Source organism: Kineosporia babensis, from assembly GCF_021129305.1.
In the GTDB taxonomy this organism is placed as follows: Bacteria; Actinomycetota; Actinomycetes; order Actinomycetales; family Kineosporiaceae; genus Kineosporia; species Kineosporia babensis.
Genome location: NZ_JAJOMB010000004.1, coordinates 115344 through 230686, shown reverse-complemented (window position 1 = coordinate 230686; position 115343 = coordinate 115344). Strand labels below are relative to the sequence as shown.

103 protein-coding genes and 1 pseudogene (2 of these 104 cut by a window edge) are annotated in these 115343 nt (G+C 69.0%); 55 read left to right on the top strand and 49 right to left on the bottom strand.

The window, feature by feature from the left end; all coding sequences use genetic code 11:
* Both LR394_RS09965 and LR394_RS42820 read left to right on the top strand, forming a co-directional pair.
* On the top strand, positions 1-868 hold the 3' portion of the coding sequence (locus LR394_RS09965; protein ID WP_231440402.1) for a hypothetical protein. 419 nt of this gene lie to the left of the window's left edge; 868 of the gene's 1287 nt are visible here — the last part of the coding sequence; the start codon falls outside the window, past its left edge; its stop codon occupies positions 866-868.
* Between the two features lie 106 nt (positions 869-974).
* Positions 975-2531 carry a GGDEF domain-containing protein gene (locus LR394_RS42820; RefSeq protein WP_231440401.1) on the top strand — a complete coding sequence of 519 codons (1557 nt, stop codon included), beginning with the start codon at positions 975-977 and terminating at the stop codon, positions 2529-2531.
* On the opposite strand, the gene LR394_RS09955 is transcribed toward LR394_RS42820, so the two are convergent.
* The 8 genes from LR394_RS09955 to LR394_RS09920 all read right to left on the bottom strand — a co-directional run bounded on the left by LR394_RS09955 (position 2483) and on the right by LR394_RS09920 (position 14015).
* Positions 2483-3082, bottom strand: a complete 600-nt coding sequence (locus tag LR394_RS09955) for a histidine phosphatase family protein (RefSeq protein WP_231440400.1) — start codon at positions 3080-3082, stop codon at positions 2483-2485. The genes LR394_RS42820 and LR394_RS09955 overlap by 49 nt on opposite strands.
* The gene (locus LR394_RS09950; RefSeq protein ID WP_231440399.1) at positions 3076-4164 is read right to left on the bottom strand and encodes an ABC transporter ATP-binding protein; all 1089 of its coding nucleotides are present in this window, start codon (positions 4162-4164) and stop codon (positions 3076-3078) included. Before LR394_RS09950 ends, LR394_RS09955 begins: the two co-directional genes overlap by 7 nt.
* Positions 4161-5912, bottom strand: a complete 1752-nt coding sequence (locus LR394_RS09945) for an ABC transporter permease (protein ID WP_231440398.1) — start codon at positions 5910-5912, stop codon at positions 4161-4163. The genes LR394_RS09950 and LR394_RS09945 overlap by 4 nt, the downstream gene beginning before the upstream one ends.
* Before the next feature lies 1 nt (position 5913).
* Positions 5914-7026, bottom strand: coding sequence for an ABC transporter substrate-binding protein (locus tag LR394_RS09940; RefSeq protein ID WP_407937015.1), 1113 nt, complete (start codon positions 7024-7026; stop codon positions 5914-5916).
* Between the two features lie 93 nt (positions 7027-7119).
* A complete protein-coding gene (locus tag LR394_RS09935; RefSeq protein ID WP_231440396.1) occupies positions 7120-7971 on the bottom strand; it encodes a MurR/RpiR family transcriptional regulator in 852 nt (283 codons plus the stop codon).
* 119 nt (positions 7972-8090) lie between these two features.
* Positions 8091-9200, bottom strand: coding sequence for a serine hydrolase domain-containing protein (locus LR394_RS09930; RefSeq protein WP_231440395.1), 1110 nt, complete (start codon positions 9198-9200; stop codon positions 8091-8093).
* 87 nt (positions 9201-9287) lie between these two features.
* On the bottom strand, positions 9288-13457 hold the full coding sequence (locus LR394_RS09925) for a proline-rich domain-containing protein (protein WP_231440394.1): 4170 nt from the start codon (positions 13455-13457) through the stop codon (positions 9288-9290).
* Between the two features lie 126 nt (positions 13458-13583).
* Positions 13584-14015 (bottom strand): GlcG/HbpS family heme-binding protein, encoded by a 432-nt coding sequence (locus tag LR394_RS09920; protein WP_231440393.1) that lies wholly within the window; start codon positions 14013-14015, stop codon positions 13584-13586.
* A 130-nt stretch (positions 14016-14145) separates the two neighbouring features.
* Here LR394_RS09920 and LR394_RS09915 point away from each other — a divergent pair, with 130 nt between their 5' ends.
* Complete coding sequence (locus LR394_RS09915; protein ID WP_231440392.1) at positions 14146-15042, top strand: enoyl-CoA hydratase/isomerase family protein; 897 nt, start codon at positions 14146-14148, stop codon at positions 15040-15042.
* A 2-nt stretch (positions 15043-15044) separates the two neighbouring features.
* A complete protein-coding gene (locus LR394_RS09910) occupies positions 15045-16232 on the top strand; it encodes a CaiB/BaiF CoA transferase family protein (protein ID WP_231440391.1) in 1188 nt (395 codons plus the stop codon).
* Here LR394_RS09910 and LR394_RS09905 read toward each other — a convergent pair.
* From LR394_RS09905 to LR394_RS09890, 4 genes are all read right to left on the bottom strand, one after another.
* Entirely contained in the window at positions 16225-19320 is a 3096-nt protein-coding gene (locus tag LR394_RS09905; RefSeq protein ID WP_231440390.1) for a BTAD domain-containing putative transcriptional regulator, read from the bottom strand. The genes LR394_RS09910 and LR394_RS09905 overlap by 8 nt on opposite strands.
* Before the next feature lie 35 nt (positions 19321-19355).
* Positions 19356-20099, bottom strand: a complete 744-nt coding sequence (locus LR394_RS09900; RefSeq protein WP_231440389.1) for an ABC transporter permease — start codon at positions 20097-20099, stop codon at positions 19356-19358.
* Positions 20099-21058, bottom strand: a complete 960-nt coding sequence (locus LR394_RS09895) for an ATP-binding cassette domain-containing protein (RefSeq protein ID WP_231440388.1) — start codon at positions 21056-21058, stop codon at positions 20099-20101. Before LR394_RS09895 ends, LR394_RS09900 begins: the two co-directional genes overlap by 1 nt.
* A 70-nt stretch (positions 21059-21128) precedes the next feature.
* The gene (locus LR394_RS09890) at positions 21129-22769 is read right to left on the bottom strand and encodes a GAF domain-containing SpoIIE family protein phosphatase (RefSeq protein WP_231440387.1); all 1641 of its coding nucleotides are present in this window, start codon (positions 22767-22769) and stop codon (positions 21129-21131) included.
* Positions 22770-22937: 168 nt separating this feature from the next.
* Between LR394_RS09890 and LR394_RS09885 the strand changes: the two genes are divergently transcribed.
* A complete protein-coding gene (locus LR394_RS09885) occupies positions 22938-23387 on the top strand; it encodes an STAS domain-containing protein (RefSeq protein ID WP_231440386.1) in 450 nt (149 codons plus the stop codon).
* A 155-nt stretch (positions 23388-23542) separates the two neighbouring features.
* Positions 23543-24016, top strand: a complete 474-nt coding sequence (locus LR394_RS09880) for an ATP-binding protein (protein ID WP_231440385.1) — start codon at positions 23543-23545, stop codon at positions 24014-24016.
* Here LR394_RS09880 and LR394_RS09875 read toward each other — a convergent pair.
* Entirely contained in the window at positions 24008-24736 is a 729-nt protein-coding gene (locus tag LR394_RS09875) for an IclR family transcriptional regulator (RefSeq protein WP_231440384.1), read from the bottom strand. The two genes, LR394_RS09880 and LR394_RS09875, sit on opposite strands and share 9 nt — an antisense overlap.
* Positions 24737-24740: 4 nt before the next feature.
* The gene (locus LR394_RS09870) at positions 24741-26081 is read right to left on the bottom strand and encodes an SLC13 family permease (protein ID WP_231440383.1); all 1341 of its coding nucleotides are present in this window, start codon (positions 26079-26081) and stop codon (positions 24741-24743) included.
* 122 nt (positions 26082-26203) lie between these two features.
* Between LR394_RS09870 and LR394_RS09865 the strand changes: the two genes are divergently transcribed.
* Together LR394_RS09865 and LR394_RS09860 are read left to right on the top strand one after the other, a co-directional pair.
* The gene (locus LR394_RS09865) at positions 26204-27370 is read left to right on the top strand and encodes a pyridoxal-phosphate-dependent aminotransferase family protein (protein WP_231440382.1); all 1167 of its coding nucleotides are present in this window, start codon (positions 26204-26206) and stop codon (positions 27368-27370) included.
* A complete protein-coding gene (locus LR394_RS09860) occupies positions 27367-30243 on the top strand; it encodes an FAD-binding and (Fe-S)-binding domain-containing protein (RefSeq protein ID WP_231440381.1) in 2877 nt (958 codons plus the stop codon). Before LR394_RS09865 ends, LR394_RS09860 begins: the two co-directional genes overlap by 4 nt.
* On the opposite strand, the gene LR394_RS09855 is transcribed toward LR394_RS09860, so the two are convergent.
* Positions 30199-31041, bottom strand: coding sequence for a LysR family transcriptional regulator (locus LR394_RS09855; protein ID WP_231440380.1), 843 nt, complete (start codon positions 31039-31041; stop codon positions 30199-30201). The genes LR394_RS09860 and LR394_RS09855 overlap by 45 nt on opposite strands.
* Before the next feature lie 71 nt (positions 31042-31112).
* On the opposite strand from LR394_RS09855, the gene LR394_RS09850 reads away from it, so the two are divergent.
* Complete coding sequence (locus LR394_RS09850) at positions 31113-31826, top strand: SDR family oxidoreductase (protein WP_231440379.1); 714 nt, start codon at positions 31113-31115, stop codon at positions 31824-31826.
* On the opposite strand, the gene LR394_RS09845 is transcribed toward LR394_RS09850, so the two are convergent.
* Positions 31827-32456 carry a TetR/AcrR family transcriptional regulator gene (locus tag LR394_RS09845; RefSeq protein WP_231440378.1) on the bottom strand — a complete coding sequence of 210 codons (630 nt, stop codon included), beginning with the start codon at positions 32454-32456 and terminating at the stop codon, positions 31827-31829.
* 73 nt (positions 32457-32529) lie between these two features.
* Here LR394_RS09845 and LR394_RS09840 point away from each other — a divergent pair, with 73 nt between their 5' ends.
* From LR394_RS09840 to ahpF, 6 genes are all read left to right on the top strand, one after another.
* Positions 32530-33591, top strand: a complete 1062-nt coding sequence (locus tag LR394_RS09840) for a medium chain dehydrogenase/reductase family protein (RefSeq protein WP_231440377.1) — start codon at positions 32530-32532, stop codon at positions 33589-33591.
* A 174-nt stretch (positions 33592-33765) separates the two neighbouring features.
* A complete protein-coding gene (locus LR394_RS09835) occupies positions 33766-34947 on the top strand; it encodes an MFS transporter (protein ID WP_231440376.1) in 1182 nt (393 codons plus the stop codon).
* A 398-nt stretch (positions 34948-35345) separates the two neighbouring features.
* The gene (locus tag LR394_RS42815; RefSeq protein WP_231440375.1) at positions 35346-36896 is read left to right on the top strand and encodes a GAF domain-containing protein; all 1551 of its coding nucleotides are present in this window, start codon (positions 35346-35348) and stop codon (positions 36894-36896) included.
* A gap of 96 nt (positions 36897-36992) precedes the next feature.
* Positions 36993-37703 (top strand): carbonic anhydrase, encoded by a 711-nt coding sequence (locus tag LR394_RS09825; RefSeq protein ID WP_231440374.1) that lies wholly within the window; start codon positions 36993-36995, stop codon positions 37701-37703.
* A 322-nt stretch (positions 37704-38025) separates the two neighbouring features.
* Entirely contained in the window at positions 38026-38589 is a 564-nt protein-coding gene (ahpC, locus tag LR394_RS09820) for an alkyl hydroperoxide reductase subunit C (RefSeq protein WP_231440373.1), read from the top strand.
* Positions 38589-40145, top strand: a complete 1557-nt coding sequence (ahpF, locus tag LR394_RS09815; RefSeq protein ID WP_231440372.1) for an alkyl hydroperoxide reductase subunit F — start codon at positions 38589-38591, stop codon at positions 40143-40145. Before ahpC ends, ahpF begins: the two co-directional genes overlap by 1 nt.
* A gap of 43 nt (positions 40146-40188) precedes the next feature.
* On the opposite strand, the gene LR394_RS09810 is transcribed toward ahpF, so the two are convergent.
* The 3 genes from LR394_RS09810 to LR394_RS09800 form a co-directional block, all read right to left on the bottom strand.
* Positions 40189-40521, bottom strand: a complete 333-nt coding sequence (locus LR394_RS09810; RefSeq protein ID WP_231440371.1) for an excalibur calcium-binding domain-containing protein — start codon at positions 40519-40521, stop codon at positions 40189-40191.
* 128 nt (positions 40522-40649) lie between these two features.
* The gene (gene panB / locus LR394_RS09805) at positions 40650-41501 is read right to left on the bottom strand and encodes a 3-methyl-2-oxobutanoate hydroxymethyltransferase (protein WP_231440370.1); all 852 of its coding nucleotides are present in this window, start codon (positions 41499-41501) and stop codon (positions 40650-40652) included.
* 51 nt (positions 41502-41552) lie between these two features.
* Positions 41553-42293: a FadR/GntR family transcriptional regulator gene (locus tag LR394_RS09800; RefSeq protein ID WP_231440369.1), complete on the bottom strand. Its 741-nt coding sequence runs from the start codon at positions 42291-42293 to the stop codon at positions 41553-41555.
* 130 nt (positions 42294-42423) lie between these two features.
* On the opposite strand from LR394_RS09800, the gene LR394_RS09795 reads away from it, so the two are divergent.
* The 7 genes from LR394_RS09795 to LR394_RS09765 all read left to right on the top strand — a co-directional run bounded on the left by LR394_RS09795 (position 42424) and on the right by LR394_RS09765 (position 49736).
* Complete coding sequence (locus LR394_RS09795; RefSeq protein WP_231440368.1) at positions 42424-43806, top strand: MFS transporter; 1383 nt, start codon at positions 42424-42426, stop codon at positions 43804-43806.
* 32 nt (positions 43807-43838) lie between these two features.
* Positions 43839-45560 carry a dihydroxyacetone kinase family protein gene (locus tag LR394_RS09790; protein ID WP_231440367.1) on the top strand — a complete coding sequence of 574 codons (1722 nt, stop codon included), beginning with the start codon at positions 43839-43841 and terminating at the stop codon, positions 45558-45560.
* Positions 45561-45565: 5 nt separating this feature from the next.
* Positions 45566-46027, top strand: coding sequence for a ribose-5-phosphate isomerase (locus tag LR394_RS09785; protein ID WP_231440366.1), 462 nt, complete (start codon positions 45566-45568; stop codon positions 46025-46027).
* Positions 46024-46797 carry a triose-phosphate isomerase family protein gene (locus tag LR394_RS09780; protein ID WP_231440365.1) on the top strand — a complete coding sequence of 258 codons (774 nt, stop codon included), beginning with the start codon at positions 46024-46026 and terminating at the stop codon, positions 46795-46797. Before LR394_RS09785 ends, LR394_RS09780 begins: the two co-directional genes overlap by 4 nt.
* Positions 46794-47600: a sugar phosphate isomerase/epimerase family protein gene (locus tag LR394_RS09775; protein WP_231440364.1), complete on the top strand. Its 807-nt coding sequence runs from the start codon at positions 46794-46796 to the stop codon at positions 47598-47600. The genes LR394_RS09780 and LR394_RS09775 overlap by 4 nt, the downstream gene beginning before the upstream one ends.
* Positions 47597-48451, top strand: a complete 855-nt coding sequence (locus LR394_RS09770; protein ID WP_231440363.1) for a phosphogluconate dehydrogenase C-terminal domain-containing protein — start codon at positions 47597-47599, stop codon at positions 48449-48451. The genes LR394_RS09775 and LR394_RS09770 overlap by 4 nt, the downstream gene beginning before the upstream one ends.
* Positions 48452-48698: 247 nt before the next feature.
* Entirely contained in the window at positions 48699-49736 is a 1038-nt protein-coding gene (locus tag LR394_RS09765; protein WP_231440362.1) for a glycoside hydrolase family 6 protein, read from the top strand.
* A gap of 49 nt (positions 49737-49785) precedes the next feature.
* Here the strand turns inward: LR394_RS09765 and LR394_RS09760 are convergent, their stop codons facing one another.
* Both LR394_RS09760 and LR394_RS09755 read right to left on the bottom strand, forming a co-directional pair.
* Entirely contained in the window at positions 49786-50628 is an 843-nt protein-coding gene (locus tag LR394_RS09760; RefSeq protein ID WP_231440361.1) for a 3-hydroxyacyl-CoA dehydrogenase family protein, read from the bottom strand.
* Positions 50625-51272: a J domain-containing protein gene (locus tag LR394_RS09755; RefSeq protein WP_231440360.1), complete on the bottom strand. Its 648-nt coding sequence runs from the start codon at positions 51270-51272 to the stop codon at positions 50625-50627. Before LR394_RS09755 ends, LR394_RS09760 begins: the two co-directional genes overlap by 4 nt.
* A gap of 180 nt (positions 51273-51452) precedes the next feature.
* Between LR394_RS09755 and LR394_RS09750 the strand changes: the two genes are divergently transcribed.
* Positions 51453-51800, top strand: a complete 348-nt coding sequence (locus LR394_RS09750) for an ArsR/SmtB family transcription factor (RefSeq protein WP_231440359.1) — start codon at positions 51453-51455, stop codon at positions 51798-51800.
* On the opposite strand, the gene LR394_RS09745 is transcribed toward LR394_RS09750, so the two are convergent.
* From LR394_RS09745 to LR394_RS42810, 4 genes are all read right to left on the bottom strand, one after another.
* Complete coding sequence (locus LR394_RS09745; RefSeq protein WP_231440358.1) at positions 51797-53017, bottom strand: MFS transporter; 1221 nt, start codon at positions 53015-53017, stop codon at positions 51797-51799. The two genes, LR394_RS09750 and LR394_RS09745, sit on opposite strands and share 4 nt — an antisense overlap.
* A 96-nt stretch (positions 53018-53113) precedes the next feature.
* Positions 53114-53935, bottom strand: coding sequence for a hypothetical protein (locus LR394_RS09740; RefSeq protein WP_231440357.1), 822 nt, complete (start codon positions 53933-53935; stop codon positions 53114-53116).
* Positions 53936-54185: 250 nt separating this feature from the next.
* The gene (locus LR394_RS09735; RefSeq protein ID WP_407937011.1) at positions 54186-55718 is read right to left on the bottom strand and encodes an IMP dehydrogenase; all 1533 of its coding nucleotides are present in this window, start codon (positions 55716-55718) and stop codon (positions 54186-54188) included.
* A gap of 91 nt (positions 55719-55809) precedes the next feature.
* A complete protein-coding gene (locus LR394_RS42810) occupies positions 55810-56574 on the bottom strand; it encodes an NUDIX domain-containing protein (protein WP_231440355.1) in 765 nt (254 codons plus the stop codon).
* A 236-nt stretch (positions 56575-56810) separates the two neighbouring features.
* Here LR394_RS42810 and uvrA point away from each other — a divergent pair, with 236 nt between their 5' ends.
* From uvrA to LR394_RS09715, 3 genes are all read left to right on the top strand, one after another.
* Complete coding sequence (uvrA, locus tag LR394_RS09725) at positions 56811-59693, top strand: excinuclease ABC subunit UvrA (RefSeq protein ID WP_231440354.1); 2883 nt, start codon at positions 56811-56813, stop codon at positions 59691-59693.
* Between the two features lie 112 nt (positions 59694-59805).
* Entirely contained in the window at positions 59806-60177 is a 372-nt protein-coding gene (locus LR394_RS09720; protein ID WP_231440353.1) for a hypothetical protein, read from the top strand.
* 54 nt (positions 60178-60231) lie between these two features.
* Positions 60232-60618: a VOC family protein gene (locus LR394_RS09715; protein WP_231440352.1), complete on the top strand. Its 387-nt coding sequence runs from the start codon at positions 60232-60234 to the stop codon at positions 60616-60618.
* Positions 60619-60622: 4 nt separating this feature from the next.
* Here the strand turns inward: LR394_RS09715 and LR394_RS09710 are convergent, their stop codons facing one another.
* From LR394_RS09710 to LR394_RS09680, 7 genes are all read right to left on the bottom strand, one after another.
* Positions 60623-61081 carry a cupin domain-containing protein gene (locus tag LR394_RS09710; protein WP_231440351.1) on the bottom strand — a complete coding sequence of 153 codons (459 nt, stop codon included), beginning with the start codon at positions 61079-61081 and terminating at the stop codon, positions 60623-60625.
* A 153-nt stretch (positions 61082-61234) separates the two neighbouring features.
* The gene (locus LR394_RS09705) at positions 61235-62740 is read right to left on the bottom strand and encodes a malate:quinone oxidoreductase (protein ID WP_231440350.1); all 1506 of its coding nucleotides are present in this window, start codon (positions 62738-62740) and stop codon (positions 61235-61237) included.
* A 412-nt stretch (positions 62741-63152) separates the two neighbouring features.
* The gene (locus LR394_RS09700) at positions 63153-63599 is read right to left on the bottom strand and encodes a cupin domain-containing protein (protein WP_231440349.1); all 447 of its coding nucleotides are present in this window, start codon (positions 63597-63599) and stop codon (positions 63153-63155) included.
* The gene (locus LR394_RS09695; protein ID WP_231440348.1) at positions 63596-64387 is read right to left on the bottom strand and encodes a cysteine hydrolase family protein; all 792 of its coding nucleotides are present in this window, start codon (positions 64385-64387) and stop codon (positions 63596-63598) included. Before LR394_RS09695 ends, LR394_RS09700 begins: the two co-directional genes overlap by 4 nt.
* Positions 64384-65976, bottom strand: a complete 1593-nt coding sequence (locus tag LR394_RS09690) for an amidase (protein ID WP_231440347.1) — start codon at positions 65974-65976, stop codon at positions 64384-64386. Before LR394_RS09690 ends, LR394_RS09695 begins: the two co-directional genes overlap by 4 nt.
* A complete protein-coding gene (locus tag LR394_RS09685; protein ID WP_231440346.1) occupies positions 65973-67100 on the bottom strand; it encodes an acetamidase/formamidase family protein in 1128 nt (375 codons plus the stop codon). Before LR394_RS09685 ends, LR394_RS09690 begins: the two co-directional genes overlap by 4 nt.
* A gap of 12 nt (positions 67101-67112) precedes the next feature.
* Positions 67113-67913, bottom strand: coding sequence for a FadR/GntR family transcriptional regulator (locus LR394_RS09680; RefSeq protein ID WP_231440345.1), 801 nt, complete (start codon positions 67911-67913; stop codon positions 67113-67115).
* Positions 67914-68558: 645 nt separating this feature from the next.
* Between LR394_RS09680 and LR394_RS09675 the strand changes: the two genes are divergently transcribed.
* From LR394_RS09675 to LR394_RS09660, 4 genes are all read left to right on the top strand, one after another.
* Positions 68559-69611, top strand: a complete 1053-nt coding sequence (locus tag LR394_RS09675) for an ABC transporter substrate-binding protein (protein ID WP_231440344.1) — start codon at positions 68559-68561, stop codon at positions 69609-69611.
* Between the two features lie 74 nt (positions 69612-69685).
* Positions 69686-70474 carry an ABC transporter ATP-binding protein gene (locus tag LR394_RS09670; RefSeq protein ID WP_231440343.1) on the top strand — a complete coding sequence of 263 codons (789 nt, stop codon included), beginning with the start codon at positions 69686-69688 and terminating at the stop codon, positions 70472-70474.
* Positions 70474-71343 carry an ABC transporter permease gene (locus LR394_RS09665; protein WP_231440342.1) on the top strand — a complete coding sequence of 290 codons (870 nt, stop codon included), beginning with the start codon at positions 70474-70476 and terminating at the stop codon, positions 71341-71343. Before LR394_RS09670 ends, LR394_RS09665 begins: the two co-directional genes overlap by 1 nt.
* A gap of 9 nt (positions 71344-71352) precedes the next feature.
* Positions 71353-72138, top strand: coding sequence for a creatininase family protein (locus LR394_RS09660; RefSeq protein WP_231440341.1), 786 nt, complete (start codon positions 71353-71355; stop codon positions 72136-72138).
* Between the two features lie 10 nt (positions 72139-72148).
* Here LR394_RS09660 and LR394_RS09655 read toward each other — a convergent pair whose 3' ends face one another.
* Positions 72149-72700: a hypothetical protein gene (locus LR394_RS09655; protein WP_231440340.1), complete on the bottom strand. Its 552-nt coding sequence runs from the start codon at positions 72698-72700 to the stop codon at positions 72149-72151.
* Positions 72701-72863: 163 nt separating this feature from the next.
* Between LR394_RS09655 and LR394_RS09650 the strand changes: the two genes are divergently transcribed.
* Positions 72864-73592, top strand: coding sequence for a hypothetical protein (locus tag LR394_RS09650; protein ID WP_231440339.1), 729 nt, complete (start codon positions 72864-72866; stop codon positions 73590-73592).
* A 79-nt stretch (positions 73593-73671) separates the two neighbouring features.
* Here the strand turns inward: LR394_RS09650 and LR394_RS09645 are convergent, their stop codons facing one another.
* Positions 73672-74544, bottom strand: a complete 873-nt coding sequence (locus LR394_RS09645; RefSeq protein WP_231440338.1) for an SMP-30/gluconolactonase/LRE family protein — start codon at positions 74542-74544, stop codon at positions 73672-73674.
* Positions 74545-74749: 205 nt separating this feature from the next.
* On the opposite strand from LR394_RS09645, the gene LR394_RS09640 reads away from it, so the two are divergent.
* The 4 genes from LR394_RS09640 to LR394_RS09625 all read left to right on the top strand — a co-directional run bounded on the left by LR394_RS09640 (position 74750) and on the right by LR394_RS09625 (position 78407).
* Positions 74750-75880 (top strand): sensor histidine kinase, encoded by a 1131-nt coding sequence (locus LR394_RS09640; RefSeq protein WP_231440337.1) that lies wholly within the window; start codon positions 74750-74752, stop codon positions 75878-75880.
* A gap of 2 nt (positions 75881-75882) precedes the next feature.
* Positions 75883-76962 (top strand): sensor histidine kinase, encoded by a 1080-nt coding sequence (locus LR394_RS09635; protein ID WP_231440336.1) that lies wholly within the window; start codon positions 75883-75885, stop codon positions 76960-76962.
* Positions 76963-77089: 127 nt separating this feature from the next.
* Positions 77090-77791 (top strand): SDR family oxidoreductase, encoded by a 702-nt coding sequence (locus LR394_RS09630; RefSeq protein ID WP_231440335.1) that lies wholly within the window; start codon positions 77090-77092, stop codon positions 77789-77791.
* A 25-nt stretch (positions 77792-77816) separates the two neighbouring features.
* A complete protein-coding gene (locus tag LR394_RS09625) occupies positions 77817-78407 on the top strand; it encodes a CGNR zinc finger domain-containing protein (RefSeq protein ID WP_231440334.1) in 591 nt (196 codons plus the stop codon).
* 605 nt (positions 78408-79012) lie between these two features.
* Here the strand turns inward: LR394_RS09625 and LR394_RS09620 are convergent.
* On the bottom strand, positions 79013-79663 hold the full coding sequence (locus LR394_RS09620) for a hypothetical protein (protein WP_231440333.1): 651 nt from the start codon (positions 79661-79663) through the stop codon (positions 79013-79015).
* Between the two features lie 179 nt (positions 79664-79842).
* Between LR394_RS09620 and LR394_RS09615 the strand changes: the two genes are divergently transcribed.
* The 8 genes from LR394_RS09615 to LR394_RS09580 all read left to right on the top strand — a co-directional run bounded on the left by LR394_RS09615 (position 79843) and on the right by LR394_RS09580 (position 87848).
* Positions 79843-80580: a hypothetical protein gene (locus LR394_RS09615; protein ID WP_231440332.1), complete on the top strand. Its 738-nt coding sequence runs from the start codon at positions 79843-79845 to the stop codon at positions 80578-80580.
* 345 nt (positions 80581-80925) lie between these two features.
* Positions 80926-81774, top strand: a complete 849-nt coding sequence (locus LR394_RS09610) for a nitrilase-related carbon-nitrogen hydrolase (RefSeq protein WP_231440331.1) — start codon at positions 80926-80928, stop codon at positions 81772-81774.
* An 8-nt stretch (positions 81775-81782) separates the two neighbouring features.
* Positions 81783-83204, top strand: coding sequence for a dihydropyrimidinase (gene hydA, locus LR394_RS09605; RefSeq protein WP_231440330.1), 1422 nt, complete (start codon positions 81783-81785; stop codon positions 83202-83204).
* A 31-nt stretch (positions 83205-83235) separates the two neighbouring features.
* Positions 83236-84252 carry a TIGR03842 family LLM class F420-dependent oxidoreductase gene (locus LR394_RS09600; RefSeq protein ID WP_231440329.1) on the top strand — a complete coding sequence of 339 codons (1017 nt, stop codon included), beginning with the start codon at positions 83236-83238 and terminating at the stop codon, positions 84250-84252.
* A gap of 11 nt (positions 84253-84263) precedes the next feature.
* Positions 84264-85127: an ABC transporter permease gene (locus tag LR394_RS09595; RefSeq protein ID WP_231440328.1), complete on the top strand. Its 864-nt coding sequence runs from the start codon at positions 84264-84266 to the stop codon at positions 85125-85127.
* A complete protein-coding gene (locus tag LR394_RS09590; protein ID WP_231440327.1) occupies positions 85127-85921 on the top strand; it encodes an ABC transporter ATP-binding protein in 795 nt (264 codons plus the stop codon). Before LR394_RS09595 ends, LR394_RS09590 begins: the two co-directional genes overlap by 1 nt.
* Positions 85918-86688, top strand: a complete 771-nt coding sequence (locus tag LR394_RS09585) for an ABC transporter permease (protein WP_231440326.1) — start codon at positions 85918-85920, stop codon at positions 86686-86688. The genes LR394_RS09590 and LR394_RS09585 overlap by 4 nt, the downstream gene beginning before the upstream one ends.
* A 17-nt stretch (positions 86689-86705) precedes the next feature.
* Positions 86706-87848 carry an ABC transporter substrate-binding protein gene (locus LR394_RS09580; RefSeq protein ID WP_231440325.1) on the top strand — a complete coding sequence of 381 codons (1143 nt, stop codon included), beginning with the start codon at positions 86706-86708 and terminating at the stop codon, positions 87846-87848.
* 31 nt (positions 87849-87879) lie between these two features.
* On the opposite strand, the gene LR394_RS09575 is transcribed toward LR394_RS09580, so the two are convergent.
* From LR394_RS09575 to LR394_RS43585, 3 genes and pseudogenes are all read right to left on the bottom strand, one after another.
* Complete coding sequence (locus tag LR394_RS09575; protein WP_231440324.1) at positions 87880-89448, bottom strand: S8 family peptidase; 1569 nt, start codon at positions 89446-89448, stop codon at positions 87880-87882.
* Positions 89449-89765: 317 nt separating this feature from the next.
* Positions 89766-90290, bottom strand: coding sequence for a hypothetical protein (locus LR394_RS09570; protein WP_231440323.1), 525 nt, complete (start codon positions 90288-90290; stop codon positions 89766-89768).
* A 27-nt stretch (positions 90291-90317) separates the two neighbouring features.
* Positions 90318-90540: pseudogene (locus LR394_RS43585) on the bottom strand (Uma2 family endonuclease); the annotation flags it as partial.
* Positions 90541-90935: 395 nt separating this feature from the next.
* Here LR394_RS43585 and LR394_RS09565 point away from each other — a divergent pair.
* Both LR394_RS09565 and LR394_RS09560 read left to right on the top strand, forming a co-directional pair.
* Positions 90936-91400 carry a MarR family winged helix-turn-helix transcriptional regulator gene (locus tag LR394_RS09565; RefSeq protein WP_231440322.1) on the top strand — a complete coding sequence of 155 codons (465 nt, stop codon included), beginning with the start codon at positions 90936-90938 and terminating at the stop codon, positions 91398-91400.
* Positions 91401-91422: 22 nt separating this feature from the next.
* Positions 91423-92238 carry an NAD-dependent epimerase/dehydratase family protein gene (locus LR394_RS09560; RefSeq protein WP_231440321.1) on the top strand — a complete coding sequence of 272 codons (816 nt, stop codon included), beginning with the start codon at positions 91423-91425 and terminating at the stop codon, positions 92236-92238.
* 120 nt (positions 92239-92358) lie between these two features.
* Here LR394_RS09560 and LR394_RS09555 read toward each other — a convergent pair whose 3' ends face one another.
* Positions 92359-92736: a winged helix-turn-helix transcriptional regulator gene (locus tag LR394_RS09555; RefSeq protein WP_231440320.1), complete on the bottom strand. Its 378-nt coding sequence runs from the start codon at positions 92734-92736 to the stop codon at positions 92359-92361.
* 73 nt (positions 92737-92809) lie between these two features.
* Between LR394_RS09555 and LR394_RS09550 the strand changes: the two genes are divergently transcribed.
* Complete coding sequence (locus tag LR394_RS09550) at positions 92810-93220, top strand: RidA family protein (RefSeq protein WP_231440319.1); 411 nt, start codon at positions 92810-92812, stop codon at positions 93218-93220.
* Positions 93221-93355: 135 nt separating this feature from the next.
* Here the strand turns inward: LR394_RS09550 and LR394_RS09545 are convergent, their stop codons facing one another.
* Both LR394_RS09545 and LR394_RS09540 read right to left on the bottom strand, forming a co-directional pair.
* Complete coding sequence (locus LR394_RS09545; RefSeq protein ID WP_231440318.1) at positions 93356-94594, bottom strand: MFS transporter; 1239 nt, start codon at positions 94592-94594, stop codon at positions 93356-93358.
* Between the two features lie 77 nt (positions 94595-94671).
* On the bottom strand, positions 94672-96147 hold the full coding sequence (locus LR394_RS09540; RefSeq protein ID WP_231440317.1) for an aldehyde dehydrogenase: 1476 nt from the start codon (positions 96145-96147) through the stop codon (positions 94672-94674).
* Between the two features lie 111 nt (positions 96148-96258).
* On the opposite strand from LR394_RS09540, the gene LR394_RS09535 reads away from it, so the two are divergent.
* The gene (locus tag LR394_RS09535) at positions 96259-96654 is read left to right on the top strand and encodes an SMI1/KNR4 family protein (protein ID WP_231440316.1); all 396 of its coding nucleotides are present in this window, start codon (positions 96259-96261) and stop codon (positions 96652-96654) included.
* Here the strand turns inward: LR394_RS09535 and LR394_RS09530 are convergent.
* Positions 96626-97510: a helix-turn-helix transcriptional regulator gene (locus tag LR394_RS09530; RefSeq protein ID WP_231440315.1), complete on the bottom strand. Its 885-nt coding sequence runs from the start codon at positions 97508-97510 to the stop codon at positions 96626-96628. The genes LR394_RS09535 and LR394_RS09530 overlap by 29 nt on opposite strands.
* Before the next feature lie 146 nt (positions 97511-97656).
* Between LR394_RS09530 and LR394_RS09525 the strand changes: the two genes are divergently transcribed.
* From LR394_RS09525 to LR394_RS09510, 4 genes are read left to right on the top strand one after another with little or no spacing between them, the layout of a single operon-like run.
* Positions 97657-98517, top strand: a complete 861-nt coding sequence (locus LR394_RS09525) for an aldo/keto reductase (RefSeq protein WP_231440314.1) — start codon at positions 97657-97659, stop codon at positions 98515-98517.
* A 32-nt stretch (positions 98518-98549) separates the two neighbouring features.
* A complete protein-coding gene (locus LR394_RS09520; RefSeq protein ID WP_231440313.1) occupies positions 98550-99959 on the top strand; it encodes an MFS transporter in 1410 nt (469 codons plus the stop codon).
* Positions 99956-100192 carry a hypothetical protein gene (locus tag LR394_RS09515; RefSeq protein WP_231440312.1) on the top strand — a complete coding sequence of 79 codons (237 nt, stop codon included), beginning with the start codon at positions 99956-99958 and terminating at the stop codon, positions 100190-100192. The genes LR394_RS09520 and LR394_RS09515 overlap by 4 nt, the downstream gene beginning before the upstream one ends.
* 23 nt (positions 100193-100215) lie before the next feature.
* Positions 100216-100611 carry a flavodoxin gene (locus LR394_RS09510; RefSeq protein WP_231440311.1) on the top strand — a complete coding sequence of 132 codons (396 nt, stop codon included), beginning with the start codon at positions 100216-100218 and terminating at the stop codon, positions 100609-100611.
* On the opposite strand, the gene LR394_RS09505 is transcribed toward LR394_RS09510, so the two are convergent.
* From LR394_RS09505 to LR394_RS09490, 4 genes are all read right to left on the bottom strand, one after another.
* Positions 100600-101613 carry an MsnO8 family LLM class oxidoreductase gene (locus tag LR394_RS09505; RefSeq protein WP_231440310.1) on the bottom strand — a complete coding sequence of 338 codons (1014 nt, stop codon included), beginning with the start codon at positions 101611-101613 and terminating at the stop codon, positions 100600-100602. The genes LR394_RS09510 and LR394_RS09505 overlap by 12 nt on opposite strands.
* A 101-nt stretch (positions 101614-101714) precedes the next feature.
* Complete coding sequence (locus tag LR394_RS09500; RefSeq protein ID WP_231440309.1) at positions 101715-104150, bottom strand: glycoside hydrolase family 2 TIM barrel-domain containing protein; 2436 nt, start codon at positions 104148-104150, stop codon at positions 101715-101717.
* Between the two features lie 33 nt (positions 104151-104183).
* Positions 104184-105488, bottom strand: a complete 1305-nt coding sequence (locus tag LR394_RS09495; protein WP_231440308.1) for an MFS transporter — start codon at positions 105486-105488, stop codon at positions 104184-104186.
* 69 nt (positions 105489-105557) lie between these two features.
* Positions 105558-107075: a glycoside hydrolase family 43 protein gene (locus LR394_RS09490; RefSeq protein ID WP_231440307.1), complete on the bottom strand. Its 1518-nt coding sequence runs from the start codon at positions 107073-107075 to the stop codon at positions 105558-105560.
* Between the two features lie 188 nt (positions 107076-107263).
* Here LR394_RS09490 and LR394_RS09485 point away from each other — a divergent pair, with 188 nt between their 5' ends.
* Both LR394_RS09485 and LR394_RS09480 read left to right on the top strand, forming a co-directional pair.
* Positions 107264-108298: a LacI family DNA-binding transcriptional regulator gene (locus LR394_RS09485; RefSeq protein ID WP_231440306.1), complete on the top strand. Its 1035-nt coding sequence runs from the start codon at positions 107264-107266 to the stop codon at positions 108296-108298.
* A 295-nt stretch (positions 108299-108593) separates the two neighbouring features.
* Positions 108594-109931: a cellulase family glycosylhydrolase gene (locus tag LR394_RS09480; protein WP_231440305.1), complete on the top strand. Its 1338-nt coding sequence runs from the start codon at positions 108594-108596 to the stop codon at positions 109929-109931.
* Positions 109932-110041: 110 nt separating this feature from the next.
* Here the strand turns inward: LR394_RS09480 and LR394_RS09475 are convergent, their stop codons facing one another.
* The 3 genes from LR394_RS09475 to LR394_RS09465 all read right to left on the bottom strand — a co-directional run bounded on the left by LR394_RS09475 (position 110042) and on the right by LR394_RS09465 (position 113760).
* Entirely contained in the window at positions 110042-110506 is a 465-nt protein-coding gene (locus tag LR394_RS09475) for a VOC family protein (protein ID WP_231440304.1), read from the bottom strand.
* A 186-nt stretch (positions 110507-110692) separates the two neighbouring features.
* The gene (locus LR394_RS09470; RefSeq protein WP_231440303.1) at positions 110693-111517 is read right to left on the bottom strand and encodes an SUKH-4 family immunity protein; all 825 of its coding nucleotides are present in this window, start codon (positions 111515-111517) and stop codon (positions 110693-110695) included.
* A gap of 107 nt (positions 111518-111624) precedes the next feature.
* A complete protein-coding gene (locus LR394_RS09465) occupies positions 111625-113760 on the bottom strand; it encodes a hypothetical protein (protein WP_231440302.1) in 2136 nt (711 codons plus the stop codon).
* A gap of 191 nt (positions 113761-113951) precedes the next feature.
* Between LR394_RS09465 and LR394_RS09460 the strand changes: the two genes are divergently transcribed.
* The gene (locus tag LR394_RS09460) at positions 113952-114536 is read left to right on the top strand and encodes an RNA polymerase sigma factor (protein WP_231440301.1); all 585 of its coding nucleotides are present in this window, start codon (positions 113952-113954) and stop codon (positions 114534-114536) included.
* On the top strand, positions 114536-115343 hold the 5' portion of the coding sequence (locus LR394_RS09455; protein WP_231440300.1) for a hypothetical protein. Its footprint extends 263 nt past the window's final position; 808 of the gene's 1071 nt are visible here — the first part of the coding sequence; it begins with the start codon at positions 114536-114538; the stop codon falls past the right edge of the window. The genes LR394_RS09460 and LR394_RS09455 overlap by 1 nt, the downstream gene beginning before the upstream one ends.

Below are 115343 nucleotides of genomic sequence, written 5' to 3'. Positions count from 1 at the left end.
CGACATCCCGGCGCTCACCGCGACCGCCCAGCCGATCACCGAGATCAAGGTCGGCGAGGAGACGTACGTGCTGTTCGCCGCCACCCCCGGGATCGACGTGGAGCTACTGGTCGAGGGGGTCGAGCCGGACTGGGTGCTGCATGCCGACGTCGAGCCGACCGCGCAGGGCCTGATCGTGCGCCCGCAGCGGGAACCCGGTCTGGCCTGCGAGGTCTGGATCGGCATGACCACGCTGGTCTTCCTCGACGAGGCCACCGCCGACACCGTGCACCGCGGCGAGGTGGACGGTGAGCAGAAGCTCATCATCTGGCCCGGAAACGGCTGGTTCGACGGCGCTTTCCACGCCGTCGTCACCGAAAGGGACCAGTCGCTGCTGGCCTTCCCGACCCTCGATCAGGGCGTGACGCACGAGGGCCAGGGCTCGGTGTTCACCCGCTACATCCTGCCCGGCGAGGACGTGGTGCACCCGCTGAAAACCCCGGTGTTCACCGAGACGGCCACCTTGAGCGTCGCCCCCACCGACCAGGACTTCGCCCGGCTGGAAGCGGTGCCAATCCTGCTCCCGGCCGACGTCCTGGAACGAACCGGTTCCCTGAGCCTTCGGCTGGACTGGACCGGTGACGTCCTACGGCTCTACGCGGGCACCCACCCGATCGCCGAGGCGCTGTGGTCCGGGCGCCTGCTGGAGGTCGACCTCACCCCGCACTGGCCGAGAATCGTCGAAGAGGGCCTGTGGATCAAGGCCTTCGCCTGGGCCGGGAACCCGCAGGTGTTCGTCGACCCGCAGATCCGCCCCCGAAGCGAACGTCCCGTGCTCACCGTGCGCGACGCGTCCATCATCGAGACCCGGACCCACACCGTGCGGTAGGGCTGTTCGGGGTTACCGGGATCACGCATCGTGCGGACGGCTGGGCCCAAACGGTCATGCGTCCGGGAAGTCTGCGGCGCCGGTCCCGGAGCGCCGATGTACAAGCGTGTCCAGACCGCGGCCCACCCTCGACGTGCTCATGCGGATTTTCGGCGTGCTCGCCGCAATCTCGGTGGGGACGTCGCTGCTGCCCGCAGAGGGCACCAAGGCCTCCGCCGTCGCCTACCTGATCTCGCTGATCCTGTCGATGCTCTTCCTGGGCACGGCGTGCGTGCGGATCGCCAGGACGCAGCGCGGACCCTGGCTGTGGCTCATGCTTACGTTGAGCCTGGCCCTGGCCGGGGAGACCTGGCTGAAGATCCTGCAACTGTCGGATCCGTACCAGTGGCCTACTCCGGCGGACTTCTTCTACGCCGCGACCTACGTGCCCATGCTGATCGCCGTGCTCACGCTGGAACGGCGCCGGGGTGCCCGGCAGCAGTTCGGTGCCCTGCTGGACGCGTTCATCGTGGCGGGCAGCGTCGGCGTGCTGACCCTGGTGTTCCTGGTCCTCCCCCTGATCTCCGACACCAGCGAGCCGCTGCTGGGCCGGCTGGTGGGCAGCGCCTTTCCGTTGTTCGACGTGATGATCACCTTCATCACCGCGCGGATCCTGCTCTCGCCCCAGGGCCGCAGCCGCTCGATCTGGATCCTGACCGGTGGGCTGGTGGTGCTGATCGTCGCCGACAACCTGCAGAACATCCTGACCGCCACCACCGGAGGGAACGGCTTTCCCCGCTGGGTGAACCTGATGTGGCTGACCACCTACTTCAGCTTCGGCCTGGCCGCCGCCACTTTCCGTAGTGCGCCGGACTCGCGTCCCCAGGAGCGCACCGCGGCCGGTCTGACCGTGCCCAGACTGGCCGTGCTCAGCCTCGCCGCCGTACTGCCGGCCGCGGTACAGGTGTTCCTCGAGGTCCGGGGCAACGACACCGGCGACACCTACGGCCTGCCCCTGGGGATCGGCTCCATCGCCCTGTTCGCCCTGGTCACCCTGCGGATCTGGGACCTGTTGCAGGAACTGCACCGGCAGGCCGAACAGCTGGCCGAGGTGGCCCGGACCGACCCGCTCACCGGGCTGGCCAACCGCCGCTCCTGGGACTTCGAGCTGGACCGGGCCTTCGCCACCTCGAAGGCCGGCGGCACGCAGCTGCTGGTCGCGCTGCTCGACCTGGACCATTTCAAGAAGTACAACGACGGCCACGGGCACCAGGCCGGTGATGATCTGCTCCAGCAGGCCGCGGTGGCCTGGAAGGCGGCTCTGGGAACAGACGGGGTGCTGGCCCGGTGGGGCGGCGAGGAGTTCGCGGCGCTGCTGCACTGCTCGGACCGGGACGCCGGCACCGACCACCTCGACCGGCTACGGCTGGTGGTTCCGCACCAGCAGACCTGCTCGATCGGGATCGCGCACTGGGACGGGACGGAAAACCCGGCCCGACTGTTGCAGCGTGCGGACGAGGTGCTGTACCAGGCCAAGTCGGGCGGGCGGAACCGCTCGATACTGGCCTCCGGCCCGCAACCGGACCACCTCGAGCGGCCGGTGCGGATCCCGGCACCACGGACCGCGCCGGAGGCTCAGTCGGGAGCCTCGGTGGGTTCTACGGCCGGTGGCACCACGTTGTAGGCCGCCAGCCGGGTACTTTCGCCGGTCAGCTGCAGCACGGTCAGGCTGGCCGGGGCGACCGGGACGATGCGCGTGGGGTCCAGGTCGAGCAGATGCCGCAGCACCGCGCGCACCGGGCCGCCGTGCGTGACCACCAGAACAGTTCCTTGCGGGGGAAGGGCTTTCAGGCCGAGCAGCACCCGCTCGGACAGCTCGTTCAGCCCTTCGCCACCCGGCGGCCGGAAAGTGCCCGCGCGCCAGGCGTCGTACTCCGGGCCCTCGGCGCGGATGTCGGCGGCGTAACGGCCGGCCCATTCGCCCAGATTGGCCTCGGCCCACTGGGGATCCAGATCGTCCTCGCTCGGCGGATGTCCCAGCAGCGCAGCGGTTTCCCGGGTGCGGGAGAGCGGCGAGCAGACCAGGGCGTCGGGCTTGTGCCCGGCGATCGTCTCCCGGAGTGCCCGGGCCTGGCGGCGGCCGTTGTCGGACAGCGGAATATCGGTATCGCCTTGGAGGCGACGGCTGGAGTTCCAGGTGGTTTCGCCGTGCCGGACCAGGAGCAGTTTCAGCATGCGGTGCTCACCACCGTTCCGTCTTCGGCGGAGAACAGCCGGTCCGGGCGCTCGGGGAAGAGCACGCCGAACTCGTCGCCGGGGGAGAGGGCAGGTGGAGCATCGGTGATTACGCTGATCCGCTGGGTGCTGCGGGTGCGCAGAGTTCCGGTGATCACGAAACGACCGGCCAGCGGTGCCGATTCGGCGAACGTGGCGGTGATGGATGCCTCCGGCCCGGCCAGCCGCAGCGATTCGGCGCGGTACATCGCCCGCACCCGCCGGCCGTCCAGGGCCGCGTCGATCCGGCCGATGTCGTGACCGTCGAAAACCGCCCGCCGGGCCTTTACCTCGACATTGAGGACGTTTGCGGCCGGGGTTCCCATGAAGGTGGCCACGAAGTCGCTGGCCGGGTCGGCGAGAAGCTCGGCGGGCGGCCCGAACTGCTCGATCCGGCCGCCCCGCAGCAGTGCGACGTGGGTGGCCATCGACATCGCCTCGACCTGGTCGTGGGTGACGTAGACGCTGGTGGCGCCGGTGGCCCGGTGGATGCGCAGGAGCTCGGCCCGGGTGTCCACCCGCAGCTTGGCGTCGAGGTTGGACAACGGCTCGTCGAACAGCAGCACCGAGGGGTCCGGCGCGATGGTGCGCGCGATCGCCACGCGCTGCTGCTGGCCGCCGGAGAGCTCGGCCGGGTAACGCTTGGCCAGCTCGCCGATGTCCAGCAGGTCCAGCACCTCGGCCACCCGGCGGCGACGTTCGGCGGCCGGGCGGCGGGCGATCTTCAGCGGCCACTCCACGTTGCCCTGCACGCTCATGTGCGGCCACAGGGCGTAGCTCTGGAAGACCATGCCGACGCCCCGTTGCGCGGCGTTGACCGAGATGCCCGGCCCGGCGATCTGCCGCTCACCGAAGCGGATCTCGCCGCCGGTGGGGTGTTCCAGGCCGGCCAGCATCCGCAGCGTGGTGGTCTTGCCGCAGCCCGAGGGCCCGAGCAGCACCAGGAACGAACCGGCCGGGACCTCCAGGTCGATCCCGTCGACCGCGGCCGTGCCCCGGAAATCCTTGCGCAGGGCCTTGAGAGCGATGGACGATCCGCTCAACGTTCCTCCAACCACGGTTGCGACGCCCCTTCGAGGCGCCGGGCGAACAGCGTCGCCGCGAGCGAGATCACGACGATGACCACGGTCACCGCGTTCGCGAACTGGGTGAATCCCTCGGATGCGTACCGGTAGGTGAGCACCGAGAGCAGGGGAGTGGCCGGGGTGACGAGCAGCACCAGCAGCGACAGGTCGCGCACGATGTTGACGAACACCAGTACGCCCCCGGCCAGCAGACCGCGTGACGACAGCGGCAGCACGATGCTGAACAGGCGGCGTCCCAGACCGGCTCCGGCGGTGGTCGCGGCCTCTTCTACGTCGGGTGAGATCTGGCCCACGGCCGAGCGCCCGGCTTGTGAGGCGAACGGCAGGGTGGCGGCCACCCCGGCGATGACCAGGATGGCGAACGTGCCGTAAAGCGCGGGCAGCGGGCCGATCGGGCGGCCGAACTGGGCGATGAAGGCGGCCCCCAGGGCCACACCGGGCACCAGGAACGGCAGGTAGCTCAGCAGGGCCAGGCCCTTGCCCAGCCCGGCCTGCAGCGGGTCGGCCGGGCGCAGCCGGGTCATCACGTAGCCCAGCAGCAGGCCCAGGACGCTGGCGGCGACGGCCACGCTCAGGCCGAGCGCCAGGGTGGTCCAGAAGGCGCTGACGATCTGCGGGTTGCGCAGGATGCCGGCCATGCCCTGGGCCATCGACGGGTCCGAGGCTCCGGTCCAGAAGTGCGTGGTGAAGCCGGAGGTGAACGAGCCGGTGCGCTCGAGCAGGCTGGAGGTCAGCAGCAGGAGGCCGGGCACGATCGAGGTGAGCGCGACCAGGAGCAGCACCGCGGCGGTGACCGGGAGGCGGGCGGCGCCCAGGCGGACCCGTTTGCGGCGGGCGCCCTTGCCGGTGATCGTGGCGAACGACTTTCGGCGTCCGGCCAGCCGGGTGCTGACCAGCAGCACGATCGCGGCCACCACGACCAGCACCACCGAGAGCACGTAACCGCGTTCGGTCTGGCCGGTGGTGATCGCGCCGTAGGCCCGGGTGGAGAGAGTGTGGAAGCGCACCGGCAGACCGAGGACGGCCGGGGCGGCGAAGTTGCTCACCCCTTCGGCGAAAGCCAGCAGGGCACCGGAGATCACGGCGGGCAGGACCACCGGCAGCGCGATCGAGCGGGCCACCCGCAGGCGGCTGGCCCCGGTGAGTTCGGCCGCCTCCACCAGTTCGGAGTTCACGGTGGCCAGGGCGGCCGCGGTGAGCAGGAACGAGAGCGAGTAGTAGTGCGCGATCAGGGTGGCCGAGACCGGCACCGGGCCCCAGGCCAGCCAGTCCGGGACGGTGAGGCCGAGATCGGTGAGCAGGCCCACCCGTCCGCCGACCAAATCGTTGCGGAAGACCGATTCCCAGGCCAGGGCCAGGGCGAAGCTGGGCAGGGCGAACGGGACCGAGGCCAGGAAGGTGATGGTCCGGCGCAACGGCACGTCGGTCATCACCACCACCCAGGCCAGCCCGCCGCCGATCACCACTGCCCCGATCGCGGTGACCGCGCCGACCAGCAGCGAGTTCAGCAAGGGCTCGTGCAGCAGGGCGGGGGCCAGGCGGCCGGTGAGCACGTCGCGCCAGGCGTCCAGGCCCTCCGGCCGCAGCGTGGAGGAGACCAGGCCGGCCACCGGCACCAGGACCAGCACGGCCAGAACGGCCAGCAGTCCCAGGGCCAGCAGCACGACCGGGTCTCGAAGCGTGCGCTTCAGGGTGTCCGAGGGCATCTCAGCTCAGGGTCAGCAGGTAGTCGGCCACGTCGGAACGGATCTCGGCCACCTGGGCGGGGTCGATCGACCAGGCCCCGAGCTCTTCGAGAGAGACCGCACCCTCGGGCGCGAGGACGTCCGTACGGGTGGGATAGTCGCCGGCGACGTAGAACGGCTCGAAGCCCGCACCGCCGGTCTCGGAGTCGTCACCCATCAGGAAGTCGATCAGAAGACGGGCGGCTGCCGGGTTCTCGGCGTCCTTGGTGACCGCGAGCAGCGCCGGGAAGGCGATGCCGGGAGCCGGGGCGACGCCGGTAGCGGCCTGCAGGGCCCAGCCCTCGTCCTCGTTGTCCCGGCGGTCGGAGTAGGAGGTGAAGCCGATCGGCGGGTTCTTCTGACCGGTTTCGCCGATCGCCGCGTTCACCGTGTCCGTGTCGTCCACCAGCACCAGATCGTTGGCGTACAGGTCTTTCAGCCACTGCTCGCCGGCGTTGTTCACGCCCTCGTCGAGCGCGATCGCCGAGCCGTTGAGTTCCTCGTAGGCAGCGGCCATCTCGTCGGCGCGCAGGACCACCTCGGTGGCCAGGTCCAGGTAGTCTCCCCGCACCTGCGGGTCCACCATCACGACCCGGCCCTTCCACTCGTCCCCGGTCAGTTCCCAGAGGTTCGTGACCGGAGCGCCGTCCGGGTGCGCTTCCTCGTTGTACATCAGGGTTTTGGTGGAGAGCCGGTTCGCCACCAGGGGCTCGGCGAACTCCTTGGGCAGGGCCTCGGCCACCCGCGGCGGCACGTAGTTGGTGAGCAGGCCCTCGGACATCAGGTCGGTGAGCACGACCGGTGCGTCGGACAGGTAGGCGACGTCGGCCGTGGTGGTGCCGGCGGTGGCCTCGGCCTTGAGCCGGGCGATCTGCTCGGTGCTGGAGATGTCGGTCGGGATCAGGTCGACCCCGGGGTAGGTCTCCTCAAAGGCTTTCTCCACCGAGGCGATCCGGCTGGTGAAGGCGTAAACCCTGACCTCGCCCTCCTCCTGGGCCTGGGTGTGCAGTTCTTCGATGCCGACGGTGTCCAGCGGGCTGGCTTCGGCAGGCTCGGCGGTGGCTGCTTCGGGGCTGCCGCCGCCGCAGGCGGCCAGGGTGAGTCCGGCCGCGACGGTGAGGGCGAGGGTGGTGCGGGCATGCTTGATGGACACGTCGTCTCCTGGCGTGTTCTCGGTTGCTGCTGGTTGCTAGTTGTCGAAGCGCTCGATCAGGGTGTCGAGGCGGGTCAGGGCGGTTGAGGCGGAGTGCTGGTCGGCGCGGGCGACGGCCAGCACGAGCGCGTTGGACAGGGCCATCGGCACGGTCAGGGACTGGTACTCCCGGCCGTTGCCGCGCGGGGCGGCCAAGACCAGGGTGTCTTGCGGGGCGCCGGCCGGGGTTCCCAGGACGTCGGTCAGAACCATCAGGCCGCAGCCGGTTTCGCGGACGGTCTGAACGATGGCGGGCAGCACGCGAGGAGCCCGGCGGAAGGCGAGGACCACGATCAGGTCGTCCTCACGCAGGCTGACCAGTTCCTCGGCCACGTCCCGGTCGGTCACGGTGAGGTCGGTGACCAGCGTGCCGAAACGTCGGAGCCGACGGGCCAGCAGTCCGGCCAGGACGGTCGCGTTGCCGCGGGCGAAGAGCAGCACCCGGCGGGCCTGACGGATCCGGCCCGCCGCGGTGTCCACCATCTCCTGAGAGACGTTGCGCGGCAGTTCCCGCAGCGAGCTCAGCTCGTCCTCGACCAGATCGGCCAGCAGGTCGTCGCCGGAGGTGCGGTCCAGCCGGGCCCGCATGCGTTCCTCGGCGTCCACCGCCCCCAGCAGCTCGGCCTGTAAGTTGCTGCGCAGGTGCGGATAACCGTTGTAGCCCAGCTTCTGGGCCAGCCGGGTGGCCGCCGCGACGTGCACTCCGGCCCGCTGCGCCACCTGCTCGGCCGGCAGCACCGCGGCCTCGGCCGGATGCGACAGCAGGACGTCGACGACCCGGCGGTCGGCCGGGGAGAAGCGGTCCCGCTGGGCGTCGATTCGGTCCCTCAGAGACCCGGAAGTGAGCACGCCCCGAAGGTAGCTGCAAGTGCACGTGCAAGAGGGTTGCAAGTTGCAAATCCCAGGTGAACACGTGCTGACGCATCAGCGTGAAGCCAGAGTGCCCTTGGCTTCACGCTGATCGCGGATCAGTCGCAGAGGGCAGTGGTGAGGAGGGATTGGGCGGCGGATTCCTGGCGGAGGGCGTTCTCGAGGGTGTCGTGCAGGGTGGTGGACATGGACAAAGTGACGGCGCGCTGGGCATCGGGGGTGACGGCGCCGCGGGTGGACCAGCCGTCCTGGTCGCCGCTGGGCGCGTAATAGATGCCGCCGCAGGGCAGGGGCCGGGAGAAGATGCCCAGTCCGTAGCGGGATCCGGGCCACAGGGTGTTGGTGGATTCGTTGACCGGGACAGTGCTGAGCATCTGCCGCAGCTGAGGCTTGGGCAGTAGGTCGCCGCCGAGCAGCGCCAGGTAGAAGCGGTTGAGGTCGGCGGTGGTGGAGATCAGCCCGCCGGAGGCGTCGGCGTCCACGAGCAGAGTGACGTCGGTGAGGGGTTCTTCGGGTAGGTAGCGGTTGTAGGCCTGGGCGTGAGGTCTCGGGACGAAGGGAGAGCGGCCGGGCCAGCTGGTTTCGCTGAGGTGCAGCGGCTGGACGATGCGGCGGTCCACCTCGGTGTACCAGGGCCGGCCGGTGACCTTTTCGATGATCAGGCCGAGCAGGGCGTAGCCGGTGTTGGAGTACGACCAGCCCTCGCCCGGGGCAAAGGCAGGCTTGAGCTTCATCGCCCGGGCCACCACTTCCTGAGGCGTGTAGCCGTCGAAGCGGCGCGCGCGGTAGTCCTCGGCGGATTCCATGAACGGGTAGTCGTCCTGAATCCCAGCGGTGTGCTGAAGAAGCTGCCGCACAGTCATTTTCCGGCCGTCATTGCCGTTGCCCCGCACCACCCCCGGCAGCCGGCGCTCCACCGGTTCGTCCAGTGACAGGCGGCGCTCGGCGTCGAGTTGCAGCACGACCGTCGCCACAAAAGTCTTGCTGATGCTACCTATGCGCAGATGCTCGTTGCCGGCCAGACGCGTCCGTTCATTGATCTTACGGACGCCGCTGGTCACGGTGCGCTGCCGGCCGTCGGCTTCGGTGAGGCGCACCTGCGCGCCGATCACCCCGATCTTCACGATCGCGTCGGCCTGCTGCTGAAGGGGTTTCGTGGGCGCGTCCACCATCACTGGTGAAAGGGCCAGGATCCCGGTGATAGCCATGATTGTTCCCCGCATGACCGCCATGGTTCAGGCCCTGATCGGCCGTAACCATGGCGGTAGCGGACTCAAAGCTGGTGGGACAACCCCCTAGCGCATCGCCACCAGACGTGAGCGGACCGTGCGCAGCTGGGCCAGGCGGCGTTCGTAACCCGCGCCGAGCAGCAGCAGGGCCAGCCCGATCACCGCAGCCCAGACCCACAGCGGGATCGAGGCCCCGACGTCCCGCAGCCACGGCCCGGTCAGCACCAGGGCCACCATCGTCAGCACCACCGCGCCGATCACGAACGGCGCCTGCATCCGGCGGACCGCCCCGGCCGCGAGCGCCAGCGCGGCCGCGACCATGATCAGAACCGGCCGGGCCAGGGTGCTTTCGAGCTCGGAGAAGTGCACCAGGATGCTCGGGCCGAGCAGCAGGGCCAGGCCGGGGCCGAGAGTGGTCCAGGAGTTGGGGAAGTCGGGGGTGGGCCGGTCCCGCTCCAGGCGCTGGAACAACTGCAGGCCGAACACCAGGAGCAGCAGGGCGCCCGGAGCGGTCCAGGCCTCCACTGTGGTCAGCGGAACCCGATCGCCGTTGAGCGGGCCGAACTCGTTCAGGTTGAACACCGTTCGCAGCAGGCCGGCGCCGATCGTGGCGAACAGGCCGACCAGGGTCAGGGCCTGGGCCGGGCCGGGGCGCTCGCGCAGGAAGTAGCGGCTGACCAGGACGGCCGCCGCGCCCGCGATCATCAGCACGATCGGGCGGATCACCGATGTGGACAGGGCCGAGGCGATCACGCTGGGGATGATGACCATCAGCAGCGGGCGGGCCAGAACGCCGAGATCCAGGTAGCTCTGGGAGATCGGGTCGGTAGCCTTTTTCGGTTGAGCCTGAGCCTGAGCTGGGGCGCGGCGGGAGGCGTAGTAGGTGATCGCGAGCAGCACGGCCGCGGGCGGGACCGTGTACGCCTCCACCACCTGCACCCCGGAATCGGCCAGGCGCAGCCACGACGAGCCGGTGAGTAGAACACCCGCCAGCCAGCCGACCCGGCTGCGCTCCGGGGTGAGCGCGATGGCCGATGCCGCGGCGCCCAGGATCAGCAGGGTCAGCCACATCCGTTCGCTGTCCGCGTCTGCGCTGCTGGTCACTGCCAGGGCGACGACCCCGGTGGCCACAAGCCCAATCTCGGCCCCAAGACGGCGGTCCTTCCAGGGTGATGTCTCGGCTGCGCCGTTCAGCATCGCGACGGTCAGCGCCACTGTGCCCACCGCCGTCGAGAGCGACCACAGCAGGCCCGCCGACACCGCGGTGAAGTCCCAGGCGTCGGCGTTGGTCATGACCAACGCACCGAACAGCGGGGTGGTCAGCCCGGCGAGAACCAGGGGCATCTCCGGGAACGCCGTCGCCATCGCCGGGCGCAGCAACAGCGCTCCGGCCAAGGCGATCACCAGAGCCACCAGAACGATCGCCGGTTCGGTCCAGACCGGGACTTCGTGGGTGCCGGAGAGCGCCGACAGGTAGGAGATGACCAGCATGACGATGCCCGGTACGGCGGCGGTGAAGCGGTCGATCGGGCTCCACTCGGCCCGGCCCGGACGCTGCGGAAGCGGCAGCCGAGGTACCGCGAACAGTGCCGCCGACCCGAGACCGCAGATCAGAGCGGTGGTGACCAAGGACGTCCATTGGTCGACCTTGATCTGATCGAACAGCACGAGCAGCGCCGCCGGGATCAGACCGGCAGCCAGCAGGGCGAGTCCGGCCCTGACGAACCGGCTGTTCTCGTCGGGGGCGTCGATTTGGCGCCGGGCGGCCAGAAGCGCCAGTACTGCGAGCACCGTGACTACCCCGGGCAGCTCTTCGGTGGCCCAGGCCAGAGTGACGCCCAGGAGGCCGACAAGGCTGCCGGCGATCCAGAGGAGCTGTCGGTGGCGGTGGCTACGGAGGGCAAGAACCACGGCGGCCAATGAAAGGACGAGCAGAGCGGCAATCGTGGCAACGACCGGAATCACGGGGGTAAGGGCCAAGAGCACAACTAGGGACGCTGTGGCTGGCAGGGGGATCCGGTTCAGGGGGCGGTGGATGCGTTGGGGCCACGGGCCGTTCGGCCATCTCTCGTGGCGCCCGATCGCCCAGACGACCGCGGTGATCAGGGCGAGACTGGCCAGAGACGTGAACCAGAGTTCGGTGAGGCTCGGGTCGGTCTGGCCGAGATCGCCGAACCGGGTGGTGAAGGAGGAGCTGCGGATCTCGGGCGGGATCGGGCGGACGACCTGCCACAGGGCCAGTCCGATCGTCGGCAGGGCGACCAGGCTGCTGGTGGCGAGTACACCCAGGGCCAGGGCGGTGCGGCGCAGGTTGGCGGTGGGTTCCGGCTTGAGGAACGACACTGCCAGCAGGAGCAGGCCGGGCAGCACGGTGATCGGGATCAGTGTGACGAACCCGGCGATGTCGAAGGACTCGGCCAGAGCGCTGCCGGCGAGCACGGTGGTGCCTGCTGCGGCCACGCCGGTGGCGACGGACCAGTTGCGGTTGAGAGTGAGCGGGTTGCGGGGGCGGGCCGGGGTCGGGCGTGCGGGCCCGCCTTGCTGCGGTCCTTGGGGCCAGCCCGATTGCGGGTTGGGCGGGCCGTGCTGGTTGAACTGCTGCGAGTGGCCCGGCTGGGGCTGGCCCGGCTGGTTCAGGTGGCTCGGCAGAGCTGGTGAGTGCGGGTGGCTGAGTGCTTCCTGAGCTGCGGTGCCGTGGTCGGCCGGGCTCTGGCTCGCGGTGTTTTGGCCGGCGGCGCTGCGGGGTGCGTCGGCCCAGGTCTGAGCGGCCAGCAGAAGCGTGACGAGCAGAGCCCCGAGCGTGGCGCCGTAGACGTCCGGGAAGCCCAGTGCAGCGGGGAAAGCGGCGTTGGCCAGGAACAGCGCGGCCAGGGTGCGGGAGAGTATCCGCTCGGTCCGGCAGTTCTGCGGCAGCGTGCGGCGGGACAACGTGACCGCCGCGGCCAGCAGCATGGCGATCGGATAGGCCCCGATGACCGGGTCAGAGTCTCGCAACAGCGCAAAGGCCAGGTAGAAGACGCCGACCGGGATCAGGCCGGCGCCGGCGTGCGTGGCCGCCCGAATCCTGCTGACCCGGCCCCAGATCTCCACCAGCAGCCCGGTCACGATCATCGCGCCGCCGGCGTAGAGCATCCCGTCCGGCCGGTCGGCGCCGAACAGTCCGGTGTTCCTGATCGCCCAGGCGTCGCCCAGGATCAGGACCACCGCCAGGGCCCCCACCGCTTCGGCGGTCTCCGGCAGGCGAGGACGCAGCCAGGTGGCAATACCGACCGCGGCCAGCGTGATGCCACCGATCACGGCCGCGCGGGCGGCCAGCGGCATGCTCTGCCAGGAGAAGATCAGGAAGCCGATCGCGGCGGCGGCCAGCAGCAGAGCACCGATGCCGACCAGGACGGTGTTGACGCTGAGCCAAGCCGGAGCGGAACGGTCCGGGGTGCGCCCAGGCCAGGGCGGCTGGTTCGGCCCCGCGGGTCCGTTCGGGCCGGTGTTGCGGGGCGACAGGATCGGCGGAGGCGGGGGAGCGCTCCAGCCCGGCTGCTGCTGGCCCGGATGCTGGGCCGGACCAGGATGCCCTGGACCCCAGCCTGGACCTGCGGACGTCTGAGCACCCGAGCCCTGCATGGCTGGGCCATGGGGGAGCGGCCTCTGAGTGGCCGGACCCTGCGCGGCGGGGCCTTGAACAACAGGGGCAATCGGGCCGGCCGTCTGAGGAGCCGGGTCGAGTGGGGGCGCCGCCTGAGTGGCCGAGGTGATCGCGACGGGCGCCTGGCCAGCCGGACTCTCCGGTGCCGGTGTGGCAGGGGCCAGCGTCGCGGGTGCTTGGGCGGCTGAGTCGTGTGTCTGGGCAGCCTGGTCCAACGTGGTGGGTGTCTGGGCAGCCGGGTTCTCGGTGGCCGGGGCTTGCGTGACCAGCATCGGGGCAGCCTGGTCCGCTTCCGTGGGCGCCTGAGCGGCTGGGGCGTTCTGGGTTTGGAACGCCGTCGGCACCTGGGCCCGCAGATGGTTCAGGGTCAGCTCGCGCTGGTTCAGCGCATCCGCCGCAGCACGACTCAGCATGGCGACGCGGGCCCCCTCCGGCCCGCCCAGATCGATCCCGCACGACGAGCATCGAGGCCCCGCCAGCACCACCGCACAGCCGGGACAACGGCCGAGGTCAAGGAGGAGTCGGCGCAGCTCAGGTAGCGCGCCGATCACTCCCTTGCCCAGGTCGGGCTGTCCCCCCACGTCAGAACTCATGGGGGGATTGTCGTGGAAGACAGCGGATGCACACGTACTGGCCGGTCCGAAGAGTCCAACGCCACCCCAAAAGGCGGCCCGGCCCTGCTCAGCGTCACCGACCGTCACCTACCCAACTACATCCGGTCAGGCGGGCTGCGCTCTCAACCCAGCTGCCTCGATCGCGGCCACGGCCGCCGCCTCGTCGTTGTCCGAGCTGTCGCCGGTGATCCCGACCGCCCCGATCAGCGCGCCTTCAGGGCTACGGACCAGCACCCCGCCGGGCACCGGCACCAGCGCACCGCCGACCGCCGAGGTGACCGCGGCGATGAAGAACGGCTGCTGCTCGGCCCGCTCCATCAGCGCTCGCGAGCCGAGCCCCAGCGAGATCGCTCCGTGCGCCTTACCGAAGGCGATGTCGAAGCGCCGGTTCGAGGCGCCGTCCTCCCGTTCGGCGGCAACCACGTGCCCACCCGCGTCCAGCACCACCACGGTGAGCGGTTTCAGCCCGGCTCGACGGCCGTGGTCCCGGGCGGCCGCGACGATGGTGCGGGCGACGTCCAGCGTGAGTGTGTTCATCCGGCCGACTCCTTGATCCGGGGAGCTGCGAAACAATTTCACCAGGTGGAATTTTCGTGACGCATTTCGGAAATTATGGAACGATGTGCGCGAGTTGACCACCTGGCTCCGATCAAAGGCGAGGAGAGGCATGGCCGCCGGCAGGACCACAACTGTGGACGTAGCTGGTTCCGGAACGCTTCTGGCCGAGGCCCTGCGGTCGGATCCGGTGGAGAACCAGGCCGCCGGCCTGGTCCGCTGCGATCTGGTCGAGGTCGAGCAACGTCACGCCGCGGTGATCACGCTGGACCGGCCCGGCCGGCACAACGCGCTCGATCTGCAGGCCTGGCGCGAGATCGAGCGCAACCTGGCCGAACTCGCCGAAGACCGGTCGGTGCGGGCCGTGGTGGTGCGCGGCGCCGGTGGCCGGGCCTTCAGCGCCGGGGCCGACATCGCCGAGTTCCCCGCCCACCGGATCGGGGCCGACGTAGCGGCCGGCTACAACGAAACGGTCAGCGCCGCCCTGGCTTCCGTCGAGGCCATGCCGTTCCCGGTGATCGCGATGGTGCAGGGCCTGGCCATCGGCGGGGGCTGCGAGCTGGCTGCTGCCTGCGACGTCCGGCTGGCCGGGGCCGGCGCGCGCTTCGGCATTCCGGCGGCCAAGCTCGGGGTCACCTTGGGCCTGACCGAAACCCGTGCGGTCAGCCGGGCGATCGGTGCCGCCAACCTGAAGTACCTGCTGCTCAGCGGCGAAGTCATCAGCGCCGAACAGGCGCTGGGCTGGGGCCTGGTCCAGAAGGTGCTGCCCGAGGGCGAACTCGCCGCCGCGGTGGCCGAACTGGTCCGGACCATCTGCCTGGCGCCGGAAGTCACCGTCCGGGCCGCCAAGCAGGTCACCGATCTGGCCGACTCCGACCCGTTCGCCACCGACAGCCACGCCCTGCTGCGCCAACTGCACGCCCAGGCTTACGACGGCGAAGACCTGCGCGAGGGGGTGGCCGCCTTCCTCGAGCGTCGATCGCCGCAGTTCCAGGCCCGAAGGAGGTAGGTGTGGCCGCTCTCGACGGTCTGAAAGTCGTTGATCTGAGCCGCTATCTGTCCGGCCCGACGCTGACCATGCTGCTGGCCGACCTCGGCGCCGAGGTGATCAAGGTGGAGCCTCTGCCCGGTGGCGATCCGGCTCGCGAATCGGGGCCGTTCCACGGCGACGAGAGCGTGTACTACATGGCCAGCAACCGCAACAAGCGCTCGTTCGCCGTCGATCTGCGCTCACCCGAGGGCCTCGACCTGGTGCAGCGTCTGGCCCGCGAGGCCGACGTCTTCGTTCAGAACTTCCGCCCCGGCACGGCCACCCGGATGGGCCTGGGCGCAGAATCGCTGCGAGCCGTCAACGAACGCCTGATCTACGTGGACATCAGCGGTTTCGGCCAGCGCCCACCCGGTTCCGCCCTGCCCGGCTTCGACCAGACCGCGCAGGCGATGTCCGGCCTGATGAGCGTCACCGGCACCGCCGAGACCGGATCCCTGCGGGTCGGGATCGCGGTCAGCGACTCGGCCACCGGGGTTTTCGCCGCCGTAGGCGTGCTCGCCGCCCTCCACGAACGTGACCGCACCGGCCACGGATCGGTCGTCGAATCGTCCCTGATGGAATCCACCCTGACGCTGATGTCCTACCAGGCCCAGAAGTACCTGAGCCTGGGCGTGGTGCCGGTCCAGGACGGCAACGACCACCCGATCATCTTCCCGCAGGGCACGTTCCGCACCGCCTCCGGCTCGATCACCCTGGCCTGCGGCAACGACAAGATGTGGCGCCGCCTGGGCTCGGTGCTCGACCTCGAGCACCTGATCGGCCATCCGGACTACGTGGACAACGCCGCCCGCATGGCCAACCGCGGTGAGCTGCGGCGCCTGATCGAGGAGCGCCTGGCCACCAGGACCGCCGAGGAATGGATCGAGCTGGCCAACCAGGCCGGCGTGCCGTGCGGCCCGGTGCTCGACGTGGGTGAGGCCCTGGACCACCCGGTCACCGCAGGGCTGGACATGGTGCAGACCGTGCAGCACGGAACGCTTGGCCCGATGCAGGTTCTGGGGCAGGCGGTCAAGGTGGAAGGCAGTTCCGAGGGCTGGCTGCGCCGTCCGGCCCCGGTGCTCGGCCAGCACACCGAAGAGATCCTCGGTGAACTGGGCCTGCCCGCCTGGAGAATCGCGCAGCTGCGCAGTACCGGCGTGGTCAGCTGAGCGGGTGAAGCGTGGCCTCGGCCAGCGTCGACCAGTCACCCTCCGCAGGCCCGGTGCTCGCGTCCAGCCCGGCCACCGCCCGCTCGATCCGCACCGCATCGGGGTTCGAGAGGTCGGGCAGGCCCCGCAACTCAGTGGCCGCGGCCAGCAGGCGGGCGGCCTGCTCCGGCCGGCCCTCGAGCAGGGCGAGGTCGGCGATCCCGACCAGGTTGTGCGCGATGGCCTGGACATGGCCGGTCTCGAGCGCGGCCCGGTAGGCCCGGGTGCGGTGGAAGCGGACCTCGTCCGGGTCCCGGGTCAGATAGGCGAGCAGGTCGTGCTGGAGAGCGCGGAAGTCGGCGCGGCCGGCCTCCTCACCGAGCATGCCGGTGGCCAGATCGAGGTGCCGGCGGGCCTCGTCCGGATCGCCGCTCTCGCGGGCGATGGCGGCCTTGGCCATGGTGAGATCGAACAGGGCCAGCGACCAGGTGGAGCGCTCGGCCAGCCGCTGCGCCTCGGCGAGTACGGCCGCGGCGGCGGCCGGATCGCCCAGCCGCAGGTGCAGATGAGCTTGCCGGGCGCGCAGCGTGATCACGTCTTCCCGGGCGCCGAGTTCGGTGACCGCGGTGATCGCCTGCTCGTAGTGCTCACGCGCGGCCGCGAAATCACCGCGGGTGGCCGTGCGGGCGGCCAGTTCGGTGTGGGCGAAGGAGATCCCGAAGCGCTCGCCGACGCTCCGGAACTGGCTCAGGGCCTCTCGCAGGTGGTCGTCGGCCTCGGTTCCGCTGTGCCCGAGCACCACCCGCACCTTGCCCATGTGCAGCCGGGCCAGCGCCCTCACCCAGGGGTCCTGGCTGTCCAGCAAGGGCTCGAAGGCCGACAGGTAGGCGGCCGGGTCCTGCAGCATCCGGTGCAGCGGGTCGATCAGCTCGAGCACCGGGGCGGGCTCGGCCAGGAGCAGGCGGTGTTCGTGGGCCTGCTGGATCCATTCGGCCGCATCGCGCTCGTCGCCCCGGCCCGAGTTCAGGAACATCGCCATCAGCGCGTAGACCATGGCCCGAGCGGCATCCGGGGCCTGGCCGGGGAGTGCGGCGGCCGCCTTCAGGAGTTCACTGCCTTCGGTCTTGTGCCCGCTGAGCCACCAGTACCAGCCCGCCGCGGCCGCCAGACGCAGCGCCCAGAGCGCGTCCTCCGAAGCGAGAGCCTGGCGCATCGCGGCGCTGATGTTGTCGTGCTCGGCCTGCAGCGCGACCAGCCACTCCAGTTGCTCGGCGCGGCGCAGGTGAGGTTCGGCGGCCTCGGCGAACTCGGTGAAGAAGGTCAGGTGCGCCTGCCGGGTCTGCGCGGTCTCGGCGGCCTCGTCCAGCTTGCGGGCGGCGTACTCGCGGATCGTGCCGAGCATCCGGAAGCGCAACCCGGCCCCGGGTTCGGCCACCAGCAGCGACTTCTCGGTCAGTGCAGTGAGCAGATCCAGCACCTGGTCGTCGGCGCAGACCGCCTCGGCCGCTTCCAGGCCGGCGCCGCCGGAGAACACCGACAGCCGGCGCAGCACCCGTCGTTCGTCCTCGCTGAGCAGCTGCCAGCTCCAGTCGATCGCCGCCTGCAAGGTCCGGTGCCGGGGCAGCGCGGTCCGGTTGCCCCCAGTGAGCAGGCGAAACCGGTCGTCCAGGCGATCGGCGAGCTGGTCGGGGGTCATCGTGCGCAGCCGGGCGGCGGCCAGTTCGATGGCCAAGGGGACGCCGTCGAGGGCTCGGGCGATCCGGGCGAGAGTTTCGGAGGTGGCGGCGTCGACGGCCAGATCCCGGCGCACCGCGCGGGCCCGGTCGCGCAGCAGGTGAACGGCCGCCGAGGCCTCCGGGTCGGTGTTCTCGGCCGGGACCGCCAGCGGGACGACCTGCCAGAGCGCTTCACCGGTGATGCCGAGCGGTTCCCGGCTGGTGGTCAGGATGCGCAGGCCGGGGCACTCGCCGAGCACCCGGTGGGCGAACCGGGCGGCCTGCTCGATCAGGTGCTCGCAGTTGTCCAGGATCAGCAGCAGGTCTCGCGCACCGATCGCGGCGATCACCCGGGCGGTGGGATCGGCCCCCGCGGATTCGCCGAGCAACGTGTCGCGGGGGCCGAGGGCGGCCAGCGCAGCATGAGCGACATCGCCGCCCTGGCCCACCGGAGCCAGCTCCACCAGCCAGGCTCCGTGGGTCAGCCGATCGGCCAGACCCAGGGCTGATTCGCTGGCCAGCCGGGTCTTTCCGCAGCCGCCGGGCCCGATCAGGGTGACCAGCCGGTGACTGGTGACCAGGTGGCGCACCTCGGCGAGATCGTCGTGGCGGCCGACGAAGCTGGTGAGCTCGGCGCGGAGGTTGTGGGTGCGGACCTGATCGGATCCCTCGCCGCGCAGCAGCGAGACGTGCAGGGCCGAGAGTTCGGGGGAGGGGTCCACGCCCAGCTCCGAAGCGAGGGCGTTTCGCGAGCGTTGAAAGGCTTTCAGCGCTTCGTTCGTCCGGCCGGCTGCGGCGAGGGCCTGCATCGTGGTGGCCGTGAGGCGTTCGCGGGTGGGGTGGAGCACGGCCAGATCGAGCAGCTGCGCGACCAGCTCGCCAGCTCGGCCCAGCACGATCTCGGCCTCGGCCCAGTCCTCGAGCGCGGTCAGGTGCAGTTCTTCCAGCCGGGCCACCTCGGAGTCGAACCGCGCGCTGTCCTGGAGTCCGACGTCTACCATTGGGCTTGAGCGCCGCAGGCCCAGAGCTTCGCGGAGCAGAACTGCTTTGTGAGTGACGTCGGTTGCGGGTGAACGGCTCTCGGTGACCAGCTGCTCGAACCGCACCGCGTCCACCGCCTCGGGCTCGATCGTCAGCCGGTAACCCTCGGGCAGTCCTTCGAGGGCTCCCGGAGGCAGAATCTTGCGGAGCCGGGAGGCCAGCCGCTGCAGTGCGTTGGTGGCCTCGGCGGGTGGGTTCTCGCCCCAGATCCATTCGGTCAGAGTGCCTTTGGAAACCACTTGCCCGGGGTGCAGGGCCAGCGCGACCAGCAGGCCGCGCAGCCGTGCCCCCGGGACTTCGGCGATGCCGTCCGGTGTGGTGACCTCGAGGTGGCCCAGCATGGCGATCTGCACGGGCCGAGTGTGCCACGTTCGGGCGGTTTGCCCGATCATGCCCGCTGGCTGAACTTGCGGCCGGACCAGACCAGGCTGAGCAGGATGATCCCGGCCGACCAGGCGATCGCCACCCAGGTCTGGGTCAGGTCGGGGCTGCCGGCCAGGAACCCGCGCAGCGACTCGATGATCGAGGTGAAGGGCTGGTACTCGGCGAACTGCCGGACTCCGGTGCCCATCGCGTCGGCCGGGACGATGGCGCTGCTGAAGAACGGCAGCATCACCAGCGGCACCCCGGAGAAGGCCGCGGTCTCGGCGGTCTTCGCGGCCAGGCCGAGCGCCACACTGAGCCAGCTGACCGCGGTGACCACCAGCAGCAGTACCCCGGCGGCGCTGAGCCCCTGCAGCGCCGAGGCCTGCGGCCGGTATCCCAGCAGCAGCGCGACCGACAGCACGGCCAGGATCGCCAGCGAGGTGCGCAGAATCGTGGCCACCACGTGCCCGTTCAGCACCGCCCCGCGGGAGACGTCCATGACCTTGAACCGGTTGATGATGCCGGTGGTCATGTCCGAGTTCACCGCCATGATCGTGGCGCTCAGGCCGTAGACGACGGCGAGGAGCAGCATGCCGGGGGTGGCGTAGTCGAGGTAGTCGCCGCCGACGTCGAAGGCGTCACCGAAGACGTAGACGAACATCAGCATCAGGATGACCGGGAACAGGATCGCGTTGAACACCGCCACCGGGTTGCGGGTGGTGTGGCGCAGATTGCGGCGGAGCATGACCACGGAGTTGTTCTTCATCAGGAGGCACTCGCTTTCGGGGCAGAGGGGGCAGAGGGGGCGGAGGGGGCAGAGCCGGTCAGGGCCAGGAAGACGTCGTCGAGATCGGGCAGGTGGACGGTGAACTCGGAAACCTCGATCGCGTACTCGTCCAGCCGGTCCAGCAGGGAGCGCAACGCCTTCACGCTGCCGTCGCTGGGCACCCGCAGGATCAGGTTCTCCGGGTCGGGGGTGGCGTCGGTGAGCACCCGGGTGGCGCTGGTCAGGGCCTCGGGGCCGGCCAGGCGCAGTTGTACGTGGGCGCCGGGGATCTGGCGCTTGAGCTGCTCGGGCGTGCCCTCGGCGACCACCCGGCCGTGGTCGATCACCGCCAGCCGGTCGGCCAGCTGGTCGGCCTCTTCCAGGTACTGCGTGGTGAGGAAGATGGTCATGCCCTCACCCACCAGCTCCCGCACGATCTGCCACAGGGTGCGGCGGCTGCGCGGGTCCAGGCCGGTGGTCGGCTCGTCCAGGAACAGGATCTGCGGCCGGCTGACCAGGGTCATCGCCAGGTCCAGCTTGCGCCGCATACCGCCGGAGTAGCTGGTCACCCGCTGGTCCGCGGCCTCCTGCAGATCGAAGCGCTCCAGCAGCTCGCCGACCGCCGCGGGCCGGGCCCGGCGCTGCAGATCGACCATCATCTGCAGGTTCTCGCGCCCGGTGAGCAGTTCGTCGACCGAGGCGAACTGGCCGGTCACGCCGATCGCCGAGCGCACCTGCCGGGTCTGGGTGGCCACGTCGAACCCGGCCACCGCGGCCCGGCCGCCGTCCAGCCGCAGCAGGGTGGTCAGCAGGTGCACGGTGGTGGTCTTGCCGGCGCCGTTCGGGCCCAGCAGCGAGAACACCGAGCCGGCGGGTACCTCCAGGTCGACTCCGTCGAGCACGACCTGCTCGCCGTAGGCCTTGCGCAGCCCCGAGGCTGTAATCGCTGAATTCGTCATGCCCTCAATCTGCGGGAGGGCTATGACATGCCGCTGACACCGCCGCCCGGGCCGTGTCAGCGGAGGCCGATCACGGTGTCAGGCGGATCACCAGCACGGCGCAGTCGTCGTCCGGGGCATTGGTGATCAGGTCCCGCAGAATATGGTCGAGCATCTCCTGGGCCGGGCGCTGGTAATGCTCGGAGGCACTGCGGCACAACGCTTCCTGACCGTGCGAGAGGGTGCGGCCGGGCCGTTCGATCAGGCCGTCGGTGTACAGCACGAGGGTGTCCCCGGGGGCCAGCTCGGTTTGGTGGGTGTGCCGGCGCAGGTCGAAGGGGATGCCCAGCAGCAGGTCGGAAGGTTCGTCCAGGAGCCGGGTGCGGCCGTCGGCCTGCACCACCAGCGGAGCCGGGTGCCCGGCGTTGGCCCAGGACAGGGTGCGCGGCCCGGGCCCTTCACCCGGGTGCAGCACGGCCAGGACCAGCGAGCCGTTGGTCGGCATGCCCAGCTCGGTCAGGGCGCTGTCCAGGCGGGTGATCATCTGGGCGGGCGGCTCGGCCCGGTCGATCAGCAGCCCGCGCAGGATGCTGCGGACCTGGCCCATGGTGGCCGCAGCCTCGATGTCGTGCCCGGCCACGTCCCCGATGATCAGGGCCAGGTCGCCGGAGACGGTGAAGGCGTCGTACCAGTCGCCGCCCACCTGGTTGGCGCTGGCGGCCGGCACGTAGCGGGCCACCAGCTCGGCGTCCGGCTGGGCGGGGAGCGTGGTCAGCATGGCGTGCTGCAGGGTGGCGGCCGCGCTGCGGCGTTCCTGCAGGAGGATCGCCCGGTCCAGCGCGGTGGAGGCGTAGTGGGCCAGCGCGGAGACGGTCTCCTGGGCCTGGGCATGCCAGTTCTCGGACAGGCCTTCGCCGACGGTCCAGGGCCGGGCCTTGGCCTCGGTGTCCCAGGTCAGGATCAGCCGCCCGGGCAGGGTGCCGGACAGCGGTACCAGGAGCGTGCGGCCGGGCGGCGGCTCGGGCAGGTCCTCCTGCTCGGCCACGGTGAAGATCGCGGTCTCGGTGTCCAGGTAGGTCGCGGCGGTCTCCTGCACCACCTGGATCACGCTCTTGACGCTGCTGGTGGCGGCCAGCGTCTCGGACAGGGCCAGGAGCAGGCGGGAGTGCCGTTCGGACTCGCGGATCGCCACGGTCTGGCGCTCGGAGCGGTGCTGGGCGATCCGGGCGTCCTGGCCGTCCTGCTCGGCTGCCTCCCGGGCCGACTCGGCCTCCAGCCGCCGGGCGTTGGCCTTGTGGTTGGAGTCACGCAGCGTCAGCTCGGCCGAGCAGGCGGCGGCCAGGCCGGTGAGGATGTGCAGCTCGCGCTGACTCCACTCCCGGGGCGAGCCGTCGATCGCGCACAGCGCGCCCACCACCTGGCCGGCCTCCTGCAGCGGGACCCCCAGATAGGCCACCACGTCCAGCTCGGTGGTGGCCGGGTTGTGGCTGGTGCGCTCGTCGAGCCGGGCGTCGGGTACCGCCAGCGGGCTGCCGTCCTGGGTCACCAGCTGGCAGATAGAGTGCACCAGCGGGGTCCAGCGCTGCTCCTGCCAGGGCTCGGGCAGGCCGGAGGCCCCGACCAGGACCTGGGCCTGCTCCCCGACCAGCGAGACGATTGCGGCGGGGACCTGGAGCGTGTCGCGGACCAGCTGGGTGTACCGGTCGAAGCTCAGCTGAGTGTGGCTGCTCATCGAAGGCCGCCCGCGGTGACACCCCTGCTCTGCACGAGGGCCATTATCCGGAGACCGGCCGGGGCGTCCTAGTAATACCTCGGTGAAGTTACGTATCGTTGCTGATCGACGTGCCCGGACCGGGGGCTTCGGCGTCGGGAAGGAACGATGAAGGACCAAGGGAGCCGTGTGGATGGAAATACCGAGAAGGCAGGGCCGCGGCGAGCGCGCCATCTGCGATCGGTCGACGTCCTGACCGGCGAACTGGGCGGCGGCTCGACCGGTGAGGCCGCTCCGGGCCGCGGTGACGTGTCGGTCTACCACCAGGAGGACACGGTGGTCGTGCTGATGCGCGGCGCGATCGACATCAACCAGGCCCAGGAGCTGGAGGAGGCCGGCAGCTACGCGATCGAGCAGGACCTGCCGATCCTGGTGGACGTGCGGCACGTGGACATGATCGACTCAGTCGGGATCTCGTTCCTGGTGCGGGTGGCGGCCTCGATCCGCGCCCACGGCGGCACCGTCACGCTGAGCGGGCCGGCCCCGGTGGTGGAGGAACTGCTCACTGTCGCAGGTGCTTCGTCCCTGTTCCGGTGGTCCGAGGGCCGGATCAGCCCGGACGGCAAGGCCACTCCCTGAGCCGCTGCGTGGTGCCGTCGGCGCGCGGGGCCCAGGTTCCCCCTCTAGGGTGCTGATACGAGGCCGACCTTCTGCGTGTGGGCTGTCTTGGGCGTCTGACCGGGCCGAGCCGGACGCTGCGACCAGCAGCTAGGAGCGCCGCGATCTCTCACCTTGTGAAGGACATCCCCAGCCGGATCCCGAGGCACCCGCACGGCCTCTGGACCCTGGCCGACCTGGCTGAACTGGCGCCGGTCCGGGAGCAGCTGGGCGGGCTGTGCCGGCGCGAGCCGCCGGTGGTGCTGCCGCCCGATTCACCAGTGATGGCCGAACCCCGGCGCCGGGTGGAACTGGTGTGCACCGAACTGGTCGGCAACGCCCTGCGGCACGGCCGGCCGCCGGTGCGGGTGGAGTTGGCCTCCACCGCCACGCACTGGCTGATCACCGTGCAGGACGCTGCCCCGCAGGAGCACCCGGTGCTCGGTTCACCGGTGGCCGAGCAGATCGGCGGTCGGGGTCTGGCGATCGTGCTGGCGCTCTCGTCACAGGCCGGCTGGTACGTGGAGGGGCCGAGCAAGACGGTGTGGGCGGAGATCCCCGACCTGCCCCCGGAAGAGCTGTTGCGCCGCCTCAAGCTCAGTTCAGCGTAGTTCCCCGGCCAGCGTCTGAGCCGAGCGTCGCAACAGCGGCAAGGCCCTCGTCAAGAGTTCGTCCGACATCCGAGGGGCCGGGCCGGACAGCGAAATTGCCAGGTGGGCCAGGGGATGCGGGACGGCCACGGCGACACAGCGCACGCCGACCTCCTGCTCGCCCTCGTCCACCGCGTACCCCAGTTCGCGCACCCGAGCCAGGTGCGCCACGTATTCCTCGGGCTGAACCAGGGTGTGCTCGGTGTGCCGGGGCATCCCGGTGCGCCGCAGGATCAGCCGCACGGCATCGTCGTTCATCGGCGCCAGCAACACTTTTCCCACCGCCGTGCAGTGCGGCAGCACCCGTCGGCCGACCTCGGTGAACATCCGCATCGCATGCCGACCGGGCGCCTGGGCGATGTAGGCCACCTGATCGCCGTCGCGCATCGCCAGGTTGGCGGTCTCGCCGATCTCCTCGACCAGCGCCCGCAGGTGCGGCAGCGCCACGTTGTTCAGCATCTTGGAGGAGCTCTCGCCGAACAGCAGCACCCTGGGCCCCAGGGTGTACTGCCGGTTCGGCTCCTGCCGCAGGTAGCCCAGGTCGACCATGGTCCGGGCCAGCCGGTGGATCGTCGGCAGCGGGAGCTGGCAGGCGGCGGCCAGCTGGGACAAGGACATCTGCCCCTGGCCGGCCACCGCCTCCAGCAGGCCGAAGGCCCGCTCGATCGACTGAACGCCCAAGGCTTCAGCCCCAGCCCGGGACGACGAAGACCAGCCAGGTGACGATCGGCGCGATCGCCACCATCGAGAAGCCCCACTGGATCAGGCGTTTGTACACGGCGTCGCGATCCTCGTCGGGTGCATTGGCCACCACCAGGGCGCCGCTGGTGGAGAACGGGCTGGAGTCCACCACCGAGGACGAGATCGACAGGGCGATGATCATGCCGACCGCCCCGACCTCACCGGCCAGCAGGAACGGTACGGCCAGCGGGATGAGCGCACCGAGAATGCCGGTGGTGGAGGCGAAAGCGGAGACGGCCGCCCCGATGAAGCAGATCAGGAGGGCGGAGACCAGCGGGGCACCCAGGTCGGCCACCCCTTCGCCCAGCCAGTCGATCGTCCCCAGCCGTTCCATCATCGCCACGTAGGTGACGATGCCGCAGACCAGAAGCACGGTGGGCCAGGCGATCGCGCTGACCGCGCTCTTGTTGCCGGACGGGCAGAGGATGGTCACCGCCACCGCGACCACCAGCGCGGTGAAGCCCACGTCCTGCTCGAAAACCAGTACGGCGACGGCCAGGCCGAGCATCCCGAGCAGGGTGATCAGCCGGTTGCGGTCGAGTTCGGTGTGCTCGGTGCGCGGCGGCGAGGCGACCGTGGTGGTCTGGACCGAAGTGGTGCTGGCCCGGTCCCGGCCGGATTTCGGGGCCGCAGTGGGCTCCGGGGGCGAATCGGGGACGCCGGTGCCCAGGTCTCGCTGCCCGAGCAGCCTGCGCCCGCCGAACAGGAAGAACACCACCACCCCGAGCAGGCTGTTGAAGATCAGCGAGGACAGGAACAGCGCGGTCGGGCTGCCGGGCAGATCGTTGCGCTCGACCACCCCGTTCACGATGCTGCCGAAGATGCTGATCGGTGAGAACCCGCCCGCGCTGGCCCCGTTGATCACCATCAGGCCCATCAGGACCGGCGAGATGGAATACCGCTTGGCGAAATTCATGCCGATCGGCGCAATGATGGCCACCGCGGCCGGTACCACCGCGCCGACCGCGGTCAGGGCGGCGGTGATGGCGAACATCACCCAGGGGATCAGCGAGACCCGCCCCCGCACCGACCGGACGGCCTTTTCGACCAGCCAGTCGACGGTTCCGTTCTCCTTGGCCAGGGCGAACAGGTAGGTGACGCCGACCAGGATGACGAAGAGGTCGGCCGGAAAACCGCCGAGCACAGTGTCCAGGTCCTCGTCGAGCAGTTGCGGCCCGACGACGAAGGCGGCCACCAGGGCCAGCGCCCCCATGTGCACGGGCAGCACGGTGGCGATCAGAAACACCACGGCCAGAACGAGTATCGAGATGAGCTCTTCGGACACGGCGGCTCCCGCGGACGGTCTTCGGATGAACTTCCACGATGCGAAATGGATATTTCGTGTACCTTTTGCACCATCACGTGTAACGCAGGTCACGTCAAGACCCAACCCGAGGAGGTCCTGCGATGGGGCGTCACTTCCTGCAGATCCCCGGCCCGACGAACTGCCCGGACGAGGTGCTGCGCGCGCTGGCCGCCCCGACCATCGATCACCGGGGCCCGCAGTTCCAGGCGCTGGCCCGGCGGGTGCTCGAAGGGATCAAGCCGGTCTTCGGCACCACCGGCCCGGTGGTGATCTACCCGGCCTCCGGCACCGGCGCCTGGGAGGCCGCACTGGTGAACACCCTGAGCCCGGGCGATCGCGTGTTGTGCTTCGAGACCGGCCATTTCGCCTCGCTCTGGCGAGAGATGGCGCTGGATCTGGGTCTGCGGGTCGATCTGGTCCCCGGCGACTGGCGGCACGGCGTTGATCCGGCCCAGGTCGAGGAGCGGCTGAGCGCCGACCCGGGCGGCGAGATCAAGGCCGTGTGCTGCGTGCACAACGAGACCTCCACCGGCGTCACCAGCCGGATCGGGGCGATCCGCCAGGCTATCGACCGCGCCGGCCATCCGGCGCTGTTGCTGGTGGACACCATCTCCTCGCTGGCCTCGATCGACTACCGGCACGACGAGTGGCGGGTGGACGTCACCGTGGCCGGCTCGCAGAAGGGGCTGATGCTGCCGCCCGGCCTGAGCTTCAACGCGGTCAGCGACAAGGCGCTCGAGGCTTCGAAGACCGCGAAACTGCAACGCTCGTACTGGGACTGGCAACCGCTGCTGGCCGCCAACGCCAACGGGTTCTTCTCGTACACGCCGGCCACCAACCTGCTCTACGGGCTGGAGGCCTCGCTGAAGCTGCTGCAGGAGGAAGGGCTGAAGAACGTCTTCGCCCGGCACGAGCGGCACGCCCGGGCCACCCGCGCGGCGGTTCGCGCCTGGGGCGGTGGGCTGGAGATTCTCTGCCAGGACGAGCGGGAGTACTCGGCCTCGCTCACCGCGATCCTGGTGCCGCCGGAGTTCGATGCCGACGAGATCCGGCGGATCATTCTCGACCGCTTCGACATGTCGCTCGGCGCCGGCCTGTCCAAGGTGGCCGGAAAGGTCTTCCGGATCGGCCATCTCGGCGCCTTCGAGGACCTGACGCTGATCGGCACGCTCGGCGGGGTGCAGATGGGCCTGCAACTGGCCGGGGTCCCGATCGACGCCGGGGGAGTGAACGCGGCCCTGGAGTCGCTGCTGCAGGAGAACCGATGAGCCTGGCCGCACGGCTGCAGGCGGAACTCGAGGGCGAGGTCCGGTTCGACGACTACAGCCGGCACCTGTTCTCCCGGGACGCCAGCATGTACGCGATCCGGCCGGCCGGGGTGGTGTTCCCGAAGACCGAGCAGGATGTCAGCGCCGCGGTGCGCCTGGCCGCGGAGTACGGCATCTCGGTCACCCCGCGCGGGGCCGGCACCAGCCTGGCCGGCCAGACCGTGGGATCCGGCCTGGTGCTGGACTTCTCCCGGCACATGAACCAGATCCTCGAGCTGGACCCGCAGCGGCGGCGGGCCCGGGTGCAGGCCGGCGTGGTGCAGGACGACCTGAACCGGGCGGCCGCGCCCTTCGGCCTGATGTTCGGCCCGGACACCTCCACCAGCAACCGGGCCACGATCGGCGGGATGATCGGCAACAACTCGGCCGGCAGCGGCTCGCTGCGCTACGGCATGACGATCGATCACGTGCGGGCCCTGGACGTGGTGCTCAGCGACGGTTCCACGGCCCGGCTGGAACCGCTCGACGAACCGGAGCGTTCTCGACGAGCGGCCCGGCCGACGCTGGAAGGCGCTCTCTACCGGGAACTTCCGAAGATCCTCCAGGGCAGTGCCAAGGCGATCGAGCAGGGCTTCCCGCCCTTCTGGCGACGGGCCTGCGGTTACCGGCTGGACCGGCTGGCCAAGGATTTCGACCTGGGGACGTTCGTGGTCGGCTCCGAGGGGACGCTGGCCGTGGTCACCCACGCGGAAGTGGACCTGGTACCGAAACCGGCCGTGACCATGTTCGCGGTCGGGCACTTCGACACCACCCAGAAGGCGGTCGAGGCCACCACCGATGCGCTGAGCTGCGAGCCGGCCCAGGTCGAGCTGATGGACAAGACCATCCTCGACCTGTCCCGCCAGAAGATCGAGTACGCCGATCTGGGCGATCATCTCGTCGGTGATCCGGCGGCCCTGCTGTTCGTCTCGTTCACCGGGGACGACGCTTCCGCCGTGCGCTCGCGGCTCGAGGCCCTGCTGGCGTTGTGGGCGGCGAACGGGCACGGCTATCACACCCTCTCGCTGGTCACCGCGGCCGAGCAGAAGGCCCTGCTGAAGGTGCGTAAGTCCAGCCTGGGTCTGCTGATGGCGGCCAGCGAGGGCGCCAACCGGCCGCTGGCCTTCGTCGAGGACACCGCGGTACCGCCGCAGCGGCTGGCCGAGTACACCGCGCGGTTCGCCGCGGTGCTGGACGCGCACCAGATGAAAGCTGGATTCTACGGCCACTGTTCGGTCGGGTGCCTGCACATCCGCCCGTTCGTGGATCTGTCCCGGCCCGACGAGATCGAGCGGATGCGCGCGGTGGCCGAGGAGGTGAAGGATCTGGTGCGCGAGTTCGGGGGAGTGAACTCCAGCGAGCACGGCGACGGCCTGGCCCGCAGCGAGTTCAACCGCGAGATCTTCGGCGACGACCTGTACGAGGCGATGCGCTCGGTCAAGCAGCTCTTCGATCCCGCGGGGGTGCTGAACCCGGGCAAGATCGTGGACGCGCCGCCGATGACCTCGCATCTGCGGGACGCCGAACTCGCACCCGCCGTGGGGTTTCGCACCCGGCTGGACTTCGAGGTGGTCGGCGGGATGCGGGGCGCGGCCGACCGGTGCATGAACATCGGTCTGTGCCGTAAGAGCACCACCGGCGTGATGTGCCCGTCGTACGTGGCCACCCTGGACGAGGAGCACGCCACCCGCGGCCGGGCCAACGCTCTGGTGAAGGCGCTGTCCGAGCCGGACCCGGCGGCCGCGCTGGGCGACGAACGGCTGCACGAGATCCTCGACCTGTGCCTGATGTGCAAGGCCTGCAAGGCGGAATGCCCGCTGGGTGTGGACATGGCCAAGCTCAAGAGCGAGACCCTGTCGCACTACCACGACCAGCACGGGGTTCCGCTGCGCAGCCGGGTCTTCGGCCGGATCCGTCTGCTGAACCGGCTGGGTTCGGCCTTCGCCCCGCTGGCCAATCTGCGGTTCCTGAGCCGCCCCTTGGTGAGATTCGTGGGGATCGCACCACAACGTCCGTTGCCGAAGTTCCGCTACCGCAACCTGAAACGCTGGTACGCCCGCGCGCCCAAGCCGGCCACCGCGTCCGTCGGTACTGTGAACTTTCTGGCCGACTCGTTCACCACCTACACCGAACCGCAGATCGGCCAGGCCGCGATCACGTTGCTGCAGCGCTCGGGCTGGGATGTGCAACTGGCCGACGCCGGTTGCTGCGGGCGCTCGGCGCTGTCCAAAGGTCTTCTGGACCAGGCTGCTTCGAGTGCTTCGTCGATGGCCCGGCGGCTGGCCGTGACCGAAGGGCCGATCGTGGGCTGCGAGCCGTCCTGCTTGTTCACCCTGCGGGACGAGCACGTGAGCATGCTGCCCGGCAATCCCGATGTGGTCGAAGTGGCCGGGCGGGTGCGGCAGGTGGAGGAGTTGCTCACCGAGGCGATCGATGAGGGACGACTGCGGCTGGCCGGGGATTCCTGGCTGGCCGGTCGGCGGATCCTGTTTCACGGGCATTGTCATCAGAAGGCCGAGGTGGGCACGTCGGCGACAATGGCTCTGCTGCGCCGGATCCCGGGGGCCGAGGTGGTGGAGCTGGACGCCGGATGCTGCGGCATGGCCGGTTCGTTCGGTTATGAGGCCGAGCATTACGCGATCTCGATGAAAGTGGGTCAGGACCGGCTGTTCCCGGCCATCGCCGCCGAAGGCTCGGCAACGGTGGTGGCGGCCACCGGTACCTCGTGCCGGGAACAGATCTTTCACGGCACCCGGCGTTCGGCCTGGCATCCGGTGGAGCTGATCAGTTCAGCCCTGGACGGCGGTGCGGACCAGGTCGGCCACCACGGTTGAGCGGCTCTGGGCGGGCCAGGCGATCACGTTGGTGACCGGCGCCGCGTCCGCGACCGGCACGGTGATCAGGCCGTGGCTGGTCGCGGTGACCACACAGGATTCGGTGATCACGGCGGTGGCCAGGCCGAGACCGACCATCTGCAGCAGCTGCAGCTGGTTATGGATCTCCGGCCCGGGCCCGTCCGGGTAGCTGCCGTCCGGCCGGGGCCAACGGCCCTGCGGCAGGCCGGGAATCCGGTCCATCTCCGCGAGTGAGAGCGCGGCCCGCTCGCCGTACGGGTGGCCGCTGGGCAGGATCGCCACCCGGTTCTCGATGTCGATCACCTCGTAGTCCAGCCCGCCCGCCTCTTCCAGGGGCAGGGTCAGCAGGCCCAGGTGGGCCCGGCCGTCGCGCAGCATCGGCTCGGACTCGCCCATCGCGGCCAGCACGACCTCCACCTTCACGTCGGGGCGCTCCCGGGTGAAGGCCGCCAGCAGATCGGCCAGCCGCTGGCGGTCGATGCCGGCCTTGGCGACCAGCGTGATCCGGTCCGGATCGGTGCCGGCCTGCCGGGTACGTCGCTCGGCGGCCTCGATCCCGGTGAGCAGGGTGCGGACCTCGTGCAGCAGGACGGTTCCGGCCGGGGTGAGCGAGACGGCCCGCTTGTCCCGCTCGAACAACCGGGTGCCCAGGTGCCGCTCCAGCTGCTGGATCGCCCGGGACAGTGGCGGCTGGGCCATCGCCAGGCGCTGCGCGGCCCGGCCGAAGTTCAGCTCCTCGGCCACAGCCACGAAGTAGCGCATCTGGCGGGTCTCCATACCTCCAGAGTATGACCGCGCACTCAACCGGTCTTGGACCGTCACCTCCCGCGGTACCTAGTTTCGTTCTCATGAGCGAATCAAAGACCGCACTGGTGACCGGTGCGAACAAGGGCATCGGCTTCGAAATTGCCCGTCAACTGGGCCAGCTGGGCTACCGGGTTGCGCTGGGGGCCCGCCAGGAGAACTTGCGGCAGGAGGCGGTCGCCAAGCTGAGGGCGGAAGGCCTGGACGTGTTCGGGGTGGCCCTGGACGTCACCAGCGACCAGAGCGTGCAGGCCGCGGCGGCCGAACTCGCCGAACTGGACGTGCTGGTGAACAACGCCGGGATCAACGGTGGGCAGTTCGAACTGCCCTCGGTGCTCGACCTGGACCGGTTCCGCCGGGTGGTGGACACCAACGTGCTCGGCGTGATCCGGGTGACCAACGCCTTCCTGCCCCTGCTGCGCCGTTCAGCTGCACCCCGGATCGTCAACCTGTCCACCAGCATGGCCTCCCTGACCCACCAGCAGCAGGCCACGCCGTACGCGGGGGCGATCGACGGCACCTACGGCCCGTCCAAGACCCTGCTGAACGCCGTCACCCTGCAGTACGCAAGGGAATTCGCCGACACGAACATCCTGGTCAACATGGTCTGCCCGGGGTATGTCGCGACCGACTTCACCGCGTTCCAGGGCTACCGCTCCACCGCCGAGGGCGCCGCGATCGCGGTCAAGCTGGCCACCGTGCCCGACGACGGCCCGCGTGGCGGCTTCTTCAACGACGAGGGCGAACTGCCCTGGTGATCACCGCTTCAGGCGGGCCAGTGCGATGATCACCCGCTCGTCGATGTCCTCCGGACCGGGGAAGACGCGGGTGGCGGCGCGCTGGTGGGCCACCCCGTGCAGTCCCAGCCAGAGCGCCACCGCGTCCTTGGCCGGGTCGTCGCAGCCCGAGACTCCGGCCTCGATCGCCTCGTGCAGGGCGTCGGCCAGGATCTGCAGCGTCGATTCACCCAGGTCGACCAGGTCTTGCTCGGTGAGTGAGCTGTCCCCGTCGATCGAGGGGATCCAGAGCCCGCCGAACAGGGTGCGGTAGCGGGAGGGGTGGTCGGCGGCGAACTTCAGGTAGGCCCGGCTGATCGCCCACACCTTCTGCTCGGGGTCCGCCGCCTCGGCCACCGCCGCGTGGAGCACCTGCTCCAGCTCCGTCAGGCCGTTCTGGACCACCGCGAGCATGATCGCCGGCTGGTCGGCGAAGTGCGCGTAGATCGAGGGGGCGGCGATCCCGGCCTTGCGGGCCACCGAGCGCAGGGTGACCGACCGCTCGTCCCCGGTCTCGTCCAGCAGAGCGATCGCCGCGGTGATGATCTCCTCGCGCAGTTTCCGGCCCTCACCTCGGCGATTACGAGCACGAACCGGCTTCTTGGGGTCCATGCGAGAACCTTACAGGTCGAAACTTAGATCCGTAAGCTTGCAGGCGTTAGCTAACGTGCGTATGGTTCTGGCCATGGAAGAGACAGCCACCACCGAGGAGCGCACGATGACCGCCACCGAGATCGTTCTGCCCGGCCCGGTCCAGCCGGAGGGCCTGCAGGTGCGCCGCCGTGATCTGCCGACCCCGGCGGCCGGGCAGGTGCTGGTCCGGATGGAGGCCACCGGCGTCTCGTTCGCCGAGCAGCAGATGCGCCGCGGCCGTTACTACGACCAGCCGGCCTTCCCGTTCGTGCCCGGTTACGACGTGGTCGGCACCGCCGTCGCGGTCGGCGCGGGGGTCGACCAGGCGATGATCGGCCGGCGCTACGCATCGATCACCAAGGTCGGCGGCTGGGCCAGCCACCTGCTGGTCGATGCGGCCGACCTGATGCCGGTGCCCGAGAACCTGGACCCGGCCGAGGTCGAGACACTGATCATCAACGGCATCACCGCCTGGCAGATGCTGCACCGCACGGCCCAGGTGCGTTCCGGCGGCACCATCGTGGTGCTGGGGGCCAACGGCGGGGTCGGCTCGGTGCTGGTCCAGATCGCCCGGGCCGCAGGCATTACGGTGATCGGAACGGCCTCGGCCCGGCATCACGACGCGGTGCGCGAGCTCGGCGCCACACCGGTGGACTACCGCGACCCGGACGCGTACGAGCAGATCCGCGCGCTGGCTCCCGAAGGGGTGGACGCGGTGTTCGACCACGTCGCCGGGGAGAACCTGGTCAAGTCGTGGGGGCTGCTACGCAAGGGCGGCTACCTGTGCGTGTACGGCAACGCCTCCACGGTGAACGACGAGGGCGGCAACTTCTGGCCCACGATGGCCCTTTTCAGCCGGCTGCTGCTGTGGAACTACCTGCCGAACGGCCGGGGTGCCAGCTTCTTCAGCATCTGGGCGGGCAAGAAGCTCAACCCCAAGGCCTTCCGGGCCCGCAGGCGCGAAGACCTCCAGCAGTTGCTGAGCCTGCTGGCCCAGGGCGCGCTCAAGCCGCAGATCGCCGCCCAGTTCCCGCTGTCATCGGTGACCGACGCCATGCGCCTGGCCGAGTCGCGCACGGTGCTCGGCAAGGTCGTCCTCACCCCTGACGTCTGAACCGGGCCGCTGCCTGCGGCGCTCATCCCCCTGGGATGGGCGCCGCTTTTTGCTGTGGGCAGAAGGGTTTTGCCTTAGCGGCGAACGGCTGGTGCGGGTGGCCGGCCGGTCGGGAGTATGTGAGGACGTTGTCGGCTCACGTCCGTAGGGGATCGGGTGTTCCGTTATTGGCCAGTGCTGTCCCATCCGGTGCTGCGGCGGCTGTTGCCGGGGATGGCGTTGTCCTACCTGGGCGATGGCATCTCGGTGGTGGCGATCGTGCTCCTGGCGCAGTCGCTGACCGAGAACGCGGCGCTGGTCGGGCTGGCGGTGACGATGTCGGGGTTGCCCGGAGCGGTGGGGGCTCTGGTCCTGGGGCGGGTCTTGTCGGGGCGTAGCGGAGCGGAGCTGGCGCGGTGGGATGCGTTGTGGCGCTGCGTCTTTCTCGGCGCCATCCCGCTGAGCTACGCGCTGGGGGTGCTGAGCATCGGCCTGCTGATCGGGCTGCTGGCCCTGGCCTCGCTGCTGCATTCCTGGGGCTCGGCCGGGCGCTACACGCTGATCGCCGAGGTGCTGCCCCGCCAACACCAGCTCACCGGAAACTCGCTGCTGGCCATCATTTCCGAGGCCGGAACGATCGCCGGGCCACCGGTCGCCGCGCTGATCCTGGTGTTCTGGAACCCGGCCGTCGCGGTGGCCGTGGATGCGCTGAGCTTCGGCATTCTGGCCCTGAGCTACTACTTCGTGCGGCATCTGGACGTCGGAGCCCCACCCAAGGCGCACTCGCGCACCGCCGGCCTCGGCGTGATCCTCCGGAACCCGGCCCTGCTCGGCCTGATCACCCTGAGTTCGGCCTTCTTCTTCCTCTTCGGCCCGGTCTACGTGGCCCTGCCCACCCTGGTTCGCCAGCCCGACGGCACCGCCACCCTGCTGGCCACCTTCTACACCGCGTTCGGCGTGGGAGCCGTGCTGGGCGGCCTGCTCACTCCCTACCTGAGCGACTGGCCGCTGTGGCGCACCACAGTGAGCGGTGTACTGGTGGTGGGCCTGTGCTTACTGCCGCTCGGAATCGGGGCGGCGACCACACCGTCCATTGTTTGCTTTGCCCTGGTGGGCGTGAGCTGGGCGCCCTACCAGGCCACCTCGATGGCCCTCTACCAGCGCATCGCGCCGCCGGAACGGCTGGCCCAGGTGCTGGCTGCGGACAGCGGGATCGCGCTGCTGCTGGTGCCGGCCGGAATCGCCGCCGGGGGAGTGCTGGTGGAGGGGATCGGGGCCCAGGCCACCCTGCTTACCTGTGCTCTGGGCCTGATCCTGCTCGCGAGCACGGCGGCGGCGCTGCTGCTGATCCGCCCGCGCAGCGCTCAACCTACTTAGGCGCTTGTCCGGTGCGGGTCCCGGGCTCCCACCCAAAGCCACTGCAATCACCTCGATCTGACTGGCCTGGGTGCCCTGTGTGGTGCTCAGGACCGGACCAACCGTCAGGTCATCGACGAACTGCGCCTTTTCGGCGCACCGTGATCACTCACCGGTGGCCGGCCTTCCCAAAGCAGGGCATCAGGGCCGGAACCGAGCTCGCGGGCCGGCTTTCGTTGCGCTGATCGTGTCTGTCGGGTGGCGCTGGGTCATACCAGCAGAGCAATCAGGCGCCCAAGCGGGGGAACCGGTCACGCATAGCAATGATCGTTTGGTCATTCCCCTCACTGTTCGCGACCTCGCGCCGAATGAGCAGGCAGTGCCCTGGAGGACAGGCCCGCTACAACGTGGAGTGATCAGTGTTCAGAAGGACGACCCGGACCCCGGCCGCCGAGCGTACGGCCGCCGAAGCCCACGCCGACGTCGTGGCGGTCACCGACGTGGTGGCCCGCCTCAACCAGGCTACGAGCATCGAGCAGGCGGTCAAGACCTCGCTGGAGACGGTGCGCGAGCACTTCGGCTGGGCCTACGGCTCCTACTGGGTGCGCGACCGCAACGGCGGCGACGTGCTGCGCTTCGGAGTCGACAGCGGTGAGGTCGCCGCCGAGTTCCGGCAGGTCACCCTGGAGGCCTCGTTCGCCGAGGGTGTGGGGCTGTCCGGCCGGGCCTGGCGCTCGCGGGACCTGGTCTTCGTCGAGGACATCGGCACCGTCACCGACTGTGTCCGGGCCCCCGCAGCCACCCGGATGGGCGTGAAGAGCGGAGTCTGCTTCCCGCTGATCGAGCAGGGTGAAGTGGTCGGCACCATGGACTTCTTCGCCACCGAGGTGCTCACCCCCTCGGACGACCGCCTGGCGGTGCTGCGGGCGATCGGGCAGCTGGTCTCCGCGGCCCTGGAGCGCATGCACGAGGCGGTCCACCAGGAGAAGGCCGCGCAGGATGTCGACGCGGTGTCGGCCGTCATCCGCGAGCTGACCACGGCGACCAGCGAGGAGGAGGCGCTGCGGATGGCGATGGAGATCATCCGCCGCGACTTCGACTGGCAGTACGGCTCCTTCTGGCGCCTGGACGAGGAGGCGCAGGTGCTGCGCTTCTCCCGGGAGTCCGGCGACGTCACCTCCGAGTTCCGCGACGTCACGCTCTCGGCCTCGTTCGCCCGCGGCGTCGGGCTCTCGGGCCGCACCTGGGCCCGCAACGACTTCACCTTCGTGGAGGACCTGGGCGAGCTGACCGACTGCGTGCGGCGGCCGGCGGCCCAGCGCGCCGGGGTCAAGTCCGGCGTCTGCCTGCCGATCACCGTGAACGGCAAGTTCGTCGGCACCATCGACTTCTTCGCCACCCGGACCCTGATCATGGCCAAGAGCCGTGAGATGGCGCTGCGCAACACCGCCTACCTGATCGGTCAGGCGATGGAGCGCTTCGGGTCCAAGAAGCTGCTCAGCGAGGCCGGCGAGCGGCTGATGGAGTCGATCGGCGAGGTGGAGCGCAACGTCACCTCCGCCTCGGACGTCGCCTCCCGCGGCGGCCGCCTCAGCGAGGAGGCCAACTCCCAGGTCGCCGCGCTCGGCCAGGCCAGCGCGGAGATCAACAAGGTGGTCCAGGACATCCAGACCATCGCCGCGCAGACCAAGCTGCTGGCCCTGAACGCCACCATCGAGGCGGCCCGGGCCGGGCAGTCCGGCAAGGGCTTCGCCGTCGTCGCCGAGGAGGTCAAGGAGCTCTCCAGCCAGACCGAGCGGGCGACCACGAACGTCAGCGAGCGGGTGAACGCGATCCAGAGCCGGGTCGAGGCAGTGACCAGCTCCCTGTCCGACATCCACCACGCGGTGGACGAGATCAACCAGACCCAGCAGCTGATCCAGGGCGTGCTCACCGACCAGGTGAACGTGACCCGCGCGATCCTCGACTGATCTGCGGCTGCGTACCGATCCGGTTCCACCCGGGCCGGCCTGCACGAAGGCGGGCCGGCCCGGTCTCCCCTGGCTTTCATCTAGGAAAGAAGACACATGAGCACGCGCACCGCGACGTCCAAGCCCGCGCAGGTCAAGGCGAAGAGCCTGCCCGGGCAGCGTAAGGCGCAGGCAGTACCCGTCAGCTTCACCAGCGACCGGGCCGCCCAGGCCTGGGCCAAGCTGCAGCAGGGCAACGCCCGCTGGGTGAACGGCCAGAGCCGGGCCGGCCAGAGCCGCAACCAGCAGCGCCGGGCCGACCTGGTGGCCGGCCAGCAGCCGTTCGCCGCGATCCTGAGCTGCGCCGACTCGCGCACGCCCCCGGAGATCGTGTTCGACCAGGGTCTGGGCGACGTGTTCGTGGTCCGCACGGCCGGCCACGCGGTCGATGACGCGGTGCTCGGCTCGCTGGAGTACGCGATCGCCGCCCTGGGCGTGGACCTGGTGCTGGTCCTCGGTCACGAGAAGTGCGGCGCGATCAAGGCCGCGCACCAGACCCTGGCCGACGGCACCGTGCCCGGCGGCTACATCCGCGACGTGGTCTCCAAGCTGACCTGCGACATGGCCACCGGCCAGAACTCCGGTCTGGTCGACCTGGAGGAGCTCACCCAGTGGCACGCGGACTCCACCGCGCAGCTGCTGCAGTCCCGCTCGGGCATCCTGCGTGACGCGGTGGCCGGTAACACCCTCGGCGTGCTGGCCGCGACCTACGAGCTCAGCTCCGGTCTGGTGCACCCGGTCCGGGCGAACCTGACCAACCCCGCCTGATCCTCCGCCGGTCCTCGGCACTGCGGGCCCCCTGATCACATCGTGATCAGGGGGCTCTGCCGTTTTGGTTCCCTCCGCCAGGAGTAACCGGGATCTCATCCCACCCCTCAAGACTGGACTGGATCAAGATAAGCCTCGGGCCCTATAGTCGGGGGCGGCAGCGAGAACGGGCCCGATCCGCTCTGCCTGTGCTGCTTTTCGACTCCCCGTCGGCCGAACCGGACTCCGGATCGGCCTGCCGGGCGCGCTGGCACCGTCGCCGGTATCGATCCCCCCGTCCGCCCGCGATCCCTCGCGCGCGCCCTGAGAAAGAGGACCGGCAGTGTCACTCATCAACTCCGTCGTGAAGCCGTTCAGCGTCAACGCCTACCAGCAGGGCAAGTTCCTGACGGTCACCGACGAGGACCTGAAGGGCAAGTGGAGCGTCATCGTCTTCTACCCGGGCGACTTCACCTTCGTCTGCCCGACCGAGCTGGAGGACCTGGCCGGCATCTACGAGGAGTTCCAGGCGATCGGCTGCGAGGTCTACGGCGCCTCCACCGACAGCCACTTCGCGCACAAGGCCTGGCACGAGACGTCCGAGGCGGTCGGCAAGGTGCAGTATGCGCTGCTGGCCGACATGACCCAGGAGCTCTCCCGCAACTTCGAGGTGCTGATCGAGGACGCCGGCCAGGCGCTGCGCGGCTCGTTCGTGATCGACCCCGAGGGCAAGATCCGCACCGTCGAGGTCCACGACAACGGCATCGGCCGCAACGCCACCGACCTGCTGCGCCGGGTCAAGGCCGCGCAGTACATCGACGCCCACCCGGGTGAGGTCTGCCCGGCCAAGTGGGAAGAGGGCGCCGAGACCCTGACCCCGTCCCTCGAGCTCGTGGGCAAGATCTGATGCTCGACGCTGGCCTGAAGACCCAGCTCGCCGCCTACCTGCAGAACCTGCGCCACCCGGTCGAACTCGTCGCCACCCTGGACGACAGCAAGGCCGGGCAGCAGACCCGGGAGCTTTTGGACGATGTCCGCGCCGCCAGCGCGAAGGTCACCGTCCGGGAGGACCCGGCCGCGGACGTCCGTAAGCCGTCGTTCCTGATTACCACCCCGGGCAGCGGCTCCGGAGTGCGCTTCGCCGGCGTTCCGCTGGGCCACGAATTCACCTCTTTGGTGCTGGCTCTGCTGCATGTGGGCGGGCACCCGCCGCGGCACGAGGCCGAACTGCTCGACGCGGTGCGGGCTCTGAGCGGGCCGCTGCACTTCGAGACGTACTTCTCGCTCACCTGCCAGAACTGCCCGGACGTGGTGCAGGCGCTGAACACGATGAGCGCGCTGAACCCGAACATCACGCACACCGCCATCGAGGGTGGCGCTTTCGCCGCCGAGGTGGCCGAGCGCGAGGTGCTCAGCGTGCCCGCCGTGTACCTCAACGGTGAGCTGTTCGGGCAGGGCCGGATGGAGCTGGCCGAGATCGTGGCCCGGCTCGACACCGGCAGCGCCTCGCGGGAGAGCGCTGCGCTGAACGACAAGGAGCCGTTCGACGTGCTCGTGGTCGGCGGTGGCCCGGCCGGCGCGACCGCGGCGATGTACGCGGCCCGCAAGGGAATTCGCACCGGGCTGCTGGCCGAGCGGCTGGGCGGCCAGGTGCTCGACACCGCCGGGATCGAGAACTTCCCGTCGGTGCCGCACACCGAGGGCACCCAGTTCGCGGCTGCGCTGGAACAGCACGTGCGCGGCTACGAGGTCGACGTGATGCCCCGTCAGCGGGCGGCCAAACTGCACACCGACGTCGAGACCGGGCTGCACGAGGTCGAACTCGAGACCGGGGCGGTGCTGCGCTCGCGCACGGTGGTGGTCGCGGCCGGAGCCCGGTGGCGCACCATGGACGTGCCGGGGGAGCAGGAGTACCGCAACAAGGGCGTCACCTTCTGCCCGCACTGCGACGGCCCGCTGTTCAAGGGCAAGCCGGTGGCGGTGATCGGCGGCGGGAACTCCGGTGTCGAGGCCGCGATCGACCTGGCCGGCCTGGCCACCCAGGTCACCCTGCTGGAGTTCGGCGAGCAGCTGATCGCCGACGAGGTGCTGCAGCGCAAGCTGCACAGCCTGCCCAACGTCACGGTGCTCACCCAGGCCCAGACCACCGAGGTGGCCGGCGACGGCCGCAAGGTGACCGGGCTGAAGTACCGCGACCGGCGCGATGGTTCCGAGCAGGAACTGGCCGTCGAGGGCGTCTTCGTCCAGATCGGGCTGCTGCCGAACACCGACTGGCTGACCGGCGCCCTGGAACTGAACGGCCGGGGCGAGGTCGTGATCGACGCCGCGGGTGCCACCACGGCGGCGGGCGTGTTCGCGGCCGGTGACTGCACCACGGTGCCGTACAAGCAGATCGTGGCGGCGGCGGGCGACGGGGCGAAGGCCGCGCTCAGCGCCTTCGACCACCTGATCCGCACCTCCTGAAGCAAAACCAGAAGCCCCCGCCGCGGCGGGGGCTTCTGCTGTTTCAGGCCTTCTCGCAGGCCACGCCGTCCTTGTCGCGGTCCAGCTTGGTGTTGGCGTTGTACAGCTTGGTGCGGATCGGGATCAGCTTGGCGGGCACCGGGTCGCTCTTGCCCCGGACCTTGTCCTTGCCGCCCTTCTTGCGGATGCCGTGCTTGAAGTCCTTGTTCAGGGCCGTGCAGTTCTTGTACTTCTTGACCTTCTTCTTCGCCGCCACCTGGTACTCGGAGCTGGTGCTCTGGGCGGCGGCCGGCGCGGCCGAGGCGGACGAGGAGACGGCGACCGGGCCGACCAGGCAGACGGCCGCGGTGAGGGTGAGGGCTACGACGCGTTTCATGCCGGTGACGCTATTGCCCCGTCGCTCGCGAGCGCGGGGTTTCGATCAGATAGGGACCAAAGTCCCGATCCGGACAGGTGTTTTCGCCGGGCGATTCGGATTCGCCCGGCGAAAACCTTTCGGTGGCCTCAGAAGCCGTGTTCCGGGGCGGGGAACGTTCCGCCCTTCACGTCGGCCGCGTACGCCTTGGCCCCCTCCAGCAGCACACCGCGCAGATCTGCGTACTGCTTGACGAAGCGCGGCAGCCGCCCGGTGTTCAGCCCGAACGCGTCCTGCCAGACCAGCACCTGGCCGTCGGTGCCGTTGCCGGCGCCGATCCCGATCGTCGGGATCTCCAGCTGGGCGCTGATCTTGGCGGCCAGCTCGGCCGGGACCATCTCCATCAGAACGCAGAACGCCCCGGCCTCCTGAGCGGCCAAAGCGTCCTGCAACACCCGGTCGGCGGCCTCGGCCCGGCCCTGCACCCGGTAGCCGCCCAGAGCGTGCTCGTACTGCGGGGTGAAACCGATGTGCGCGCAGACCGGGATCCCGCCCTTGGCCAGGCGCTCGATCTGCGGGGCCATCGCGGCGCCGCCCTCGAGCTTGATCGCCGCCACCCCGGCCTCTTTCATGAACCGGGCCGCGGTGTCCCAGGCCTGCTCGGGGGAACCCTGGTACGAGCCGAACGGCAGGTCGCCCATCACCAGCGCCCGGGACGCCGAGGCGGCCACCGCGCGGGCCAGCGGGATCAGCTCGTCCACGGTGATCGGCAGCGAGGTGCGGTGGCCGTAGACGTTGTTCGCCGCCGAGTCGCCGACCAGCAGCACGTCGATGCCGGCCTCGTCGAAGACCTGCGCGGTGTACATGTCGTAGGCGGTGAGCATGGTGAACTTCTCGCCGCGCTGCTTCATCTCGCGCAGGTGGTGGGTTCGCACCCGCTTGACGGGTTTTGCGGCAGAAGCGCCGGAGCCGTACGGGGCGGGTTCCTCGGTGCTGGCCATTCGGGTGAAACTTCTTTCGCAGTCAGTGGGTTCGGGCCGCTGGGCCGATGGTCAGTCGGACTCGACGTCGAGGGTGGGGAGCAGGCGCTCGGTGGCGCTGAGCATGTGCTGGCGCATCGCCTCGGCGGCCGCCACCGGGTCACGCTGCTCCAGGCCGGTCAGGATCGCCCGGTGCTCGGAGAGGGTGAGCTGGGCGTGATCGCTGTCGTTCAGCGCCCTTTCGACCCACACCCGGATCAGCGAGCGCACGCTCTGCAGCATGTCGCGCAGCAGCACGTTGTCGGCACTGGAGGCCAGCTCGTGGTGGAACAGCATGTCCGCGGTGACGAACTTGTGGAAGTCGCCGTGCAGGTTCTTCTCCATCGTGGCCACGTGCTCGGCCAGGGTGCGCAGTGAGGCCGCCGAGACCCGGGTGGCGGCCAGCAGCGCGGCCTGGGTCTCCAGGCTCTGCCGGACCTCGATCAGTTCCCGGGTCTTGTCCGAGCGCAGCAGGATGCCCCACGAAAGGGTCTGCGGGAGCAGCTCCGACGTTCCGCCGGACAGGTACGTTCCGGAGCCGGGACGGACCGTGACGATCCCGAGTATTTCCAGCGCCGCCAGGGCCTCGCGCACGGCGGAGCGGCCGACCCCCATGTGGGTGGCCAGCTGACGTTCCGGAGGTAGACGGTCACCCTCGGCCAAGGAACCGCTGCCGATGTAGTCGAGCAACCGCCGTGTGACCTCGGCCATTGCCGTCGAGCTCTTGATCGTGCCCCCGAAGGCGGCATTCAAGCCGTCCATGTTGTCTGCCACGCACGGAAGCCTAGCAACCGGTCGACCAAAATTGGTCAACCGGTTGACAGGTAGACCAGTGCCCCCCACGATGTCCGGACACCCCTTGCCCCAACGCTTCATGGCACCGCCCCTCGAAGGAGAGGTCCCGATGACGACGACGTCGTTCGACGAGTCACACGAAAGTGACGTGGCCAAGTCGGCCATCAAGAAGGTGACGATCCGGCTGGTCCCGTTCGTCGCCCTGATGTTCTTCATCAACTACCTGGACCGCACGGCCATCGGCTTCGCCGAGCCGAACGGCATGGGAGACGACCTCGCGCTGACCGCCGCTCAGTACGGCTTCGCGTCGGGTGTCTTCTTCATCGGTTACATCCTGCTGGAACTGCCCAGCAACATGGCCCTGCACCGCTTCGGCGCCCGCCGCTGGCTGGCCCGGATCATGGTCACCTGGGGCATCGTCGCGGTGCTGTTCACCTGGGTCCAGGACTTCACCCAGCTCGCCTGGCTGCGGTTCGCCCTGGGTGTGGCCGAGGCCGGCTTCTTCCCCGGCGCGATCCTCTTCCTGAGCCTGTGGGTCCCGGCCCGCTACCGGGTCCGCGTGCTGGCCACCTTCTACCTGGCCCAGCCGCTCACCAGCGTGATCGGCGCCCCGCTGGCCGGCTGGCTGATGACCCACGACGGTGTGTTCTTCGGCCTCGAGGGCTGGCGGTTCATGTTCCTCGGCGTCGGCGCCCCGGCGATCATCGTCGGTGTCATCGCCTGGTTCTACCTGGCCGACTCCCCGAACGACGCCAAGTGGCTGAACACCGCCGAGAAGGCCTGGCTGACCGACGCGATCGCCAAGGAGAACGCCACCAAGGAGGGCTCCGAGGAGAAGTCCGGTCACGGTCTGGCCGACCTCAAGGTCGCCCTCTCCAGCGGCCGGGTCTGGACCCTGAGCGCCATCTACTTCGGCTTCATCTACGGCCTGTACACCCTGGCGTTCTTCCTGCCGACCGTGATCTCCGGCTTCCAGGAGCAGTACGACGTCGAGTTCGGCCTGGTCGAGAAGGGCCTGATCACCGCCATCCCGTACGTGCCGGCCGCGATCGTGCTGTTCCTGGTGTCCAAGCACGCCACCAAGGTCGGGGTGAAGACCGGGCACATCGCGATCCCCGCCTTCACCGGCGCGATCAGCATCCCGCTGGCCCTGTACGCCGGCTCCCCGCAGCTGACCATCGCCTGCATCACCGTCACCGCCTGCTCGATCTTCGCCGCGCTGCCCAACTTCTGGACCGTGCCGACGCAGTTCCTCACCGGTGCCGCCGCGGCGGCCGGTATCGCCCTGATCAACACCATGGGCAACCTGGCCGGCTTCGCCGCCCCGTTCGTCACCGGCTGGATCAAGGACGCCAACGGCGGCGACTTCAAGCCGGCGTTCTTCCTGGTCGGCGCGCTGATGCTGGTCTCCTGCGTGCTCATGGTGGCGCTCAGCCGCCGCCAGCAGGTCTCCGCCGACGAGCGGTCCACGACCGTCTCGGCCGGGCACTGACCTTCCTGTAAAACCCCCCGGAGGAAACTGCAATGACTCGCTTGGTCAACGATCCGGCGGCCTTCGCCGACGAGATGACCGAGGGCTTCGTCGCCGCCCACGCCGATCGCGTGGTGGCCGTGCCCGGCGGAGTGGCCCGCGCCACCGAGGCCCCGAACGGGCAGGTGGCCGTGGTGATCGGCGGCGGCTCGGGTCACTACCCGGCCTTCGCCGGTCTGGTCGGGCCGGGGCTGGCGGACGGGGCGGTGCTCGGCAACGTCTTCGCCTCGCCCAGCACCCAGCAGGTGGTCAGCGTCAGCAAGAACGTCGAGCGCGGCGGGGGCGTCCTGCTGAGCTACGGCAACTACGCCGGCGACTGCCTGAACTTCGACGCTGCGCAGGAACGCCTCCGGGACAACGGGATCCAGGTCCGCACCGTCCGGGTCACCGACGACATCTGCAGCGCCTCGGTCGAGGAGATCACCAAGCGCCGGGGTATCGCCGGCGACCTGGTGGTCTTCAAGATCGCCGGCGCGGCTGCCTCCCGCGGTCTCTCGCTGGACCAGGTCACCGACCTGGCCCAGCGGGCCAACGACCGCACCCGCAGCATCGGCGTGGCGTTCTCCGGATGCACCCTGCCCGGTGCCTCCGAGCCGCTGTTCACCGTGCCCGAGGGCAAGATGGCGATCGGGCTGGGCATCCACGGTGAGCCCGGCCTCGACGAGGTCGACCTGCCCACCGCCGACCAGTTGGCTCAGCTGCTGGTCGAGCGGCTGCTCGCCGAGCTGCCCGAGGGCGCCGGGAAGCGGGCCGCGGTGCTGCTCAACGGCCTGGGCACGGTCAAGCACGAAGAACTGTTCGTGACCTACCGCAAGATCAGCAAGCTGCTCGAGGCCGCCGGCGTCACCGTCGTCGGCCCCGAGGTCGGCGAGCTGTGCACCAGCTTCGACATGGCCGGCGTCTCGCTGACCCTGACCTGGCTGGACTCCGAGCTCGAAGAGCTGTGGCTCGACCCCGCCGACTCCCCGGCCTTCCGCCGGGGGTCGGTGGCGGCCACCGGTGAGCGCCGGGTGGTGCTGGCCGCGGACGCCTTCGAGGACATTGCTCCGACCACGGACGATTCGCGCGCCACGGCCGCGGTCCTGGTCGAGTTGCTCGACGTGGTCGAGGCGACCATCGATGCCAACGTGGACGAGCTCGGCCGGATCGACGCGATCGCCGGTGACGGTGACCACGGCATCGGCATGCAGCGCGGGATCAAGGCTGCGGCCCAGGCCGGGCACGCCGCCTACGACGCGGGTGCCGGCGCCGGCTCGGTGCTGACCGCCGCCGCCGACGCCTGGGCCGACCGGGCCGGTGGTACTTCCGGTGCGCTGTGGGGCCTGGCCCTGCGCCGGGTGGGTCAGCGGCTGGGCGACATCGACATCCCCAACGCCGAAACCCTGGCCGAGGCCGTGCATGCCGCCCGCAACGCGATCACCGAGACCGGTGGCGCCCAGCTCGGCGACAAGACCCTGGTCGACGTGCTGATCCCGCTGGACGAGGCCTACCGGGCCGCGGTCGGTGAGGGCTCGGACGGCCTCACCGCCTGGGGCGCTGCCGCTGCCGCCGGCGAGAAGGCCGCCACCGGCACCGCCGACCTGATCCCGCGCACCGGCCGGGCCCGCACCCACGCCGAGCGCAGCCTCGGCACCCCTGATGCCGGGGCCGTCTCTCTCAGCCTCGTGGCCAGGGCCGTCCACACCACCCTCAGCTCCACCCGAACCGGAAGGTGACACAGATGAGCAAGCTCCGCATCGTCGTCGGCGCGGACTCCGCCGGATTCGACTACAAGGAGGCGCTCAAGGCCGACCTGTCGGCCAGCGACCGGGTCGAGTCCGTGGTCGATGTGGCCGACGACCCGGACAACCCCTACCCGGACGTGGCGATCGCCGCCGCCGAGCTGATCGCCAAGGGCGAGGCCGACCGCGCGATCCTGGTCTGCGGCACCGGTCTGGGCGTGGCCATCGCGGCCAACAAGGTCCCCGGCATCCGGGCCGTCACCGCGCACGACAGCTTCTCGGTGGAGCGCTCGATCATGAGCAACAACGCCCAGGTGCTGACCTTCGGCCAGCGCGTGGTCGGCCTGGAGCTGGCCCGCCGCCTGGCCAAGGAGTGGCTGACCTACACGTTCGACGAGACCTCGGCCTCGGCCGGCAAGGTCAGCCGGATCACCGCCTACGAGGACGCCTCGGCCAAGTGAGCACCACGAGTCTCACCATCGGGGTGAGCCTGAAGATGTACATGGGCTACGACCAGACGCTGCGCTGGTGCCAGGACGTAGCCGGGCTGGTCGGGGCGCACCCGGTCCTGACCGGTTCCAAGGCCAGGCTTTTCGTGGCCCCGGGCTTCCCGGCGATCCCGGGGGCGCGGGACATCTTCCGCGGTACCCCGATCACGGTCGGCGCGCAGAACCTGGCCGAGGCCGACTCCGGTGCCTACACCGGTGAGGTCGGCGGCCCGATGCTGCGCGAGGCCGGCGCTCTCTACGTCGAGGTCGGCCACGCCGAGCGCCGCCGGATGTACGGCGAGCACGAGCAGGTGGTGGCGGCCAAGACGGCGGCCGCGCTGCGCAACGGCCTGGTGCCGGTGCTGTGCATCGGTGAGCCCACGCCGGGCTCGGCCGAGGAGGCTGCGGCCGAGTGCGTGCGGCAGCTGGACAGCGCACTGTGGCAGAGCGAGCGGCGGGCCCTCGGCGGCCGGGTGGTCGTGGCCTACGAGCCGATCTGGGCGATCGGGGCGGCGGAACCGGCCGGACCGGAGCACATCTCGGCGGTCTGCGCGGCGTTGCGGGAGTCGATGGACAAGCGGGCCGGCTACCCGGACAGCTCGGTGATCTACGGCGGCAGCGCCGGCCCGGGCCTGCTGGGCAAGATCGCCCCGGCCGCGCAGGGCCTGTTCCTGGGCCGGTTCGCGCACGACCCGCAGGCGCTGAAGACCGTTCTCGACGAGGCACTGGAGGTGTCGGCGTGAGCAGCACGATCGGGCTGAGCACCTACTCGTTCTTCTGGCAGTGGCACGAGACCGCGCCGCAGCCGATCACCCTGGAGCAGATGGTCGACAAGACCGCCGCCCTGGGCGTCACGCTGCTGCAGATCTGCGACTACCCGCTGATCGAGTCGTACACCGCGGCAAAGCTTTCCGAGCTGAAGGCGTACGGCGCGGCGAAGGGCGTCAGCTTCGAGCTCGGCACCCGGGGCGTGACCCCCGAGCACCTGGCCCGGTACCTGGAGATCGCCCAGGCGCTGGACGTGACCCTGGTGCGCAGCATGTTCTACTCGGCCACCTCACGGCCCACCCCGGCCGAGGCCGAGCAGTTCCTGCGCACCGCGGTGCAGGCCTACGAGGCGTCCGGCGTGACGATCGCCCTGGAGACCTACGAGCAGGTGCCGGTCCAGACCCTGGTCGACCTGGTCACCGCGGTGGACTCGCCGAACCTGGGCATCTGCCTGGACCCGGCCAACTGCCTGGCCGCCCTGGAACTGCCGGCCGAGACGGTGCGCCGCACCGCCCCGCTGGTCAAGAACATGCACATCAAGGACTTCTCCTTCTCCCGCAAGGACGGCTGGGTCGGGTTCACCCTGGCCAGCGTCCCGCTGGGCGAAGGGCTGCTGGACTACCACGGCATGGTCGCGGCGGTCCGTCCGGAAGAACGCGGGATCAACCAGATCGTCGAGCACTGGCTCACGTGGCAGGGCGACAGCGCCACCACCTGCGCCCTCGAAGACCGTTGGACCGCAAGCGTTGTCGAAACACTGAGGAGTTACGCGAAATGAGCCAGAAGCTGACCATCGCGGTCATCGGCGCCGGCGGCAAGATGGGCATGCGGGTGTCCAACAACCTGCAGCGCAGCGAGCACACCGTCTACTACGTGGAGAACGGCGAAGCCGGCCGTCAGCGCACCACCGAGGCCGGCCGTGAGCTGACCGAGGCCGCCACCGCGGTCGCCGAGGCCGACGTCGTCATCCTGTCGGTGCCCGACGTGGCCCTGGCCCCGGTCTCCGCCGAGATCGTGCCCCAGGTGCGTCCCGGCACGGTCGTGCTGACCCTCGACCCGGCCGCCGCCTACGCCAACCTGCTCTACGTCCGCGAGGACATCGAGTACGTTGTGGCCCACCCGTGCCACCCGTCGGTCTTCCTGCAGCGTAAGACCCAGGCCGAGCTGGACGACACCTTCGGCGGCATCGCCGCGCCGCAGGACGTTGTCGCGGCGATCGAGTCGGGCAACGCCGAGAAGCAGGCGCAGGCCGAAGAGGTCATCAAGCTCATGTACGCGCCCGTCCTGGACGTGCACTGGGTGACCGTCAAGCAGCTCGCCTACCTCGAGCCGACCCTGGTCGAGGTCGTCGCCTGCATGATCGGTGACCTGCTCAACGAGGCCCTGATGGAGACCGTCAACAAGGTCGGCGTGCCCGAGCCGGCCGCCCGCGCCATGCTGATGGGCCACGTGCAGGTGGCGCTGGCCAACGGCCTGCGCGGCGACAACCCGTTCTCCGACGCCTGCCTGGTCGCGATGGACTACGGCCGCGAGAAGCTGATCAAGGAAGACTGGAAGTCGATCTTCGACGACAAGGAACTGGACAGCGTCCTGAAGCAGATGCTGCACCTGGACCACATCCACCGCTGATCGGTCACCCCTCCGGCGGTTCTCAGGCGCTCCTTCTCCCCGCGGGGAGAAGGAGCGCCTTGCGTTTTGCGCTCCTCGGCCGAGAAGCGAGAGTCCTGCCGGACGGTGACGGCCGGATCGCAAGCGGCTCTGGGGCTGGGACTTTGGGCCCACAAAACCGGTCAGAGGTGTCGAAAAACCCCTCCGTTTGGGTCTGGCTTAGGCGGCGTTTGACATTGCTGGCGCACAGGATCGCTACAAAAGAGCCATGAAGCGCAAAACCCTGACCGCGGTGGCGGCATCGGCCGTCGCCGCCGTGGCCGTCACCACCTTCGTCGCCACCCAGTCCACCGCCGCCCCGGCCCCCAGCAAGGCCAAGGTCAGCACTGCCGCAGCGGCCGACACCCTGAGTCTGGCTCAGAGCAAGGGTTTCTACGTCGACCCGAAGTCGCAGTCGGCGCTGTACGTCAAGGCCAACCCGAACGACAGCCGGACCCCGACGATCCAGGACGGTCTGGCCAAGAACCCGATGGCCCGCTGGTTCGGGGACTGGTTCACCAGCATCAGCAAGTCCGTCGGCGAGCACGTGGACGGCGCCGAGAAGGCCGGCAAGGTGCCGATCCTGGTGGCCTACAGCATCCCGAACCGGGACGCCTGCAGCGGCTACTCGGGTGGCGGCGAGACCAGCGCGGCCAAGTACCGCACCTGGATCTCGGACTACGCCGGGGCGATCAAGGCCCGCCCGGCCGTGGTGGTGCTGGAGCCGGACGCGCTGGCCGACTACTCCTGCCTGACCAGCGCGCAGAAGACCGAGCGCGAGAGCCTGATCAAGTACGCCACCGAGCAGTTCAAGACCAAGGCGCCGAACACCCTGGTCTACATCGACGCCGGCAACTCGAAGTACGCCAAGGCCACCGACATCGCCGACCGGCTGTCCAAGGCCGGGGTGGACAACGTGCGCGGCTTCGCCCTGAACGTCTCCAACTTCCACACCGAGGCCGAGGAGACCGCGTTCGGCACCGCGGTGAACAACGCGCTGGCGGCCAAGGGCAAGGCCAAGAAGCCCTACATGATGGACACCAGCCGCAACGGCAACGGCTGGAACGGTAAGTGGTGCAACCCGACCGGCCGCAAGATCGGCGTCACCTCGCGGGTGGGCAGCACCGACCCGGCCGGCACCGGCCTGGAGACCCGGCTCTGGATCAAGACCGCGGGCAACTCCGACGGTGAGTGCGGCAACGCGCCGACCAGCCCGGCCGGCACCTTCAACCCGCAGATCGCCTACGACATGATCCTCGGGAAGTAGGGGTTGCGGCCGTGGCGGGGAGCTTTCACGGCTCCCCGCCACGGTCGTCTCACCAGCGGTAGAAGCCCTGCCCGCTCTTGCGGCCGAGCTGGCCGGCCGCCACCTTCTCGCGCAGGATGGCCGGCGGCTCGAAGCGCGGCCCGAGCTCTGCGGCCAGATGCTCGGCGATCGCCAGCCGCACGTCCAGCCCGACCACGTCGGTGGTGCGCAGCGGCCCCAGCGGATGCTTGTAGCCGAGAGTCATTGCGGTGTCGATGTCCTCGGCCGAGGCGACTTCGCTCTCCAGCATCCGCATCGCCTCCAGAGCCAGCGCCAGACCCAGCCGGCTGCTCGCGAAACCAGGGGAGTCGGTGACCGTGATCGCGTTCTTGCCCAGCGACGTCACCCATTTCTGGGCCTGATCCAGCACCTGCGGTGCGGTCCGCGCCCCGTTCACGATCTCCACCAGCCCGCTGGCCGGCACCGGGTTGAAGAAATGCAACCCGAGAAACCGCTCCGGCCGGGCCAGACCGGCGGCCAGAGCGTCCACCGACAAGCTCGAGGTGTTCGTCGCCAGAACCGCTTCCGGCGCCGCGGCCTCGACCAGTGCGAGCACAGTGCCCTTCAGCCCGGCGTCCTCCGGCACTGCCTCGATCACCAGGGCGGCTCCGGCCAGATCCGCCGGGTCGGTGGTGACGACGAGCCGATCATGGACGCGTCTGGCCGGTTCGCTGAGTCTGCCTCGGCTCTCGGCCTGCTTGAGTGAGCCGGCCACCCGGGCCTCGGCCGCCGCCGCAGCCGGGGCGGACACCTCCACCACCGTGACCTCGGTCCCGCAGAGCAGGAAGGCGTGGGCGATGCCCGCACCCATCCGGCCACCTCCGAAGACGGCGACCTTCTGGGGCAGGCTCATGCTGCCTCACCTTCGGCGGTTTCCCGCCCGATTGCAAGGGTTTGCCGGGTTCGGGGAAGGTCGGGCCAGGTCAGCCGAGATGCCCAGACGGTGTCTTTGAGGCACTCGAAGGCGGTGCTGCGGATCAGGAAGATGTAGGCCGCCTCGGGCTTGCAGCCCTCCGGCAGCAGTTCGCCGTACGAGGTGAACGCCTTGGCCAGCGCCATGAAGGCGGCCGCTTCGGCCCGGCCGTCGGCCTCGGAGATGCTGTCCTTCACCATCTGCAGCGCCTCAGGGATGTGCTCGCTGGCGCCTTGCAGGATGCGGGTGACCATGGACTGGTCAAACCCCAGGTCGGGGTTGCGGCTCATCACCCCGGCCAGCGCCCCGGTGACCCGGACCACGATCTGGCGGTGCTCGTCCTTGGCCGTGGGGCGGTGCGCGAGCAGGGCCCGGTCGTGCTGGGCCCGCCGCTGCGGATCGTGCAGAGCCGAGTAGGCCTCGGTGACCTTGACCATGGCCGCGGCCGCGCGCATCTTCTGCACCGGGTCGGTGAGGTGATCCGGGTGCAGCGCCCGGGCCAGCCGCCGGTACTGCCGGCGCAGGCTGCTTTGATCGGCCGTGGGCGCTACCCCCAGCACGCTGTAGAAGTTGGCGGCGGTCATGACGACTCCGTTACACCGGACGAATGAAAACCTGAAGGGTGGTCACATTCAGTAGTGTCGGCCGGGCCGGGTCCGCTCGAATCCGCCGAACGGGGGTGCCTGCCTTCGGAACGTCGTCGCGCAGCGCAGAGGCCGCCGCAGGCGCTCAGCCGTTCGGAGCACCCGCGTTACGCTCTGCCCATGGGTTCAGGGCACGGTACGCACGACGTCGAGCTGCCGCCGGATCAGGTGGATCTGGCCGTCGAGGTCTTCCGGATGCTCGCCGACGCCACCCGCGTCCGGATTCTGTGGGCCCTGCTGCACCAGGAGATGTCGGTGGGGGACCTGGCCGCACAGGTGGCCAAGGCGCCCGCCTCGGTCTCCCAGCACCTGGCCAAGCTGCGGATGGCCCGCCTGGTGAAGACCCGCCGCGAGGGCACCACGATCTTCTACCGGTTGGACAACGACCACGTGGCCCGGCTGATCACCGACGCGGTGCACAACGCCGAGCACGCCGGGCCCGGGGTACCCGGCCACCACCGTTCCTAGTGTGCACGGATCAGCTGAGGCTTGACCTGGGCCCGCGGTTTCCGGACGACGAACGCCACGATCGCGCCGACCGTCCCGATCCCGGACAGGACGAGGGCGGTCGCAGACAACCCGATTGTGGCGCCCAGGGTGCCGGCCAGCGGGTACGTGATCATGAAACACCCGTGGGACAGGGAGAACTGAGCGGCGAACACGGCCGTCCGGTTCTGCTCGTCCGAAGCTCGGCGGATCAGCCGCGACGAGGGCGTCAGGATCAGCGAACCCGCCGCGCCCAGCAGGAACCAGCTCGCCAGCAGGGCCGGGAAGTGCTCGGCGCGCAGGCACAGGGCCGTTCCGGCCAGAGCCACAGGCGCCAGCCCGGCCCCCGCCAGCAGGACGCTGTGCTCCGGCTGCCGCTCCAGCACTCGCGGCAGGAGCAGCGCCACGATCATCGAACCGGCCCCATAACAAGCCAGCAGCACCGCCACATCGCCGGCCGGCCTCCCCAGATCGCCGCGCACCAGTACCACGCTGTTCACGATGACCATGGCGATCGACGTGGCCACCACCAGGTTCATCGCCGCCAGGCTGCGTAGTTCCGGAGTACGCCCGAACGCCCTTACTCCGCGGGTGAGCCGCTCGCTGAACGGTGCGCCATCGCCCGTCCGGCTGGTGGGCAGGCGCGTGGTCAGCACCAGCAAGGTCGAAGCGGCGAAGCCCGCGGCGGTTCCGACGAAGAGGTTGTTGCCGGGCATGACCGTGAGCAGAGCGGCCGCCAGTACCGGGCTGATCAGCGATTCGAGGTCGTAGGCCGTCCGGGAGAGGGAAAGTGCCCGGGTATAGCGGCTTTCGTCGGGCAGGACGTCGGGGATCACGGCCTGGAAGGTGGGTGTGAAGGTGGCCGAAGCAGATTGCAGCAGAAAGACCAGGGCGTAGATCTGGCCCACCTCGGTCACGAACGGCAGGCTCAGTGCCATCCCGGCCCGCACCATGTCGGCCGTGACCAGCACCGCCTTGCGGGGGACCCGGGCGGCCAGGGCAGTCATCACCGGCGCCATGCCCACGTACGCGAGCATCTTGATCGTCAGCGCGGTAGCGAGCACGACGCCCGCGTCACCGCCCGCGAGGTCGTACGCCAGCAGGCCCAGAGCGACCGTGAGCAGGCCGGTTCCGAGCAGAGCGATCACCTGAGCGGCGAACAGTTTTGCGAAGACGCGGTTCGTCAGCACCTCGAGCATCGCGGATCACCGTCCGACCGAATCGCTATCTGCATTCATATGCAGATTAATGCATGGCGGCTGTACTGTCACGGGCCCGCCGGGCGAAGAGAACGCTCAGGTGGCGCGCTGAAACACCAGCACCTGCCCACTCCCGGGCGGCAGTACCAGCTTGGACAGCTTGCGGTCCTCGCCCCACGTGAACGCGCTCTGCTTGCGGTAGGCGCTCCAATTGCCAGCCTCCGACTCGGCCCGCGCGGTGAGCACGATGTACGTCTGCACCGAAGCCGTGGTGAACACCTTCGCCTCGAACGAGTTCTGCGGCGGCGGCCATGAACAAATCACCACCTCCGGCTTGCGGGCGCGCAGGGCCGCGGTGGCCTCCTGGCGCTGCACCAGCGGATCGAACGCAACCGTCGAATCCCAGCTGTAGTCGTCGGTGGCGGTGATATCGACGAACCGCCGCTTGAGCAGACGGGTCAGCGCGCCGTCGCCGGCCGCGATCTCCACAGCTGCGCGGCCGTGCACCAGCCGAGCGATCGCATCGAGCAGGGGAGCAGAATAGAAGCAGTAAAGGCCACGATCGCGCACCAAGGGCATCAAGCGCTGCCGCTGCGAGAGCATCGGCCAGGCCAACCGGAACAATGGGTAGGAAACCGCCCGGCGGCGCAAACCTTCCTCGAACAACAGACGCTGCAGCACCGTCCCGTTGACCTTGCCCAGCCTGAGCTTTCCCTGCGAAACGCCGCTCTCGTGTGCGGTTGCGGCCTGTTTGACAGCCTCCAGCAACATGTGTCGTTGCACCGCGTCCTGCACGCGGACACGCTGCGACTTCGAGTGGTCCGGCATTCGCGGCGCGGGCCGGCTCAACTCCTGCAAGTAAGATTTGAGACGTTTGTGGTCCCCATCGGCGACCAGAGCCGAGACCTTGCGCTGCACCAGTTCCCAGTCTTCCGGGAAAGCCTGCCGCAGCGAGGGGAGCGAGGGGGAACTCCGAAGCCAGGCGGCCACATCGGCGGGCCGGTGCGACGTAGGGCCTGCCTGGGACGCTCTGGTCATGGGGCTACGCCATTCTGTCGAGGGCCTTCAACGCCTCAGAATCGGCACCTCACGAAGCCTTCTCAAGGGGCTTGCCCCGTCCAGTCCCCACCTCGCAGCCGTCCCAAAGTCCCGGTCACCGGGGGCCGGTTCACGTCCGGCCGCCGCTGGGCCGCTCGCGCAGGCGGATGTCCTGGCTGTTCTGCAGGAAACTCTGGTGCGAGACCTCGACCAGGGTGGCGCTGTCGTGGAACTGGCGCAGGGTGATCGAGCCGCAGCTGACCATGGTGGCTTTGATCTTGGCGAGGGTGACCGACACGTTCTCGTCGAGGCGCCCGGCGTAGGGCACGTAGCCGTCGACACCTTCCTCGAACAGCAGGCCACTGGCCTGCCCGTAGCGGGCGGCGTTGCGGGCGCGAGCGCTGCCTTCACCCCAGTACTCCTTGAAGAACTGGTCGTCGACGCGTACGAGCGCGGAGGGCGACTCCTCGAAGCGCGCGAAGTAGCGCCCGAGCATGAGGAAGTCGGCACCGAAGGCCAGAGCGATGGCCATGTGGGAGTCCTGGAGGATTCCGCCGTCGGAACACAGGGGCACGTATTCGCCGGTTTCACCTGCGTACCGGTCTCGTTCGCGCACCACGTCCAGGACGGCGGACGCCTGCCCGCGGCCGATACCCTTGGCATCACGAGTGATACAGATCGAGCCACCGCCGATACCGATCTTGACGAAATCGGCCCCGGCATCGGCCAGATAGCGGAACCCGCGCCCGTCCACCACGTTTCCGGCACCGATCCGCACGTTCTGCCCATACGTGGAGCGCACCCAGTCCAGAACGTCTGACTGGTAGACGGAATAGCCGTCGGAGGAGTCCAGGCACAGGATGTCCGCGCCGGCCTCGACCAGGGCCGGGATCCGGTCGCGGTAGTCACGCGTATTGACTCCGGCCCCGACCCGGAACCGCTTGTCGTCGTCGACCGACTCGTTCCGGAAACGCTTGTGCAGCTCGTAGTCGCGGCGCAACACGACCGAGGCAAGGCGTCCCTGATTGTCCACGACCGGCAGAACGTCCAGGCGTTGATCCCACAGCAGGGTGTTGGCCTCTGAGAGCGAGATCGTCGGCGGAGCAACGACAAGGTCCGCCTTGGCCCGCATCCTGGTCTCGACGCCGGCGTTCAGGTCGTGCCGCTGGGGATGGAAGTCCCGCAGCGAGATCAGTCCCAGGAAACGACCGGTGGGACTGCCGTCGTCGGTGACCACGGCGATGTCCCGCTCGGCCTGCTCCAGGAGGGCAGCGACCTCGGCGAGTGTGGCGGTGGGCCGGATGTTGATCTCGGAGTGCCGGAACCCGGCCTTGTTCCGCTTCACCGCCGCAACCATCTCGGCCTGCTGAGCGATCGGCTGATTCTGGTGGACGAACGACAAGCCACCGGCCTGGGCGATCGCAATCGCCAGCCGAGGGGACGAGACCGCCTCCATCACCGCGGAGACCATCGGGATGGCAATCCGGATCTGCGCGCTCTCGCCGACCGGGTGGCGGGTCAGCGGCGCGGACAGATCCACCGCCTCGGGCGTGCAGTTCGCCGTAGTCAGATTCGGTACGAGCAGGTACTCGCCGAAGGTCCGCGAAATCTCGGACAAGATCTGCACGCGCGTTCTCCCCGTCGAACGTGGAGCCCGAACCATCGGCAGCCATGACACAACCGGATGGAACGAACTCACCCATGGTCAGAAGGATGCGCAGAACCTACCAGCGCCCACCGGCCGAGCGAGGGCTCTACCTATCGGTAGAGCCCTCGCGGTCGAGGTCAGCGTTCGCAACGGCGTTGTAGCGGGCCAGCAGCGCAGGTACGGTCTCGGCTACCGGGGCGTCCAACGCGTCCAGATCATGCGCGGCAGCGGCAAAGTGCAGGTGCGTGAGTTCTGCCGGTTCGCCACGTTGTTGCTGACCGGCCAAGTGTCGAGTAAACACCTGGCGGACAGTATCTTCGGTCAGAGCGGGCGCGCTGTAGAAGAAGCCGATGTTGCCATTGGGATTGCGGACGAGGGCCCAGCGCCGTAGATCTGCGGGATCCGTACTGATTCCGGTCTCTTCGGCGAGTTCACGGGCTGCATGGATGCGCAGGAGCTTTTCGCTCAAGGGCTGTCCCTCAGCCGGTGGCTCCATGGTGCCGCCCGGAAACAGCCACTGCGCCCCGGACGCCGTCCACGAGGCCATGCGTCCCAGCGCAACTCCGGCCGGGGTTGGTTGGGCATTGGCCACGAACAGCGAGGCCGGCGCAGTCGCGGCCGGAACGTCGCGCAGGAGGTGACGCCGGTAGGTGGTGCGGGCCCAGGCGAACTCGATCGGCCCGCCTTCGTGTTCGGTGATCGCGGTGATCATGACCGCCGCGCCGTCGAACACCAGTGGATTACGCTCGACCCACTCCTGCCACAAGCGATTCATAGTGCCGCGATGGTCGGGGTCCAGGGCTGGTTCGGGTACTTCGGTGAACACAACGGGGGAACTCTCGTCGAGGAACCGGATCTCGTCCTTCGGCACGAAGCTCCCTCTCGTCACGGCGAACTCAAGGAGCACATCCTGGCAGCAGCCTGCTGCCAGGATGTGCCAGACCCGTTCGGAGGCTGGTGGCGAAACGATGGGTTAGGGTGGCAGTCCTGTCGCAAGCGGAGCGTGTGCGTTGGTGCGTGACTGCGTCGCTCGTGCGGACCGGCTGCCGGTCCTGCCGCCTCCTGGGGTGACGGCGGGGTTCGCCGTCCTGCCGCCGAGGTCTCACCGTGCCCCCATCAGTCCGTTCCTCCTCCGGTCGCGCCGACGTGATCAGCATCCAGGGCGCTCGCACGCACAATCTGCAGAACGTGTCCCTGGACATCCCGCGCAACCAGCTGGTGGTGTTCACCGGGCTGTCCGGCTCGGGCAAATCGTCGCTGGCCTTCGACACGATCTTCGCGGAGGGGCAGCGCCGGTACGTGGAGTCGTTGTCCTCCTACGCCCGGATGTTTCTGGGGCAGGTGGGCCGCCCGGATGTGGACTCGGTGACCGGGCTCAGCCCGGCGGTGGCGATCGATCAGAAGTCGACCAGCCGTAATCCGCGCTCGACGGTGGGCACGCTCACCGAGATCTACGATCACCTGCGGTTGCTGTGGGCCCGGGTGGGTGTGCCGCACTGCCCCACGTGTGGTGAGCCGGTGGTGGCGCAGAGTGTTCAGGGCATCGCCGATGAGCTGATGAAACTGCCGGAGGGCACGAAGTTTCAGCTCCTGGCGCCGGTGGTGGCCGGTAAGAAGGGCGAGTTCGCCGATCTGTTCGCCCGGCTGGAGGCGGACGGTTTCGCGCGCGTGGTGATCGACGGGGAGATGGTGGCGTTGTCCAGCTCCCCTCAGCTGAAGAAACAGCAGAAGCACGATATTTCGGTGGTGGTGGACCGGCTGGCCGCTGGACCGCGTCTGCTGCGTCGGCTCACCGATTCGCTGGAGACCGCTCTGCGACTCGGTGAAGGCGTGGTGGTCGCCGACTTGGTCGATTCCGGTGAGCAGCGGCGTTTCAGCCAGAGTATGGCCTGCCCTGGCCAGCATCCGTTCGGACTGAGCGAGATCGAGCCCCGGACCTTCTCGTTCAACGCTCCCTACGGTGCCTGCCCGGGCTGCGACGGTCTGGGCGCCTACACGGCGGTGGACCCGGAGTTGATGATCGGGGACCCGAAACTCAGCCTGGCCGAGGGCGTCATCGTGCCGTGGGCGACCGGCAGCAAGCAGGCCGGCGAATACTTCGGCCGGTTGCTGAGCGGCCTGGCCGAGCAGATGGGCTTCTCGATGGATCAGCCGTGGGAGAAGCTGCCGGTGGCGGTGCGTCGGGCGGTGCTGCACGGGCACACCGAGAAGGTGGCGGTGGAGCATCAGGGCCGCCGGGGCCGGAAGGTGCGGTACGCGGCGCGGTTCGAGGGCGTGATCCCGTTCGTGGACCGCAAGGCGAAGGAAGCACAGACCACGGCCCAGCGCAGCCGCTACACCGCCTACCTGGCCGAGATCGCCTGCCCGGACTGCCACGGCCGGCGGCTGCGGCCGGAGGTCCTGGCCGTGCAGGTGGGCGGTCTGAACATCGCCGAGGCCACCGACCTGAGCCTGAGCGAGCTGCGGCAGTTCGTCGACGGCCTGCTGCTGAACAACAGTCAGCGAAAGATCGCCCGGGAGGTCCGGCGGGAGATCGACGGCCGGCTACGGTTCCTGCTCGACGTGGGCCTGGACTACCTGACCTTGTCGCGCCCGGCCGGCTCGTTGTCGGGCGGGGAAGCCCAGCGCATTCGCCTGGCCACGCAGATCGGAGCGGGCCTTTCCGGCGTGCTCTACGTCCTGGACGAGCCCAGTATCGGGCTGCATCCTCGGGACAACGACCGGCTGATCGCCTCGCTGCTGAGGCTCAGGAACGACGGAAACAGCGTGCTGGTGGTGGAACACGACGAGGACACCATGCGTGCGGCAGACTGGATTGTAGACGTCGGTCCCGGATCGGGTGCCGGTGGCGGCCGGATCGTTCACAACGGCACTCTGGCCGAGCTGGCCGAGAACACCGGCTCCTTGACCGGTGACTACCTGACCGGACGCCGGGGCATTCCGGTCCCGCCGGTGCGCCGGGCCCAGCAGGACGGGCGGGTCCTGCGGCTGGAAGGCGCTCGCGGCAACAACCTGAAGAACGTGGACCTTCGGATTCCGGTGGGGTTGTTCACCGCGGTCACCGGAGTCAGCGGATCGGGAAAATCAACCCTGATCAACGAAACCCTGTACAAGGTGCTGGCGAACGCGCTGAACGGTGCGCAGCTGTCCCCGGCCCGGCACCGAAAGGTGCACGGCCTGGAGCACTTCGACAAGGTCGTGCACATCGACCAGTCGCCGATCGGCCGGACCCCGCGATCCAACCCGGCTACCTACACCGGAGTGTTCGACCGGATCCGGGCCCTGTTCGCCAGTACCCAGGACGCGAAGATCCGCGGATACCAGCCCGGACGTTTCAGTTTCAACGTCAAGGGCGGACGCTGCGAGGCCTGCCAGGGCGAGGGCAGCATCAAGGTCGAGATGAACTTTCTGCCCGACACGTACGTGGACTGCGAGGCATGTGAAGGCAGCCGATACAACCGGGAGACGCTGGAAGTCCGCTTCAAAGGACTGTCCATCGCCGACGTCCTCAAGTTACCGATCAGCGAGGCCACGACGTTCTTCGCGTCGCACACGCTGATTTCCCGCTACATGAAAGCCCTCGACGAGATCGGCCTGGGCTATGTAGCTCTCGGCCAGGGTGCAACGACTTTGTCCGGGGGAGAAGCGCAACGGGTCAAGCTGGCCACCGAACTCCAGCGCCGCACCCGGGGCCGCAACATCTACATCCTCGACGAGCCGACCACCGGCCTGCACGACGAAGACGTACGTCGTCTGGTCGAACTGCTCCAGCAACTCGTGGAGCACGGCAACACCGTGGTGGTGATCGAGCACAACCTCGACGTGATCAAGACCGCCGACTGGGTGGTCGATCTCGGGCCCGAAGGCGGTGAGGGCGGTGGAACGATCATCGCCGCCGGAACCCCGGAAGAGGTTGCCGCCGACCGTGCCTCGATCACCGGCAGGCATCTGTCACCGGTGCTCCGGACCGTTGATGCCCCGGCTGTTTAGCTATCGGTGATGGGTCTGGCTCGCAGCGTGATCGCCGTCCGACTATGGTCGTACTCCGCTATCGGCCTCGGGTGGGATGTGTCGTGAATGTGCAGTTCTTAGGCTGTTCACCATGGCGAACACCCAGAGCCCGGTCGTGCTGCACGTCGAGATCGTTCACCCGAACCCCGACGCGGCCGCCGGAGTGATCCACGCCGATCTCGGCGCCGAACAGGTCGAGCCGCAGACCGCGGCCCAGATCGAGAAGCTCGCTGAAGGGCTGCGGGTGATCTTGATGCGGGTGGGCGGGGTGGTCTTCCAGATCGTGCGGCCGGTGCCGATCCCGGGCCTGAACGCCTGGTACGAGCACTACCAGGAACACGGGGCCGGGGTGCACACCGTGTCCCCGATGTCCCGGGACGCCGAGGCCGTGCAGCAGGCCGAACGTGACCTAGGTGCGCGGTGGGAGACGGTGGGCCAGCACCTCGAACTCGTCGCAGCCTGATCTGGCCAGCGTGTGCGCGCCTGCTCAAGGCCGCCAGAAGAGCACAATGCGGGTATGACGATCACTGGGGTAGGCGCGGTCGGTAGCACGCTTCAGTTGTGGGTGGGCGATGGCAGTGCCGGACGAGCCTGGTACGAGCGTCTTTTCGGGAGGGCGCCAGATTTCCGCCCCGAGAACGACGATTCCTTCTGCGAATGGATCTTCGTGCCCGGGCACTGGGAAGTCCATGTGGTTGAGCATCCAGAACCGGGTCGGCAGCAGGGACGCTTTCGGTTCGGGGTAGAGGAGATCGACCGGGTCCGAGCAGAACTGATGGACGCCGGTGTGGACGTTTCCGAGGTCACCACGATTGAGAGGGTGGTGAAGTACTGCGATTTCGCAGACCCGTGGGGCAACCGGCTGGGCCTGTACCAGGATCTTTCCCGCTATCCAGCGAGCTGATCGGTCAGAAGCTCTCGGTCGAGTAGCGCCCGCGCAGATCGGCCAGAAGCTCCGCCGTGACGTCCTGGCCTGCTTCAACAGCGGCGTGGACGTCGCGGAAGTACTGCTCGTAGCCGGGAGGGTTGTAGATGCACAGCGCCTGTACCGGATCAGGACCGGCATTACGGAATCCGTGCAGAGATCCGCGCGGTGCATGGGCCAGATCGCCGGCGTACAGCACGACATCCCCGTGCTCCGTGGTGACGGTCAGCCGGCCGGCGAGAACGAAGAACGTCTCGTCGTGGGCTCGGTGCACATGCGGACGGGCGCCGACCACACCAGGCGGGACGAGAAAACGTTCCAGGCTCAGGCCTCCACTCGTCTGACCGGCGGTGAGCTTGAACAGGTGATCGACGCCGGCGGCAGGGATCGCCTCACCTTCGGCCGAGCGCACGATAAAGGCATCCGCGGAGTCCTTCGCCATCACGGCCCCTTCGCTGTTGGGACAGTCCGGCCACCATTGTGGATGGGTCGTCCTGCGTCCCGCCACGAGTGCGGACCTCAGGCCCCCACGACCTGAGACTGTACGTCCGCCGGCCGTCGAGCCGTGGTGCTGGGAAGGCTCACCCATCGCCGCTCAGTTGGGTGAGGACGGGGCAGCAGTGCGGCCGCGAGGGGAGGTCTCGCCGAGGTTGAGGGTGTCGGTGGTCCAGGCCAGGGTTCGGCTCAGCAGGTCGGGGTCGTCGGAGAGTTTCATGCCGTAGGACGGGACCATCGTGCGCAGGCGCTCGCCCCAGAATTCCTGGCGGGCCGGGAAGCATTCGGTGAGCAGGCGGAGCATGACGTCGACGGCGGTGGAGGCTCCGGGGGATGCGCCCAGCAGCGCGGCCACGGAGCCGTCGGCGGCGCGTACGAGTTCGGTGCCGAACTGCAGGACTCCGCCGCGGGGGCCCTTCTTGATGACCTGGACCCGCTGGCCTGCGGTCAGGAGTTCCCAGTCCTGCTCTCGCGCGTCGGGGTAGAAGGTCTTCAGGGCTTCGAGGCGCTGATCCATCGACTGCACGATCTGGCGGCCCAGGTACGTCATGAGGGAAACGTTGTCGCGGGCAACGGCCAGCATCGGCAGCAGGTTGTGCGCCTTGACCGAGCGGGGCAGGTCCCAGAGCGAGCCCTGCTTGAGGAACTTCGGGGAGAAGCCGGCGTAGGGGCCGAACATCAGGGCCTTGGTGCCGTTGGAGTAGCGGGTGTCCAGGTGCGGTACCGACATGGGTGGGGCGCCGACCTCGGCCTGTCCGTAGACCTTGGCCGCGTGCTGCTCCACCACGTCGGGGTTCGTGCAGCGCAACCACTGGCCGCTGACCGGGAAGCCGCCGAAGCCCTTGCCTTCGGGGATGCCGCTGCGCTGCAGCAGGTGCAGGGCGCCGCCTCCAGAACCGACGAACACGAACGGGGTCGTGACCTCGAAGCGGCCCTCGGGGCCCTTGGCCCGGACCATCCATCCGGAATCGCGGCGGCGCAGGGTCTTCACGGTGTGGCCGGTGAGGACCTCGACCCCGTTCTTCGAGGCTCCCGCGAGCATCTGCTGGGTCAGCGTGCCGAAGTCGACGTCGGTGCCGGCCTCGGCGCGGGTGGCGGCGACCTTCTCGTCCGTGGAGCGGTCCGCCACGAGCAGCGGCGCCCACTCCTTGAGCTGTGCGTGGTCGCTGGTCCACTGCATCCCGGCGAACAGCGGGTGCTGCGAGAGCGCCTCGTACCGGGCGCGCAGGAACGGCACGTCGTCGTTGCGTACGAAACTCATGTGCGGGACGGTGTTGATGAAGCTGGACGGGTCGGCCAGCACGCCCCGGTCCACCAGGTGCGCCCAGAACTGCAGGGAGGCCTGGAACTGCTCGTTGATCGCCACGGCCTTGGAGATGTCGATGATGCCGTCCGGGCCGGCCGGAGTGTAGTTCAGCTCACACAGGGCCGCGTGCCCGGTGCCTGCGTTGTTCCACATGTCCGAGCTCTCGGCCCCGACCTGCTCGAGCTTCTCCAGGACGAGAACGTTCCAGTCCGGCTCGAGTTCGGCCAGCATGGTGGCGAGAGTGGCGCTCATCACCCCACCGCCCACCAGGACGGCGTCGTAGTGGTGGTGTCGGGGCATGGCGAACTCCGAGGGGCAGGCAGGCAGCATCAACCGGGCGGCGCCCTGGGGAGAGCGGCCGACCGGAAACGAGAGTCAGCGTCGGTGCGGACTTCAGCTGGAGGGCGTCACACGGGGACGGTCCCGGGCAGCGATGCGATCAGATGGGGGAGCGCCGCGTCCGGGAACGCGTCGTCGGCTGCTGGGGCGCGCCCGGCGCCGGTTCCACCCACATGCCCTCCTCATCGCTGACAACAACAAATGTAAAGGTGGCCGGCGGCCGGGGTGAACCCGGGTTCGACCAAGCGGGGTGTGATTCTGCCCATCGTTGCGGTCGGCGACGCAGCGGTCGCCGTGGTGGCACAGGGGTCGCCGTGGTGGCACAGGGGTGCGGACGGGCGGTCGGCGGGTGGACAGCCGACCGCCCGGCGGATCAGCTCTGTCCGCCGAGGACCGCCCGGTCGGTGCCGTTCCACTCGGTGTCGGTTCCCTTGGTGACCAGCTCGGCGAAGCCGCCGGGCATGGCACCGTCGTCATTGCACATGATGGTGACCGCGTAGAGGCGCTCGGTCTCGGAGGTGTTGAAGATCCGGTGGTTGGACTCCGGGTGCAGGATCAGGCAGTCGCCGGCCTTCAGGTCGACCACGTGCTCGTCGCTGTGGGCCCGGCCGGTGCCCGAGAGCACCACGAAGATCTCGGTGGACTCCTCGTGCGCGTTCACCGGCTGGGCGCCGCCGGGCTCCCAGACCTCGAAGAAGACGCTGGTCGGGGAACCGTCGGCGGGTCCGGCGAGCAGGGCCAGCTTCACCGTGTCGGAGGGCGAGATGAGCTGGGGGACGACGTCCTCGAGGTGACGCAGAATTGGTGCGGGGGCGGTCATTTCGAGTCCTCCAGGGTTGCGGTGAGGTCTTCGGCGTCCACGGAGAAGCCGAAGCACTGACGGGTGTTGTACAGGGTGGCCTCGTGGCAGAAGGCCGGTGAGGTGGTGGCGCTGGCTCCGTCGACGAGCACCACGTCGTAGCCCAGGCAGGCGCCGTCGATCAGCGTGGCGTACACGCACTGGTCGGAGTTGACGCCGGCCAGGAACAGCGTGTCCACCCGCAGGTTGCGCAGGATCGAGTCGAGCGGGGTGTCCCAGAAGCCGCTCATGCGGTACTTGTCCACGTCGATGTCGCCGGGTTCCCGGGTGAGCTCGTCGACCAGCGCGGCGCCCCAGCTGTCGCGGGTGAGCACCCGGGAGCCGTTGGGCATCACCGAGCCGATGCCGACACCGGTGCCCTCCGGGTCGTAGACATGGGCCACACCGGGCGGAAGGTTGGCCTGGTCCAGCCGGTTGCCCCAGTTCAGCCAGATCACCGGCAGGCCGGCGGCTCGCGCGGCCGGGACCAGGCTTTGCAGAGCGGCGGTCGCCGAGGCGAGCGGGCTCACGTCCACGCCGATCCCGTCCAGCCAGCCGCCGGGTGTGCAGAAGTCGTTCTGCATGTCGACGACGATCAGGGCGCTGCGGCTCAGGTCGGCCGTCAGGGGAGTAGGCAGCCCGGCGACCTGTGCGGGGCGGGCAGGCGGGCTCGGTCGGCGCAGGTCGGCGTGCCCGGGTGAGAGGGACCAGGTGTTGCGGTGCGTCAGGGGCGCCGTTTCCAGGCGCGGGGCGGGAGTGTCGGGGCTCACGCGAGACCTCCGGAGATGGCGAGCTGGAGCAGGTCACGGTCGGTGCCGGGGGCTCCGACCAGGCACAGCCCGGCGGGACGGCCGTCGGCGGTGCGGAGCAGGGGCAGGGAGAGCGCCGGGGCGCCGGCCAGGCCTGACAGACAGGTCAGGCGCAGCGTTCCGGCGCGTTCCGACTCCACCTGGGCGGGTGACGCGTCTCGGGCGGGAGCCCCTCCGGCACTGCTGGGCAGGACCAGCACCGCACCGTCGAGCAACTCGCGCAGGTGGCGGCGGGCCTCAGCGAGTACGGCACGCGCGGCGGCCGCCTCGTCGTCGGTGACCTGCGCCGCGAGCGCGAAACGCCCGGCGACGTCGGGGCCCAGCGCTCCTGGGTGGGCTTCGATCCAGGCGCCGTCGGACTGCCAGGCTTCGTGCGCCTGCACGGTGCGGAAGGCGGCGAACCAGGTTTCGAGCACTGCCAAGGGCAGGTCGGCCTCGTGCAGTGCGGGAAGGATGCCGGCGGCGACGAGTTCGGTGCGGCGCTCAGCGCAGGCGGCGGCGACGTCCGGGGTGGCCAGGGCCTCGACGGTGGGCAGGACCAGGGTGCGTTCCGCGGCGCTGCTGGTGCTTTCGGGCAGGAGGACGTCGGCTACCTGCAGGCTGGTGGCTGCGTCGCGGGTGAGCCAGCCGACGGTGTCGAACGACGGGGCGAGCGGATGGACCCCTGAGGCACTGACGCAACCATGCGTCGTCCTCAATCCGACGAGCCCTTGGTAGGAAGCCGGTACCCGGATCGATCCGGCGGTGTCGGTTCCGAGTCCGATCGTGACCTGGCCGAGGGCTACCGCGGAGGCCGGGCCGCTGGTGGAGCCTCCGCTGATGGCGCCCGGGACAGCCGGATTGGGCGGGGTGCCGTAGTGGGTGTTCTGTCCGGCGAGGCTGTAGGCGAACTCGTCGGTGTGGGCGATGCCGGTGATCGCGGCGCCGGCGTCGAGCAGGTTCTGGATGGCGGGGGCGTGCTGTTCCTGGGGGGTCTGCTCGTTGAGCCAGGTGGGGTTCCCGGCGCCGATCGTGTGGTGGCGGATGGCGAAGAGGTCCTTGACCGCCACCGTTTTTCCGTCCAGGGGGCCGTTTTCCGCGGGAGCAACCAGGGGTGCGCCGACCACCCGCCAGATCGTGCTGTCGATGGAGGCTGGTTTGAGCGGCAGGCTGACGTGGGCGGCGGTGACCTTCCAGGCGCCGTCGATCTGCTGCCACAGCTGGCTCTGCAGGCCGGTCGCGCCGGTGGCCGGGTTACGGGTGCTGGCCATCAGCAGTGCGGCGCCCGGCGCGATCGGGCGCACCAGGATCTTGGCCACCCTGCGGGTCGGGATCACGCTGCGGCCCGACCGGAAACCGGCGATCGCCTCGTGCCCGATCAGCAGGTTCGTGCCGTCGCCGCGCACCGTGCTCTCGCCGGGGGCGAACAGATCGTCCAGCACCGCAACGTCATTGGCCAGGAGGGCGCTCTCGTAGGCGTCGAACGCCTCGATCAGCCCGGCTGGAACCTCGCCCGGGCAGTCGAGTTCGGCCTTGCCATCGATCCCAGAACTCACCTCGACCACGCTCATCGGGTGAACTCCTTTGCGACAGCGGCGAAGTCGGAGCGCCGGATCATGGCGTGTGATCCCTTCACCAGGTCGACCACCTGGGAGATCTCGAAGTCGGTCGCGGCGGACAGGTAGGCGTAGGCGATCTCGGGGTGGACCCCGAACATGGCGCCGAGCAGGGTCACGGCGTTCTCACCGCATCGGGCCACGGCTTCGTCCAGGTCGGGGTCCAGGCCGGTGGGTACCAGGAACTCGGGGGTGAGGGCGAACGGGCCGCTGATCGAGCCGAACCGGGCCTGGGCCTCGGCGGCCGGGATCAGGTCAAGGGTGAGCGTGGCTCGCAGAGGGGCTTCCAGTGCGGTGAGGGCGATCTCGCCGTTGCCCTGCGCGAAGTGCGGGTCGCCGACGTAGACCCCGGCCCCCGGCACCTGCACCGGTAGGTACAGCGTGGTTCCGGTGACCAGCAGCCGGATGTCGAGGTTGCCGCCGTGTGCTCCGGGCGGCACGGAGTGCTTGCGCTCGCCCGGGGTGGCCACTCCGACTGTGCCCAGGAACGGCTGGATCGGGAACCGGATCGGTCGCTCGGCCTGCGTGGGGTGCAGCGGGAGCGTGGCCTGCACGCGCTCGGTTCCGGGGTCGGTGAGCAGGCAGAACGTGCTGCTGACGGGGCCGTCGGCGGGGAACCGGGCCGGCAGCAGGCCCCGGTTGTGGCGGCTGGAGATGATGCCGTAGTGGGTGCGCGGGGTCAGCGGGCCCATGTGGACGGCGACCAGATCGCCCGGCTGGGCGCCGCGGACCTCGATCGGGCCGGTGACCACGTGGGGGCCGCCGGTGAGGTCATGGGTGCCGGAGCGGCAGATCGCGATCGCATCGGCCAGCACTTCGGGCGCGGTGACGCCGTGGCGGCCGAAGAAGGCCACCGGGTCGGCGCCCTGGTCCTCGAGAATGCCTTCGTGGCTGACGGTGTCGACCACGACCGTGGTCCCTGGATCGACGCTCATCACGGGCGCGTCGGCGTCCGAGGGCAGCCGGCCCCAGGACGTGGTCGCCGGGGTGGCCGGCAGATAGGGCAGACCGTCCGAGTGCGGGCCGGTCAGCGGCTGCAGGACCGACCAGACCGGTGGGGTGGTTTCGGGCAGGAGCATCAGGGGGTTACCTCATTCTCCGCGGGAGGTGTCGAACTCGTCCCGGGTGAGTGCTGCGACGTCGGCCAGGTGCCGGGTCATGGCGCGGTGGGCGGCCGGTCCGTCGCTGGCCCGCACCGCCTCGATGATCGAGCGGTGACCGAGGTAGGAGACCTCGCGGGCGTAGCGGGTGGAGTGCGAGAGCACCCGGGTGGCCGAGGTCCAGGAACCGACGACGGTGTTGATCGCCGACATCAGCGGATTCTGCGACGCCACGGCCAGGAGCATGTGGAACTCCAGGTCGAGACGCAGCGACTCCTCCGGGGAGACGTCGGCCATGGACTGCTGGAGCACGTTCTCCAGTTCGATCAGGTTGGCCTTGGTGGCCCGGACGGCGGCCAGCTCGGCCAGCCGGGGCTCGATGCTCTCGCGCAGCTCCGCCACGTCGCGCAACTGGTGCTCGGCATCGGACAGCTGGGAGTAGAGCGTCTGGACCCGTTCGGGGGCGGGCAGCACGGTGGTACCCCGGCCGGGCCGGCGCTCGAGCAGATGCTTGGCCTCGAGTTCGTGCATCGCCTCGCGCAGGGAGGCCCGGGAGACGTTCCAGGTGGCGGCCAGTTCACGCTCCGAGGGCAGCCGGTCGCCGGGCCTGAGTTCGCCCACGGCGATCAGCTTTTCCAGGTGGGCCGAGATCTCCGATCCCACGCTGCCGCGGATCAGGACCGGCCCGGTCGGGGGCAGACCCAGAGCGCTCGCGGGAACGGGACGGCGGCCGCCCCGTTCGGCCAGGGAATCGGCCGGTGCATCGGCCGGCGAATCCGGGGGAGTGCTCACGCGGCGTCCTTTCCTGCGTTCCTGGGCCCAGTGGGATCGGCCGGAGTGGCCGGAGCGTCGGGCGAACTTGGCCTGACCAATCCGACCGTAGTTGAGAAAGGCTGATGCGACAAGCATTTCCCGGGCATTCCCTGACGTTTATGGCCTGGAAATCTTCCGGAAACGAGACGTCGGGAAAGGGCTGATGGGAGACGTCGGTGAGAGCTTCCGGGGCACCTCGGGGACGTTGTGTTTCGCTGGCGTAAAGGATTCCTGCTCAGCTTGACGGGCGGGCTCCTCGCGAACGACAGTCATCTCGGTCCGGTTGGTCGGACCAAGCTCGGCAGGCCTCGGGGAAGATCTCCGAAGGGTGCCCTGAGCTGTGACAACGCCGTCGCTGACCGGAACGTGAGCCAGGTCGCCCGGCTCCCGTCGGTCGATCGCAGTACCACTCGCTCGTCACCGAACGGCCCACGACGGTCCGGCCGGAATCATCTGCCATCCGGCGCTGAAAGCCTTTTGCAGCGACCGTCCCGAGGGCCTCGGTATTTCTCCGGAAAGTCTCCCGGCGATTTCTGATGCCATGTGACAGCGCTTTTCTGTCGCTGTTTCACCGGCGGGAACCTGCCCGTTCCCGCCGGTCCTGAATTGACGTCTGGAGCCTTCATGTCTCTGTTTCCCCGCGGTCGGCGCAGCCGTAGCGCCCTCGCCGGTCTCGCCGTGCTCCCCGTTCTGGCCCTGACCGCCTGCGGCGGCTCCAGCAGCTCGAGCGACGCGGCCGACGGCACCACCGACGTCAAGGTGGTGCTCGGCTGGTACGCCAACTCCGAGAGCGGCGGCTTCTTCGCCGCTGAGGAGGAGGGCCTGTACGCGGACAAGAACCTCGGCGTCACCATCCAGCAGGGCGGCCCGACCGTCTCCGGCACCACGATCGTGGCCTCCGGCCAGGCCGAGATGGGTATCGGGGACGCCGCCAGCGTCGCCCTGGCCCAGGAGCAGGGCATCCCGATCGTCGCGGTGGCCGCGGTCTACCAGGACAACCCGGTCGGCGTGCTGGTGCACAAGGACAGCGGGATGAAGTCCTTCGCCGACATGGAGAACCACACCTGGGTCGTGCAGACCGGCAACACCGGTGCCGAGTACATGCAGAAGGACCAGGGCCTGACCTTCAAGACCCAGGCCTACCAGGGCTCGATCGCCAACTTCCTGGCCGACAAGGACCTGGTCCAGCAGGGCTGGCCGACCAACGAGCAGTACGTGGCCCTCAAGGCCGGCGTGGAGACGGACTTCTTCAGCTACGCCGAGGCCGGCTACAACCCCTACAACGACGTGGTCTTCACCTCGGAGAAGTACCTGAAGGAGAACCCGCAGGCGGTCAAGGACTTCCTCGCCGCGTCGATGCAGGGCTGGGCCGACTACATGGGCGACGTGGAGGTCGCCACCGCGACCAACGAGCAGCTCATGAAGGTCAACCCGGAACAGACCTCCGACGCGCTCTGGTACGCCTGGGACAAGCAGCGGGACTTCATCGCCACCGGCGACGGCGAGGCCCAGATCGGCGCCATGAGCAGCGAGCGCTGGAGCACTCTGGTGAGCCAGCTCACCGACCTCGGGGTGCTGACCAAGGAGATCGAACCGGCTGCCCTGTTCGACAACTCGCACCTGCCCACGGTGCCCTCCCCGGCCGAGATGCCGGACGCTCCCGCCGACTCCTACTGACCATCCGGGGACGGGGGACGCCCGCTCACCCGGCGTCCCCCGTCCTCCATTCCTCCCGATGATCGGAGCATCGCATGGTGTCCACCCCCGCCCCCGCACCCGGCGTGGCCCCGCCCGGGACCACCGACCAGGCCGCTGCCCTGATCGAGTTCCGGCAGGTGCAGAAGACGTACAGCAACGGTTTTCAGGCTGTCACCCCGTTCGACCTGAGCGTCGGGGCAGGTGAGATCGTCTCTCTGGTGGGTCCTTCCGGCTGCGGCAAGACCACGGTGATCCGGATGGCGGCCGGGCTCAGCTCGGTCTCCGGTGGCGAACTCGTGCGCCGCACCGACCAGCTGGCCTACGTCTTCCAGGACCCGACGCTGCTGGCCTGGCGCAACGTGCGCAGCAACGTGGAACTGGTGGCCAAGCTGAAGGGCGTGGACAAGGCCACCCGCGCGGCCGCCGCCACCGCCGCGATCGAGATGGTCGGCCTCGGGGCCTTCGAGAAGTCGCTTCCCCGACAGCTTTCCGGCGGCATGAAGATGCGGGTCTCGCTCGCCCGGGCGATCACCAGCGCCCCCGAGCTGATGATGATGGACGAGCCGTTCGCCGCCCTCGACGAGTTCACTCGCGAGAACATGCAGAACCAGCTGCTGCGCCTGTGGCGGGCCAACGGTTTCGGCGCCATGTTCATCACGCACTCGATCAGCGAGGCAGTCAACCTCGGGCACCGGATCGTGGTCATGGCCGCCCGGCCCGGGCGCATCGCCCGGATCATCGACTCACCCAGCCCACCCACCAAGGACGACGCACCCCGCGACAAGGCAGCTCTGGCGGACACCGCCGAGCTGGTGTCCTCCCTGCTGGCCGGAGACAAATGATGACCGACCTCAGCACCCACCAGCCCACCGAGACCGCCCCCGTGAAGGCGGCCCCGCCGGCCCCCAGCCCCGGACCGTCCCGCCTCGTCGCCGCTCGCCGCTTCGTGGTGCCGCCCGTGGTCGCCGCCGTGCTCGGCCTGGCGATCTGGCAGCTCATCATCGAGATCTTCGCCCTGCCGGTCTACCTGCTGCCCGGCCCTGCCGACGTGTGGGCGGCCCTGACCACCGACGCCGGCCCGATCCTGGCCGCGGCGAAAGTCACGATGCAGGAAGCCCTGCTGGGCTTCGGCCTGGCCGCGCTCAGCGGTTTCGCCGCCGCCCTGGTGATGGCCCGCTGGAACATCGCCGAACGCGGCCTGTACCCGTACCTGGTTCTGCTGCAGACCGTTCCGATCGTGGCGATCGCGCCCCTGTTCGTGGTCTGGTTCGGCGCCGGGATCACCACCAACGCGCTGGTCGCGGCGATGATCGCGGTGTTCCCGATCGCCGCCAACACCCTCCAGGGCCTGAAGTCCACCGACCGTAACCTGGTGCAGCTGTACCGGATGGCCGGCGCACCGGAACGGGTGCAGCTGTTCTCCCTGCGGGTGCCCGCCGCCCTGCCGCAGATCCTCACCGGGCTCCGGATCGCCAGCGGGGCAAGCGTGATCGGCGCCATCGTCGGCGAGTTCGTGGCCGGGATCGGCGGCGGCGAGGGCGGCCTCGGCTACGTGATCACCCTGAACGCTACCCAGCTGCGCACCCCCGAGCTCTTCGTCGCCGTGCTGATGGCCAGCGCCGTCTCGCTGATCCTGTTCGCGATCGTCGCGACGATCGAGGGTCAGCTGCTCAAGCGCTGGCACGAATCCGCCCTGCCGACCGAGGAATAAGGACCCCGCATGACCCACCTTCTCGCCCACCTGTCCACCGCCGCCGTCGAGGCCATCGACAAGACCGATGCCGTGGTGGTCCAGCCGATCGGCGCGGTCGAACAGCACGGCGCCCACCTGCCCCTGATCACCGATGCCCTGACCGCCGAGCGGATCAGCGACCTGGCCATCCGCTCGCTGCCCGCCGACAGCAACGTCTGGCAGCTGCCCACGCTCGCCTACGGCAAGTCCACCGAGCACCTGGGCCGGGCCGGGACCGTGGCGCTCTCGGCCGCCACGCTGATGGCCACCTGCCTGGACCTGGGCCGCTCGCTGGCCGCGTCCGGGTTCCGCAAGCTGGTGTTCGTCAACGGCCACGGTGGTCAGCCCAGCCTGCTCGACGTGGTGGCCCGCGACATCCGGGTCGAGACCGGCCTGGAGGTGTTCCCGATGATGCCGGGACGCTTCGGGCTGCCCGAGGGCATCACCCAGGTCGACGAGCACTACGGCATCCACGGCGGCCAGATCGAGACATCGATCGTGTGGGCCCTGGCCCCGGAACTGGTGCGGATGGACCTGGCGGTGCGCGACGGTGAAGCGGTCGGCGCTCTGTACGCCGGCAGCCGTCACCTCACCCTCGAGGGCACGGTGCCGACGGCCTGGGTCACCGACGACCTGTCCGTGTCCGGTGTGATCGGCGACGCGACGGCCGCGAACCAGGAGGACGGCCGGCGCATCGTGGAGCACCAGACCCGTTGTCTCGCCGAGACCCTGCTGGAGATCCGGGACTTCGCGTTCCCGGAACTGAAGGGGTAGGGCGACCGGCCTACTGCTGCTGCAGCTCCTGGTGGCGGGCCAGGAGCCGCAGCGACTGCAGCGTGGTCTCCACGAGTTCGTCCTGGGGTTTGCGGCCGGCGATGAGCGGGGCCAGCTGCGATTCGTCGCCGATCAGGGCCTGGAGCCGGCGCTCCTGAGCGGGCGGGAACCCGAAGTCCAGGAGCAGGGCGTAGAGCCCGGCACGCAGCATGATCTGCGGTGTCCCGCTGGTACCGGCGACCAGGACCTCGACCTGCTCCACCCAGGTCAGATCGTCCTTCCGCGAAGCCTCGACCTGAGTCTCCAGCCGGGAGTGGATCTCCAGCTCCAGCCAGTTCAGCGCCGGGTGGATGCGCTCGAACTCGTCGTAGGGCAGACCCACCGCCCGCTCGACGAGCTTCAGGGCGGCCTCGTCCTGCCCCTTGCCCAGACGGTCCAGAGCCTTGGTGAGCAGATTCTCCGCGGCGTCGAACGACGCCGCGGACTGCTCGCTCAGCTGCTGCCCGGAAGAGCGCAGCGCCGGGCCGAGCGGGCGTTCGGGCAGGTCTTCGTCGAAGGCCACGATGCTCCGTTTCTTGGTGGGCGTAGGCGCCGACAAGCCTACTTGGACGGAATCGACGGGTGTTCGTGGGAGCAGCAGGCTCATGCGGGTGCCTCTCGACATGCGCAGGGCTCACGCGGGGCATCCCGCTACGCTCTCCTCGCCCGCCCACGGAAGGACGCTCATGCAATGCCGGTTCCTGACAGTCTCGACGATCGCGCTGTTCGCCCTCGCCGGGTGCGCCGGTGAGCCCTCGGTGACCGAGGTGAAGGACGCTGTTGCCGCTCCGGGCGGGGTGGAGCAGAGCACCGCTGGCTGCCCGGTCGGCGGCGCCGACATCCCCGCCGACGCCGTCGTGGTGGAGGCTGGTGACCTGGACGGGGACGGCCAGGACGACCAGGTCTGGCTCGCCGTGAAGGGTGACAAGCGTCTGCTCGGCGTGCGTACCGCCAGCGGTTCCAGCCTTTCCACCAGCTTCACGGCCGACCAGGTGGAGAAACATCAGGCCACCGCGCTGGGCAACCGACTGGGCGACGGCACCCCGATCATCGTGCTGGCCACGGGCTACAGCGCAGCGCTCTACACCGTGGCCGACTGCAAGATCGTGCCCTCGCTGACCGCCCAGGGCAACCAGTACCTGTTCGACCTGGGGATGAACGGCGAAGGCACCGGGGTGTTCTGCCCCAAGGACGACCAGGGCCTGTACCTGGCCAGCTACAACGCCAAACCGGACGACCTCGACTCCAGCGACGAGGTGTTCCGCACCCGCATCGAGTTCAGTGAGAACGGCACCCGGGCGGACAACGGCAAGGTCACCGACCTCGGCCACATCAAGTACGACGACCCCCTGTCCCAGGACACCATGGGCGTGGCCTGCGGCGACGCCGAGACGGCACTCGAGCCCGAGCGGTAGCCCACCGGTGCTCAGGACATGCCGGCAAACAGCCACCAGGTGGTCGTCATCGGCGAATTCCCTTATCTCATAGCAACTATCAGGGACGAGCGGCCTGCTGGGTTGTGGTGCGAATCCGATAGAGACTGGAGGTGGCCACGACGTACAGGTCCTGCCCGTCGGGGCCGCCGAAGCACAGATTCGCGATCTTCTCCGGCACCGGAATGCGTTCCACGATGACGCCGCCAGGCGAGATCACCTGCACCGCATCCAGGCTGGAGGACCAGATCCGTCCCTCGACGTCGACCCGGAAGCCGTCGCTGCAACCGGGGACGACCGTGGCGAAGTCACGGCCTTCGCCGACGGAGCCGGCGCGGACGTCGACCGGATAGGCCCGGATCCGGCCGCGCTGCTCGTCGGCGGTGTCGGACACGTACAGGAGTGACTCGTCAGGTGAGAACGCCAGGCCGTTCGGGCGCTGCAGGTCGGTGACGACCGGCCGGAGCTCACCGGTCCCCGGATCGAAACGGAACACGAAGCATCCGCCGTACTCCAGTTTTCCGGGATGTCCCTCGGCCGGGTTGAGGATGCCGTACGGCGGATCGGTGAACCAGATGCTGCCGTCCGAGGCCACGACGACGTCGTTGGGCGAGTTCAGGCGCGAGTGACCCCAGCGATCGACCAGAGTGACTGGCCGGCCGTCGATCTCGTACTCGATGCTGCGCCGACCGTGGGAGCACTGCACGACGCGTCCTTCGCGATCGAGGGTGCGTCCGTTCGTGAACTCGACCTCGCGTCGGTGGACGTACGTTTCCCCGCTGGCGGCGTCGTGTTCCATGATGACGTTGCTGGGGATGTCGCTCCACCGCAACCGCTGCGTTTCTGGCAGCCACACGGGACCCTCGCTCCAGACCGCGCCGGTCCACAGCAGTTCCAGTCGAGCGCCGTCAGCGATGAGTGGGGTGGCGGTCACCGCTTCAGGCTACCGCGACGTTTCTCGGTTTCGTCGTCCTGCTCAGGCCCAGGCGCCCAGTGCCGACATGAGATGGTTCGCCCAGATCGGTATCCTGTTCAAGAGTTTCTGTTCGCTCCAGCTCTTCGTCACCACGGGCCAGGCGATCAGAACCTCACCGGCAGAGCTATGTGCGAAACGCGTCCCAGAGCCGTGACGGAGGTCCGTGGACAGGATCGTCTCGTTACGGCGGGAACCGGCTGAGCGTGGTCCGGCCGAACTGACGTTCGTGCTGGCCAGCCGCCGTCACGCGGGCACTCTCAGGTCGTTGCTGGTCGCCCTGATCGGCGTTTTCGGGGTCATGGCCGCACCCGCCGGAGCCCTGCCGCTGGTCCTGGTCCTGCTGACCGCCACGGTCGCTCTGGCCGCCTTCGAGATCATGCGCCGTTCACCGCGGACCTCCTCGCTACTGGCCGTCCTGCTGGCCGCGGCCATCTGCCTGGCCCAGCCATGGACGGCCCCCATTGGTTATGACGCCAGCGAATGGGCTTTCAACGTCGTCGCAGTTACGGCGATCACTCTGCAATGGCAATGGCCGGTCCGTGTCGCTACACCCCTCGCGGCGCTGCTGATCGCCGTGCAATGGACCCTGGGGGGCGGGCAGACGTTCCTGGCCATCCGCGTTCTGGTCGAGTGCGCCGTCGCCCGGGTCGGCTACGAATGCCTGCTCCTGCTCAGCCGGAGGCTGGACCGACTCCGGCTCGAGCACGACGCACTGCAGCGATCCGTCGCCCTGGCCGACGCCCAGCGTCGGCAACTGCGCGAGCAACTTGCCCTGCTCCACGACACGGTGGCCAGCACCTTGCTGATGGTCGCGAGCTCGCACCCGCAGGCCGAACGCGCCGATGTGGCCCAGCAGGTGCGGCGCGACCTCGCGCTTCTGACCGCCGCCGAGCGCGGGCACCCCGCCGGAGCCGACCTGGTCGCCGTCAGCACCCTGATCGGCAGCGTCGCAGAGCAATCCACGATCACCGTCACCCGCACCACCCAGGGGCAGCCGCGGATGCCCGCCAGGCCAGCCCTCGCCATGCTGCGCGCCCTGCGCGAAGCACTCACCAACATCGAACGCCACGCCGGCGTGACCCGGGCCGAACTCGCCGCCCGATCACACGGCGAGCGGGTGATCGTCGAACTCTCCGACCAGGGAACGGGATTCGAACCGAACTCTGTCTCACCACACCGGCGCGGTATCAGCGCATCCATTGTCGAACGTCTTCAAGCCGTCGGAGGACAGGCATCCATCACGACAACCCCCGGCAGCGGCACCACGGTCAGGCTCGAGTGGCCGGCCACCTGAGCATGAGCCAACGGCCGCACGGCTTCGGCACCGCCTTCGTCCTGGCCACTGTTGTCGTGCAGTTCGGACTCGGCCTGCCACAACTCCTGGCCCACCTGCACACCTACCCCTCGCCCTGGATACCGTGCACCGCGTTCGTCCTGCTCGCCGCGACCATCAGCGCCGGATGGTGGGTGATCCAAGGGCGTCGCGTACCCACACCAGTCGTCGTCGGCGGCGTGACAACCGTCGGCGCAGCCTCGATCGCCATCACCGCGACCCTGCCCGACGGAGCCTTCTTCGACGGCCCTCACTGGTCTTTCGGCCTGGTGGGCTGGCACCTGCTCATGCTGCTCAGCGACCGGCCCGTACGCTGGTCGATGCTCGCGCTCGCGGCCCACACCGGGTTCAGCGTCGTCGCTTTCCTGACGACCGCCGATCCCAGCCGGGCGGTCTGGGGGACCGGCCTGATCACGGTGGTCAGCGTCATGGGGTTTCAGGCCGCACTCGGTCTGGCCGGCGCCGATCACCGTCGGCGGGCCCTTCACCTGGAAGCCCTGGCCGAGGAACAGGCCAGGCTCGCGACTGCCAAGGCGGTCGCTGACGAACTCGACCGGGGACGCGTGGCCCGGGTCCCCGAGCAGCTCGGCTCGGCGCTGCCGCTGCTGGCCGGGCTTGCTGACGGAACGCTCGACCCCGGTCGTGATGACGTACGTCGCCAGAGTGCCGTCGTGGCTGCACAGTTGCGTCGTTTGTTCGCCGAGGGCGACGAGAGCCCCGACCCCCTGGTGCACGAACTGTCTGCCTGCGCCGAGATAGCCGAAAAGCGTGGACTGCAGGTGTCGTTCGCGGTGTCCGGGGCAGTGGTGCCGGTGCCGCTCGAAGCCCGGCGTGCGCTCGTGCAGCCTGTGGTGGACGCGTTGGCTGCGGCGCGTGCTCGAGCCCGGATCACCGTCCTCAGAACCGCTGAATCCGTCCGGGTGGCGGCCGTGTGCGACGGGAATGCTTCGGCACAGACATCGTCGGCGCCCTCGGATCTGGTTGCGGTGGAGTGGCATTCGGTGGCCGAGCAGGTGTGGATGGAAGCCCGGTGGACAGCCTGAGGACGTACCCCTGGTAGGCCCGCCCCGCCGACACCCCTGACAGAGCCATTCGGGTTTTGCCTCTTGCTTTTGCCGAGTAAGAGGTGTTCAGTGTTGACCACTGACAGGAGCCACCCGAGGAGCACTTATGACAACCGTCAACGCAGCCGTCGCCCTGGTCACGGGCGGCCAGCGCGGGCTGGGCCGGGCCTTCGCCCAGGCTCTCCTCGAGCAAGGGGCGGCCAAGGTCTACGTCACCGCGCGCCAGCCCCGCCCAGAGCAGGACCCGCGCCTGGTCCCGCTGCCCCTGGACGTCACCGACGAGGCGTCGATCCTGCGGCTGGGCGAGTCCGCTCCGGACGTGAACATCGTCGTCAACAACGCGGGCCTGGGTGCCCACGGCCCACTCACCGAGGCGAGCCTGGACCAGGCCCGGGCGGTCTTCGAGACCAACGTCTTCGGCCCGCTGCGCGTGGCCCAGGTGTTCGCGCCGATCCTGGCCTCGAACGGCGGTGGCGCCCTGGTCGACGTGCACTCCGTGCTCAGCTGGCTGGGCAGTAACGGCAGCTTCGGCGTCTACGGCGCGTCCAAGGCCGCGTTCTGGTCGCTGACCAATTCGCTGCGGCCTGAGCTCGGCAAGTCCGGAACGCACGTGCTCGGGGTGCACCTGGGCTTCGCCGACACCGACATGGCCGCCGGCCTGGACGTCCCCAAGAACGACCCGGCGGACGTGGCCCGAGGCATGGTCGAAGCCTTGGTGGCCGGGGAGAGCGAGTACCTGGCCGACGACGTCAGCCGGATGGCCAAGACGCTGCTGGCCGGGCCGCCCGAGGCCCTCGCTATCGTGTAGGCCCGGCGGGCGGAAGGAGGCCGGTGTGCCGCGATTCGACGCAACCCAGCGCCTGAGCACCTCGTTCGCCCCAGCGATGCTGCTGCTGACCCAGGAACTGGCCAACACCCAGGGGCCGGTCACCTACCAGATCGACCTGCTGGACGAGCTCGGCACCGCCCAGGGCTGGCTGGACGGGGTCCTCGAGGACTGGCAGACGGAGCATCCGCAGGTCACCGTACCCAGGATCCGGCTACGTAAAGTCGATCTTGAACAACTGCGCACCGTACGGGCCAGCGTGCACCGGCTCCTCTCCCGCGGCCAAGAACGACTGTTCACCCAGGACACCCCCGACCTGGATGCCCCGGTGAACGTGAAGGCCGGCCCGAACGGGGTAGAAGGCTCACCCGTCGGAACCGGCATCCCGTGGATCGCCTCGGCGACGGCGCTGGAGCTGATCCTGGCCCAGCAGCAGGACCAGCTGCGACGCCTCAAGCTGTGCCACAACCCCGGTTGTGATGTCGTTTTTCACGACGGGTCGAAGAACAACAGCCGGGCCTGGCACGACGTGGCCACCTGCGGGAACCGGGCCAATATGCGGGCCTTCCGGGAACGGCAGCGGACCGCCGGAGCCTGAACCCCTCGAAGGCGTGGCTGGCGTCCCGGGGTACGGACGCCCGTCGCTAGTTCGGCGTATCCGTCCGACGATTGTTCTTGCGGGGCTGGGCTGTCTTGGACGGCTTGGGGGTTGCCCGCGCCGTATTGGTGCGAGCTCCCGCCGGGGGCTGAAGATTGCGCAGGGACTGCACCAGGTCAGTCAGCCGCCTCGAGGTCCGCACGGCCTCCGGCATCCGGCCGGCGCGCAACTGGGCACCCAGCAGGCGATACTCGGTGTCCACCATTTCGCTCAACCGGAGGCCGCGTTGTCCCGGGCCGGGCTGTGTCGACGCAGGCGCTCCGGGTTCTGGGGAGTCGGTGCTCTCCGGGCTGTTGACCTGCCGTCCACGTGCAGCCGACCCGTTCGTTCGTGCCATTCGGTACTCCTTGGTGTCTCGAGCGTCCGGCGATTGTCCCCTGCCGACGCTCTGACCCGTGAATCCGTGGAAGGTGACGGATGGGACGCGGTAGCAGGCCGTGCGGGCGCCTTGATCCCGAGGTGGCCCAGGGTCACGGCGCCGCGGCTAGGGCGAGCCGCGTGTGCCAGGTCCTCAGAGCAGGTACACGCCCGCGCACGATCCCTGGCTAGGTGTCATGGCCGGCCGCGGCTCGTGCTTCCAGCTCCTGGAGCCTGGCCTGGATCACGTCGATCTGTGCCTGGTTCGAGGCCAGGTCGGCCTCGGTATCGATCCGGTACAACTCCAGCTGCCGGTTGATGACCAGCAGCACGTCGAGACAGAGCTGTGTGCGCTCCTCGACCGACACGGTGGTGCCGTCGTCCGCGAAGGGGCGTGGGCCGTCCCCAATCAGCTGGTGCAGACGGCGCACCACCGGCTGCGGGAAGGCGTAGTCGACCAGGAGCGAGTTGAGCACCGTGCGGAGCACACCGGCGGCGTGCCCGGTAACTTCCGACAGAAGCTTCTCGCTCCGGTCGATCCAGCGGGTGTCACCGTCGAGGGCGTACTCGATCTGGACGGACAGCTGGCGCAGGAGTTCGGCTTCGAGCCAGTACGTCGCCGGATGTATGTCCTCGTACGTGTCGTAGGGCAGGCGGCAGGCCCGGGAGGCGAACGCCTGGGCCTTGTCGTGCTCGTTGTTCGCGAGGCGGGCGGCAGCTTTCGCGAGAAGATTGCCGGCGGCGTCCAGGCGGGCCTCGAACTCGAGATCGTGCTGGATGTCGGATGCCGCCTGCCCGCGGGCGAAGGGCGAGTCCGAACGGCCGATCGGGGAAGTCAACGGTGCTCCGTCCTGCGGTGGCTGGTCGGTCAGATCAGTACGCTACCGGCCGAAACGGGCGGTCTGCTGAACAAGCGCCACGGGTCTTTTCTGCTGATGGTCCGTACTCAGTTCGCCATCGATTCCGGCAGCAGTGAAAACGGGTTGCCGGCGATCCGCTGCACTGTCACCGTCGGCCTGTGGACCTTGACATCGGACCGTTCGACGGCCGCACGGAGTTGCTCGACGAACTGGACGGTTTCTGGCCGGAGTTCATGCTTCAGGATCACACCGCAGACCTCTACTTCTGCAACTTCGCTGAGCTCTGGCCGGAGTTCACGCTGCTGGCAGTCGACCGAGAGGACGGCCGGGCCGCGGCCAAGGCGTACTCGGTGCCGATCTCGTGCCACGGTGACATCCGCGCGGGACTGCCCGAGAACGGCTGGGACTGGGTGGTTCGCAGGGCCGCGCAGGACCGGATGACCGGCACTGCGCCGACCATCGTCTCGGCGCTCGAGATCCTGGTCCGGCCCGATCTGCGGGGGCGCGGTCTGTCCGGGCTCATGCTCGAGGCGCTGCGTGAGAACACCGCCCGGCTCGGGTTCTCCGATCTCGTGGCCCCGGTGCGGCCGAACGGTAAGTCCGACCGGATCACCGAGCCCATGGACCAGTACGTGCGTGCGGTAGGCCCCGACGGCTTGCCCGTCGACCCCTGGATCCGCGTGCACGTCCGGGCCGGTGGCCACATCGTCAACGTGGCTCACAGCAGCATGGTGATGACCGGGTCGCTGGAGCAGTGGCGCTCATGGACGGGACAGGCGTTCGATCGCAGCGGTCAGGTGCTGGTTCCCGGCGCGCTGGTCCCGGTGCTGTGCGACGTGGAGCACGACCAGGCGGTCTATGTGGAGCCGAACGTCTGGATCCATCACCGCACCTGAGGTCCCGGCGCCGGGACCTGTCTCAAGCAGGTCGCCGACGCAAGGGTTGCGGTGCTCGAAACGCTCGGGTCACGAGGTTGGGACGCTCGCGGTGGCCGGCGCGGTAATCTGGCCTGGATGATCGGGGGCCGGGATGAGATGTGCTCTGTTCGGCGAGGTCTCGTCCTTCGGGCGGGTCCGGTCCGCAGTCGGCCGCGGTCAAGAATTCACATACCGGAAATCCTGGCCGGGCAGCGTTAACACGGCTGCGACCGGAGCGGTTCAGGATGACGACTTCACTCTTCGGCGGTAGACGATGAGTGGCTCAGCCCGGTACGAAGCAGTGTCCAGCTGAAGGGGGAGGGCATGCCCGTCGTTCGCGCCGCGATCAGTCAGACCACCTGGACCGGTGACAAGGAGTCGATGCTCCTGCGGCACGAGAGGTTCGCCCGGGACGCGGCGGACCAGGGGGCCCGGGTCATCTGCTTTCAAGAGCTCTTCTACGGGCCGTATTTCGGGATCACCGAGGACGCCAAGTACTACGACTACGCCGAGCCGGCCGACGGCCCGGTGGTGCAGCGTTTCGCCGCCCTGGCCGCGGAACTGCAGATGGTGATGGTCCTGCCGATCTACGAGCAGGAGATGCCCGGCGTCTACTACAACACTGCGGTGGTGGTCGAGGCCGACGGCTCGGTGCTGGGCAAGTACCGCAAGCACCATCTGCCGCACCTGGACAAGTTCTGGGAGAAGTTCTACTTCCGCCCGGGCAATCTCGGCTACCCGGTGTTCGCGACCTCGGTCGGCAGGATCGGCGTCTACATCTGCTACGACCGGCACTTTCCCGAAGGCTGGCGCGAGCTCGGGCTGGGCGGCGCCGAGATCGTCTTCAATCCCAATGCCACCAAACCCGGCCTGTCGAACCGGCTCTGGGACATCGAGCAGGCCGCGGCCGCGGCCGCGAACGGGTACTTCGTGGCGGCCCCGAACCGGGTCGGCTCGGAGGACAACGAGTACGGCGATCTGGCCGTCAGCTTCTACGGCAAGAGCCAGTTCCTCGATCCGCAGGGCAACTTCGTCGGCGATCGGGGGAGCGAGACCAGTGAGGACCTGGTGGTGCGGGACCTGGATCTGGACATGATCCGCCAGGTGCGCAACGACTGGCAGTTCTTCCGGGACCGCCGCCCCGACAGCTACACCGCGATAACCAAGCCGTAAGGAGCTCCATGGCAACCACTCTGATCACCGGTGGCCTCGTGGTCGGTGCCACCGGTTCGGCGAAGATGGACGTCCTGATCGACGGCGGGACGATCGCCGCGGTGCTCGCGCCCGGTTCCACGGTGCTCGGCCACGATCTGGCCGCGAGCGTGGATGTGGTGATCGACGCGTCCGGCAAGTACGTGGTACCCGGCGGGGTGGATGCGCACACCCACATGGAGATGCCGTTCGGCGGCACCTTCGCCTCGGACACCTTCGAGACCGGCACCACGGCTGCGGCCTGGGGCGGTACCACCACGATCGTGGACTTCGTGGTGCAGTACCCGGACCAGCGTCCGCTGGAGCAGTACCAGGTCTGGCAGGACAAGGCGGCCGGGAACTGCGCGATCGACTACGGTTTTCACCAGATCCTGTCCGACGTCCAGGACGACTCGCTCAAGGCGATGGACGAGCTGATCGCCGAGGGTGTGACCAGTTTCAAGCTGTTCATGGCCTACAAGGGTGTGTTCCTGTCCGACGACGGGCAGATTCTGCGGGCGTTCCAGAAGGGGTCCGAGAACGGGGCCCTGATGATGATGCACGCCGAGAACGGCGCGATGATCGATGTTCTGGTGCAGCAGGCGGTCTCGGCCGGCAACACCTCGCCCTACTACCACGGGCTGACCAGGCCCTGGCAGGCCGAGGAGGAGGCCACCCATCGGGCGATCATGATCGCCGATCTGACCGGGGCGCCGCTGTACGTGGTGCACGTGTCGGCCAAGCAGGCGGTGGCGCAGATCGCGGCGGCCCGGGACCGGGGGCTGAACGTCTTCGGTGAGACTTGCCCCCAGTACCTGTATCTCAGCCTGGAGGAGCAGCTCGGGGCGCCGGGTTTCGAGGGGGCCAAGTGGGTCTGCTCGACGCCGTTGCGCTCGCGGGCCGAGGGGCATCAGTCACACATGTGGCAGAGCCTGCGCACCAACGACATCCAGATGGTCTCCACCGATCATTGTCCCTTCTGCATGAAGGACCAGAAAGAGATGGGGATCGGGGACTTCTCGAAGATCCCCAACGGGATCGGCTCGGTCGAGCACCGGATGGACCTGATGTACCAGGGCGTGGTCAGCGGTGAGATCACGCTGGAGCGCTGGGTCGAGATCACGTCCACCACACCGGCCCGGATGTTCGGCCTGTACGGGCGCAAAGGGGTGATCCAGCCCGGGGCCGATGCCGATGTGGTGATCTACGACCCGAAGGGCCACACCAGTATCGGGCTGGGCAAGACCCATCACATGAACATGGACTACTCGGCCTGGGAGGGTTTCGAGATCGACGGCCACGTGGACACGGTGCTGTCCCGGGGCAGCGTGATTGTCGACGACGGTGCCTTCCTCGGCCGGGCGGGGCACGGTCAGTACGTCAAACGGGGCTTGTCGCAGTACCTCAGCTGACCGCTGCTGTCTTTCGGGAGGGGAACTGCGTATGGACGTCGGTGTGGTCCTTCAGACGAATCCTCCGGCTGCGCGGGTGGTCGAGCTGGCGCGTCAGGCCGAGCTGCACGGGTTCAGTCACGTCTGGACCTTCGACTCCCACCTGCTGTGGCAGGAGCCGTACGTCATCTACAGCCAGATCCTGGCCGCCACCCGCAAGGTGGTGGTCGGGCCGATGGTGACCAACCCGGCCACCCGGGACTGGACGGTGACGGCCTCGCACTTCGCCACGCTGAACGAGATGTTCGGTAACCGGACGATCTGCGGGATCGGCCGGGGAGACTCGGCGGTCCGGGTGCTCAACGGCAGGCCGACCACGCTGGCCACGCTGCGCGAGAGCATTCACGTGATCCGGGAGCTGGGCAACGGCCGGGCGGTGGAGATCAACGGCGCCACACTGCGTTTTCCCTGGGGCGCGGACTCCCGGCTGGAGGTCTGGGTGGCCGGCTACGGGCCGAAGGCCCTGGAGCTGACCGGTCAGGTCGGGGACGGGTTCATCCTGCAGCTGGCCGATCCGGCGATCGTGGAGTGGACGGTGCGGGCGGTGCGCCAGGCGGCCGAGCAGGCCGGGCGGGATCCGGACGCGGTGACGATCTGCGTCGCGGCTCCGGCCTACGTCGGGGACGACCTGGCCCACATGCGTGACCAGTGCCGCTGGTTCGGTGGGATGGTCGGTAACCACGTGGCCGACCTGGTGGCCCGTTACGGCGAGGGCGGGATGGTTCCGAGCGCCCTGACCGACTACATCAAGACTCGGCAGGGTTACGACTACAACCAGCACGGGCGGGCCGGCAACACGCACGCCGACTTCGTGCCCGACGAGGTGATCGATCGTTTCTGCCTGCTGGGGAGCCCGGCCTACCAGGTCGAAAGGCTGCAGGAGCTGAGGGATCTCGGGGTTGACCAGTTCGCGGTCTACCTTCAGCACGACGGCAAGGCCCAGACCCTGGAGGCCTACGGCGAGGCCGTGATTCCCGCGGTCCGCGAGCTGCCGACGGCCAAGGCGTGAGAGCAGCTTTCGTGGTGCGGCTGCGATCGGTCCTGTACGGCGGCGCGGCCTTGGCGGTGATCCTCCTGCTCTGGGAGGGGTACAAGCTGGTCGGTTCACCGCAGGGCTGGTCGGTGAACGAGGTGCGGCTGCTGCCGCGGGCCGACGACAGCTCGATGCCGCACGTCTGGACGGTGGCCGAGCGCTTCACCCAGCCTGAGATCTCGGCCGAGGGCAGTTCTTCGGTGCTGGTCGCGGTGCTGAGAGCGGCCTGGTTCAGTTTCCGGATCTCGCTGGCCGGCTGGCTCGGTGGGGTGCTGGTGGGCGTTGCGCTGGCGGTGCTGATGCAGCGGTTCCGTACCGCCCGCGATGCGCTGCTGCCGTACGTGGTGATCAGCCAGACGGTGCCGCTGGTGGCGATCGCCCCGGTCGTGGTCGGCTGGGGCGGCCAGCTCGCGGTGCTGGGTCAGCCGTGGCAACCGTGGATGTCGGTGGCGGTGATTTCCGGCTATCTGGCCTTCTTCCCGGTGGCGGTGGGGATGCTGCGCGGGCTGGACTCACCGGGGCCCGCCCAGATCGCCCTGATGCAGGCCTACGCGGCCTCCTGGTGGCAGACCCTGGTCCGGCTGCGGTTACCGGCCAGCGTGGGCCACCTGGTGCCGGCCCTGCGCCTGGCCGCGGCCGCGTCGGTGATCGGCACGATCGTCGCGGAGATCTCCACCGGGACCCGGGGCGGGATCGGCCGGCTGATCATCGAGTACGCCCAGGCGGCCACCGGTGATCCGGCCCGGCCCTGGACCGCGATCGCCGGCGCGGCCGCGCTCGGGCTGGTGGTGGCCGCCCTGGTCAGTGCGCTCGACCTTGCTCTCGCCCGTTTCAACCCGGCAGGTGCCTGATGACCGACCAGAGTGTCGCTGCGGTGAGCCTGACCGGGGTGGACAAGACCTTCGACGCGGGGCGGGCCGGGGCGGTGACGGCGCTCAGCGGGATCGACCTCGCCGTCGCGCCGGGGGAGTTCGTGTCGCTGATCGGGCCTTCCGGCTGCGGCAAGAGCACGCTGATGCGGCTGGTGGCCGACCTGGAACGGCCGAGTGCGGGCACGATCAGCGTGTTCGGCAAGAGCGCTCACCAGGCCCGGCTCGACCAGGACTACGGCATCGCGTTCCAGGCCGCAGGGCTGCTGCCCTGGCGCAGTGTGCGGGCCAACGTCGAGCTGCCGCTGCAGGTGCACGGCATGGGCCGCGCCGGGCGGGCCGCCCGGGCGGACGAGCTGCTCGAACTGGTCGGGCTGGCCGAGTTCGCCGGACACCGGCCGGACCAGCTCTCCGGCGGCATGCAGCAGCGGGTGGCGATCGCCCGGGCTCTGGCCGAACGGCCCCGGCTGCTGCTGATGGACGAGCCGTTCGGGGCCCTGGACGAGATGACGCGGGAGCGGATGCAGGGCGAACTGGTACGCCTGAGCACCCAGACCGGCTGTGCGGTGATCTTCGTGACCCACTCGATCCCGGAGGCGGTCTATCTCAGCGACCGGGTGGTGGTGATGTCCCCGCGACCCGGCCGGATCAGCGCGGTCGTCCCGATCGAGCTGTCTGATCGGAACGAGGACACCCGTGAGGAACCGGGGTTCTTCGCCGCCGTGACCGCTGTGCGGGAGGCTCTCCGGGCCCGCGCCTCGGTGGAACTGTCGTGACCATCGTCCTCGCCACCCGGCGGATCCTCACTCCCGTGCTGGCGGGCGTCCTTTTGCTGGTGTTCTGGCAGTTGGTGGTCGACCTGCGCGACATCCCCGGCTACCTGCTGCCCAGTCCGGAGGCGATCGGAACCCAGGTGCGGCAGAACTTCTCGGACATCCTGACTGCGAGCCGGGCCAGCGGGACCAACGCGCTGGTCGGGCTGCTGGCCGGGATCGCCCTGGCGGTTGCCGCAGCGGTCGTGGCGGTCTGGGTACCGCCGGTCGAACGGCTGCTGACTCCGCTGGCCTCGGCGGTCAGCGCCATGCCGATCGTCGCGCTGGCCCCGGTGCTGTCCATCATGTTCTCGGCCACCAGCGACCTGCCGCGCCGCATCGTGGTCGCCATCGTCGCCTTCTTCCCGGTCTTCGTCACCACCGTGCGCGGCCTGACCCGGATCGAGCAGGTGCACGCCGAGCTGATGCGCAGCTACGCCGTCGGCGGCTGGACCCTGACCCGGCTGGTCCGGCTTCCGGGGGCGGTGCCCTACCTGTTCACCGGAATCCGGGTCGCCGCCTCCCTGGCCGTGATCTCCGCCGTGGTCGCCGAGTACTTCGGTGGCCTGCAGAACGGGTTGGGCAGCCGGATCACCTCGGCCGCCGCCAACACCGCCTATGCCCGGGCCTGGGCCTATGTCGTGGCCGCGATCGGCCTCGGGCTCGTGTTCTACCTCGCCGCGCTCGCTGCTGAGCGTCTGGCGAGCCGCGGTCGTGTCCCGATCTCCTAGACGAGCTGAGGTATACCGTGAGCCCCCGATCCAGGATCTCCCTCGGTGCTGCGCTGGCTGCCCTGGCGCTGACCGCCTGCACCACCACCTCCGGTGGAGTGACCGACACGGCCGGCCCCGAAGGCGGGCCGGTCCCGGTGAAGCTGCAGTTGCAGTGGTTCACCCAGGCCCAGTTCGCCGGCTACTACGCGGCGGTGGAGCAGGGCTACTACGCCGATGCCGGTCTCGACGTGACGATCCTGGAGGGTGGCACCGACATCGTGCCGCAGACCGTGCTGGCCCAGGGGCAGGCCGACTTCGCGATCGCCTGGGTGCCGAAGGCACTGGCCTCGCGCGAGCAGGGTGCCGGGATCACCGACGTGGCACAGGTCTTCCAGCGCTCGGGCACCCGGCAGGTCAGCTTCAAGGACCGGAACATCACCACGGCGGCCGACCTGAAGGGCAAGAAGGTCGGGAACTGGGGCTTCGGCAACGAGTTCGAGCTGTTCGCCGGGATGACCAAGGCCGGGATCGACCCGGGCAAGGACGTGACCCTGGTGCAGCAGCAGTTCGACATGCAGGCGCTGCTGAACGGTGACATCGACGCGGCCCAGGCAATGAACTACAACGAGTACGCGCAGGTGCTGGAGGCCGTGAACCCGGACACCGGAAAGCTGTACACCCCGGATGATTTCAGCACGATCAGCTGGGAGGACGAGGGCACGGCGATGTACCAGGACGCGATCTGGGCCAACACCGAGAAGCTGAGCAGCGATGCGGCCTACCAGGACACCACGGTCAAGTTCGTCGAAGCGAGTCTGCGGGGCTGGGCGTACTGCCGGGACGAGGCCGAGGCCTGCCGGGACATCGTGGTGGCCAAGGGCTCCAAACTGGGTGCCAGCCATCAGCTCTGGCAGATGAACGAGGTGAACCGGCTGATCTGGCCGGCCGAGGGCGGCGCCGGGATGATCGATCAGGCGGCCTGGGACCAGACCGTCAGCATCGCCCAGGACACCCGGAACGCCGAGGGGCAGACCGTGCTGACCAAGGCGCCCGAGGGCGAGGCGTTCACCAACGAGTATGTCAGCCAGGCCCTGGAGAACCTGAAGGATGACGGGGTGGACGTCACGGGCGAGTCGTACTCGCCGGAGACGGTCACCCTCGCCGAGGGCGGGGCCTGACCTCAGCGCTGACCGGGCGTCGCCGGCCCGGTCAGCTCGGGTGCGTGGACCACACGTCGTAGGTGCCGACCCCGCGGTGGGCGTGGATTCCCAGCGCGTAGTACCCAGGAGAAGCGTTGTGAGCCAGCTGTTCTTTCGCACTCTTGGTGGCTGAGCTGGCCACAATCACCCAGGCGGACCCGTCCCACCGGAACAGGTGCAGATCCGGGTCGGTGCCGGCCGTTCCCTGGAGCGTGGCGGTGATGTACCCGCTGTTGGCCTGGTACCAGTTCTTGTCGTCCGGCTCGAAATTCACGTCGCCGACCTTGGCCAGCTGGCCGTTCCACTTACGGGCCAGCAGGTTCGAGGACCCGGCCGGGTCACCGACCACGTTCGGCACGGCCGATGTCAGCAGCACCGAGGCCACGGTGAGCGGAGCGGCATACGGGGCGGCCTGCAGATACAGCGCAGCCAGACCCGCGACATGGGGTGAGGCCATGGACGTGCCGCTGATCGTCTTCGAGGCGGTGTCGCCACCGATCCAGGCCGACACGATCTTCTCGCCCGGGGCGAAAAGATCCACGCACGGGCCCTTGTTGCTGAACGAGGAGCGCTTGTCGTTGACATCGGTCGAGCCGACGGTGACCGTGCCCGGCGCGGACGACGGTGAGTAGGAGCAGGCGTTGTCGTTGAAGTTGCCCGCCGCCACCACGTAGGTCACACCGGACAGGATCGACGTGGTGACCGCGTCGTTGAGCGCCTGGTTGTAGCCGCCGCCCAGGCTCATGTTGGCCACCGACGGCCCGGTATGCGTATACGTCACGTAGTCGACGCCCGCCAAGACCCCCGACTGGGCTCCGTTGCCCTTGCAGCCCAGCACCCGCACCGGCACCAGAGTCACCTGCTTGGCCACCCCGTAGGTGCTACCGCCGATGGTGCCGGAGACATGCGTGCCGTGCCCGTTGCAGTCGGTTGTGCCCCGGCCGTCCGACACCGCAGTGAATCCCGCGACCACCCGCTTTCCGAAGTCCTTGTGCTTGGCCTGGATACCGGTGTCGATCACGTAGGCCGTCACCCCGGAACCGGTCGCGGTGTAGCGGTAGAGCTTGTCCAGCGTTCGCCCGCGCTGGTCGATCCGGTCCAGACCCCAGGACGGAGGCTTACTCTGCCCACTTCTGGGGGTGGTGCTGTCGGACGCGCCGACCACCGGGCCGCTCCGCCTGCCGCTCGGAGCCTTCATCGTTGGCACCGAAGGCTTCGGTTTATCCGTGCCCTCGGCCGAGACCGGAGACGAGGCTTGGACGATACCGTCCGGCACGACGTACGCCACTGTGCGGTCGGACCGCACGGATTTGAGTTGAGCCGGACTCAGGCGGGCAGCGAAACCCCGCAGGGCGTGCGTGTAGACGTGCGTGGTGGCCACGGCGTGCCGCCCGGCGACGTCGGCGCCGCGGCCCGCTTCCTTCAGCACCACGATGTACTGGCCGGTGATCACCGGCCCGGTAGCCCTCTCCAGAGGAGCCTCGTAGGGCGCACTCTGGGCCGCAGCCGTACCGGTCAGGGTGAGCCCGGCGGTGGTGGCCGCGGCGATGATCGCCCGCCTCAGGAAGATCGTGGACATGCTGGTAACCCCGATCAAAGACGTTTCTGGAACGCCTCTGGAAGGTAGTCGCCCCGTCGTCCCAGGAGAACGGGCTACCGGCGGGACTCGGCCGTACGGCCGAGTCCGTGGACGCACCGGTGATCAGTTCGGGTGGCTGGACCACACGTCGCAGGTGCCACCCCCACCAAGCAGTGCACACCTGCATGAACCAGGTGAGCATGTCCTTGATCGAAGCGGGCCACGTCGCAGAAGTCGTCTGTATTGAGGGTGCAGACCTTGGCCTCATGGGCTGCTTGATGCAGAAACCACAACACCGATGCTTCTGCAAAAGGGCGTCAAGGTAATAGGGGAAAGACTTCTTCCCAGCCCGAAAGGCGAGCGTTGGGCAATTTGCGCTTAATCAAAAGCATGGGCGTGAGAAGGTTTTTGGCCGACCTCAAAGTTCTGATCTGAGCAATCTCCAATTCGCGCCAGATTGGTGCCAGGTCACGCGCATCCTCGATGGACACCGGAATCTGGCGAAGTCCGGAATCCACGACTTCGTTGACGTTTGTGATCTGCGCAACGGTAGGTGCAGGAAGCTTCAAAAGGAGGGCGGCGATGAAATTTAGGCGGCGGATGATTCCCTCCTCTGTCGTAAGGACGCCAACCTCTTCGGCTGCCTTCAGGGTACTCATGGAAGCCGTCCAAAGTTGCGCAAGCTCTGCAGGCTTTATTTGATCGGCTACGGAGATCGTTCGAGCCGTGATTAATTGAACGAGCGCCAGATGCTCTTGTTTGTCGATATCTTTGCTGCTGGATTGACGGGAGTCGAGGGCGCGGGCAAGAGTTAGTGGCTTCATTTGTGCAAGTTCGTTCAAGGGAATCATTAAAACCCAATCCCTATTGATGCGGCCGGTGGTTTCCGGACCGGGGAGGCCGCTTCGACCACGCGGAGGACGTGTTCGGGGTGGTGGGGCTGATGCCGATGGTCTCGGACCGGTGCACGGTGACGTTCGGGCGGCGGTTGTTGAGCGAAAGGTCCTGCAGACGTACATCGAAGTCGGTGTCGGCGCTCCAGTCTGGGCCTGTCACTACGTCCAGGGCATTCGCCGACAGGCGGGCCGGACGGTGCTCTGGCGTTCAGGTCGCGTACTGGTCGGCCGTGACCTGCTCATGCGTCCAGGCCGGCGCGACCATCTCAGTGGTCATCCGCACCTCCTGATCGATCGGCTACCCAACGGCACGATACTGCGACGAGTCGTCCGGCTTGACAGATCGCTAGGTACCTAACAGGATTGATTTCCGTTAGGTACCTAGCAAAGCTGCATCGGGTGACCCCGGGTCCACGTCCCATTGCGGGCAAGAGCCTCGCCGACCACTCGTTCAGGTTGCACTGACCCCAGATCGGGGGCGCGATCACGGCCGCTCCGTCGGCCCTGATCCATGCCAGGAGGAATGAAGGAGGTGGTCGAACCATGCTGCTGACCTTGACTCGATTGTATGGTCCCTAGCAATATCTGCCGGTGGTCAGCGAACCGAAACACAGTGAACACAGCGAGCCCGTCGAGCACGACTCGGTCGGCGCCTGGGCGAAGAAGTACTACTTCGCCAGCCGCGCCATGATCGATTCCGTTCTACGGCCCTACAGCTTGGGTTCCACGCAGTGGTACGTGCTGCATCACCTGGCCCATCAGGGCCCGACTCCGCAGCGGGATCTGGTCCGGCTCCTGGACATCGAGCGCGCCAGCATGAGCGGCATCGTCGCGACCCTGGTCCGAAAAGGCCTCATCGGCCAGGAAACTGGTCCAGGCGATCAGCGCCAGCGCATTGTCAGTCTCACGCCTGAGGGCGCACGGCTGTGGGAAGAGCTGCCCAACCCCATCGAGCACATTCTCGCCGTTGCGTTCGCCGGGGTGGATCAGGACGACCTGGCCACCACCCTGCGCGTTCTGCGGACCGCGACTGAACGGCTGAACAAAACCGATTGAACCTCCAGAAAGAAGAACCACCATGACGATTTTGGTCACCGGAGCCACCGGCCTTGTCGGCACCCGCCTTCTGCCGCGCCTGCTCGGCGCCGGACATGACGTGCGGGCCCTGGTCCGAGCCGGCCAGCAAGCTCCTGAAGGCGTCGAGGCCGTCGAAGGCGACCTGCTCGAGCCGGCCTGCCTGGTCGAGGCCACCGAAGGCATCACCGCCGTCGTTCATCTCGCCGCGGTCCTGCGCACCCCTGACCCGGACCTCATCCGGCGGGCCAACATCGAGGCCACCCACAATCTCATCGAGGCCGTCAAGAACCAGTCCCCGCAGGCCCGCGTCATCATGGCCAGCACCGGACTGGTCTACGACCACCAGCTCACCCACCCGGCCCGTGAGGACGACCCCACCAACCCCGCCATGCCCTACCCAGCTGCCAAGGTCGTCGCCGAGAAGGAGCTGCGGGAGAGCGGCCTGACCTGGAACGTCCTGCGCTTCGGATTCGTCTACGGCGACCAGGACGGCCACCTCGAATCAGCGCCGAAGCTGCTGGGTGGCTGGAACTGGCACCCGGCCCAGCCGATGAGCCTGGTTCACCACCGCGACATCGCCACTGCCGTGAATCTCGCCCTGACAGGAGTTTTCGACGGCCGCACGGTGAACATCGTCGACGACCTGCCGACCACCTTGCACGAGATCGCCCAAGTCGTCGGCGCGCACTACCCCGAGTCCGCCGAGCCGGTCACCGACCCCTACACGGGAAGTCTCGACGGCTCCCTGGCCCGCAGCCTCGGCTACGAACCCACCGTCCGCACCGTCTATCAGGCAGCCAAGGACGGCCTGCTGTAGCTTCGGGTGACCGCGTCAATGGCTCAGTACGAAACCTCCGCGGCACTCACCAGCGCCGAACGTAGTCGCGGGTAGTCCAGTTCCTGGTGCAGGGAGTACTGCTCCCCGATCTTGGCGACCTCACAACAGATCGTTGGCGGTGTCGAAGCGTTCTCGGGCCTGCTCGACGTGCGGCAGTACCTCGGTCGTCCACCGCAGTAGCCCGTCGACCAGGATGTTCAGGGTGTCTCCGATGGGCGCGACTCGGTACTCGACCGCAACGGGACGCGTCTCGAGCACGACACGCTCGATCATCCCGTTGCGTTCCAGTCGTCGCAGGGTGGTCGTCAGCGATTTCTGCCCCACCGCGGGGATCGCCCGGCGCAGTTCGTTGAAGCGCATGGGCTGTCCGCACAGTTCGTCGAGCACCCGCAGGGACCATTTGTCCAGAACCTGGTCCAGGAGTTCACGATGCGGTGCCTGGACCTCGAGGAGTTCGGGGTGGGTGGTGTAGTCCATGACACCTAGTCTCGTTGAAACGCCTTTCGGGAACTAGGTACACATGGGGAACCGCACAAGGGAAAGGAACACCATGTCAGTACTTCTCACCACTCCCCCCGGAATGTGGACGCCCGTTCCGTACCACCATGTCTCGATCGGCACCGGATCCCGAACTGTCCAGATTGCCGGGCAGGTCGCCCGCGACACGGACGGGAATGCCGTGGCGACAGGCGATCTGGCCGGCCAGGTCGCTCAGGTTCTGCGCAACACCAAGATCGGGCTGGAGGGCGTCGGGGCGGCTTTCGCCGACGTCACCCGGATGCGGTTCTTCGTGGCCGACTGGCAGCCGGAGAAGATGGGTGACTTCATGGCCGGCATCGAGTCGGTGGCCGCGGAGATCGGCCTTCCGTCCCCGCTGCCGCCGACCTCGCTGATCGGCGTGCAGTCCCTCTACGAACCGGATGTGATGGTCGAGCTGGAGACTGAAGCCGTCCTCGACTGACGGACAACGGGTTCCGTCCATCCTCACAGTGACGATCTGGTCGATGAACAGCTGGCCGGGCCGACAGTGTCGGCCCGGCCTCTCTTCTGTTTGGAGTGATCCGTCGCCTGATGGCGTTGTCGGTCTGGATCGGCGTCACTCGCGGGCAGCCGCCAGGTGCGAGGGATCGGGGATTTCCGCGGGGCGGTTCCGGCGGCGCGCAAGGTGAAAGGTCCCGGCCAGGAATACCATCAGCATCACGAACGCGATGTAGCCGTAGGTGGCGTGCCGCAGGCCGTAGGCGTCGACGGCCAGCCCACCGGCGACGGCGGGAACGCTGAACGCCAGGTAGGAGACGGTGTACAGCACGGAGAAGAGCTGGCCGCGGGCGCTGGCCGGCACGTGGGACAGCGAAGCGACGACTCCGCCGTAGGCCGTGCTGAATCCGGTGCCGGTGAGGAAGAGCCCGACGACGTAGCCGAAGGCCGAGGCCTGAAGGGTTCCGGCGAGCTGAACGCCGAGGCCGATCATCAGCAGTGCCAGGCTGGCCGGCAGCGCAACCGGCCGGCGGCCGCTGGAGATCAGCGCGGTGATCGCTGAGACGAAGAAGAAGGTCGACAGGAGCAGGCCCACGACGGCGACGTTCGTGATCTCGAGAACCTGACGGGCGATGGAGGAACCCAGGGACAGGTTGAGCCCGCCGAGCGCCCAGGTGGCGACCAGAACGGGAACACCGGCGGCGAAAGCGGCCCGAACCTCGGGGTGCACCGACATTCTCGGGGCCATGATGCCGAGGGCTTCTCCCAGAGAGGAAATTCCGCGGCGCGAGGACGTCTCCGGCACCAGGGTCGCAGTTGCGACGATCCCGATGATCAGGAGCGAGACCAGCAGGACGAAAACCAGATGACGAGGAGCGGGTCCGAACTCGACCAGTGCCGCGGTGGCGGCGACACCCAGGCCCAGGCCGAACACCATGGCCGTGGTGTTCACCAGGGCGCCGGCCCGCCGGCTCGGCTGGAGATCGACCACGGTGGCGCTGAGCGTTCCCAGCAGTGCACCGGTGGCCAGGCCCTGGAGGATGCGACCCAGCACGAGCGCGCTCACCCCGCCCGCGGTGGCCAGCACGATCATCGAGATGCCCAGCAAGAGCATCGAAGTGATGAGCACCGGACGCCGTCCGATCTGGTCGGACAGGCTGCCCATGGTGAGCAGGGTGATCAGCATGGCGCCGACGTAGACCGCGAAGATTGCGGTCAGGGTCAGCGCTGAGAACTCCCAGAGTTCCTGGTAGATCGGGTACAGGGGAGACGGGGCGCCCGAGGCGAAGGCGGTGATGACGATCGCCGAGGCAATGACGGCGAAAGCGGTGCCAGAACGGGTTTTTGAGGAGGGCACGGAAGATTCTCCAGGATTGGTGGGGCCCGGCCGGGTGAGGGCCCGGGCGGGGCCTCACCCGGCCGGGCGGGCGGGGATCAGGAATAGATGGTCTGGAGTTCCTGGTAGGGCTGGAGGGCGTCCGGGCCCAGTTCCCGGCCCAGACCGCTCGACTTGACGCCGCCGAACGGGGCACCCGGGTCGACGAAGTAGCGGTTGACGCCGATGGTTCCGGTCCGGACCCGCCGGGCGACCTCCATGCCCAGTTCGAGATTCTGGGTCCAGACCGAACCGCCGAGGCCGTAGTCGGATTCGTTCGCCAGCCGGATCGCGTCCTCGACGTCGGTGTAGGGAGTGATCGTCAGCACCGGCCCGAAGACCTCTTCCTGGGCCAGGGCGGAACGGTTGTCGACGTCGGCGAAGAGGGTGGGTTCGAGGAACCAGCCGCGGTCCCGGCCGGCCGGGCGTCCACCGCCGGCCACCAGGCGTGCGCCTTCGCTGATCCCCTTGGCGATGAAGCTCTCGACCCGCTCCCGGTGGGTCTCGGTGATCACCGGGCCCACCTGGGTCGCGGGGTCCCGCGGATCGCCCACCTTCAGCGAGCTCACGAACCGGGCGAAGGTGTCCACGACCTCCTCGTAGCGCGAGCGGGGAGCCAGGATGCGGGTGGCGATGTAGCAGGTCTGGCCGCTGTTCATCAGGGTGGCGGCGTACAGATCGTCAGCGATCCGGCTGAGGTCCAGGTCGGCGTCCTCCAGGATGATCGCCGCCGACTTTCCGCCCAGTTCGAGCGTGACCGGCCGCAGCAGGCGCCCGGCCGTCTCGGCGATCTGGCGCCCGGCCGGGGTGGACCCGGTGAAGGCGACCTTGTCGACGTCGGGATGCACCACCAGATGGGCGCCTGCCTCCCGTCCACCGGGCACGACGTTGAAGACGCCGTCGGGGATGTCGGAGGCTTCGACGGCCTCCGCCAGCAGCATCGCGTCCAGCACTGACTCCGGCGAGGGTTTGAGCACCACGGTGCATCCGGCGGCGAGCGCGGCTGCGTACTTGAAGGAGGCGAGAATCTGCGGGAAGTTCCAGGGGGTGATGGCAGCAACCACGCCGAGTGGCCGGCGGCGTACCGTGGAGGTGCCGCCGAAGGTGTGGGGCTGCTGCTGCTCGGCCGGGGTGTTGCGGGCCAGGTCGATGGAGTGCCGCAGAACGGCCAGCGGGAACTCGGTTTCGGCCTGGCCAATGGTGACCGGCATTCCGTTCTGCAGGGCCAGACGCTCGATCATGGCCGGTCCGCGGGACTGCAACTCGCGGACCAGGCTCTCCAGAGCCTCGGCGCGGCGGGCCGGGTTCCAGGTGGACCAGCCGGCCGGGTCGTCGAAAGCCTGGCGGGCGGCGCTCACGGCGGCGTCGATGTCCGCCTCCACGGCTTCCGGCACCCGTCCGGCGATTTCGCCGGTGCCGGCCGCGATCACCGTGATGGTGGCATCGCTCGAGGGGAGCGTCCACCGGCCGCCGATGAAAAGCCGTTCGTAATGCAGGAGTTCGGACGTAGTGTCTTCTGAGGGGAGAAGTTCCATGGCTCGAAGGTAATTTCGCTCCTGCGAGCCGAACCAGGCCCTGCCAGTAATACAATCCGAAGACCCCCGCGGCTGACGTTGGCGGGGTAGCAGTCGTCTACGGTAGGCCGCATGGAGTATCCGACCGCGTCGACGCCCTCGCCTGGGCAGCCCATGCTCCCCTCAGCGCTGGCCGACCTGCTCGCCGAAGGTGTTGGCCTGGTTACGCTGGATCCCGGGGCGTTGCCGTCCGGGCTGGAGTCGGCAGAGCTCGGCCTGCTCGGCTCTCCCGAGCAGATGGCCGGCTTCTACGAGACCTATGAGTTCGGGATCTACATGCCCGGTGCCTGGCCGTTCGCGCTCGATGGTGGAGGCGGCTTCTTCGCGCTGGACCTGCGTGCCATCACCAGCAGCAGCACTGAGAACGCGCCGGTGGTCTGGGCGCACTCCGGCAACCTCGGCTGGGGAGAAGACGAATACGTGAGCGTGGCAGCTGATTTCAACCAGCTTCTGGCCGCATGTCGTTGAGGGCGGCCGGAGGCTGTTCGCCCGTCCAGCTGGCCAGGAAGGAGAGCGCCTGTTCAGAAGGGCTGTTGGGCTCGACCGTGTAGGTGACGATGATCAGGCCGGGATCTGCGGGCAGGACGAGGGCCTCGCCGGTCAGCTCGATCTCGCCCACCGCCGGGTGATGCATCTTCTTGGTCGAGCGGGTGTGCAGCTTGACGTTGTGGGCGGCCCACCAGGTGCGGAACTCATCGCTGCGGGTGGACAGTTCGCCCACCAGGTCGCTGAGGCCACGGTCGTAGGGGTTCTTTCCTGCCTCGACCCGCAGTGCCGCGACCAGATCACGGGCCACCGTTTCCCAGTGGACGTAGTACTCACGCGAGCGCGGGTCCAAGAACAGGAAACGGGCGAAGTTGAAGCCGCTCGAGGCATCGGAGTAGGCGGTGCTGAACAGCGCTCGGCACAGCCGGTTCGCGTACAGGATGTCCGTATGCGTGTTCCGCGCGTAGGCCGGGGCAGAGATGCTGTCCACGATCCGCTGCACCCCTTCGCGCACTCGTGGCGATCGTGAGGAAGACGACGAGGCCCGTCCCGATTTGTTGGCGATCGCCGCCAGATCGAAAAGGTGGACACGCTCGGCCTCGTCCATCTGCAGGGCGCGGGCCAGGGAGTCGAGGACCGATTCCGAGGCGCCGGAAAGGTTGCCGCGTTCGATCCGGGTGTAGTAGTCGGTGCTCACCCCCGCCAGCATCGCCACCTCTTCCCGCCGCAGTCCCTTCACCCGTCGGCGGCCACCGGGAAGCGGCACCCCAGCCTGCTCGGGTGTCAGCCGCTCGCGACGGGTGGTGAGAAAGGTGCGCACCTCAGCCTGCCTGTCCACGCCATCGACGGTACGGGCCGGACGGCGGGCCAGGGAGGGTCTGGCGTTACCCGGCTAAGGCGTCACTGGTACGGCTTCGCGAACAGGCGTTTCTTGGTGCCGGCGCCGAATGCCTCGGCGCAGCTCCCGAAACGCGAAGGTTCACCATGTCCGTCACGATTCCGGCCGTAAAGCTCAACAACGGCCAGCAGATGCCGATCGTCGGCTTCGGCGTGTTCCAGATTCCCGCCGAGCAGACCGAGAAGGCGGTCAGCGAGGCGCTCGCCGCCGGGTACCGGCACCTCGACACCGCAGCCTCCTACGGCAACGAGGAGGCGGTCGGCCGGGCCATCGCCGCCAGCGGCATCGCCCGTGACGACCTCTTCGTCACCACCAAGCTGTGGGTCCAGGACGCCGGCGAGGAGCCGACCCGGGCCGCGGTCGACGCCTCGCTGCAGCGCCTGGGCCTGGATTACGTCGACTTGTACCTGATCCATCAGCCGTACGGCGACTACTACGGTTCCTGGCGGACTCTGCGCTCGCTCACCGAGGAAGGACGGGTGCGCTCGGCCGGGGTCTCGAACTTCCACTCCGACCGGCTGGTCGACCTGGCCGAGCGCACCGGCTTCACCCCGGCCGTCAACCAGATCGAGACGCACCCCTACTTCCAGCGTCAGACCGATCAGGACGTGATGGCCGGGCTGGGTGTACAGCACCAGTCCTGGGGCGGGTTCGCCGAGGGCCGCAACAACCTGTTCACCGACCCGGTCCTGAGTGACATCGCGGCCGAGCACGGCCGCTCGGTCGGCCAGGTGGTGCTGCGTTGGCTGACCCAGCGGGGCATCGTCGTCATCCCTAAGTCGGTGCGCCCCGAGCGGATGGCCGAGAACCTCGACATCTTCGGTTTCACCCTCTCGGCCGATGAGCTGATCCGCATCGCGGCGCTGGACACCGGGGCCTCGCTGTTCTTCGACCATCGCGATCCGGCCATGGTCAGCGCTCTGGGTTCGCGGCGTATCCACGAGTGAGCTCCGACCTCGAACACCTGGCGGGAAGAGACGTGCGGAAAGACGCCATCCAGGAACGCCCGCAGGCAACCGTGAGCGCCGGCCGACGGGGTGCAGCGCTCGCGGTGGCGATGCTCGGTTTCTTCGTCGTCTCGCTGGATGCCCAGATCGTCAACCTGGCCCTGCCGGAGATCGGCCGGGATCTCGGTGGCGGCCTGTCCGGTCTGCAGTGGGTGGTGACCGGGTACACGCTGGCCTTCTCTGCCTTGCTGCTGTTCGCTGGGACGCTGTCGGACCGGATCGGGGCCAGGCGCTCCTACGGGTTCGGACTGCTGGTGTTCGTGCTGGCCTCGGCCGCCTGCGGCTTTGCGCCCGGCCTCGGCCTGCTGATCGGGGCGAGAGTGGCGCAGGGAGTCGGCGCGGCGCTGATCACGCCGACCGCTCTGGCCCTGATCCGGGAGGCCTATCACGAGGCCGACGCCCGGTCCCGGGCGATCGCGTACTGGGCGCTGGGAGGTTCGGTCGCCGCAGCGGCTGGCCCGGTGCTGGGCGGCCTCCTGACCGGCCTGGACTGGCGGCTGATCTTCCACATCAACCTGCCGGTCGGTCTGCTGGGCCTGTTCCTGCTCACCCGGGTGGCGCCGTCCGAACAGCGGGCCCATCCGTTCGACCCCGTCGGCCAGGTCTGCGCGATCCTGGCCCTGACCGGGCTGACCTTCACCATCATCGAGGGCGCCGAGCTCGGGTACACCAGCCCGCCGATCATCTCTTCCGCCCTGCTCCTGCTGATCGGGTTCGCTGGGTTCGCCCTCGCCCAGGCCCGGGGCACTCATCCGATGGTGGCGCCGGAGGTGTTCCGGTCTCGTTCCGTCGCCATCGCCCTGGTGGTGGGATTCGTCGGGATGGCCGGCTTCTATGGGGTCGTGTTCGTGCAGTCCCTGTACTTCCAGCAACAGCGCGGCGCATCGCCCCTGCAGACCGGGCTGCTGTTCCTGCCGATGACCGCCCTGGTGGCCATCCTGAACCCGGCCGCGGCCCGGCTCGCGAGGCGCTACGGACCGCACGTGCCGATCATCGGCGGTCAGCTGCTGATGGCGGCGGGGCTGGCAGGCCTGGCCGCAGCACCAGCAGACCTTCCGGTCTGGGCCGTGGCGGCCCTGATGGTTCCCGTCGGCGTGGGTGGTGCGGCGACCGTTCCACCCCTGACTTCCCTGATTCTCGATGCGGTCCCGGCCGCGCAGGCCGGAACGGCCAGCGGTGTGCTCAACACGGCCCGGCAGGTCGGAGGCTCGCTCGGGGTGGCGGTCATCGGTGCCGTCATCGGCTCGGCGTCCACCTTCCTGGCCGGTCTGCGCATCAGCCTCAGCGCCGTCGCCGTAATGGTCGCTGCCGCTGCCGTTCTCAGCCTCGCTCTGCGCACCAAGCCCCGAAATCGCCCTACCACCGAAGGAGCGTCGGCATGACCTCCTCCCTGCCCCGACGGCTGCTGCTGCAGGCCGGTCTGGCCGGCGCCGCCCTGACCGCCTCCGCCTGCTCCAGCGACGAGTCGCCGCAAGCCCAGGCAACCACGAGCCCGACTACGGCGACGGCCGGTGTGAACGTCCTGCTCGTGTACTTTCCCGAGCCGGGGAGAACTACTACAACGGCGGCCGAAGGGTTCTCGAGGTCGGCAACACCGAGGTCCTGGCCAACCTGATCACTGAGCGCATCGAGTGCGACGTGTACCGGATCGAGGCCGCTGATCCCTATCCCGAGGCGTACGAGCCCACGGTGCAACGCAACTCCCAGGAACAGGACGAGGATGCCCGGCCGGAGATCGCCGAGGCGCTGCCCGAGGTCAGCGGGTACGACGCCGTGCTGATCGGCAGCCCGGTCTGGGGAACGCGGGCGCCGATGATCATGCAGACCTTCATCGAGAGCGTCGGCCTGGACGGGAGGTCGATCTTCCCGTTCGTCACCTATGCCGTCAGCGGGATGAGCGGGATCGACTCCGACTACCGGGAGGCGCTGCCCGGTGCGCAGGTCAATGACGGTCTGGCCGTGCGGGGCGAGACGGTGGCCGACGCGGCTGGAGAGGTCGAGGACTGGCTCACCGGCATCGGGCTACTGCGTTGAGATCCCCGGTCGAGCCGGCCTTCCCGAGGCAGCCGATGCGGGTACCAACAGAGAGGCGAGTTCGGCGTCCGAGGCGTGCAGGGCGTCCCGGTCGAAGGTTGCGCCGGAGGCCAGGAGCTCGTGAGCGCCGGTGCGCTCGGCCAGTTGCTCGAGCTGCTCGGCCACGGACCGCCGGGTTCCCCAGATCATTCCGGTCCGGTGAGATTCCACCCGCTCGGCCAGCCGCCCGCTCATCGGCTGAGACCTGATCGCGGAGACGGGTTCCAGGGCCGGGAACAGGCCGGTCTGTCGCGAGCGGGCCATTGCCCAGGCCTCCGGCAGAGCCAGTTCGCGGGCTTGTTCCTGGGTGTCGGCGATCAGGACTTCACTGGAGATGATGATGGATGGGCCTGCGTCGCCGCGGAATTGGCTCCGGTAGGACGCGAGCAGGGTCTCCAGTTCGGGGCTGGCCAGGATCGGTCCGCCGATCACGACGGGCAGCCCGAGGGACGCGGCGATGCCGATCCCGGCGCCGGTGGCCAGGACGAAGACGGGGATCGGTTCCCGGGCGATCGGGTGGGCCGTGATGTCGGCGGTGCCGCGTAGGTAGGCGAGCGTCTCGGTGATGTCGGCCGCGAAGGTGTCGGTGCCGGCTTCCTGCCGCAGAGCACGGCGCACGGGGGCGGTGAATCCCAGCGAGCGGCCCAGGCCCAGATCGACCCGGCCAGGAAAGAGTGCGGCCAGCATCAGCCACTGCTCGGCGACGACCAGCGGCTGATGGTTGGGCAGCATGACGCCGCCCGATCCGATCCGGATCGTGCTGGTCCGGGCCCCGATCGCGGCCAGGAGCACGCCCGGTGCTCCGGAGGCGATCCCGGGTACCGCGTGGTGCTCGGCTACCCAGAACCGTCGGTATCCGGACTGCTCGGCCCTCTGCGCGCGCTCGACCGAGTGGACGAGTGCGTCGCCCTCGGCGTACCCGGCGCGGGTGCGGGAGCGATCCAGCAGGGACAGCCCGAGCATCGACCTGGCATCTCCTCACCTCGAGCGGAATCCAACGGCCTGGGGGCCGCCTAGAGATCCTGAACCCGGCGAACTGCGTCGTCATTCCGTGCCCTGGAACCTCAGACCCGGACATGTTCCGGCCATGCGCCATCCCTCGCCGGCCCCACCTGGAGAACAACGGTCACCTCGGGCAGCCCGGCCGAGGTGACCACGACGGAAACACTCCCGGTCGCGGTCGGCCGGACGACGGCCAGGGCCCGCCCGTCGAAAGTGCGCCAGGATCCGGAGTCGAAGCGCTCCTCTGTTCGGGGCTGTGCACTGCACAGGCCGGCCAGCACACCCGAACCGGACACCGCAACCGTGACCTCACGATCATCGGCCGGAACCAGGATGCCGTTCTCGTCTCGTAGTTCGATGGTCAGGAAGGCCAGGTCGTGATCGTCGGCCTTCAGGTGTGAGCGGTCGGAGGTGACCTGCAACTGCGGCGTTCCGGCTGTGCTCAGGCAGGTTCGCCCAGCTTCGGAACCATTCCGGTAGGCAACCGCCACGAGTTCGCCCGGACGGTACACCGCGGGGATGTCGGCCTGGTAGGGGCGCGTCGTGCCCACCGGCGCCCGCCCGATCTCGGTCCCGTCGAGCAGCAGAGCCACTTCGTCAGCATCGGCGTACACCTCGACCACCACCGGTCGGTCCTCGAAACCGGGCCAGCTCCAGGAGGAAACCGCATCGCTCCAGGCCCAGGGTGACTGGTGGGTGATGGTGCGGCCGTGGTGGGCCGGGCGCTGCACCGCGATGTACGGCTCGGACCGCAGCCCGAAAACGATCTCGCGGTAGTACGACACCGGACGCCGCCAGCCGGTGATGTCCAGGTCGCCGGACCAGGCGGTCAGGAACGGGAACTCCCGCTCCAGGCTGGTGGGTTCACCGTCGTAGGCGGTGGAGCCGATCCCCACCTCACCCAGGTAGTCCCAGCCGGTCCAGGTGAAATCGCCGATCACGTTCGGGTTCTGGACGATCATCGGCCACAGCCGGCCGATCTGCGAGGGGAAGGTCTCCGAGCCGACGATCACCCGGTGCGGGTAGGCCTGGGCATCGGGCGCGTAGCGGCCCTCGGCGTAGTTCAGGCCCAGCACGTCCAGGGCGGCGCTGGACTCCTCGATCCGGTCCGAGGCGATCCGGCTGGTGCTGATCGAGCTGAAGAAGTCGCCGCCGGCCATCAGCTCGTTCAGGCCGCCGCCCACTTCCTCCAGCGCTGCGGGCATTTCGTCGATGATCGCGAGCAGGGCGTTCACGCCGTTGGTGACCGGCCGGGTGGGATCGAGCGTACGGACGTGTTCGGCCAGTCGGCGGGCCCAGCGGGCTCCGTGCGGGGTACCGGTCTCGATGATCTCGTTGCCGATCGAGTACATGATCACGCTGGGGTGGTTACGGTCCTTGGCCACCAGCGCCGAGAGGTCCTCCAGGTGCCACTGCGGGAACTCGGCGGCGTAGTCGTAGGGGGTCTTGAACCGCGTCCACATGTCGAAAGCCTCGTCCATGACCAGCATGCCGAGCCGGTCGCAGGCATCCAGGGTGGCTTTGGACAGCGGGTTGTGCGCGGCCCGGACGGCGTTGAACCCGGCGGCCTGGAGCAGTTCGATCCGGCGTTCGTCGGCCCGGCCCACCGCTGCGGCGCCGAGCGGCCCATTGTCGCTGTGGATGCACGCCCCGCGCAGCAGCACTGGTTCGCCGTTGATCCGCAGGCCTTTTCGCGGGTCCACGGTGACGGTCCGGATCCCGAACGAGACGTCGCTTGGCGCATCTTCGTCGTCAAGGACGACCTGAGCCCGGTGCAGGGCCGGGGAGCCGGGAGACCAGAGGGCGGGCTCGGGCAGGTAGAAGCGCTGCCGGACAACGGCCTGCTCGCCGCCGGCCAGGGTCGAGGGGGTGCCGAGCTGGTCGAGCACAGCGCCGTCAGGAGCGAAGATCTGCGTATGGACGCGGGTGGTGCGGGTGTTGATCCCGGCGTTGAGTACCTGGGTGCGCACCTCCACGACGGCCTGGTCGGGCTCGATCCGCACGGTGTCGATCTGCACGCCGTCCGGCCCGACGTGCACCGGCCGGTCGAGGTGCAGCCGGATCGGCCGGTGCAGCCCGGCGCCGGAGTACCAGCGCGAGTCCTCACCGGCCCGGGTCTCGATCCGCAGCACGTTCTCGGCGCCGAACTTCAGGTACGGCGTGAGATCCACGAAGAACCTCGCGTAGCCGTCGGCCCGGTTACCGGCGAACTCGTCGTTGAGAAAGACCTGCGCGCGCCGGTAGGCGCCCTCGATCTCCAGCCGAACGATCTGGCCCTCCCATTCCGCGGGGACCACAAACGTCTTCAAGTAAGTAAAGGCACCGTGCGGGTAGTAGGCCTGTGCCCCCTTGGCCGGGGCGTCGGCGTGGCGCTGCTCGTCGCGCAGGGCGTCGTGCGGCAGGTGAACCGGCTTTTCCGGAGCCGGTTCACCGACCGCGGCGAACGGTCCCATCGGCCGCCGGTAGGTCCACCCGGTGTTGAAAGGGATGACAGCCACGGGAGTGCTCGCTTTCTGGATCGAACGGGTGGATCAGCGGATCGAGTCGATCCGCAGGATGGCGATCGCCCCGAGGAAGGCCATCGCGATCGAGATCGGGAAGATCAGGCCGTAGGAGCCGGTGGAGACCGCCACCGTGGAGGTGATGATCGGGCCGATGGTCTGCCCGAGCGTAGTGGCCAGGTTGAGCACGCCCAGGTCCTTGCCCGCTTCCTCCGGGCTGGGCAGCACGTCCACGTTGATCGCCTGGTCCACGGCCCCGAAGACGCCGTAGCCGAACCCGGCGATCGCGGCGTACAGGAACATGCCGGTGGTGGACGGGAAGATCCACGGCATCGCCACCCCGACGGCGAACAGGCCGGCCGCGGCCACGGCGGGAACCTTGCGGCGCCCGATCCGGTCGGAGACCGGGCCGGAGCCGAGCGAGGCGATCAGGCCGACCACCAGGGTGATCAGCGACATGGTGGAGATCGTGGCGGCCGACTCCACCTTCGACTGCCCGACGTAGTTCTGCACGATGTACAACTGGTAGGCCGCGATCATCTGGTAGCTGATCAGCATGAACAGCCGGCCCACGAACGCCTTGTAGAAGTCCGGCGCGCTCTTGGGAGCGGGTGGCCGGAACGAGGCCAGCAGATCCTTCAGGCCACCGGCGACCGCGGGGGCGTCCGCGGCGGAGCGCTCACGGGGCCAGACGAGCAAAGTGAGGACGCCGGCCAGCCCCATCAGGACGGCCCCCAGGGTGAATCCGGAGAGGGTTTGGGTGATGAAGGCCGCGCCGACCAGGGCGCCGAGCGGGTAGCCGATGGTGGCGCCACCGCCGAAGAACGCCGACATGGTGCCGCGCACGCCGGCCGGGACCCGGTCGGCGATCACGGCCAGGGCCGGGGCGAGCATCATGTTCAGGCCGACCATGGTGACGCAGTACATGACCATGATCGCGACCGGGCTGCTCAGCACGCCGACCGCGAACAGCGAGACCCCGCCGATCAGGCCGCCGAACAGCAGCCAGGGGCTGCGCCGGCCGAAGCGCGAACGGCTGCGGTCGGAGAGGTTGCCGAACACCAGGTTGGCGACCAGGGAGACCACCGCGGTCACCGAGTTGATGGTGCCGAACCAGGCGTCGGGGGAGGACACGCCGATGTCGGTGAGTCGCTGGGGGAGAAGTACATTGGCAACCATGGCCAGGCCGATGGCCCAGCAGATGCCGAAGAACAGGAAACCGGCGCCGAAGCGGACGAGCGTGGTGCGGGAGGGGACGGTCCGGGTGTCCGGGGCGATGTCGTCCGGGATCTTCAGAGCTTCGGGTTCCTGGGGAACCGCCGGAATGGCACTCATGGCAACCTTCTTTGGTTATCCGTGGAAGAGTGGTTCCGGCGGCAGGCCGCCGGAACCGGTTGGGGAAGTTCAGGAATCGGAGCCGGAAGCCTCGAAGCCGCGGAAGCTGACGGTGCCTTCGGTGGCGTACAGGCCGATCACCCGGCCGGTGAACGAGGCAGCGGTCTCGGCCGACAGGTACCGGCCGTCGACCCGGGCCAGGCGCACTTCCTGACCGTCGGCCTCGGCCCACAGCTCCACGTGGTCGCTGGTCATCATTTCCGTGCCGAACTCGGCGCTGGAGGGCCGCCGGGCGTCCAGGTGCAGGGTGACCGGGCCGGCCGGGAGTTCTCCCCGCCATTCCTGGCGCAGGCCGGGGATGGTGGCCCGGGCCACCACCTGGGTGCTCCCGCCTAGGGTGGTGGCCTCGATCTCGTAGTGGTGGTCCTCGTCGTAGCGCACGGCCAGACCGCCGGTGCCGTTCGAGACGTCGGCCGTGGTGCGGGACTCGACCGCGATCGTCAGCTGCCGCCGTCCCACGAAAGCCGGGCGCAGATCGTCCATCGTTGATCCGTCGGCCGTGATCCGCAGCTCGCCGTCAGCGACCGCGGCGATCTCCTGCGGCAGCCGCCGTACCGCGAGCCAGCGGTGATCCAGAGCGTTGTCGAAGCTCACCGTGTCGCTGATCGAGGGGCGGGTGGCCAGTTGCACCGGCTCGGCGACCGGCCAGTCGTCCACCCATTCCACCCGGGTGACAAAGGTTTCCCGGCCCAGCGGGGAGAAGGCCCGGGTGCCGCCACCTGGGCGCACCCCGAGCAGGACCAGCAGCGTCTGCCCGTCCGGGCCCTCGATCAGATCGCCGTGGCCGGTGTTCTGGATCGGCCGGGTGGTGCTGCGCGCGGTCAGGAACGGGTTGGCCGGGCACGGCTCGAACGGCCCCTCGGGGGAGGGGCCGCGGGCGATCGACACGCCATGGCCACGCTCGGTGCCGCCCTCGGCGATCAGCAGATACCAATACTGCCCGCGCCGATACAGGTGCGGCGCCTCGGGGAACATCAGCCCGCTGCCGGACCAGATCGAGCGCGGTTCCTCGAGCAGCTTGCCGGTCTCGAGGTCGACCCGCACCTGCTGGATCCCGAGGTGCTTGCCCAGATCCGGGCCCTCCAGCAGCAGCCCGGAGAAGGTGACGTAGGCGGTGCCGTCCTGGTCCCAGGCCAGGTCCGGGTCGATGCCGTTGAGGCCCTCGAGCACGGTGCCCTCGCTCCACGGGCCGGCCGGGTCGGTGGCGGTGAACACCACGCAGCCGCGGCCGCGGGGGACGGTGACGATGACGTAGAACACGCCGTCGCGGTGACGGATGGTCGGGGCCCAGACCCCGGTGCCGGTGGGGACGTCGGTCAGCTGCAGTTGCTGCGGCCGGACGCCGATGTTGCCGATCTGCTCCCACTCGGTGAAGTCGGTGCTGCGGTAGACCGGCAGACCGGGCAGGTACTCGAAGGTCGAGGTGACGATGTAGTACGTGCCCTCGACACGGACCACGCTGGGGTCCGGGTTGAAACCCGGCAGAAGCGGGTTGGGATACGGGGCGCCACTGGAGGCGTGCTGCACGGCCAGGCTCCTTTGCACTGCATTGCCTTGCTACATTCCGCTGTCGCGAAACTGTTTCGCATGTTTCGCCGGACAAGCTGACTGTAAGAGTGGCCGATGGGCGAAGCAAGGGAGAAAGTCCTGTGAAGCTGCGCGAAACAGTTTCGTGATTGGTAGCCTGAACCCGTTCACCAGGAAAGAAGGATCAGGTGCCCCGCAGTCCGCACGAGCGCGCCACGCTCGACTCCGTGGCGGCGACCACCGGCGTCTCCAAGGCCACCGTCTCCAAGGTGCTCAACGACCGCCCGGGAGTCTCCGAGGCCACCCGCAAGCGGGTCCGCGAAGCCCTGCGCGACCTGCAGTACGCGCCCACCACCCATCGCATCGAGGCGGATTCGGGCCGTCCGCGATCGGTGGTCGTCCTCTTCGACACCCTGGTCAACCTGTACGCCCTGAAAATGCTGGACGGTCTGGTCGCCGAAGCGCAGAACCAGGACGTCGAGATCGTCCCCCTGGTGACGTCGCCGCTCAGTCCCGGCCCGGGGCGCCCACTGGAGCCCGAGCGGATCCGCGACCTGCACCGGCGCGGGCACGCTGGCCTGCTCGTGGTCACCACCCAGCTCTCCCGCGACCTGCTCCGGGTCTGCTCCGAACTCAGCTTCCCGGTCCTGGCCATCGACCCGGTCGACGCACTGGACCAGAGCGTGGTCAGCGTCGGGTCGAACACCTGGGGCGGCGGGGTGCAGGCCACCGAACACCTGCTCTCGCTCGGGCACCGCCGCATCGGCTTCGTCGGCGGCTCGAGCACCCACGCCGGGCTGCGCGAACGCCGGGCCGGCTACCGGGCGGCGCTGGAAGCCGCTGGTATCAGCGAGGATCCGGCCCTCGTGTCCGAAGAGGGGATGGCCGTGGCCGCCGAACCCGCCCTGCGCATGCTGCAACTGCCCGACCCACCCACCGCCTTCTTCGCCTCCAGCGACCCCGGCGCCCTGATGCTCGTGCGTGAACTGGTGCGCTCCGGCCGCCGCGTCCCGCAGGACGTGAGCGTGGTGGGCTACGACGACACCTACGCCACCCTGCCCGCGCCGGCCCAGCTCACCAGCGTGCACACACCGCTCGCGGAGGTCGGCCAGGTGGCCCTGGCCACCCTGCTGCGGATGAGCGAGGGCATCCCACCGGTGGCCAACCACGTCCAGCTCTCCACCTCTCTGGTGGTGCGGGAGACCAGCGCGCCACCACCGTAAAACCCGGCCGGGGTTGGTGTGGAAGGCGCCGATCAGCGGCTCAGCAGTTCGCGAAGGCCTGTCCATGAAAGATTTTCAGATATCGGCTACACCTTTGGCCGCGTATCTGCGGGGTCTTCATCGGGCCGCAGCATTTCTTGTTCAGGTTCTCGTCCCCGTTCTAGGGTCGACGTCGACCTGCAATCGCACTTTCCGAGAGGACGCTCCCGACCTGAGCCCTGCGCCTTCGCCACCAAAGGAGATGTCGGAGTTGCTGACACAGATCGCAAGGACGAGCAGGACCACCCGATCCTGGATGGTTCTCACCGCTGTCGCACTGGCCGCTGTGCTGGCCTTCCTGCTCGACGCCGTACCGGCGGCCCAGGCGGCCACCCCACCCGGCCTGCACGTCTCCGGCAGCAAGATCGTCGAGAAGAACGGTGCCCCGTTCGTGGCGCGCGGGGTCAGTCACCCGCACACCTGGTACGCCTCCCAGACCGCGACGACCGTTCCCGCGGTCAGAGCGGCGGGGGCGAACGCCCTGCGCGTGGTGCTCAGCAACGGCGTCCGCTGGACCCGGACCAGCACCAACGAGGTCAGCTCGATCGTCAGCCAGTGCAAGGCGAACCAGCTGATCTGCATGCTCGAGGTGCACGACACCACCGGTTACGGCGAGGAGGCCGCGGCCTCGACGCTCGACGCGGCCGCCGACTACTGGATCAGCGTCAAGTCGGCCCTGGCCGGCCAGGAGGACTACATCCAGGTCAACATCGGTAACGAGCCGTTCGGCAACGGCAGCAACGTGAGCAACTGGGCTTCGGAGACCTCGGCCGCGATCAAGAAACTGCGCTCGAACGGGATCCGTAACCAGATCATCGTCGACGCGCCGAACTGGGGCCAGGACTGGTCCTTCACGATGCGCGACAACGCCGCCGCGGTGTTCGCCGCAGACCCGGACGCCAACACCGTCTTCTCGGTGCACATGTACGGCGTGTTCGACACCGCGAACGAGGTCAAGGGCTACCTGGCTGCCTTCACCAGCAAGAATCTGCCGATCATCGTGGGCGAGTTCGGGAACCTGCACTCGGACGGCGACCCGGACGAGGACACGATCATGGCCGAGACCACCCGCCTGGGGATCGGCTACTACGGCTGGTCGTGGTCCGGCAACGGCGGCGGAGTCGAATACCTCGACATGGTGACCAATTTCGGGCCGACCGCCTTCACTCCGTGGGGTACCCGGATCTTCAGCGGAGCCAACGGCATCAAGTCCACGGCCAAGACCGCCAGCATCTACGGTGGCCCGACTCCCACTCCGACCGTGACCCCGAGCAGCACGCCCGATCCGACGCCGACTTCCCCGGCTGGTGCATGTACTGCGCTCTACTCCACCAGCAGTTCCTGGGGCAGCGGGTTCACCGGGTCGGTCAAGGTCACGGCGGGATCGGCCGCGGTCACGACATGGTCGGTGACCCTGTCCCTGCCTTCGGGAACCTCCATCACCAGTGCCTGGAACGGAAGCCTCAGCGGCGGTGACAAGGTCGCCAACGCGTCCTGGAACGGAAACCTGGCAGCAGGAGCCAGCACCGAGTTCGGCTTCCAGGGATCTGGCTCGGCCGGCGGGGTGTCGGTGGCTTCGTGCTCGGCCTCGTGAGCGCGGCAGCGCTGGGCAACGGCAGGCCTGGCTAGGGCCTCGAAAGTCTTTCGGGCGGTGGGTGTCCGAGGTTCCGGACAGCCACCGCCCTGTGGGGGCAACGGGTTCGCTCAGGCCTGGGGGCGGGCGACGCTGAAGGTCCAGGTGACGTCGAAACGGTCGGCCAGCATGCCGAACCCGGCCGACCACGCCGAGGCGGCCAGGGGCTCGATGACGGTGGCGTCCACGGCCAGCTGGGCCCAGTGCGTCTCGACCTCTTCCAGCGATGCGCCTTCGACCGCCAGGAAGAAGGGCTCGCTGGTGATGGTCGTGCCGTTCTCGCGGCGGGTGGTGACCTCCGCGGACCCGGCCGGGGCGGGCGCACGGCCGGGGATGTCGTAGGCCATGACCCGGAATCCGTTGTCGGCGACCACCGATCCGAAGACGACTCCGTCGGCGCCCGGTGCGTCTTTCGGCATCCCGAAGTCAGCGTAGGTGGCGATGGTGAGGTGACCGCCGAAGACGGACTGGTAGAACTCCAGGGCGGCCCGCGCCTGGCCGGTGAAGTTCAGGTGCGTGGTGGTGGTGAGGCTCATGACGGTTCTTCTCCGGTGATTCGATGGGCTGGACGGTGCCCAGGGCCTTCTGCCCAGGGGCGGCGGCTCGCCGTTGATGAGAAGAACGATCCCAGGGGTAGAGGTCAGCTTCTGTCCTCTACCCCTGGTGCTTTCTTGGAATGAGCGCGGTGCTGCCGCTGTCAGTGCAGTGCGGCTGGGGTCTGGTTACTGAGCCGCAGCCCTCGTTGTAGCCTCCAGCGCCAGGATCACCTCGTGCCCCGTAGCCTCCCGCCCGAGCCTCACCACTTGGACCCCGGCTGGCGCGCCGGGCCGCTCGGACCCGAGAACGGCGAGCACTCGTAGCTCGGGCAGGGCAGCCCACGTCGCCTCGGTCAGCTCTGCGTCGGCTTCGACGACCAGGACAGACGTTCGGGCAGCAGGCTTACCTCGCAGGCCGGCCATGGTCGCGGCGGCCTCGACGGCGGCAGGGATCAGCTGTGGCGCTCGCACCGTCCGCACCGGCGCGAGCGTGCTCAACCGCTTCCACTGCTCGGCGGTGAACAGGCGCTGGAGTTCGTCCTCGCCCAGCGCGAGCAGGATGCCCAGGGGCGCTGCGGTGGCCACGGGGAGCGGAGCGGGCACGGTGGCCACACTCGTCCCCAAACCGATCTCTTCGGCGGCCACGAGCCAGAAGACGTCGTCGGCGCCCGCTTCGGTGAACCGTCGCAGAAGGTTCGTCTCGATCCGTTCCAGCGCCGCCTCGTCGTCCGGTTCGAGGTCTGCGGCCTCGCGCAGTGCCTGCGAGTAGGCCTCGGCGCAGGCGAGGAAGGTGACCGGGGCGGAGGCGAGGACGCGGGTACTCGCCTCGTCGACCAGCAGGACGTTGCCGGTTGCCGGGTCCACGACCAAGCGGCTGATCGGCTCGTCCTCGGCGACCAGCACCAGCCCGTCCGGCCCGTCCACGGGCTGGATCCAGCGGCCCGGATAAGGGGTGCGCAGGTAGCCTTCGCGAACCGGGGCGAACGTTCGCGAGAGCTGTTCGGGAGTCACGAGACCAGGCTAGCGGCGTGTGCCCAGGCACCGATCACGGCGTCCGCAACCGGAATGACTACGGCAACTGCCGTTTCGCGGTACTGCACAGGGCGAGGGCCTGCTGGCTATTCCAGCGCGGCGCGCAGCAGAGCAGTGAGATGGGCATCCCAGGCGATCGCGACCCAGGAGTGTGGTTCAGCCGTGGCGAGCAGACGGGTATCGCCCGACAGGTAGGGCTCCAGAGCTTCGGCGACCTCCTCGCGAAGATTGGGTTGGGCGGAGATCGCCCGCCCCAGAACCTCTGCGGCCACCGGCAACACCAGCGCGGCCTTCCCAGCCGCGACAGCATCCTGCAGGAGCGCCAGCTCCTGGTGAGCGGCCTTTTCCGCGGTGAGGTCAGCTGCGTCGAGCAAGTATCCGACCGCTGTTGCCGGCGCCGCGGGGTCTTGCCGACCGGAACTGGTCGGCCTGCCGTTCTGGGCGATGTCCCGAGCCTGAGCCAGCCACTCCGGTCGAAGATCCGGGTTGAGAGAGACGATTCGGCCGGCCTGGACTCCGGCCTCGGGCATGAGATATCCCGCGGCGTCGACCAGAGCCCGCATGGTTGGCCAAGCGGCCGCGGACTCGCCGGCCTGGATCAGGGCCGAAGCAGCAGCCAGGTGAGCGAGATCCTGGACGTAGGAGGAACCGACTTCGCCGGCCAGCTGCGTTCGGCACGCTTGCCGGTAGGCGGGGGAGGGCCGGCCGGCCCAGAGGTCGAGCAGGTCCGCAGCTGAGTCGGTGGCCGCTCCGAGAGCCCAGACCGAGCCGAACACGTCGTCGCCGGACAGCAGGGCCTGGGCGGACAGCAGCCAGGCGCCCGCCTCTGCTTCGAGGGCAGGGTGCTCGGCAATCGTCGTCCGGGCGGCAGAATTGAAGACGCTGGGGTCGCCCGCCGCGAGTGCGGCCAGTGCGCGGGTGGTTTCGGTGGACGGGGCCGCGCGCAGCGCCTCCAGCAGCACCTCGACCACCTCGTCCGACGGCTCGAGCAGGACCAGGACGTCGGCCCAGACCGGTGCGGTCGACGGCTGAACCGCGATCGCAGATCGAGCTACGGCAATCAGGTCGTCGTGCGCCCAGGCCACCGGACGAGGAAGTGCCGGGCGCCCGGGTGTACCGCCGAGCAGCGGCTTTCGGACTTCCGGGGTGCGGACCAGCATGAGCGCCCACTGGCCGACCAGAGACAGTGTCACCGGACTGCCGGTCTGGGCCAGGTCCTGGGCGACAGAAGCCCAACGATGATCCTGCAGCGCGAAGAGGCACCGGACCAGAAGCTCGGTGACCCGGTGGTCCTGCGGCGCCGGGTCAAGCCACCTGAGGGCAGCTTCGGCCAGCTGCGGCCCGCGTTCTCCGGCCACCGGCACGACCTGCCACAACACGGTCGCCAACTCGGCCACTGCACCTTCGTGCGCAAGCCCGGCAAGAGCGTCCATGGTTTCCAGGGTCGAAAGGCGTGATGCGTGGGCGACCTGACCCCAGGCCTGCACGAGGTCGGCTGTGCTGACCGGTCTTTCGGACGTGGTGGTGAAGGCGCGCAGGAGCGGCACCGCTCGGGCGCCTGCCTGGGCGACGAGAAGGCTGAGCGAGGATTCACCGGGCACTGGATAGATCGGCGCGAAAGTTGGCCAGAGGCGAACCAGGTGCTCGAACGCCGTCGGGATGTGCACGCCGATGGCCAGGGCGGTCCAGGCCGCGGCGAAGACTTCGTCCTCGTAGCCGGGCTCCTCGGCGAGCTGCTGCAGAGTACCGGGCGAGACGAGCTTCTGGTGGACCGCCGCCTCGATCAGCGGAAGCCTGACGTTGCCGTCCATCTCGTTGGCGAAGGCCTCCAGCAGCGTCTGGCTCACCACCGGGCCGGGCCAGAACCAGGTGCAGGTCCAGAAAGCGCCGCGAACGTCCCGGTCCGGGTCATTGGCCAGCGGCAGCAGCGTACGGGCGACCTCGGCCGGTACCTGCCCCAGCACTCGGCCACAGTCCCGCAACAGGCCCAGCACCCGCACCCGGCTCGGCGCGGCCGGATCCAGGGCCACTTCAGCCAGGTAGGGCAGGGCTTCCCGGATGGCGGCCTGGTTGTTCGGCAGCAGACGCAACTCCAGCCCGAACAGCGCTTGTTTCCACTCGTCGTCCTGCCGTAGTTGCCGGGCCACGTTCGAGAGTTCGGCGGGGCCGACCTTACTTGGGGCGTGCGGCGCATGCTGGGCGGAGTCCGGGCGGGGGATCACCTGCCGCATAGTAGGGCTAAAGGGAATCGCTGGTTGCGCATGCTTACGGCGTGTGGAGACAGCGGATCACGAACGCCTCTGCGATCGGCGTGCCCGGCGACGATCCGTGAGCCTGCCCACCGCGCCTGAACACTTTGCCGTCCAGATGTGCATTACCTGTCGTGAATACCGTGACAGCGCCGAGGAGCTCCGTGGTCTCTGACGTTGATCTGATCGTCCGGTCCCTGGCCGGTGACGACGAGGCGTTCGTCGAGATGATCACTCGCCACGAGCGCGCCATCGGCCGCTACCTCGTACGTCAGGTCGGGGCGCAGGCTGCCCCCGACGTCCAGGGCGAGGTCTGGGTGCAGGCGTTCAGCTCCAGGGCGAGCTACGACCGTGCGTATCCGGATGCCCGCCCCTGGCTCTACGGCATCGCGCTGAACCAGGTGCGCAGGCTGCGCCGGGCTCAGCGGCCGGAGGACCTCGTCCCTGACCTGACCGATCTGCCCAGCCCGTGGGATCCCTGGCCGGCCGTCGAGATGCGGGTCGCCGTTCGCGCCGCTCTGCAGGAGGCCCTGACCGAGCTCAGGTCCGACGAACGAGACGTGCTGATGCTGGTGGCCGGGCAGGACCTGACCGCTGCTGACGCGGCCCGCGCCCTGGGCGTCCCGGCCGGTACCGCCCGCCGATTGCTGCATCAGGCCCGCAACACCCTGCGCGCCAATCCCCAGGTCGCGGCGTTGCTGGCCGACCTCCACACGATTTCTCCGAACACCCAGAAGGAGCGCCGCTGATGGCCGACGAGATGGATCTGCTGACCTGGGCGCTGTCCGAAGGGCCCGACCACGACGGGCACGACCAGGCGCGGGCCCGGCTGCGCGAGCACATGGCCCGCACCACGGAGCCGACGCCCAGCCGCGCCCCCCGCGCCAGGCGGCGGAGCGGGATCATCGGGTTCGGCGCCGGCCTCGGGACCCTGGCCGCCGGTGCGGTCGCGGTCTTCGTGATCGCCTCGGCGATGTCCCCGGACGCCGTGGAGCCGACCCCTCAGGCGTCGGCGGAGGCCGGGCAGCCGGTGATCGAGTCCGAGCTGATCGCCCTGGCAACGCAGGTCAGGACGCTGGACCCGATGGACGAGGGCGATGCGACGCTGATCGCCCGTACCCAGAAGATCGACGGCAAGCTGGACTCGTTCGGCTACGACCTGTACGCCGACAACGGCGCCTACTACTACCGCGTGAAGCGGTCGGACCTGCCGGAGGCGGTGGCCCAGAACGACGACGTCTCCGAGGGCACAAACGCCAAGGGGGTCAAGGCGGCCCGGGGCGCGGTGGACGGTGACCTGGAGGCATCCCGGATCGAGATGACCAACGTCACGCCGAACCCCTGGGGCCTCGGCAAGTCGGAGGAAGAACAGCAGCGACTCTGGGACGAAGCCGGCGCTGATTTCGAGGCCCGGCTGAAGGAGTCTCCCGCGCTGGCCGAGCACTACAAGGGCTACGAACGCCCGACCGAGCCGCCCAAGGGCAAGGAGCTGGAGGCGAGCGTGGACAACAGCGTGTGGATGAACGCGACCGACGCCCTGACCGCCGGTGCCGGTG

Bases quoted from the DNA above. Each gene is read 5' to 3' on its own strand.
- LR394_RS09955 (WP_231440400.1), bottom strand. From the start codon at position 3,082: ATGCTGAAACTGCTCCTGGTCCGGCACGGCGAAACCACCTGGAACTCC.
- LR394_RS09945 (WP_231440398.1), bottom strand. From the start codon at position 5,912: ATGCCCTCGGACACCCTGAAGCGCACGCTTCGAGACCCGGTCGTGCTG.
- LR394_RS09930 (WP_231440395.1), bottom strand. From the start codon at position 9,200: ATGGCTATCACCGGGATCCTGGCCCTTTCACCAGTGATGGTGGACGCG.
- LR394_RS09925 (WP_231440394.1), bottom strand. From the start codon at position 13,457: ATGAGTTCTGACGTGGGGGGACAGCCCGACCTGGGCAAGGGAGTGATC.
- LR394_RS09920 (WP_231440393.1), bottom strand. From the start codon at position 14,015: ATGAACACACTCACGCTGGACGTCGCCCGCACCATCGTCGCGGCCGCC.
- LR394_RS09915 (WP_231440392.1), top strand. From the start codon at position 14,146: ATGGCCGCCGGCAGGACCACAACTGTGGACGTAGCTGGTTCCGGAACG.
- LR394_RS09900 (WP_231440389.1), bottom strand. From the start codon at position 20,099: ATGAAGAACAACTCCGTGGTCATGCTCCGCCGCAATCTGCGCCACACC.
- LR394_RS09895 (WP_231440388.1), bottom strand. From the start codon at position 21,058: ATGACGAATTCAGCGATTACAGCCTCGGGGCTGCGCAAGGCCTACGGC.
- LR394_RS09890 (WP_231440387.1), bottom strand. From the start codon at position 22,769: ATGAGCAGCCACACTCAGCTGAGCTTCGACCGGTACACCCAGCTGGTC.
- LR394_RS09865 (WP_231440382.1), top strand. From the start codon at position 26,204: ATGGGGCGTCACTTCCTGCAGATCCCCGGCCCGACGAACTGCCCGGAC.
- LR394_RS09860 (WP_231440381.1), top strand. From the start codon at position 27,367: ATGAGCCTGGCCGCACGGCTGCAGGCGGAACTCGAGGGCGAGGTCCGG.
- LR394_RS09855 (WP_231440380.1), bottom strand. From the start codon at position 31,041: ATGGAGACCCGCCAGATGCGCTACTTCGTGGCTGTGGCCGAGGAGCTG.
- LR394_RS09850 (WP_231440379.1), top strand. From the start codon at position 31,113: ATGAGCGAATCAAAGACCGCACTGGTGACCGGTGCGAACAAGGGCATC.
- LR394_RS09845 (WP_231440378.1), bottom strand. From the start codon at position 32,456: ATGGACCCCAAGAAGCCGGTTCGTGCTCGTAATCGCCGAGGTGAGGGC.
- LR394_RS09840 (WP_231440377.1), top strand. From the start codon at position 32,530: ATGGAAGAGACAGCCACCACCGAGGAGCGCACGATGACCGCCACCGAG.
- LR394_RS09825 (WP_231440374.1), top strand. From the start codon at position 36,993: ATGAGCACGCGCACCGCGACGTCCAAGCCCGCGCAGGTCAAGGCGAAG.
- ahpF (WP_231440372.1), top strand. From the start codon at position 38,589: ATGCTCGACGCTGGCCTGAAGACCCAGCTCGCCGCCTACCTGCAGAAC.
- LR394_RS09810 (WP_231440371.1), bottom strand. From the start codon at position 40,521: ATGAAACGCGTCGTAGCCCTCACCCTCACCGCGGCCGTCTGCCTGGTC.
- panB (WP_231440370.1), bottom strand. From the start codon at position 41,501: ATGGCCAGCACCGAGGAACCCGCCCCGTACGGCTCCGGCGCTTCTGCC.
- LR394_RS09795 (WP_231440368.1), top strand. From the start codon at position 42,424: ATGACGACGACGTCGTTCGACGAGTCACACGAAAGTGACGTGGCCAAG.
- LR394_RS09790 (WP_231440367.1), top strand. From the start codon at position 43,839: ATGACTCGCTTGGTCAACGATCCGGCGGCCTTCGCCGACGAGATGACC.
- LR394_RS09785 (WP_231440366.1), top strand. From the start codon at position 45,566: ATGAGCAAGCTCCGCATCGTCGTCGGCGCGGACTCCGCCGGATTCGAC.
- LR394_RS09770 (WP_231440363.1), top strand. From the start codon at position 47,597: ATGAGCCAGAAGCTGACCATCGCGGTCATCGGCGCCGGCGGCAAGATG.
- LR394_RS09765 (WP_231440362.1), top strand. From the start codon at position 48,699: ATGAAGCGCAAAACCCTGACCGCGGTGGCGGCATCGGCCGTCGCCGCC.
- LR394_RS09760 (WP_231440361.1), bottom strand. From the start codon at position 50,628: ATGAGCCTGCCCCAGAAGGTCGCCGTCTTCGGAGGTGGCCGGATGGGT.
- LR394_RS09755 (WP_231440360.1), bottom strand. From the start codon at position 51,272: ATGACCGCCGCCAACTTCTACAGCGTGCTGGGGGTAGCGCCCACGGCC.
- LR394_RS09750 (WP_231440359.1), top strand. From the start codon at position 51,453: ATGGGTTCAGGGCACGGTACGCACGACGTCGAGCTGCCGCCGGATCAG.
- LR394_RS09745 (WP_231440358.1), bottom strand. From the start codon at position 53,017: ATGCTCGAGGTGCTGACGAACCGCGTCTTCGCAAAACTGTTCGCCGCT.
- LR394_RS09735 (WP_407937011.1), bottom strand. From the start codon at position 55,718: ATGGTTCGGGCTCCACGTTCGACGGGGAGAACGCGCGTGCAGATCTTG.
- LR394_RS09720 (WP_231440353.1), top strand. From the start codon at position 59,806: ATGGCGAACACCCAGAGCCCGGTCGTGCTGCACGTCGAGATCGTTCAC.
- LR394_RS09715 (WP_231440352.1), top strand. From the start codon at position 60,232: ATGACGATCACTGGGGTAGGCGCGGTCGGTAGCACGCTTCAGTTGTGG.
- LR394_RS09710 (WP_231440351.1), bottom strand. From the start codon at position 61,081: ATGGCGAAGGACTCCGCGGATGCCTTTATCGTGCGCTCGGCCGAAGGT.
- LR394_RS09705 (WP_231440350.1), bottom strand. From the start codon at position 62,740: ATGCCCCGACACCACCACTACGACGCCGTCCTGGTGGGCGGTGGGGTG.
- LR394_RS09700 (WP_231440349.1), bottom strand. From the start codon at position 63,599: ATGACCGCCCCCGCACCAATTCTGCGTCACCTCGAGGACGTCGTCCCC.
- LR394_RS09690 (WP_231440347.1), bottom strand. From the start codon at position 65,976: ATGAGCGTGGTCGAGGTGAGTTCTGGGATCGATGGCAAGGCCGAACTC.
- LR394_RS09685 (WP_231440346.1), bottom strand. From the start codon at position 67,100: ATGCTCCTGCCCGAAACCACCCCACCGGTCTGGTCGGTCCTGCAGCCG.
- LR394_RS09675 (WP_231440344.1), top strand. From the start codon at position 68,559: ATGTCTCTGTTTCCCCGCGGTCGGCGCAGCCGTAGCGCCCTCGCCGGT.
- LR394_RS09670 (WP_231440343.1), top strand. From the start codon at position 69,686: ATGGTGTCCACCCCCGCCCCCGCACCCGGCGTGGCCCCGCCCGGGACC.
- LR394_RS09665 (WP_231440342.1), top strand. From the start codon at position 70,474: ATGACCGACCTCAGCACCCACCAGCCCACCGAGACCGCCCCCGTGAAG.
- LR394_RS09660 (WP_231440341.1), top strand. From the start codon at position 71,353: ATGACCCACCTTCTCGCCCACCTGTCCACCGCCGCCGTCGAGGCCATC.
- LR394_RS09650 (WP_231440339.1), top strand. From the start codon at position 72,864: ATGCAATGCCGGTTCCTGACAGTCTCGACGATCGCGCTGTTCGCCCTC.
- LR394_RS09635 (WP_231440336.1), top strand. From the start codon at position 75,883: ATGAGCCAACGGCCGCACGGCTTCGGCACCGCCTTCGTCCTGGCCACT.
- LR394_RS09630 (WP_231440335.1), top strand. From the start codon at position 77,090: ATGACAACCGTCAACGCAGCCGTCGCCCTGGTCACGGGCGGCCAGCGC.
- LR394_RS09610 (WP_231440331.1), top strand. From the start codon at position 80,926: ATGCCCGTCGTTCGCGCCGCGATCAGTCAGACCACCTGGACCGGTGAC.
- hydA (WP_231440330.1), top strand. From the start codon at position 81,783: ATGGCAACCACTCTGATCACCGGTGGCCTCGTGGTCGGTGCCACCGGT.
- LR394_RS09600 (WP_231440329.1), top strand. From the start codon at position 83,236: ATGGACGTCGGTGTGGTCCTTCAGACGAATCCTCCGGCTGCGCGGGTG.
- LR394_RS09590 (WP_231440327.1), top strand. From the start codon at position 85,127: ATGACCGACCAGAGTGTCGCTGCGGTGAGCCTGACCGGGGTGGACAAG.
- LR394_RS09575 (WP_231440324.1), bottom strand. From the start codon at position 89,448: ATGTCCACGATCTTCCTGAGGCGGGCGATCATCGCCGCGGCCACCACC.
- LR394_RS09560 (WP_231440321.1), top strand. From the start codon at position 91,423: ATGACGATTTTGGTCACCGGAGCCACCGGCCTTGTCGGCACCCGCCTT.
- LR394_RS09555 (WP_231440320.1), bottom strand. From the start codon at position 92,736: ATGGACTACACCACCCACCCCGAACTCCTCGAGGTCCAGGCACCGCAT.
- LR394_RS09550 (WP_231440319.1), top strand. From the start codon at position 92,810: ATGTCAGTACTTCTCACCACTCCCCCCGGAATGTGGACGCCCGTTCCG.
- LR394_RS09540 (WP_231440317.1), bottom strand. From the start codon at position 96,147: ATGGAACTTCTCCCCTCAGAAGACACTACGTCCGAACTCCTGCATTAC.
- LR394_RS09535 (WP_231440316.1), top strand. From the start codon at position 96,259: ATGGAGTATCCGACCGCGTCGACGCCCTCGCCTGGGCAGCCCATGCTC.
- LR394_RS09525 (WP_231440314.1), top strand. From the start codon at position 97,657: ATGTCCGTCACGATTCCGGCCGTAAAGCTCAACAACGGCCAGCAGATG.
- LR394_RS09515 (WP_231440312.1), top strand. From the start codon at position 99,956: ATGACCTCCTCCCTGCCCCGACGGCTGCTGCTGCAGGCCGGTCTGGCC.
- LR394_RS09505 (WP_231440310.1), bottom strand. From the start codon at position 101,613: ATGCTCGGGCTGTCCCTGCTGGATCGCTCCCGCACCCGCGCCGGGTAC.
- LR394_RS09495 (WP_231440308.1), bottom strand. From the start codon at position 105,488: ATGAGTGCCATTCCGGCGGTTCCCCAGGAACCCGAAGCTCTGAAGATC.
- LR394_RS09480 (WP_231440305.1), top strand. From the start codon at position 108,594: ATGGTTCTCACCGCTGTCGCACTGGCCGCTGTGCTGGCCTTCCTGCTC.
- LR394_RS09475 (WP_231440304.1), bottom strand. From the start codon at position 110,506: ATGAGCCTCACCACCACCACGCACCTGAACTTCACCGGCCAGGCGCGG.